Below are 115,343 nucleotides of genomic sequence, written 5' to 3'. Positions count from 1 at the left end.
ATGGCTAATCTCATTAATCGCACCGACGATTGATAATAGTATGCCGCGATGTACCGCATCTTGTGTGGTCATACCTTGACCGACACTATCGAAAGTCCCGTTAGAGATGGTTATTTGCTTGGTACCAGAAAACAACGACTCACGTTGCAGATAGATACTGGGGAAAATATAACCACCCAAATGCTCAGCGTGATCGATTAAATCAATGGTCACTGCTGTACCGCAACCAATCACACATTGACGCTTTTTCTTATCGACTGCACCTAGCATTTGTAGCCAGCGATCACAGCCTAGCTGCTCATCGTTATATTGACTCTTCATTAGTGGGTGAGCGGCGTCGACATGGACGAATTCAAACGGAATATTTAGACGGCTTAAGGTCTCTGATACCTTGGCATTCAGCTCGTTACCTAGTACAGATGAGATACCAATAAAGTCAGGAGCAAAACGCTCAAAGCGATCCGTCAGACCCATCAGCAATTCAGCTGGTGCTTGCAAATGTTGTTTGGCATCATGTGTGACTATCTGACCGATATCATCGGTGAGCCAGTATTTCAGGCGGGTATTTCCAAGATCAAGCCAGAGCATAAAATTCCTTTTATATACAGTGAAGCAATTATCAACATCCTATCCTGATAGCTACTGCACTTTAGTGCTCGTTGATTAAACGATTAAGTCGTTTGAATAACGTCAATGCGTCCGGTGAAAAGTGCAGAAATCTTACCGTTATCTTGGCGCAATTGCAAACATCCATGTGTATCGATACCACAAGCGTGGCCCGTAAGTATATTGGTTTGACCGTTATGCTCTTGGGTCACACGTAATCGCAGTTCGCTCAGTGCATCCATCGAGTCAAACTGCTTTAAAAAGCTGTCCAGATAATAACGATGTCCCGTTGGTTTTTCTATACTTAGGTGCTCAAATCGCGTCATCGCCGCCATCAATGCTTTACTCATTTGCTGATAAAGCACACGTAAGCTCGGTAGATTGGCAGCCTGCGCTTTTGGCTGTAGTGTCTCAGCAATATCTTGTAAGCTAATCGCTTGATAACTCATGCCTTCAGAGGTTTGCGCAGTTAGCGTGGGAGTGGCTTGGACATTGAGACCGACACCTATGACCACGCCAACCAGTTTGCCTGCTTGCGATACGGGTTCAATCAAAATCCCAGCAAGCTTATTAAACGGCAGCGTCTGCTGGTCTAGTTCCGTATTATGCACATCAGCGCTATCTAAGGCAGATTGGCTTTGAGGCTGATTCTGGCTTTGATTCTGGCTTTGATTCTGGCTTTGGTAAAAGCCCAAATCATTTGCCCATTTTACGCCGATTGATGTCAGTCTCTCCGTGTGCAATTGCTCATTTAACATTTGGATGACAGGCATTTTTGCCAGCTCTACACCGATGATTAGTGACAGCAAACCGCTAACGGGTATGTGAACAGGATGATAGAGAGACAGGTAGACATTGCCACGCGGTGATTGCCATGAGCGCCCGTGTTGTCCGCGACCAGCGCTTTGGGTTTCAGCCGTTAGCAGGTGCATCTCGGTCGCATTTAATATGCCATTCTGTACATCCGCTATTAGCTCGCTATTCGTAGACGCGCTACTGGTAAGATGGCGATGATTCAGCTCAGGTAAATGCTCAAGTATTAATGACTCAGACACAGAGTGAGATGATTGATTAAGTATCGGCATAAGTTTATTCTACTTGAGTAATGTCGCTGGGATAATCTTTGATATACTGGACGGTTTTCGCAAACAGACAGCATAAAGATTGGGGTGTGATTTGGCAAATGCAATTAAAAAGATGCCACTAAGTGCATAAACAGGCAAATCAGTAAGATAAAAATACCGTTCAAAATACAAGAAAGATAAAAGGCTAATTCGATGATGCTATATGTGTGGTTTGTGATTGCAGGGGCGTTTGCTGGCGTGAGCGCTGGTTTGTTTGGCGTGGGTGGTGGCATGATTATCGTACCAGCATTGGTATGGATTTTTACCGCATATGATTTTTCACCGGAAGTGATCACTCATTTGGCGATTGGTACGTCACTGGCGACCATCGTTGTGACCTCGATTAGCTCACTCACTGCTCATAATAAGCGCGGCGGTGTACGCTGGGAAGTATGGCGAAAAATGGCATTGGGTCTGGTCGTCGGTAGTCTGGTGGGCGCGGGTGTTGCGGACATGATTGACGGTAAGGTACTACAAGCCATTATCGGTATCGGCGCGCTCTTAGTCGCGATAAAAATGCTGTTTTTCTCTAACAAAGAGCAGTTGGGCAAGCCGTTGCCACCTGCTGGTGTTCAGTTCGGTGCCGGTACGGGTATCGGTATGGCGTCGTCTATCTTCGGTATTGGTGGTGGTAGTCTGACCGTGCCTTTTTTAAATTGGGCAGGGCTACCGATGAAACAATCGGTCGGTACGTCAGCGGCTTGCGGCCTACCGATTGCATTGGCTGGCGCAGCAGGGTTTGCATGGTTCGGCCAAGACGTAGTCAACCTACCTGAGGGCACGATAGGATTTGTGCATATCACGGGATTTTTATGTATTTCAGTGGTCAGCTTTGCAATGGCAAAAGTCGGTGCTAAGCTCGCCCATGTATTGCCTGCGCTGATGCTTAAACGTGCGTTTGGCGTATTGCTAGTCTTTGCGGGTGGGCAGTTGTTGTTGAGTGGGATTGGGGTGTTGTAGGTTCATCTGACAACCTTTTAGATCAAACTTATACAAAACTAAATACTATTGTTCAATATGTATATTCAAGGTAGATTTATGCTCATCAAAAAAAAGTTTATAAAGCTCATCTATTCTGTCTTTCCAACCTTTTTTAAGTGGTTTTCTCGTTATCACTACGACGAAATAAACAAGCCTATAGCTAAATTACCTATCGTTCGTAATTTTAATGATAAACTAAAATTGGTTGATTACGAGGATAAATACAGCCTCGTAGATAGCAATGACAATATTGTTTCCTCTTTGCCTTATAATAATATTATGTCTCTCCAAGAAGGTCGAGCGCTTGTTTTTAAATACGATTTAAACAATCTTGTAGATGATGAAGACCCCTGTGGCTTTATCGATGAAAATGGCACGCTAGTCATCCCTATTATGTATACAGGCGGTGATGACTTCTTAAATGGATTAGCAGTTGTCAAAAAAAATGGCAAATGGGGATTTATAAATTCATTGGGGCAGACAATTATTGCCTTTGAGTATGAAGATGCTATGAGCTTTGAGGAAGACTTAGCCGCTGTGCAATTAGAAGGTAAATGGGGTTTTATTGATAAGCAAGGTCAAATGATAATTAAACCTAAATATCAAGAAGCTAATAGTTTTAACTTAGGATTGGCAGCAGTGAAGCAAGATAATCAATGGGGTTATATTGATAAAGATGAGAAATTTGTCGTCTCCAATGAGTTTGATTGGACCGATATTTTTAGAGAAGATTTAGCGGTTGTCGAGAACAAAGGTAAGTACGGTTACATTGACATATTGGGCAATGTTGTTATTCCTTTAGTTTATGATTATGCTGCTGAATTTAGTAATGGTATAGCTGAAGTTCTTAAAGGTAATAAACGCGGTTTTATAAACAAATCTGGTATTATCGTTGTGCCTTTGATGTATGACTTTGTTGGAGCGCTCAACAATGATCTCTTTCGTGTTTACTACGAAGGTGAGGATATGTGGATTGATATTAATGGTAATAGTGTCGAAAACCCTAATCAGAAAACTATAGATAAAATAATATTATCTAAGAGTTGATGAATGCTCATTAAACTTTGCAAACACTATTCATTGCTATTATTTAATACCTAAAAATCCACCACAATTTCAGGTAGAATAGCCGCCAATTTTTGACATATCTATCAATTTTCCATGCACCTAACATCCTTGATGTTAGTAGTCTTTTAAATTTTCGCTAACCGACCGACCTTCAATTTTTGCCATGGCATTTGTATTAGTCATTGGTACTGTGATGGTTGCTTGGGTTGTAGATATGATTAATGCCAGAGCAGTTTTTCCCAGCCTTTATTGAGTGGATTTGGTGTGTTGTCATAACTGCGCATCTTTGTCGTAAAAAATGCAAACCGTGAGACATGATTAGTATGAACACTGTAGAAAAATACCGCCGTGTTTTTGGTTCAATGAGCCATTTAAAAGACCAAATAACATGGACGAATAGTTTATCCAACATGGTAGAGTTTTTAGCATGGGAGCCGCAGCGTATTCTTGGTATCACTAAAAAGCAATATGTGCGCCAAATCATTGAATGGGCAACCCATCCGGAGCTTGCAGGCAAAAATATAGAAGAGATTGAGCAATCAATCATCAAAAAACTCAATCAAAAAATGACTGAGTCTGAGCAGCTAGAGACCTATTCAACGCAAACGTCAGGCATCTGTGATGCGAGAGAGGCCGTTCGCCGAGTAACGTTCTTTTCTGAAGATTATCTCAATAAAGAGTTCGATATATTTTTGAGCTTGTGTAGTGATGTTTATCTCGATTTATTTTATCAGCAGTTTATTAGCTTTGAGCCCAATAGATCATGGTCGACACACGGCAACAGCGGCATGTTTGAAAACAGTACAGAGCTAAAAGCGATGTATATGGATAACCTAGCCTATAACCATCAAGCGAACGTGCTGGTAGCAAATGAGTTAAAGCTCGCTGGTCGGAAAAACCCAGACCAAATCCTAAAGTACTGCCTAATGTACGAGCATTTATTAGAAAAAGGCTTTATTGAGCAGGGTACAAAGTTTCTACTATTATTTATCGGTGGTGACGCGCTAAAACAAAACAAGCAAACGCTCGTAGACCGAGAGCTGGCGTTATGTCATAAAAGACCGAGGAAGTATCAGCATCTACTAAGAACAGAGCTGTTAGAAATAGTCGAGCATTTAGAAGTGGCAAGTATCTCTTGGTCCGCTCTTATTGAGTTTAACAATCGCTACTTAGCAGAAAATGACACCTGCCAAGTGGAACAAAAACTGCTGCAGGGGTTTCACCAGAGCCTTGAGTCAAAATCGTTTATGCAGTTAGCTGTTTAACCCTAAAAACCCACCACAATTTCAGGTAGAATAGCCGCCTGTTTTTGCTAAGTTTACTGATTCTTCATGCGCCTAAAATCTCTAAAGCTGGCAGGCTTCAAATCCTTTGCCAATCCAACGACTTTTACCTTCCGTCATGGCATCACCGCCATTGTCGGGCCGAACGGCTGTGGCAAATCCAATGTGATTGATGCCATTCGCTGGGTGCTGGGTGAGACCTCTGCCAAGCAGTTGCGTGGCGGCGCGATGAGCGATGTCATCTTTGCTGGTACGCAAGACAAGGCTGCCAAAAGTGTCGCTAGTGTCGAGCTGACATTTGAGCATACGCAAGATGAGCATACAGGCATTCGCCATGAGTTTAACCTGTATCAAGAGCTGTCCGTTCGTCGTCAGGTAAATAAGGATGGACGCTCAGATTACTTTATCAATGGCACACGTTGTCGCCGCCGTGATGTGGTTGATGTGTTTTTGGGTACTGGACTTGGTGCACGTAGTTATGCGGTGATTGAGCAAGGTATGATTGGGCGTATTGTCGAATCTAGCCCCATGCAGCTGCGTGAGTTTATTGAAGAGGCCGCAGGGGTGTCTCGCTATCAAGCGCGCCGCGAAGAAACGCAAAAGAAACTAGAGAAAACACAAGAAAACCTAGCACGTCTGCATGACATGCAAAGCGAACTGGTTAGCCAACAGAAACGCTTATCTAAGCAAGCCGCCAGTGCGCAACGTTATGAAGAGCTGGCATTAACGCTGGCTGATATCAAGCAACAACTGGCCATTCAGCAGTTGTATCAAGCCAAGCATACTCAGCAGCAGCAGAAACTAGCCCATGAGCGTAGCACCGCTGAAGTCGCCACATTACAAGCCGACTATGAGACGCTAAAAGCGCAGCAAGATAAGCTCGCCACCCATATTAACCAAGAGCAATGGCTCAAGGATGATGCTCAAAGCGCTCATTATCAGCAGCAGCTCGGCTATCAACAAGTTGAGCACGCGCTGAGCGATGCCAAGTCGCAATTGACCGTGATTGCGCAGCAACTCGCGAGCTTGGATCAGCAGCGCACGCAAGCAGTGGGTGAGATTGATCGATTAAAAGCCGAGCAAACCGAGCAGCAGAATATATTAGAGGCGTTACGTCCACAGCTCACTGAGTTGACGAATAAACGCGACACGCATAAACGCAATGAGCAACCGTTACAGCGTGCATGGCATGACGCGCAAAACCAGCTATCACGCTTGCAAGATAATGCACGCATGCTTGAACAGCAGCAAGCCATTAATAGCCAAGCACAAAAACGCCATCAGCAGAACCATGAAAAATGGCAGCGCCGCCAGCAAAACTGGCAAAATCTATGGCAGCAATTACAGCAGTCATTATCAGCATCTAGCAATAATAAGGGTTTTGATAAAGAATTTGATAAGCGCTCTGATGAACAAGCGCCAACGGATGCACAAAACCTACAGCAGACATTAGAGACGCAAGTTGCAGAGCTGAATAAACAGTTGCAGCAGATAGAGCGCCAACAAGACAGCGTCGATGAGCGTCTGTCGGAACTACAACCGCAAGCGCATGATTTACAGCAGCGCTTGAATATGCAGCAACGTGAGTTGAGTGAGCATGAGAAGCGTCACGCGGTATTGGCCAGTGAATATGATACTCTGCATCAGATATTGCATCCAAAACCTACGCCGCAAAATCAACAGCAAGCCTCTGTCTCTACAGCGGCTAATCTAGAAACTAGCTCGGAAAGTAATGTCGTCAATCGCTATAACGAATTGGCCATTACCACTTTGCGTGAGCAGATTGAGCTGAGTGAAAAAGGACAGCAGCACGCCGCGCTACTTGATAGTGTCTTGGCGTTATGGCTAGACAGTCATGTACTAATCTCTAACCAATCTAATCAATTAAACGTTGATGATGTGAGCAGTGATATTGAGAAAGCGAACAGCTTATGGCAAGTGCTTGAGCCTAATCTAACGAATATCGTTACTTATCAGTCAGCACAAAACGAGCAGGCTAATTCAGAAGGTCGCTCTTCAGTAGAAAATGGTCATAGTTTGTGGCTATCTGCCAATCAAGATAAGCCAAACGCAGTGTCATTTATCAGCCATTTGCCAGACAGCTTACTTGATAAAGTAATCCCATTATCGCAGCTGATTAAGCAGCCAGTACTGGCACTGTGGCAGCAGTGTTATGTACATATCAGGCAAGCTGAGACAAGTGATAGTCAAGCTCATGAAGAACTTGCCGATATTTTACAAATACTACCACCGTCAGCTATTCTACTAACGACTGACGGTTGGCTCATCAGTCGTCAGGGGACGATTAACCTGAGTAAATTTACAGGTGCGCAAGCGGGTCAAAATGACAGCAACAGTCAGTTTTTAACCCAGCGTTTGCAGCAGCGTAATCGCTTGCAAGCATTAGAAGACTTACTTGATGAATTTGAAACTAAAATAGAATCGCAGCAAAAAGCTATCGCTAAAAGTAAGCATGACTATGATGCATTAACGATTAATGTAGAAGAAACTCGTGCGCAAGCTGAGCAATTGACCCGTGATAAACACAAACTTCAGCAGCAACTGACTACTCAGCGCGCCAATGCTGAGCGCTTGCAAGCAGACAGCCAACGTCTTATGGCGGATAAATCTACCCTTGATCAAGAGCAGCAAGAGTTAGATCAAGAGAGACAAGCGCTCACTCATGAGCAGCAAGATATTAAAAGTCAAATAGTAGCGTTAACGCCGCAAATATCCGATGCCCGCGCGACCAGTCAGCAACTACAGGCTGAGCGCAGTGAGCTAAATCGCACACGCCAAGCCGATGATGATGCATGGCAAGCATTGCAACTGCGTATCCAGCAGAGCGAGATGCGCTTAGAGCATAGTGTCAGTAGCCTTGCACGGGCAAATGCGCAATACGACCAATCGCTACAGAGCGAGCAGCAGCTAAAAGCCAGTCATCAGAAGCAGCAGGATAAGCTACCAAGCTTGCAAACCGCATTACAAACTGCGCAGACAGCACGAGATAAGCAGCAAGTGCTATTGACCGAGCGTGATACGGTTTTGTCGATGCTTAAGCAAGAGTATGCTCAGCAGCAGACGGCGTTAGATAGCGTGCAAAATAGGCTACAAGTTCAGCAGGGTAAGCTTGCGAATCATGCCACCGAGTTGGCACTAAGCATGGCGCGTTTGGCCGATGCCAGCACTCATACTCATGACGCTTTAGAAGCGTACTATAAGGTGAGCCATAAATATAAAGCGGTATCAGAGCTAGCCCAGCAGCAACAAGTGATGAGCGTCTCAAACTTGCTCGCGGATTTTATCGCGCATGATCGCCGTGTGCGTCCAGATAAAATCGCTGAATTAGAGGCTGAACGCGCCACGCTTGAGCAGCAGCTAGGTAAAATTGGCCCAGTTAATCTCGCCGCAGTGGCAGAGTTGGCTGAGGTCAATGAACGTCTAGAGCCATTGGCGCAGCAGACAGCAGATATTGCGGCTAGTATGCAGACGTTGACGGCAGCGATTGAGTCTATTGATGAGACCACCAAGACATTGTTTATGCAGACGCTAGATGCGGTCAATACTGAGCTTGCCAATTTATTTGCAAAAGTCTTCGGTGGTGGTCAAGCCAGTTTAACGCTCAATACTGACGATATGCCTGTTAATGCGCTAAAATCAGAGCAGTGGCGGGCAGGGCTTACCTTAATGGCACAGCCGAAAGGCAAACGTAATAGTCGCCTAGCTGTACTGTCAGGTGGTGAAAAAACCCTCACCGCGTTGAGCTTGATTTTTGCGATATTTAAGCAGCATCCCGCACCATTCTGTGTGCTCGATGAAGTCGATGCGCCACTTGATGATGCCAACGTCGAACGCTTTACCAGTTTGGTTCATGAGCTTGCAGATGATTTGCAGTTTATTTTTATCAGTCATAACAAACTGACGATGCAGATTGCCGATGAGTTAAAAGGTATTACGATGCCAAGTGCAGGTGTTTCTACGTTAGTCAGTGTGTCGTTAGATGAAGCCGAACGCTATATTACCGAGTAGCTCAAATAACTGATATAGTCAAATCTATATAAATCCGCTACATCGTTATCCTCGCTAAGCATACTAATGTATAACTTGTACTCGGTTTCCTTGTATCGAAATTATTTAAATTCAACTATAACTGGCAGGGCACTGCTAGTGGTATAGTTGAAGTTGAGGTGGTAACGTTACGCAAGTATGTCGGGCTGACGGTAAACGATGACTATATGGTGACGAGCTTAATTAGCCATGCTAGACTATTGCCATTTGTCGCCTCTTGTGTATTCCCTTTTGTCATATATTAGGATGTATTTCTCATGACCGCTATTCAGTTTATATTGATCGCCATTGCCGCATTTATCATGCTTGCAGGGCTGTTTATGGTCATTCGTAGTTTTAAGCGCCGCAACAGCGCTGAAGCCATGGCGGTCAACTATGATAAAAACGGTATTCCCATCATACCGCGACATGAGCGTAATCTCGTGGACCAGCCAGATCTTGATGACACCGTCGCAGGCGAGACCAGTATTGCACCTGATCGCAGCTATCTCAATGCAGTCGTCGAAGAAGAGACGTTGACTCAACCGCATGCCCATTTCGATGTGAATGTCGATGCACAGCATACGGCTGGACATAACGATATCATCAGTGAGTTAAATGACGATCACAGAGACATGGTTGAAGATGATAGTTATGCACGCTGGCAGGATGAGCAGCAGAATACTGAATTTTCAGCATCTGAGCAGATAAATGCCGAGCAAGAGCCTGATGCATTTTCTAGCTTGATGTCGGCGACAGACAGTCTGATGCCATCAATTGATACGGTAGAAGAGCCGAGTTTTGATAATAATAGCCCGATTCTCGATCAGCATTTGTCAGAGCCTGTTGACGAAGCGCAAAACGGTCCACTCATTAATGCCAAAGACAATATCAATATCACCATCTTGCCGCACCAATATCGTGATCGTCCAACCGCGATTATCCGTGGTCGTGATTTATTAAAGTTAATTGATAAATATGGTCTGCGCTATGGCGCGATGAATATGTTCCATCGCTATGAGCAAAAAGACGGCACGGGCATGCTGTGGTTTAGCATGATGGGCATTACCGATAGCGGTATCGCGCCTTTTGATCCGCATAGTGTTGCGACCAATACTTATCATGGTGTGGTGGTCTTCTTGTCTTTGCCGCATCCACAAGCCGTACGCAGTTTCGATAGTATGATGAGCGTTGCCTATATGATGGCAAGCGATTTGGACGCGATTATATTGGATGAAGAGAACGAACCAATCACTTCTGAATACAAGCAGCAGCTACGCAACCAAGTTCGCGACTATGAAGGTTAGAAGCTTGAAGGTTAAACGATAAAAATCCTGATTAAACTTGATTGATAGTAGCAGTATTAAAAAAGGCAAATAGCGATTGACGTTATTTGCCTTTTTTATGCGCTTTCATTTCTGCAAAATTCTAGAGTCGGCTCAAGATAATTTAGATACAAGGAAGGTGAGTGAAAGTACTACACATAGTAGGCTGAGCGAGCCTGACACAGTATCTGATTTATATGGGATTGACTATACCGAGTCTCTCACAAACTTGTTATCATATTGGCATCTTGAATTGCAAAGAAAAGACGCTGACTATGACTGACCCTATCTTACCGACCGCTGCTCAAACTGAAACCACTCAAAATACTATTGTGCAAGCATCCAATGATTCTGCTCATGAAACTGATGCTCATAAAGTTGGCGATAATATCGTCACCCAGATGCGCACGTTGATCGATGCTCTCAAGGCGCATAACTATGCCTATTATGTACTCGATAATCCCATCTTAGAAGACAGTGAATACGATCAGTTGCGTCGTTCTTTGGTCACGTTAGAAGAATCCAATCCAGCGCTGATACAGCCGGATAGTCCTATCAATCAAGTCGGTGATATGCCGTTATCTGCCTTTACCCAAGTGACCCATGACATCCCCATGCTGTCACTGGGCAACGTCTTTGATTATGACGAACTACATACGTTTATGCGCCGCGTCAACGACCGTCTAAATGACGCGCAGCAAAACCCAGAATACGAGATGGAGCTAAAGCTTGATGGCTTAGCCGTGTCATTAAAATACGCACATGGCAAGTTTGTGCAAGCCGTCACGCGCGGTGATGGGCAGACAGGTGAAGACATCACGCAGAACACCAAGACCATTCGTAACTTGCCACTTTGGCTCGCGGATGCTGCTGATATCGAGTTGTTAGAAGTGCGCGGTGAAGTACTGATGCCCAAGGCAGGTTTTGACCGTCTCAATCGTTTAGCAGAAGAGAATGAGGGCAAAACCTTTGCCAATCCACGCAACGCCGCTGCGGGTAGCTTGCGCCAGTTAGACCCAGCCGTGGCAGCCAGTCGTCCACTTGCATTCTATGCTTACTCTATCAATCAAGGTCTGCCTAAGAGCATCGAAACGCAGTCAGCAGGATTGGCGTGGTTAAAAGGCTTGGGCTTTACCGTTAGTGCGGTAGAAGTGGTCGCAAACCCACGCGCCGCACAGACTTATTATGAGTCAGTGATTGAGAGCCGTGCCAGTTTGCCGTTTGAAATCGATGGTATGGTGATCAAGGTAAATAGCCTGTCATTGCAGCAGCAACTTGGGTTTCTGTCACGTGAGCCGCGTTGGGCCACCGCTTATAAATTCCCTGCCGAAACGGTCATGACACGTCTAAACGATATCGAATGGCAAGTCGGGCGTACTGGTCAAATTACGCCAGTCGGTAAGCTCGAACCTGTCAAAGTCGGCGGCGTCACCGTCAGTAATGTGACCTTGCATAACTTTGGTGAGATTCAGCGTTTGGATGTGCGAGCAGGCGATATGATCAGCGTCCACCGTGCAGGTGATGTGATACCGAAAGTCACGCGCGTCTGGCATGACCAACGCCCAGCAGACTCTATACCAGTGACACTACCTGCTACTTGCCCAGTATGCGACTCGCCTGTAGTGCTGCCTGAAGACGAAGCGTTGGCGCGTTGTACGGGCGGCTTATTCTGCCCCGCGCAGCAGCAAGAAGCGCTGATTCACTTTGTTTCGCGTCGGGCGATGGATATCGATGGGCTTGGGGCGAGCTGGCTCATTAGCTTCTTTCAACATGGCTTGGTCAAAACTGTGGCGGACATTTACCAATTGCACACGCACACAGATGAGATGGTCACGCTAGAAAAATTAGGCGAAAAATCCGTACAGAATATCATCAATGCCATTGAAGCCAGTAAGCATACGACATTGCCTCGTTTTATTTATGCACTTGGCATACGCGGTGTGGGCGAGGGCACAGCGCAGAACTTCGCTCAGCAATTTGGTGACCTTGATAGCCTGATGGCTGCGAGTATCGAAACCCTGATTAAAACCCCTGATGTTGGCACAATCACTGCCGAGCTTGCTTATGAGTTTTTCCGTGCGCCGCATAATATTGAAGTGATTAATTCATTGCTTGAAGCAGGTGTGTATTGGGATAAGGTTGAGCAAAAAGCTGCTGGAGACTTGCCACTTGATGGGCAGACGTGGGTGATTACGGGTGCGCTTGAAAAAATGGCACGTGATGAAGCAAAGGCTAAGCTGCAAGCACTTGGCGCAAAAGTATCAGGAAGCATCTCAGCCAAAACTACCGCGCTACTAGCAGGAGATAAGGCTGGCTCTAAACTGGCCAAAGCGGAAAAGCTGGGCGTCAAAATTGTGGGTGAGGACGAGTTTTTGGCGTTGGTTGAGGGGTAGATTATGAATATTGATGACATGGAAGGTCTAGACGAAGAAACTCGCAAAAAAATTGAAGAATTGCAGAAGGTTACTCTTGAGAAAGATGGGGTCGAATTATTTGTAGCAGCTCAAGTTACTTTTGGGAAATTGTTATTTGATAACGGTTTTAATAGCCGTGCTATCACAGCATATTCTAATATCCAACGTTCATATGACTCGAATTTATATGCAGCTACTCAATATACTATAGGCGAGATATTAGAAAATGAAGGAGAAACGAAGAAGGCATTAAAATATCTAAAAAATATAGAACATTCTGATGATCCAAAAATATACGCAGCTGCCCAATACTATATTGGTTTTATTTTATCTGAAAGCAATGATATTAAAGGAGCAGTATCTATATGGAGTGCCATTAAGCGTTCCGATAGTATAAAAGCGTATGTTGAATCTCAGTTTGATATAGGTTTTTACTTAAAAGAAAGTGGCGATATTGAAGGAGCAATATCTGCATGGAGAAATATAGATCGTTTAGATGATCCAGAGTTATATAGTCAAGCGCAATTTAATATTGGAAGTAACCTGCTAGAAATTAATAAGATTGAAGAAGCATTAACTGTTTGGCGTAATATCGATAAGTTTGGTAATCCAGAAGCATATGCCAAAGCTCAACTAAGAATTGGAAGTACTTTAACAGAAAGAGGAGATTATCAAGGTGGACTACTAGCATGGTGCAACATTGAACGGGAAGATAATTTGGAAGCATATGCAAAAGCTCAATTTAAAGTTGCAAGTTTTCTAATAGATTTTGAATATATTCAAGCAGCGATCGTAGAGTTACAGCTTATTAAGCTTATAGATGATGCTGAAGCGTATGCTAAAGCGCAATTCAATATTGGTTTTTTATTAGATAAGAATAATGACGTAGAAGGTGCTTTGAAAGCATTTCGTAATATTAAACGTGACAATGATATAGAGGCATACGGTAAGGCACAGTACGCTATAGGAGGAATATTAATTAGTTATAGCCCTCTTACAGACTATAGCGCTGCTAAAACATCTTTTGAATTAGCAAGAAAAATGTTCCCATATGAAGCTCAATGTTATATAAGGATTTGCGAAATATTAAATTCTTTAGAAACAGAAAGCTTTGGTCTAAGTGCATTAAAATTATTAAATACAGTGTTAAATATAATTAAAATTCTAACCTTAGATTTTAATAAGTATGATAATGAGGAGAAGCCATTTGAGAGGAAGCTTGCTCATTATACTTCGACATATACATCTAATTTACTAATAGGTGATAATAAGAAAAAAAGATCTCCAAGCCTTTTTAGACTCAACACAATAAATAATGTTAATGATCCTAGCGAAGGTCAGTTGCTTGTTAGAAAATTAAAAGAAATTAAGAGTAATGAGTTTTATCCACTAGATTTTAATGAAAGATCTCATGCTTTTATTGGCTGCTTTACTTTTAACAATGACAGTTTAAATCAGTTTAGATTATATGGTAAAGAAAAGGACAAAGAAGCTTCTGGAATGAGCTTGGTATTCAGAAAAGATTTTTTTCAGTCTGAAAATTTCATAGGAGGTATTTCTCATCTTTCTATCGGTAGAGATACGAGTGAGAATATAAGTGATCCAAATAAAAATAATGTACATCTAAATAGTATAAAACTTGAAGATGGAGAGAAAAGTAAAGAGGTGTTGAAACGGCCTGTTATGAGGTGTGTATATTTAGACCCAACTTCAGAATATTTCCATTTAGCACAACGTAATCGCTTAACATTTTTCAGAGAATTTGGTGATAAAGTTATAGTTGTAAATGGTACTAAGAGACTTCAAGCCGAATATGAGTGGAAACTCTATGAAAAATATATAGATAACATAACTAGCAAGTTCAAAAAAGGCTATGAAACGCTTAAAGTTATTTATAAAGAAGTAGAGCAAGAAATTGATAGCATAAGAGTGAACCTTGATGCTTCTAAAGCTGAGGAGCTAATCGGGTTTACTGAAGAAATACTTCTACCTTTGAAGTATTTAATCAAACATTCAGCATTTCGTGAAGAGCAAGAGTGTAGGATGATTTATATTACTTCAATCGATAGACCTGAAGTGATAATGGAGTATGGGAGTTTTCTATATGTCGAGTATGAACCTAGCGTTAAAGACCATCTCGATAAAATTTATATAGCTCCTGCTGCGCTTCACCATAAACGATACTTCGACCACATTCTAAAAGATGTTGATGTACCCGTTGAGAAATCAGAAAATGTATTTAGATAGTTGTTGCCAGTTATTTTCTTACGAAAAATCATAAATAATATGGATGCTGACTCATCATCCATAATATATATCAATTTTTTACTCCGCCATCTCACTATGCGCCTTAACATCACCTTTCTTACCATCTGGCACAATCACGATAGGTAGCACCAGCCCTTTCGCAAAATCATCAGAAAACACATAATCGTAGCTACTGGCAGCGATGTCGGGCGTGGTATGAATGATAAGTGTCATGTCTTTGCTATCAGTTAGCTCATGCGAGACATAGGTCTCACTTAGCTGATCCAAGGCTTTTGATAGTGCCTCGTTACTTGCCATGCTCACCGTCAGATTATGCTGCGCCGTAGTATTATCCACTTTGAAGTAATCCGCATAGTCCTGCACATTTTGGCTATCGAGCGCAAACGGATATTGATAATTGGTGATATCAGCAGGTGCTTCACCGCTCGCGACTAGAGACCAGTCGACAGTATTTTCCGCTACTTCTGAACTTTCTGCGGTCGTGACAGCAGCTTCAGAGGTTTGGTCAGGCGTCTCAGTATTGTTGCCACAACCTGCTAACGCCCACACACTGGCCGTCGTAATTATCAATGTACTCATTAAGCGCTTAACCATCGACGTATCCTCTTGATTGATCATCATCGTATTGTATATATGCGCTATTTTGACAGCTTTCTTTATGGTTCTCTAGAGAAATGCAGTAAACAAACGATTGTTATACCAACATCCATAAGACAGGCAAGTTATATAAATAGCCAGGTTATATAAATAGCCAGATTGTATAAAGATGCGCACAAAAAAACAGCCACCTTATGATGACTGTTTAATGTGTATTATCACTTTCTACTTATGATTATCTTACTAGATTTGGCAGCTGACGTTGTATTCTGTACCATCTGCCCATTTGATAGCGAAGATGCCTTTGTCTTCTTTCATGTGCCATGCATAGACCGCGTCTGGGCTTGAATCATTGACATAGCTTGCGACATGATCTTGCGCATCACCATTTAAGATAACTGGCTGTGACGCCCATTTTACTTTAGGCAATGTCACGTTTAGCATGACTTGTTTCTTATTAATAGATTGTTTTGCCGTGATGATGCTGTCATCAGTACAAGTATAAGGCGCTGGTGCCATACGATCGTAAGCGGCACTAGGCATGGTCTCTGATGCTGATGTGTCTGACGCAGGGACGTCTGATGCATTTGGAGTAGTCGGAGCAGTGGTCGCACAAGCGCTTAATAAGGCGAGGGCAGGTAGGGCTGCGACAATTTTGGTAAAGGTGTTCATGGTTTTCTCCAAAGATATAGACGGTATCATGTAATTATATTTAAGTATGCATTAAGCTTATAGCCATATAGTACCCAAAACAAACATAGGTAAATGTTAGAAATTGTTTGTTACATGTTTGCTTTGTCACACAATTGCTGACTAATGTAATGCCTCATTGTGAGTGTTTTGGAAGACAATTAAAGTAGTGAATGATACGGGCTAAAACTAATCTCACACACATAAAAAAGCGTCTATCAACAAGTGGTTGATAGACGCTTTTTTGTTTTACTTAACATGCTCTGAATTGAGCATGCATTTCTATATCATGAACGCTACTTGGTTTTGCGCGGTGGCAGACCGGTATGCTGGGTTTGGAAGTTGCCCTTGCTGACACGCTTTTTGGTATTTTTGCTGGCTGTGTTTTTACCCGCAGCGCCTTGAGCTGATGAGGCATTGCTATTTGATGAGTTACTGCTACGCTTCACCGAGTCATTGCCAACACGACTGTTCTTTTTACGCGCTGATTGATAGCTGTCTTGCGCTGCATCGCGACCTTCTAAACTGGCGTTAAATGGTGGAATCAAGCAACCACGATTTTTACCAATCAAGTCACTACGTCCCATGTCTTGCAGGGCTTTACGCAACATTACCCAGTTTTTTGGATCATGATAGCGCAAGAACGCTTTATGCAGTTTGCGCTGTTTGCCAGATTTGACGATATCCATGTCACCTTCATCACGACTGACCTTATGTAGCGGATCTTTGTGCGTGTGATACATGGTGGTCGCCGTCGCCATCGGGCTAGGATAAAACGCCTGTACTTGGTCAGCGCGGTAGCCATGACTCTTGAGCCAAATAGCAAGATTCATCATGTCTTCATCTTTGGTGCCTGGATGCGCCGCGATGAAATAAGGAATCAGATATTGCTCTTTGCCTGCTTCTTGGCTGTACTGTTCAAACATGGCTTTGAATTTATCGTAGCTGCCCATGCCCGGTTTCATCATTTTTGATAGCACGCCTTCTTCAGAATGTTCTGGCGCAATTTTCAGATAGCCACCGACGTGATGACTGACCAATTCTTTGACGTATTCAGGGTCTTTAACGGCCAAGTCATAACGTAAACCAGACGCGATCAGAATCTTTTTCACGCCTTTAATGTCACGCGCTTTGCGGTATAGTTTGGTCAGATTACTGTGATCGGTGATTAGGTTTTCGCAGACGTCAGGATATACACAAGACGGCTTACGGCAGTTCTTTTCAATCGTCTCATCTTTACAGCTCAGGCGGTACATGTTTGCCGTTGGGCCACCAAGATCCGATATCACACCCGTAAAGTTAGGTGCCGTATCACGAATGGCTTCTACTTCGCGCAAGATAGAGTCTTCTGAGCGGCTTTGAATAATGCGGCCTTCGTGCTCAGTGATAGAGCAGAACGTACAACCACCGAAACAACCACGCATGATATTGACCGAAAACTTAATCATGTCATAAGCAGGGATACGCGCATCGCCATAGCTTGGGTGTGGCAGACGTGCATACGGCAAGTCAAAGACGTAATCCATTTCTTCAGTTGAGAGTGGCACTGGTGGCGGATTCAACCATACATCGATAGAAGTATGTGAGTTGCCTGCACCGCTACTATGACGCTGTACGAGCGCTCGGGCATTACCGGGATTGGTCTCAAGATGCAAGATACGGCTAGCATGGGCATAAAGCACTGGGTCAGATTTGACGTGCTCATAATCAGGCAGACGAATGACAGTTTTTTCACGTGGCGGCATTTTTAGCTTATGCTTGCGCGCCGTCATCGGCTTATTGTTTCTTCCTTCAGCAGTATCAAAGCCACGCATTTGTACCACTTGCGTCTCTTCATCCACTTGGTCAGCATTGATGATTTTATTGGTGACAGGCTCAGCCACAAAACCCTGATACTGCGATGACATTGAAGACATAGCTTGGCCAACAGGCGAGTCGCTCGGTTTTTCTTGCTCGATAGAGCATTGATCGACGTCTTCAGTCATGACGTAAGGGTTGATAATTGGATCAACACGACCGACGGTATCGACATCATTACTGGCGACTTCGGTCATATCATCTTGCCAATGGCGGCGTGTTGGCGTCAACAGATATGACGTACCACGCAGTTTGCTCATTTGCTCAAAGCTATAGCCTTTAGACAAACCATGTACCACATCGACGATGGCGCGCTCAGCATTACCGTACAATAAAACATCGGCACGGGCATCCATCAAGATACTACGACGGACTTTATCCGACCAGTAATCATAATGAGCGATACGGCGTAGACTGCCTTCGATACCGCCTAAGATGATTGGCACGTCAGGATATGCTTCGCGGCAGCGCTGGCTATAGACGATAGCGGCGCGGTCAGGGCGTTTATTGGCCACGTTGCCTGGTGAGTAAGCGTCATCGCTACGGATTTTACGATCAGCGGTATAGCGGTTAATCATGCTATCCATGTTGCCTGCGGTCACGCCATAAGCATAGACAGGTTTTCCCAGTTCCATAAAGGCGTCTTTGCTCTTCCAATCTGGCTGAGCGATGATACCCACGCGAAACCCTTGCGACTCTAATAGACGACCGATGATCGCCATACCAAAGCTTGGGTGATCGACATAAGCGTCACCTGAAATGATAATGACATCACAGGCATCCCAGCCCAAATCATCCATCTCTTTGCGACTCATAGGCAGATAGGGCGCAGGCTCGTAGCAGCTCGCCCAGTGTTTGTCGTAATCGAAAAGAGGTTTTGTGCCTTGTTTAAAGGCGGTGTGGGCGATGGTATCGGCAGACATGGGCGGACCTGTTGAATAGAAAAATGGCACTAAAAAAAGCCGTTATTTATTAAAAATATTAACGGCTCATTTAAAAGTGCTCATTTTAACATGAATTCAACTCACTATGCGACCTATTCTATGATGGGCGATTAATGATAAGTTATTGATAGTGTGGAATAATCTATAAGTAAAAAGGTTTCTAAATTGTTAGAAACCTTTTTGATTTAACCCGTTATTCTTGATTTACCCTGTCATAAGTACAGAAAACTGACTACTCTAATAGCTGAAATGGGAAAGTAACCACGTCAAATGCGAGAGCAAAAGGTAGCAATACAAGCTTTTGCGCTGTATTTGCGCCACTACTAGATACGTGGCTCTGCGTGGTTTTTGAATAAAAACTCACCATATAAGGCTTAGATAAAGGACGGTAATTTGACTGGATCATGCTTAGATTACTGACCTGCGGATAGATAGCGCCTTTGACAGGAACACTGAAGCAAAAGCGCTGGGCATTGATGCGCTGATCACTGGCTGAGGTACATTCTTTACCACTGTTTTGCAAAAAGAACTGATAGTCAGAGCGCTTAAATTCGTCTTTTAACTTGGCATAAGAAAGCTTCATCTCTCCCTGAAAATAACCATCATTATTTGGCACATAAAAATTCATGTCATTATCGACTTGGATATTTTTTGGCGTCAAGCTACCCAGCAAGCTGATCATCTCTGTCCCACCTTGGGTCAGTACATAGCTGTTTTTTTCACCCACGATAACCATGGATGCGTTTGGCATTTTTGGCAATGCTTGAGCGGGACGACCAAAAGCAATGATTTGATCTTCAGACAACACATTCTTGGTTGTACTGGTGCTGGTATGACTGTCATTGTCTAGTAATGAGCTAGTAGCACAGCCTGAGGTTGCTAACAATGCCACCAGTGAGGCACCCATAATCACTGCTTTTGAGTTGAATTTGGCTGGTAATGCAGTGTGACGCTTCTCGCTTTTACTGGTGCTTTCTAGTTTGTCTGCAGGTGTGCCTTTGTGCTGAGTCATGCTCTATTTCCTTGTCTATGATGATTGACTATCGACTATTAATATTGATTCTTTGTTTGATTATTATTATCAAACTTTCGTTGATATGGTACATGGTTTAGACATGCCTTATCTACTCATTATTTATATTCTATTGAACAAAATACTTTGGCTACTGCTAATGAAGTAGAACAGAAACTAAGTATCAATTTCGTACTAGGCATCTTACTTTTATCAGTCCACATCTCGGTGTTTATTTGACGTTAGATGAACAATTACAGGTCTATTTCGATTAAAGATTACTCTTTTTCTAAAGTATCTATTTTATTTTCCCAATGCCCAAAGTACGTTTTGGCATGCGCTTTGCTTTCTCTTTCGTAGAGTCTATTGATTTAGATAGGCTCATAAAAACAATACATATATAAATACCATAAAATCGATAATTGTTTGGAGAAATAAAGTGAAATCATCCTATTTTAGCTTGGGCAAGGTATCTGTTTTATGTACCTCCTTCTGCTCTAAAGTACTGTTGATGAGTGCGGTACTGTTTGGGATTATGTCTAGCGCAACGGCTGCTGAAGAAGCGACTCTGACAGTGGCACAGCTACTTGAGTATCAGAATATTGCATGGATTATTTGGGGCGGGGTGCTAGTGTTCTTTATGCAGGCAGGATTTGCGTTGTTAGAGAGCGGATCGGTACGTGCGAAGAACACGGTCAATGTCATGATGAAAAACTATACCGATATGTGTATCGGTGGTTTGGCCTTTTATTTGGTTGGTTTTGGGTTGATGATGGGCACCAATGACTCAGGATTCTTCGGTACGGATCACTTTATGCCAGTGAATTTGTCCAATATGGACTGGGCATTGATGTTTTTCCAAATGATGTTTGCTGCCACAGCCGTTACGGTAGCGAGTGGGGCAATGGCGGAGCGAGTATCCTTTGTAGGCTACGCCGTGGCGGCATGTCTAATTTGCTTGTTCATTTATCCTGTATTTGCCAGTTGGGTCTGGGGTGGTTATTTCGGTGGTACGGGTTGGTTGGCTGAGCTTGGATTCATTGATTTTGCTGGCTCTACGGTTGTGCACTCTATCGGTGGGTGGCTAGCGCTGGCAGGTATATTGGTCATTGGCCCACGGTTAGGTCGTTTCGCACCTGATGGTACGCCACGGTTGATAGCGGGTCACAATATGACATTGGTTGCACTTGGTGGTTTTATCTTGTGGTTTGGTTGGTTTGGGTTCAATGCTGGCTCTGCACTATCTATCACTGGCAATATCGGCCTAATCGCTGTCAATACATTCGTAGCAGCAATCAGTGCCGTAGTGAGTTACATGCTCATCTCAAAAGCATTGAACAAAGCCATTTTGCTCAGTGACAGTGTCAATGCCAGTTTGATTGGTTTGGTATCCATTACCGCAGGCTGTGCGACAACGACGCCTATCTTCGCCGTTATCATCGGTGCAGCTGCCTCCGTGATATATATCTTATCGACACAAGCGTTATTGAAACTAAAAATCGATGATGTGGTCTCAGCCGTTGCAGTGCATGGTTTTGGCGGTGCATGGGGCACGCTCGCGGCTGGATTGTTTTATTCAGACGACTTATTCAATTTATCACGTGTGGGTGTACAAGCGCTTGGTGTGGGTGTGGCGCTAGTCTGGGGATTGGGATTGGGACTCGTAATGTATAAGTTGATTAATGTCAGCTTTGGATTAAAAGCCAGTCGCTTGCATGAGCAGCGCGGCCTAGATTATACCGAGCACGCAGAGATTGGCTATCCAGAGTTTCAAAAGCAAATGTTCGATGCCAAAAACTTAACAGAGCGACATTTATAGGAGAAAACTGATGAATATCGACACTCAATCAGTAAATCAAACCGTGTCCGCGATGGCAGTTGTACTGGCAAAATACTTAAATCCTGAAGAGGTGCGACTGCTCACCACGCATTGGCAGCGGCACTCGACGGTATCTGTAAAAATGATGCAACAGTGCGTTTTAGATGCGACGCGACGCTATCCTGAGCTACAAAAACACAAGTCTGATATTCGTAAAGGTTTTTGGAATACGATGCAGACAGACCATCAGCAGGTGGCCGAAGAGAGCGGTAATAGTGTAGAAATTGGTGAACAAAAATCTATTTCTGAGATGCTTCAAGCATTTTATACGGTGATGGAAGCCATTGGCAGTCAGCTAACAGAATCAGACAAACGCAGTTTTTTTCATATCATGCACCAAACTGTGTCGAAAGAACGCACCTTTAAAGGGCATTCTATCGACATTAATCAGTTCTTGGAAGGTGCTCGGCCAGTCATACCTGACAATGAGCATATTTTGAATAATCTGATTCAGCTTGCTTATATTTGCTTGTGCGATATTGCTGGCCCTGTAGAAGCAGATGAAATATTGTTTCGGGTCGCAGAGACTGCCAAGCAAAGTTACCCGAGGGCAGTGGTCGAAAAGCTTTTTTAATATTTTTTTGAACGAGAGCTTTGATATGAGATTGGGGTGTGTCTTTAGTCACTTGATGTGATCTACAATAATGACATCTACTTATTAATTATGACTGATTAACCATAATTAATAAGTCATGATCAAGCAGCCATGACACGCCTTGAAATTAATCTAACGTAATCTTTGTGCCACTCTTAGTGAAGTTCATCACAAACTGACTTTTAAAGTGGCGTACGTTATTTTCATAGGTTAGCAAGCCTGTGGTGAAACGATGATATTCGCTCATGTTTTTGGCATTGACCATCAACATAAAATCCGCATCCCCTGATACTTCATAGCAGCTCATGACCTGTGGCTGCGAATGCATTAAGCGCTCAAATCGATGCTGCATCGACGTATTAGATCGTGCCATTTCTATCATGACTACCGCCGTCAGTCCATAGCCGACTTTATTAGGATCGACAATAGCGACCTGCTTGGTAATCACGCCATTGTTCGTTAACGCTTGGATACGGCGCTGCGCCGTAGCGATAGATACATGGACACGCTCTGAGACTGTTTTTAAAGGTAACGTGGCATCCTCTTGTAGCAAATTCAAAATGGCTTTATCAATATCATCCAAAACGTGGCTCACGGTATTTATCTCCAAAGATGCTTCTAAGAATGCCGCTAAAAAATCTGTTATTAAATCTATTATCACTATAATTCAAAAGCTGATAAATAATTGAATTATTAATAGATTCTTAGATAATTTTATTCATATAAAGATGTATATAGAGATAATATCTCGTAAAGCATAAGTAAAATAGAACCTATCAACCAGTAGTTAGCCACGAACCATCACCGTGCTAACCATTGATTTGTTTAACGACTACTATTTTACGGTGCTGCTCATGTCTATTTCTATATTATCTAATGCGTTTGCCAATACATTGGCAGCCACGGTGTCGCGCATACCTTTACCTACGATTTGGACAGCGGGTAGCACTCAGCAACGTACGTTAATATTGGGTGTGGTGTTGGCTGTATTGTCTAATATGCTGTTCGGTATTCTTTACGCCTATAGTAGCTTTTTAGCGCCGTTGTCAGGGACGCAAGTGTTTATCTGGCGGATGCTCGCGATGTGGGTGGCACTGGTTTGTTATTTGGTTATCAGTGGTCGTTTAGGGTTGCATATTGATAAGTTAAAAGCATTACGTACGGCAAAGCAGTGGGCATGGCTGTTATTACCGACGCCTATATTTCTCAGTCAATTTTGGCTATTTATGTGGGCACCAGTCAATGGTCAAGGCGTACAAACGGCCATGGGTTACTTTTTATTTCCGCTCACCATGGTGTTGTTTGGTTGCTTATTATTTGGTGAAAAGTTAAGTCGTTTGCAGTGGTTGGCAGTTGGCTTTGCGGCATTGGGAGTCGGTAGCGAGATTGTACGTACACAAAGCATATCGTGGGCGACGCTTTGGGTTTGTGGGACTTATCCTGTGTATTACATTTTGCGCCGGTTGCAGGGAATCGGGGCGGTGACTGGATTATTGGTTGATTTGACGATATGTGCGCCCTTTGCTTTGGGCTACTTATTTTTCTTTGCCCCGAGTAGCTTGGCGTTGGTGAGTGGCTCTGCCTTCTTTATTATGATGCTAGCAGGGTTAGGTGTGCTGAGCGTGCTGGCGATGAAAACCAATGTTGATGCCAGTCAAATGCTACCTGTCAATGTTTATGGCATGATGAGTTATCTGGAGCCTGCGCTACTGTTTGTCTTAGCGATTACCGTATTGGGCAATCCATTTGAATCAGCGATGATTTACAGCTATGGTTTAATTTGGGTCGGCATTGCTTGTTTGATTGCTCATGGCATTCGTCAATTCCGCCAAGCTCGTAGAAATATGCAATCTTTGGCAAAAGAACCAATCACGTAAGAAAGCGAGTTATTTACTAATTAAATAGTAGATAAATAAAAAATGGACGATTCAGCATAATGTGAATCGTCCATTTTTGTATTAGATCAAACTGGCTTTGTTTAAGAGAGCTATCGTCAATTCAATGTAGAGGTGCTACAAGGCAACTGAGCGCAGATGTATATAACATACTTCAAACGATGTTAACGCTGTAACACCTCTATAGTGGATTTGATTGTATTAATCCAAATGTTGTTTAAAGCCACGTTGCTTATCACGTTCCCAATCACGATCTTTTAACGTTTTACGCTTGTCATGCTGTTTTTTACCCAGTGCTAGACCAATTTGGCATTTCACCAGTGAGTTCTTCCAGTAGCAAGACAAGGGTACGCAAGCATAGCCTTTTTGATTGATTGCGCCAGAAAGTTTCTCGATTTCACGGCGATTGAGAAGCAGCTTACGAGTACGAATGCTGTCTGGGCTAACGTGCGTCGAGCTAGACAGTAGTGGCTGAATGTGCGCACCAAACAAGAAAGCTTCGTTATTGCGAAATATCACATATGCTTCGGTAATGGTCATCTTACCAGCACGGATGGCTTTGACTTCCCACCCTTGTAGGGCAAGACCCGCCTCAAACGATTCTTCAATAAAGTATTCATGGCGTGCCTTTTTATTGGCACAAATCTGATTCTCAGGTTTTTTTGATTTCTTTGACATGGTTTCCTCGTAAGGATTTCTAAGAACAACATCGTTGTCCTCACCTATAATTCCTCATCCTAATCCGCTTGTTTAGCGTGTTTTTTATTTAAAAAATAAGCAGGATGAGTCGAACCAACCATTGTAGCAAAGCCTCCGATAAAAATGTAAGTCAGCTGTTAGGACAAATGTAGCAGATAAGTATTAAGTTTGAGCAAAATTTGCTAGCATATAGTCCAATATTACCGACTATGTTAGCCATGTTATGAGCCTTTCTGATTCCCCCAATTCCTCAAAGTTACACACCAAAATTTTATATCCAGGTACTTTTGATCCTATTACTAATGGTCATGTGGATTTAGTCACACGTGCCACTAAGCTGTTTGATGAGGTCGTTATTGCAGTTGCCTCAGGGCATCATAAAAAGCCATTGTTCAACTTTGAAGAACGTGTCGCTTTAGTTGAGACCGTATTTGCTGACTTGCCACAAGTATCCGTGGTTGGCTTTGAGGGTTTACTCGTCGACTTTATGCGTGTTCAAGGAGCTGCTGCTGTCTTGCGTGGTTTACGTGCTATGTCAGATTTTGAATACGAATTTCAGTTAGCCAATATGAACCGTGAGCTTGATGAAAATTTTGAAGCGGTATTTTTGACGCCAGCACCGAATTATTCTTTCATCTCATCGACCATGATTCGTGAAATTGCCAAACTTGGTGGCGACGTCACTAAATTCGTACCCACTTGTGTGTCTGATGCTTTTACAAAAAAACTGGTGATTCAAGACAGCTAGCCTTTTAATAGGCTGACAGCTGCAGCATATAGGCTAAAAACCAACCGTAAGGAGCCGTTCATGGCACTACTGATTACTGATGAGTGCATCAACTGTGATGTGTGCGAGCCTGCGTGCCCCAATGAGGCGATATCAGAGGGGGACGATATTTATGTTATCGACCCTGACTTATGTACCGAGTGCGTTGGGCATTTTGATGAGCCACAGTGTGTGGTTATTTGTCCGGTTGACTGCATCCCTCATGATCCTAATCATGTCGAGACAGAAAGCGATTTGTTGTCTAAATATAAACGCATTACGGGTCAATAAGTAGCTTATATAGTCTATCCTCTATAAAAGAGATGCAGCGTTAACCTCACTTGAAGTATCACATATACATCTGCGCTCGGTTGCTTTTACTCTCTTTTAAACTGAATCAACGATACATTATTAATGATATTTGGGTTCAAGGCGCTTTAGGAAAAATGTAATGACGATAAATGCAAACCAGATAACGAGCGATTTTGATCAACAACATCTCTGGCATCCATATGCCAGTCTGCCACCTACTTATCCAAATATCGTTATTGATCGTGCTGAAGGTATTTATATCATCACCGAAGATGGCACGCGCCTTATCGATGGTATGTCATCATGGTGGGCAAGCGTTCATGGCTATAATCATCCCAAACTGAACGACGCTATTATTGAGCAATTGGGTAAAATGGCGCATGTGATGTTTGGTGGCTTGACCCATCAGCCAGCGATAGATTTGGGTCAGAAATTGCTCGACATTGTGCCTGCTGGACTTGATGCGATTTTCTATGCGGACAGTGGCAGTATCGCAGTAGAAGTGGCGTTGAAAATGGCGCTGCAATATCAAGTGGCTGCCAAGCGCCCAGCCAAGCAGCAATTTGCCTCTACACATTCTGGTTATTATGGTGATACGTGGCATGCCATGAGTATTTGTGATCCTATTAACGGCATGCACAGTCTGTATGGCAAGCAATTACCAACGCAGCATTTTGTCGCAGCACCACCATTGGGTTTTGAGCGGGCTTTAACAGAATCTGATCGCGTTGCCCTCACAGCATTTTTTGATGAGCATAGTGATAAGCTGGCAGGCTTTATTATCGAGCCGATTATTCAGGGCGCAGGCGGCATGCGTTTTTATAGTCCTGAGTATCTGCAACTGCTGCGTCAACTGTGCGATGAGCACGATGTACTATTGATTGCTGACGAAATTGCCACTGGTTTTGGTCGTAGTGGTAAGTTATTTGCGTGTGAGCATGCTGATATTAGCCCTGATATCATGACGATTGGAAAGGCGTTGACGGGTGGCTATATGACTTTTGCCGCAACGTTATGTACCCGAAAAATTGCCGATACTATTCATAATAGTGACTATCCAGCACTGATGCATGGCCCAACCTTTATGGGAAATCCACTTGCTTGTACGGTTGCGTGTGCTTCGATTGATTTGATTATGTCTTATGATATTGAAGCGCGTACTGCCAATATGCAACGCACGATGGAGCAGCAGCTAGCCCCCGCTTCGTTGTTAGAAGGTATTGCTGAAGTACGTTGTTTGGGTGCAGTCGCCGTCATTGAGTTACATGACGCTGTTGATATGCCTATTTTTCAGGCTTTATTGATTGATAATGGTATCTGGGTCAGACCATTTGGCAAATTGGTGTACATCATGCCGCCTTATGTCATTACTAATACTGAGCTTGTGACTTTATGCCAATCGTTACTACATGTAGTGACAATTTATCTGGCACAAGTTTCGAGTTCAGCTTCAAATATTGAAGTTTAGCAAAACTCCCTGCATTATAGGCCAGTCAATTTCTTTTATAAGGTGTGCTATGAGTGTTTTATTTGTCTCAGGTATCGATACTGATATCGGTAAAACTTATGCCACTGGCATCATTGCCAAATCATTAATGCAGCAGAACGTCAACGTCATCACTCAGAAGCTGGTGCAAACTGGCGTGACAATGAATGCCAATACTGGCGAGATGGGCATTGCTGACGATATCATTACCCATCGTCAACTAATGGATATTCCTCTACAGCCATGTGACCTTGATTTTACCACTTGCGCTCATCGCTATGAAAAGCCTGCATCACCGCACTTAGCCACTCGATTATCAGGGGAAGTGCTAGATCCTGAACTGATTACTAATGCCACCAAACGATTGCAAGCTGATTATGACTTGGTATTACTAGAAGGCGCGGGTGGATTACTGGTACCAATTACAGAGCATTTATTAATTTTAGATTATATTGCTATTCAAGGTTATCCAATTATTTTGGTCACTTCAGGTCGTTTGGGCAGTATCAATCACACATTACTGAGTTTGGAAGCGATAAAAGCCCGTGGGTTATCTGTACATAGTGTTATCTATAATCATATCCATGACGATGCTGACAATACGGATACCGAGATTGCGAATAGCACTGTGGATTTTTTGCAAAATTATTTAGCTGCGAATTACCCCAAGGCTCATTGGGTACAGATACCAGCTCTAAAAAACCAAATGTCTGTTAATACAGAGATGCTTAATACTGAAATGCTTAATACCAAAACGCTGTCAGAAAATTACTGTTTATCTTTGCCCGAAGGTTTTATTTGAGCTATTTATGCTGATGCTAAAAATAAATCCAAAAGACGTTCGCACTCTGCCATAAGTTTGTTATACTAGCGCGCTTGGTAGACTAGGCAATCGCCGCTGCACACTGGTAACAGACATGCAGGGGAGGAAAGTCCGGGCTACATAGGGCAGCGTGCCAGCTAACGGCTGGGCAGGGTAACTTGACGACCAGTGCAGCAGAGAGTAGACCGCCTTTGACTTATATGAGTATCGCAAGATATTCATGTCATCGGTAAGGGTGAAAGGGTGCGGTAAGAGCGCACCGCGTGGCTGGCAACAGTTCACGGCATGGTAAACTCCACGCGTAGCAAGACCAAATAGGCATCGGCATGGCGCGGCCCGCGTTCGATGCGGGTAGGTTGCTTGAGCGTACGAGCGATTGTACGCCTAGAGGAATGATTGTCCACGACAGAACCCGGCTTATCGGTTTACCAAACCTTTTTATTGTTGGTCGTAGTAATAATTGTAGCTAATGTAAATTAACTTCATGTTTTTTGCAAAAAATTCCCTTTAGGGGTTGACGGCAGTCAGCAGCTTGGGTAAAATGTGCATCCTAAAATGGCGATGTAGCTCAGCTGGTTAGAGCGCATGACTCATAATCGTGAGGTCAAGAGTTCAAGTCTCTTCATCGCCACCATTTATAGATACTTTGTTAGTATCAACTAAAAAACCAATCTATTGAGATTGGTTTTTTTTTGCCTAAAATAAACGGCAGAAGTACGTATTGATGGTTAAGTAAATCGAATGTTTGGCTATCATTACTTACTGATTTCTTACTAAATCATAGGCTTATCTGTTTAGACACAGATTAATTGTTGTAACTTATGTCGCGCTTACTTATCATAGGGGCTGTTTTCGGTAAAGTCCTGTAACGCTATGTCTGTACAACTGCCCCCTTATCGTCCTATTAAGCATCGTAGTGGCCTCAAAGTCATGGGTGCTGCGTTCCATGCTTTGCTCATGCGTGAGCTACAAACGCGCTTTGGCGGCTATCGCTTGGGCTACCTTTGGGCACCGCTTGAAGTACTGTTTCAGGTGCTTATATTTTTAGTTATTTTTGGTGCTATTCGTGAGCGCTTAGTACCAGGAATGGATTTCTCCCTGTTTTTAGTAGCGGGTATGGTTCCTTTCCGTATGTTTCAAAAAATAGCAACAAGAGCACTGGGGGCTGTTGATGCGAACAAAGGCTTATTGATGTACCGATCAATTAAGCATATTGATGTCATTATTGCCCGTTCATTTTTAGAGTTAGTCATTTATTTTTTCACTTCTATATTACTACTCGCAGGCCTAGCTTTCTTTGATATATATGCCAATTTAGAAAATTTGCACATTGTTTTGTTCTGTTGGATAACACTTTTTATATTTAGCTTTGGTGTTGCTCTAATCATGATGGTGATTGGTTACTATGGTGGTGAAATTAGTAAAGTGATTACAATATTCTTCACAATACTGTATTTCACCTCAGGGATTATTTATCCGATTCATATCATTCCCGAACCTTATTTTAGTTATTTGCTTTATAACCCCTTTATACATAATATTGAACTGATAAGACATGCGCTCGCACCTAACTATCCTGCATATCACATTGACATGGGATATTTCCTAAAATGGATGTTTGCGGTGAATTTTTTAGGATTATTACTTTATAAGTATGCTGAACGCGATATGATTCGCTCTCGTTAGAACCAAACATGCAAGCTATATAAAAAGGTAAGTAAATGATTGAAATTAAAAATGTTTCTAAGTCATTTATGACCAAGAATGGTCGGCATTATCTGTTTAAAGATTTAAATCTGACTATTGGTGATAAACAGAGTGTTGGCTTGCTAGGGCGTAACGGTGCGGGTAAGTCGACTTTGCTCCGTATTATCTGTGGTCTTGATGAGCCAGATCACGGAGAGATTGTCACTGATTCTACAATTTCATGGCCAGTCGGAGTGGCTGGTGGTTTCCAAGGCAGTTTGACAGGTCGTCAAAATGTACGATTTGTTTGTCGTCTATATTCAAGTGGGCCCTACATCGACGAAAAAATTCGTTTTGTTGAAGAGTTCGCAGATATTGGTAATTATTTTGATATGCCGGTTAAAAGCTATTCGTCAGGGATGAAAGCACGCTTAACGTTTGGCTTAAGCTTGGCTTTTGATTTTGATTATTACATGCTTGATGAAGCAGGTGCCGTTGGTGATGCCGCTTTTCGAAAGCGTAGTGAAGAGATACTAGCTGCGCGCCGTGAACAAGCAGGATTTTTAATAGTGTCGCATAATATTGGTGATATTAAGCGAAACTGCGATATTGGTATTGTGTTAATGGATCAAACAGCACACGTCTTTGATGATACAACAGAAGCGATTGAAGTTTATGAAAAGCATATCCACAAAGCAAAAAAGTAAGGTCATTAGCTTCTCGCTGTTTATTGGCTTGGTGATTCTCCCTTGGGCGTTGGTGATCTTTTATGTCATGACGTTTGCTCATCCCCGATTTATCTCGACCGCTAATGTGGTGGTTAAACAAGTCAGCGATACGAGCGTATCTTCTGCTGGAGGGATCTCAGCCTTGTTAGGTGTGAACAGCACTAGTAAAGAAGACGCGACTTATTTAACAGAGTACATTCTATCTAACGATATGGTGAAGCGCCTTGATAAAAAGTTCAAGTTCCGCGAGGCTTATCACGTTGATGGTTCAGATCCTATTAATGAAATAAAACCTGATGCCACGCAAGAAGAGTTGCTTGAGTATTTCAAACAACGGGTTCATATCGATTTAGATGAACAAAGCTACATTCTCTCAGTATCGACAGAAGCGTTTGATGCAAAGTATGCTTTTGAGCTCAATAAGACAATCCTGAGTGAGTCTGAGCAGTTCGTAAATCGTATTTCACAGGAAGTTGCTCGTGATCAATTGGTATTTGCAGAAACACAATTAGATGAGTCGCAAGATCGTTTAAATGAAACGAAAGAGCAGTTATTAAACTATCAAAATGAAAATGAAATTTATGATCCACAAGCCAATGCACAAATTGTTAATCAGCTGATTGGTAGTTTACAAGGACAGTTGAGCTCGTTACGTACAGAAGAGCGTCAATTGCTTAGTTATCTGAATCCAGATGCACCGCAGGTTGTGTCATTAAGAAGTCAAATAAAAGCTGTCACAGAGCAAATTACTCAAGAGCAAACCAAATTAACATCACCAAATACCACCAAGTTGAACCGTCAAGCCATACAGTTTGAAACTATCAAAGCTGATGTTGAATTTGCGACTGAGCTATATAAACTATCGTTATCATCACTTGAAAAAGCGCGTTTAGAAGCCTTCAAAAAGATGAAAAATCTGATTGTGATTTCAACGCCATATGAAGCTGAAGAAGCATTGTATCCACGCCGTGGCTACATCATTTGGACATCACTAGCATTGCTATTGATATTCTATGGCTTTGTGCGTTTGGTAATGGCAGTTGTCCGTGACCATCGTAGCTAGATTTGTTCAAGGCAACTTTGACAAACCAGATATCAATAATGATCGATAGATCAGCAAAGGAATACAACGCATGAATACAAAACCACGTTCTATCGTGATGATGATTAGTTTGGCGATGGCCGCGACGAGCTTGCCAGCCATGGCAGCAGATAGCGCTGCTAATCAGATAGCTGGATCTAGCTTTGGTACAAGTAACAACACCAGCAACGCCTCAACACAAGCATTCTCTGGTAGTGTTCCGGCTCAGGCAACGATGCAAGAAGCAGTGAATGCAGCGAGTTTGCCCAGTCAGTCGGTTATCAATACCACACGTCCGTATCAAGATATCAACACTCAAGATATGATGTTTGGTGAGCAGCTGTTTCGCGGTGCATTCTCGACCACTTCTGGCTCTACTTTCAATGACAGCTATGTGATAAACCCTGGTGACAACGTTCAAGTAAGAATGTGGGGCGCGTATCAATATGCAGCCACTACCACGGTTGATCCACAAGGTAATATATTCTTGCCCAATGTTGGTCCAGTACGCATCTCTGGTGTACAAAATGGTAATTTGCAAAACGTGGTCAAAAGCGCTGTCAGTCGTATTTACCGCTCTAATGTTGGTGTTTATGCTTCACTAGAGCAAGCACAGCCAGTGAAAGTATTTGTTACTGGTTTTGTCAAACAACCTGGTTATTATGGCGGTTTGGCAGCAGATTCAGTATTGTCTTACTTAGATAGAGCAGGCGGTGTTGATCCGACTCGTGGCAGCTATATTGATATTCAAATAAAGCGTAATGGTCAGATGTTACAGCAAGTCAATTTATATGATTTCCTATTGGCGGGTAAACTACAGTCATTCTCATTTCGAGATGGTGATGTGATAACGGTCTCTCCGCAAAAGAAAACCTTTGAAGTTAGTGGCCAAGTTCAGAACGAATACACTTTTGAGTTTGATGTAAACGATTTGACCGTAGGTGATGTATTACAAGTGGCCAGTCCAGCAGCGAATGCGACCAATGTTAGTATTACCCGCAGTGCAGGCCGTGCGCAGACAGCAGAATATTACTCATTAGCTGATGCTCAAAACGTGCCTGTTTATAATGGGGATCAAATGGTAGTCACGTCAGATCGCTATGCAGGTACCATTGCTGTCCAAGTTAAGGGCGCGCATACGGGTAACGGTGCGATGATTGTACCTTACGGGGCTCGCCTGAAAGATATTATCCCGCAATTGCAACCCAGTCCACTTGCAAAGCTAACCAACTTGACCATTTATCGTGAATCCGTTGCTGAGCAACAAAAACGTATGATTAATGAGTCGCTTGATCGCTTAGAAGAATTAACACTTGCGACGCAGTCGACGACCCGTGAAGAAGCAGCCCTGCGTCAAGATGATGCTGCTTTGGTAAAAGAATTTGTGGCTAAAGCTCGTAAAGTACAAACGGATGGTCGAATTGTTGTCGTACCGAACTCATGGCAGGACATCATTCTACAGCAAGGTGATATCATTGAGATACCTGCGCAAACCTCTATCATTACGGTAAATGGCCAAGTGCGTGCGCAAGGGGCACTGACATTTAATGCTGATTATACAGTTGGCGACTATATCGCTAGCTCCGGTGGTTTTGGTGATAATGCTGATACTAAAGAGATTCTTGTGATTCATCAAAACGGTACAAATGAAGTGGTTAACACTGCGTACCGTATTCAGCAAGGCGATGAAATTATGGTATTGCCAAAAGTCAAAACTAAAAACGTAGAAATTGCCCGTGGTATATCACAAATCCTCTATCAATTGGCCATCGCTGCAAACGTCATATTTTGATCCTTGATTTGAAGGCTCAATGCATTGTTGAAGTTTAATAAATAACGCTCAATTAGTAAGGTATGGAATATGGCAGTAAGACAGGCAAATACTGATAACGACAAACCTATGTCTTTGATGTCTGAGTCTGTCATTGCAGCACAGCCGTCATTACTATTTACTCAATTGGCCGTTGTGGGAAAAGGTATACGTCATAACAATGTGTTGTTGCCGCACATGCTACAAGCCGATATTCAGCGATGGTACCCGTGGTCAGGATTGGCCTATCGCTTGGTTGATGATAGTTCATCCTTTTTACCGCTACCGAGCATTATAAAACAGAAAATTATGCATTCATCAAAACAGCAACCTGATGCATTTATTGGATGGGGTCACAAGAAAAGCTATCAACGAGCCAGCAAGGCGGCTACACGGCAGCAGCTTTCAACCCTCAGTATTGAAGATGGCTTTTTACGCTCATTAGATTCGGGTACTAGTAGCCGTCATGGTTTGAGTGTGGTCGTTGATGACATTGGTATCTACTTTGACCTGACACAGCGTTCACGCCTCGAGCAGCTGATTATTGAGCGTACTAAAAACGCTACTATCGATAAGAGTGGAACAGAGGAAGCGCGTGCTCAGCAATTGATGGCACGTATTTGTGATGAAAAGATCAGCAAGTATAACGCAGTCATTGACTGCCCTTCATTAAACGACTTGGTTAGTCAAGACAATACAAACACACTCAAAATAACTTTAAAATCAAATATCTTATTGATTGACCAAGTGGCTGGTGACGCTTCTGTTAGAGGTGCTGGTGCTAACAAGCGTCAATTTAAGCGAATGCTGAAAGCCGCTTGCCGTAATCATCCAGAATCTCATATTTGGATAAAGACTCATCCCGCATCAAAATCAGGATATCTAACCAGTTTTAGACTACCTAAAAACGTTCGACTATTAACGCAAGCGCTCAACCCAATTGCATTGCTTTCTCAAGTGGAGCATGTCTATACAGTCAGCTCACATATGGGCTTTGAGGCATTGATGTTGGGTAAAAAGGTGCATTGTTTTGGTGTCAACTGGTATAGCGGTTGGGGGCTCACCGACGATAGCGGCGCACCAAAACGTTTGCTTAAAGAAGTTCAGCATCGTCGTGAATTGTCTGCCAGAGCATCAGTGAGTACTAAGAAAACATCAGGCTTGTCACTATTTTCTACAGCGTCTAGTAAGACAATAAATACCACGCTAGAAACACTGTTTTATAGCGCTTATATTGACTATAGCCATTACGTAGATCCCGCAACCAAAAAGGCTTGCGACATAGATACGGCTATTGAGTGGTTGGTGACCAATCGTCATTGGCAATCACGTTTGGAAGGCGATTTGACAGTATATGAGTTTAGCCACTGGAAATTGCCTTTTGTGAGAGATTTTATCAATCTGCCACGTACAACATTATTTATTAAACCTAAGCCACGCTTAAAGAATTTACTGCATCCAGATCATTTTCGAGTCAACTATCAGCGGCCTTTACTGGTGTGGGGCTTAGCCAAACGACAGCAAGTACAACAGAAGCGCCAGAAAAAACTAGTAATGCAGTCTTCTAAAATGCCTTCTATTTACTGTATGGAAGATGGATTTATTCGTTCAAATGGTTTAGGTGCCACGCTACTAGCACCATTGTCGGTGGTAATAGATAAGCAGGGTATCTATTATGATGCGACTCAGCCCTCAGATTTAGAAACATTATTACGCAACTGCGAAGCACTGAATCCACACCAAAGTACACGAGTAAAACTGCTGCAAGAAAAGCTACGTACTCAGCGCGTGAGTAAATACAATGTGGGCGCTGATGTTAATAGTTTTGATAGCCAGCATAGCTCATGGATGCAAGAAGCAAGATTGTCTAACAAGCGCCGAATTCTCATTATCGGTCAAGTAGAAGATGATCTGTCGGTTCAGTATTGTGGTTCGACCATCAAGACTAATCGTGGCTTGATTGATCGTGTATGCCAAGACAATCCTGATGCTTACTTGATTTATAAGCCACACCCTGATGTTGAGGCAGGGTTGCGAGCAGGCAAAGTAACGGCAGCAGGTTTACGTCAAGTACATGCGGTCGCCTATGATACGGCCATGCCTGACTGCTTAGAATGTATCGATGAAGTGCACACTATTAGCTCGTTGACAGGTTTTGAGGCATTGCTGCGTGGTTTACAGGTTACCTGTTATGGTTTGCCATTTTATGCAGGATGGGGGTTAACGACCGATATTGACGCACAGTTGTCACCCAAGTCTGAATATATAGAAAGACGCAAAAGAGACACAGCGTTGACGCTCGAGCAATTACTGTATTGCGTGCTCATTCGATATCCACTCTATCGTTTGCCAAATGGCTATGGGCTTGCGCAAGTAGAACAGGTTATTGATTATCTGTATCCATCTATAAACGAATATATGCTTGAAGGTAATGGTAAAAAAGAATCTCAAACTAAAATGTTTAACAATACACATCACTCGATGCAGACCTCTAAGTCAGCAGTATCGACTTTGACTACACAAATTAAGCGTCAAGCCGCCACACGTTTTATGCAGCAGCGTCATCGATTTCAGCAGCTTTTGCGTAAAGTATCCCGTTGATGGGCTTCGGACTCGTGGCATAATTCCGCTGCGACAAGCAGATTGTTTTTCGGTATAATATTTTTTATTCTATGTGCCTTCACACGGTTTAACGACCACTCTCGTTTTTATTTATGACCCTTTCACTTAATGGTAGCCCAATACTATGGCAGCTTCGATGTCTCACTTGCTTACTCATCGACACGTCTTGCTGTTACAAGGGAAGATGGGCGGATTTTTTAATCGCTTTTCGACATTTTTACAAACCCAAAATATCAAAGTTAGCAAAATCAACTTTAACGCAGGTGATGCTTTTTTCTATCATCATGATAATACCTATGAATATACGGGAACATTAGCGCATTTCTCTTCTTGGTTGCAGGCATTCATTAAAGAAAATGCCATTGATGCGATTGTTTGTTTTGGTGATTGTCGCCCACACCATACGCAAGCTGCCTATATCAGTGAGCAGTTAGAGACCTCATTCTTCGTATTTGAAGAAGGGTATTTGCGTCCTGACTATATTACCTTGCAAGAACATGGGATTAATGGCTATTCACGCTTAAATATAGAAGACATCAAAGCACTTAAAAAGGCCAATGATCAGCCGCTATATACACACAATCGTTTTTATCGGTTGAGTATCGCTGCTATTGTTTATTATATTATTGCCTGGATGTATAAAGGTCGCTATCCACACTATTCGCATTACCGTGGCATGACAGCATGGCAAGAGGCGATTGCTTGGCTGAGAGCACCATGGCGAAAATTGCGAGATTACATACCTGATAAACAACTGCAGAATAGACTGACTAAGAACGAAAGTAATAATTACTTCTTGATTAGTTTGCAAGTGCATAATGACTCACAGATTACCCATCACAGTGATTATCGAGATGTTGTACAGTTCATTGATGAGTCTATTGCAAGTTTTGCAACTTATGCTGATAAGCAGCAGTTGCTGGTACTGAAGCATCATCCGTTAGATCGTGGTCATCGAGACTATCGTGAGTTAGTATCTAGCTTGGCCGTGCGCTATGAAGTAGCTAACCGTGTTTTTTACGGTTGTGATATGCACTTGCCAACCTTGATGAAACATAGTATTGGTATGCTGACTATCAACAGTACCACGGGTCTGCAATCGGTATATCATAAAAAACCAACCAAGATCATGGGTCGTGCGATTTATAATACGCCTAAGCTGACCGATCAAAAACCACTTAGTGATTTTTGGCAACGGCCTAAAAGTCCCGATAATGAGTTTTATCTAAGATTTCGTGAATATTTGATAGAACAGACTCAGATAAACGGTGCTTTTTATGGTAAATCACCATGGATGTATAAGTATTTGGGTCAAGCAGGAAGTAAGTCTGTAGAGAAGAATTACCCTAAATCCAATAGATCTCAGTAGCCTTTACTTTCGATTTATCTTAAGTCGTTTTGATGAATTATTAGCACCACAGAAGACAATAAAGTCCTAATAAGCATCATACTTTCTCTCTGTATGGTTATCAGCTCGTAACTTCACTTGTAAATCATCTCTCTGCTCACAAAATCGCCTTACTTTGTAGTGGAAAACTGCTAGAATACTCTTTTACATCTGCACGTAAGTAATAGCCTGTTTGACTATTGATTTGAGATAGCAGTTTTAGTGTATAAGCTATTTTCAGCAATAGACAGTTATTGTATCGCTTGCGTCTGACAGCATTTATTCTTTTAGTTTCATTATTCTATCACCCTTAATTTAGTAGGCGCTTTGTGACTGCATTAGCCAATATTCGTAACTTTTCAATCATTGCCCACATTGATCATGGCAAGTCGACACTTGCTGATCGTTTTATTCAGATGTGCGGTGCCTTGCAAGATCGCGAGATGCAGGCGCAAGTACTTGACTCCATGGATATTGAGCGTGAGCGCGGTATCACTATTAAGGCGCAGTCCGTAACCTTATTCTACGATCATCCTAATGGCGAGCGTTATCAGCTCAACTTTATCGATACACCAGGACACGTCGACTTTTCTTATGAAGTGTCGCGTTCATTGGCGGCTTGCGAAGGTGCGCTTTTGGTCGTTGATGCCGCGCAAGGCGTAGAAGCACAATCAGTAGCCAACTGCTATACAGCTGTTGATCAGGGTTTAGAAGTAATGGCTGTACTGAATAAGATTGATTTGCCACAAGTTGAGCCTGAACGCGTTATTCAAGAAATTGAAGATATCATTGGTATTGATGCGGTTGATGCACCTCGAGTATCAGCCAAGTCAGGTTTAGGCGTTGATAAACTACTAGAAGCATTGGTTGCATTTATTCCAGCACCGACTGGTGACCGTGAAGCACCGCTACAAGCCTTAATCATTGATTCGTGGTTTGATAATTATTTGGGTGTGGTGTCATTGGTCCGTGTGCGCGAAGGAACTATACGCAAAGGTGATAAGCTTTATATTAAATCAACTCAAGAAGCGCATTTAGTGGGTTCTATTGGTGTGTTTACGCCAAAGCCTGTAGATACGGGTATTTTAGAGGCGGGTGAAGTTGGTTTCATTATTGCTGGTATTAAAGATATTGCCGGCGCGCCTGTTGGTGATACGATTACCCACGCCAAAACGCCTGATGTCGATCGTATTCCGGGTTTTAAGCAAGTAACCCCGCAAGTCTATGCAGGCATGTTCCCTGTAGAGTCTACTGACTTCGAAAAATTCCGTGAAGCCTTACAAAAGCTGCAGATCAATGATGCGTCTCTATTTTTTGAGCCAGATACATCTGATGCACTTGGTTTCGGTTTCCGCTGTGGCTTCTTGGGTATGTTGCACATGGAGATTATCCAAGAGCGTCTAGAGCGTGAATACGATTTGGATTTGATTACGACAGCGCCCTCAGTTATCTATGAAATTGAGAAAAAGAATGGTGATGTTATCTATGTAGATAACCCCTCACATTTGCCTGAGCCAAACAACATCGAAGAGTTTCGTGAGCCGATTGCTCGCTGTCAGATCTTAGTACCGCAAGAGTACTTGGGTAATGTGATGACTTTGTGTATTGAGCGTCGTGGCGTTCAGGTTGATATGCGCTTTATGGGTCGACAGGTACAGCTGATATTTGACATTCCAATGGGCGAGGTCGTCATGGATTTCTTTGATCGCCTAAAGTCGGTCTCACGTGGTTTTGCCTCGCTCGATTATAACTTTGAGCGCTATCAAGCCGATAAATTGGTGAGAGTCGATGTGCTGATCAATGGCGATAAAGTCGATGCCTTAGCGATGATTGTGCACGAAACCCAATCACGTTATCGTGGTAATGCACTGGTCACTAAGATGAAAGAGTTAATTCCACGTCAGATGTTTGATGTGGCCATTCAGGCGGCTATTGGTAGCCAAATCATTGGTCGTAGTACAGTAAAAGCTATGCGTAAAGATGTACTAGCCAAATGTTATGGTGGAGATGTTTCGCGTAAGAAAAAGCTATTGTCTAAACAGAAAGCTGGTAAAAAACGCATGAAGCAAGTAGGTAATGTGGAAATTCCACAAGAAGCTTTCTTAGCTGTACTACAAGTAGAGTAAGTATTGAATATTCATTGTTAGTGTAAAACTGACAGTGATTAGTACAATTAATTGATAAATAGCAACCGTTAAAGCAGCAGCTCGTTAATAGGCAAACTAGTATGGATTTTGATTTTAATTTAATTTTAGTGCCATTAACCGTCGTTTTGGGTATTGTTTGGCTATTAGACAAATTGGCACTCAAACAACGTAAAACTCGTGGGCGTGGTCAAGAAGGCTTACTAGTACGCTGGGCTTATGATTTTTTTCCTGTATTGGCAGTGGTCTTGATTGTGCGCTCATTCTTGATTGAGCCTTTCAATATTCCATCATCTTCTATGGTACCGACGCTTTATACGGGCGATTTTATTGCTGTAAACAAGTATTCTTATGGCGTAAGACTACCGCTAACTTATAATAAAATATTGGATACAGGCTCGCCTGAGCATGGTGATGTGGCTGTATTTCGCTACCCTGAAAATCCTAGTATTTATTATATTAAGCGTGTGATTGGCTTGCCTGGTGATACTGTCAGCTACGATCAAGGTGTACTTGCGATTAACGATGTTCCGATTGATACTCAGCCAGTAGATTTTTCGGCAAGTGCTGAATTGACTTCACAGCTTTATCTGCCGGGACAAATTGCTCCAGGGCAAGAGCTGACCGAAGAAAGTGCAGCTGCGATGGGTCAGCAAGAGGAAGGTGAGGCGCAGTACTTTGAAGAGACGCCAGGTAAGAACAAGCATCTTGTTCGCTACTTGACTGGTATGAACAGTGCTCAATACGCACCATTTCTACAGCAGCAGTCACCAGAAGTGGTTAGCTCAGAAGGGACGGAATGGCGTATCAATGTGCCAGAAGGTCATTATTTTGTCATGGGTGATAACCGTGACCGTAGTGCGGATGGTCGGTTTTGGGGATTTGTACCTGATGAGAACTTAGCGGGCAAAGCAGTTTATATTTGGATGCATAAGCCACCAGGACTTAACTTACCAACTTTCCAACGCAATGGTGCTATTAATTAAGATGGTAAGAATCTCTATTGGTTGATTTTTCGATAATAGTTTTGTGCTAATATTGTTGCTATCTAATAAACGGATATCTAATGTTTAGGTATTCACTATAATAGCAACTTATCGGTAGAGGAATACACTAATGCAGCAATTATCCGGATTAGCCACGCAGCGGGGCGCTAGTGTGACAAGCATCGTGTTCATCATTATGGTATTGGGCATTGCTGCTAAATTGACAGTTGCTATTGTGCCAGCTCAGATTGGTGATTATCAGTTGACCAAAACCTTAAGTGCACAACTCCTAGAGTCAAATAATAACAATGAAACGGCTAAACAGTTTGTTGAACGCGTTAATAGGCAGTTATCTATTAATGCTGACTATAACACTACAGCAGAAGAGGTTTTTACTTTTACTGATAAAAAAACAGGTCAGTTGGCCATCTACAAGCAATATGCAATAACCAATAATTTCTTTAGCAATATTGATATCGTCAATCGTTTTGAAGGTGATATCGATATGGCGGCAGCAGAGTAATTGAAAGAGGTGTTAATATCCTCTTAAATTTTCCTTATAACCTTAGTCGATAGATATTATGACTAAATTCGTAAAACAGAAGGGATAACCACAAGCCACGCATGAAACCAACTTCGCAGCATTCCCAAGCGGTTCCTACTCCTCAACAAAATAGCACGTCTGTCGACACGCTTGTTGTTAGCTCAGAATTCATTCAGCGGCTAGCGGTATTAACGCGTAAGTTGGGCTATGTGTTCAACGACTTGAGCCTTCCGAAACTTGCATTGACGCATCGCTCGTTTGATAGCAAGAAAAACTATGAGCGTTTAGAGTTTTTAGGCGATGCCTTACTAGGTATGATTGTCGGTGAGGCTTTATATCACCGCTATCCTAGCCAAAATGAAGGCCGATTAACTCGTATGCGTGCAACGTTGGTACGCCAAGAGTCACTGGTCATCATTGCGCAAAACTTAGAGCTCTCTAATCACCTTATACTAGGAGTGGGCGAGAGGAAGGGCGGTGGTCGCAATCGTGCTTCTATACTGGCCGATGCGGTAGAGTCTCTGATAGGTGCTATATATTTAGACAGTCAAGATATGGATATTACGCGAGATTGTGTGCTCTCTTGGTACGGAGATTTGATTGATAACGTCAATGATCGCAAAGCATTAAAAGATGCAAAAAGTCGTTTACAAGAGTGGCTTCAATCTAAGCAGTTTGACTTGCCACATTATGAGCTAATGGAAACACGTGGTAATGCACCGTATCAAATATTTGTTGTACGTTGCCATGTTAATATCATTAACTGCCCTGATATTACTGAATCTGGTGAGAGCCGCCGTATCGCTGAACAAAAAGCAGCAGAGCTTATGATCAACCAGTTGCATAAACTTCCAGGCTCAGCTAAAAAGCGTACATAACTAAATAACTAACATTTAGCGATTTTCTACTAACGTAATTCTAAAAGAACGACTCATATTAAGTGACGTTTTAAAAATTGCTTATTTGCTTTCTTTTAAACGTCACATACTTTCAAACCTCAAATATTTCCCAACCGACAACGGTTTCACTTTTTAGTGCTGATAAAACCAATTCATCATTAAATACCGTTTGACTGGTTATAAAACCTACAGGATTACCCTATGAGCAATCATACTGATTTGCCCTCAAATAATGAAGATAACGCCGAAAATATGACTGAAAAAAAAGATATCAACTTAAGCCAAGATAATACTGATATAACAAATGATGGTATCGCTCACTCAGAAGATGTTGCGTCAGAAAACGATATGGCGATTGAAGAGTTCTTTTCGCCTAGCAGCCATAAAGGTATGGCTGATAACTTTAAAACTGGCTATGTTGCTATTGTGGGACGTCCAAATGTCGGTAAATCGACACTAATGAATCACTTGTTAGGTCAAAAGCTGTCTATCACATCACGTAAACCGCAAACGACTCGTCATCGTATTCACGGCATTCTGTCAAATCATGAGATGCAGGCCGTATTTGTAGATACACCAGGTATTCATCGTAATGAAGTGCGTGCTATCAATGAGCGTATGAACAAAGCCGCCGTATCTGCATTAGTAGATGTTGATTTGGTACTATTCGTTGTTGATTCAGACCAGTGGCGTGACGATGACTTGTTGACCTTGCAGAAGCTCGGTGAGACTGATTTAACTGTAGTATTGGTCATTAATAAATCAGATACCTTAAAAGATAAAGGCAGTGTATTGCCACTTATCGAGACTTTTAATGCCAGTTTTGATTTTGCTGACATTGTGCCTGTATCTGCTCTAAAAAATCAGAATCTAGACCGCTTAGAAGAAGTGATTGCGTCACATCTACCAGTCGCGGCACCTATTTATGATACTGAACAAATTACCGATCGATCAGAGCGTTTTTTAGCCAGTGAGATTATCCGCGAAAAAATCATGCGTAGTTCGGGCGACGAAGTACCATACGATTTAACGGTACAGATTGATGCATTTAAAGATGAGCCTGCACATACTGATCCAAAGACAGGTCGCCCACGTAAAGCTTGTACTTTTATCGATGCGACTATTTATGTTGAGCGTAGTGGTCAAAAAGCGATTGTCATTGGCGACAAAGGACAGCGTATCAAGCAGGTTGGTATGGATGCTCGTAAAGATATGGAACAGCTTTTCGACAAAAAAATTATGCTCACACTATGGGTGAAAGTGAAGCGTGGTTGGTCTGATGATGAACGTGCATTAACCAGTTTGGGATATTAATTAGACATTAGCACTATAAAGATTTCTGTATGTGTTAGATGCTGAGGTAATAAAAAATGCGTAACGAAGCACTAGTTGGTTACTTATTACATCAGCGTCCCTATCAAGAAAAGCGCGCTTTATACTATTTATTTTCTCAGCAGCATGGTGTGATACATGGTATTGGGAAAAAAGGCGCGCCATTATTTATGCCGCTACAACTTTTTGCTACTGGCAAACGTGACTTAAAGACCTTCAGTCAAATCAATATCACGTCACAAAATATAATTTCAACAGGTACAGCAGAAAAAGACGATATTGCTACTACTTTAGAGTCAGTACCTTATGGAAATATCACTGGTCAGCAGCAATACTCTGCATTGTACTTAAATGAAATATTGTGGCGATTGTTACCCACTGAAGACCCCATGCCTATATTGTGGCAGCATTATCAAGACAGTCTACATCAGCTTAGACAGCCTTTAGATACCGATGAATTACGATTGTGTCTGCGCCAATTTGAGTCTCACTTATTTAATGAGTTGGGTTTTAGTTTAATTTTGACCCACGATAGTGTCCAAGATATTATCGAACCGGATTGTTCTTATTGCTTTTTACCTGATGTGGGGTTTATGGCTGTCTTACAGAATGAATCACAGTCTGAACATTTAGAAAATACCACGATGAAAACTGTATTCATGGGTGCCGATCTTATTAAGATGGCAGAGTTGGGTATTACTAAAACGACTCTGAATCATTGGTCGAAGTTATATCGACACCTCATTGATCATTTGCTTGATTACCAACCGTTGCAGAGTCGTTTGTTATGGCAGCAGCAGCAACGTTATCAGTAATCACTAAAAAAATATCGTATATAGCCCTAATTATTACATTCGGTAGGATGGTCTTCATTGAATTTTTGGGTAATACGGCCTGTCTGGCTAAATGATATCAAGTACATCGCGTCATTATAGTCAACGGTTGGACAGTATTTGATATGTCCAAAGTGCCCTCGAGGTTGACCACTATCTCCCCAAAACTTAGTGTAATGGCGTTTAGCTCCAACTCGTAAACTTAGCTTGCTATATTTAAGACTCAATGCATGCTGAGCGATTAAAAAATCGACTTGAGTATCGAAGTGCTTGTTGTCATTTTTGTCTACAAATAGCAAAAGTGTCTTGTCGCTATCTCTATAGCAGCGACCTCCACTATCAGATAAACAGACAATCACATTCTGTCTTCTAATATAACTCTCAGCCTTCGCTAGGGTCAGCGAGCTTTCTAACTGACTTCTAATACGCTTGGCTTCCATATGTGCTAATTGTGTTTGTATGAATGGCACGGCAATCGCCACCAGAATCCCTAAAATAACGATAGTAAAAATAAGCTCGACAAGCGTAAAACCTTGTCTATCTTTAAATATGTTTGTCTTTATTGTGACTTTATCAAACGTAGATTTGTCAGAAAACGACATGTAAAGTTGCATTACGAAAAAGGTAAATCTCTTATGGACGTGCTTATACTGAATCAATATCAATAAAAGTGACAAAAATGCAAATATCTTTCTATAACTTGATAATATTCTATATAGCAGTGTCATAAGGTCTTATTACCTATAGTGAGTAACTTGTTTCAATAAAACAATCTCGCTTTTTGTCATTGGCTGTTCAAGTATTTTATAAAGACCTTATAGCTTCAGTGTCTTGATCTCATAAAAACTTAAAAACAGGTTAGCATTTCACATATACAGAATAATGTTGGCTATCTTAATATATACAGAATATATGTCTACTGTCAAAATTTGTTTCAATTAGTGAATGAAGAGTTTTAATAATAGAGAAAAATTACTTACCGTATTAAAATATGCTCAGGCAATAGGTGCTATTCAGTTTACTATCTATGTGAAACTGACATACAAAAGATAGAATGCGTAAGGCGTGTTAGTTCTAGGTAACTCCAGCAAGCTATTGTGTTTTAGTTACAACATTATCGTGTAATAATGTGTAGCTCCTTAACGAAAAAAGTTGTAAACTGAATCGATAATCGCTAAGCTACTCCTTAATTGGTTTTGCTTTGTCACTTGAAATTCGTAAAAGATGTCTATTTGAAGCATCTTGAGAAACGGTTTTGCTTAATGCATCACTAAAATTATCCTTTGGAGGAAGTCCATGAAATTGAATAAAATAGCTCTAGCATTGGTTGCAGTAGCAGCAGCACCTTTAGCTGCTAACGCTGGTGTAACGATTAGCCCATTATTACTAGGTTACCATGTTACTGATGATATCAGTGATACTGCTGACAAGCAGCGTGATATCCTTCGTACCGGCAAAAACTTGCAAGAAAACACGGATCGTGATGGCAACTCTAACGGCGGCGTAGCTAAAGAAAGTAGCCTATATACTGGTGCTGCTCTAGGTATCGAGCTTACTCCTTCTACTCAGTTCCAAGTTGAGTATGGTGTATCAAATGCTAATGGCGAAGCTTCTGAAGATTCAGCTAAATCTGGTGCTAACCGTTTTGATGTTGAACAAACCATGCTTTCTGGTAACTTCTTAATCGGTACTGAAGAGTTTACTGGTTATACTGATAGCGCATTCAAGCCATATGTATTGGTTGGTGCTGGTCAATCTAAGATCAAAGTAGAAAACCAAGAAACTTATGTTTCTGATGTAACTGGCGAAACAGTTACTGCTGGTACTGAAGTATCAAGCTCTAAAGATACTATCGGTAACCTAGGTCTAGGTGCTATGTATCGTATCAACGATGCTTTAAGCCTACGTGGTGAAGCTCGTGCGATTCATAACTTTGATAACAACTGGTGGGAAGGCATGGCTTTGGCCGGTCTAGAAGTTGTACTTGGTGGCCATCTAGCACCTACAGTAGCAGTACCGCCAATGCAAGAGCCAATGGTTGACACTACTCCAGTAGTAGTAGTTGAATCTGATCTTGATTCTGATGGTGATGGCGTACCTGATAGCATCGATGCATGCCCAGGCACTCCAATGAACGTCGTAGTAGATGAGCGCGGTTGCCCAGTACCAGTAGATATTACTGATGAACTGAAAATGGAACTACGTGTATTCTTTGATAACGATAAATCAGCTATCAAAACTCAGTACCAGCCAGAAATCGCTAAAGTAGCAGAGAAGATGCGTGAGTATCCTAACTCTGTAGCACGCGTAGAAGGTCATGCTTCTAAAACTGGTCCTTCAGCACGTTACAACCAACGTCTGTCTGAAGCTCGTGCCGTTGCAGTTAAATCTATGCTAACTAACGAATTCGGTATCGCTCCAAACCGTCTATCAACTGTTGGTTATGGTTATGATAACCCAATCGCTCCAAACGACACTGAAGAAGGTCGTGCTATGAACCGTCGCGTTTATGCCATCATCACTGGTGACAAAACAATGACTGTTGAACAAACTAAAGATATGGTTGTTCAATAAGTAATAGCCAATTGGTTATGTGATTAAATATATAGTTACAAAAAAAGCTACCCACTGGGTGGCTTTTTTTTGTTTATGTATTGAGAAAAGTGAGTTATTACATAAATTTATGAATCAATAATGTTATACTAGCTGCCCAAACATTCTGTAAATTGACAGAATGTACATTAGCATAGCTATCTGTATGATGAATTTATCAGTGTAGATTCTTGATTATATTGAAATTATTTGATTAACAGCACTTATGGTGCAGTCGTCTAAAAGTAAGTATTCAATATCTATCTGGTTGATGATAAAGGTTTATCCGGCGGCGCTTACTGCTACTGCATTTTTTAAGACGAAACGAGCATTTTATATGGCGAACGATATCAAACACCTGCGTAACATTGCAATTATTGCCCACGTTGACCACGGTAAAACAACTTTGGTTGATAAGTTATTACATCAGTCTGGTACTTTTGGCGACCGTGCAAACGTTGCTGAACGTGCAATGGATTCAGGCGATATTGAGCAAGAACGTGGTATTACTATTTTGGCTAAAAACACAGCTATCCGCTGGACAGATCAAACTGTAGATACAGAATACCGTATCAACATTGTTGACACCCCAGGTCACGCCGATTTCGGTGGTGAAGTTGAGCGTGTTATGTCAATGGTTGACTGCGTATTACTAGTTGTTGACGCTGTTGATGGTCCAATGCCTCAGACTCGTTTTGTAACGCAAAAAGCATTTGAGCAAGGTCTAAAGCCTATTGTTGTTATCAACAAAATTGACCGTCCTGGTTCGCGTCCTGATTGGGTAATGGATCAAATCTTTGATTTGTTTGATAACCTAGGTGCGACTGATGAGCAGCTTGATTTCCCAGTTGTTTATGCATCAGCATTGAACGGTGTTGCAGGTTTAGAAGCTGATAATTTAGCTGATGATATGACGCCACTATTCAAAACTATCGTTGATGTTGTACAGGCTCCACAGGTTGATGCAGATGCACCATTCCGCATGCAAATCTCAAGCCTTGACTACAACAGCTTTGTTGGTGTTATCGGTATTGGTCGTATCCAGCGTGGTAAAGTTAAATTGAACACGCAAGTAACTGTCATTGACAAGCATGGCAACACGCGTAATGGCCGTATTCTAAAAATCATGGGCTATCATGGTCTTGATCGTATTGATGTTGAAGATGCACAAGCTGGTGATATCGTTTGTATCACTGGTATTGACGCACTTAATATCTCAGATACGATTTGTGATCCAGCTAATGTTGAAGCATTACCAGCACTAACGGTAGATGAACCTACCGTATCAATGAATTTTCAAGTAAACAACTCACCGTTCGCTGGTCGTGATGGTAAGTTTGTGACGTCACGTAATATTCGTGAGCGTCTTGAGCGTGAATTGATTCATAACGTAGCACTACGTGTAGAAGACACAGAGTCTCCTGATAAATTTAAAGTATCAGGTCGCGGTGAGCTTCACTTATCTGTACTTATCGAAAACATGCGTCGTGAAGGTTTTGAGATGGGTGTTTCAGGCCCAGAAGTTATCGTTAAAGAAGTTGATGGTAAGTTACAAGAGCCGTATGAAAACGTTGTGTTCGATATTGAAGACGGGCATCAAGGTTCTATCATGGAGCAAGTTGGTCTACGCAAAGGCGAGATGACTAACATGGAACTTGATGGTAAAGGTCGTATGCGTATTGAAGCGACTATTCCTGCTCGTGGTCTGATTGGTTTCCGTTCTGAGTTCTTAACTCTGACTTCAGGCAGCGGTATCATGACTTCTAGCTTCTCACATTACGGTCCGCAAAAGATCGGTGATGTTGGTGGTCGCTCTAATGGTGTATTGGTTTCTATGGCTAAAGGTGTTTGCCTAGGCTTTGCACTATTTAACCTTCAAAAACGTGGTAAGTTATTTGCTGAGCCACAGCTTGAAGTTTACGAAGGTATGATTGTCGGTCTGAACTCTCGTAACGATGACATGACTGTTAACCCAACGACAGCTAAACAGCTAACCAACGTACGTGCTAGTGGTACTGATGAAGCATTGACGTTGACGCCAGCAGTTAAGTTTACGCTTGAGCAAGCACTTGAATTTATTCAAGATGATGAATTGGTTGAAGTAACCCCTAAAGCGATTCGTCTACGTAAGCGTTACTTGACTGAAAGTGAGCGTAAGCGTCACGGCCGTGGTAAAAAAGGTGCTTAATATCAATAAATGAGTTACTTAGTAATTCATATCATTGATGTTTGACGCTGAAATTCAATGTCAGTAAAAATTTTCTGACATTGAAGCAGTTAAAAAACTAGCAGTATAAGGTAAGCGAATAGTGCTTCACTTTATACTGCTTTTTTTTGTGTTGTAATTTTGCAAAAATATAGACAGAATGAATAGTCGTATTAATATATTCAATAATTACTATTAAAGCCGATTGTGGCGACAATTAGATAGATAGATATCTGGTTATAGATAAACTTTGGGGAAAAATAATGAGTATGGTATCTGAGTTTAAAGAGTTTGCGTTAAAAGGTAATGTGATGGACCTAGCAGTTGGTGTCATCATTGGTGGTGCTTTTGCAACCATCACAACTTCTCTTGTGGCAGACATTATCATGCCTATCGTCGCCTTTATATTCGGTGGCGAAATTGACTTTAAGAACATGTTCTTAGTATTAGGGGATGCACCTGAAGGTATTGCTATGACCTATGATGCACTTAAAGAATCGGGTGTTCCAGTATTAGCATATGGTAACTTTATTACGGTGCTTATTAACTTCCTAATTTTAGCTTTCATTATCTTTATGATGGTTAGAACGGTAAATAAAATGCGCCGTGCTCAAGAAGTAGAAGAAGTGGTAGAGGCCATTGTGGAGCCTTCAGAAGAAGTGCTATTACTTCGTGAAATTAGTGCCAAATTAAGTAATACTGACATCTCTAAATAAAGTCATTTAATGTAGCAAATAAAAAAGGCTAACGCGACGTTAGCCTTTTTTATTGTCAATTTACAAACAAATTAGATTTAGTATCTATATATTATAATGCAATATACTTAAAAATAACTGCTTATGGATTAACGATTACGTAGTCGTTTGTATTGATTAAAATTTCTGATGGTTGGTCGACGACGATACGCACAAGGTTGTTATCATTTGCTTGTGACTTATAATAGTTGTCTTCAGCAACAGAGCAGCCTAAGCAACGGCCCATCGCATCCCAAGGCTCGACAAATAGCTTCTGCTGCGCTTGATCTGCGTTGCCACCGATTAGGGAGAAAGGTAGGCTAACAAGATAGAGTGCAGTACCAGCAACGGCGCCGACCAGTTGAAGAGGCTTGCCTACGGTAGCATCCGCAACCATGGTTCCGTAGGAAGGCCCAAAGTCAGTTTCATCAATCTCTATTGCGGCCAAGGCTGGCTGCATGCTAGCGACCAACAGACTTAAGCTGGTAGCAACAGTAAAAGCTTTTTGCTTAACTGTGCGTTGTTTCTTGGCTTTAACAGTCATAACGATATCCTAAAATTCACAATTGGTATGATTAGTGGCTGCTGATATTTCTACAAAAAAATATCCTCGCAGCGATAGGTAAGCTAAATATTACAGATAAATAAACCGTATGCACTATTTATGTAAGTGTTATTACTATTAAAGCAAGATGTGCGTTAATAAGCAACAAAAATGCGCATGATATGCTGGTTTGAATGAAAAAATATAAGACATTCAAATGAAATTACTACGCTGTTGATTGTAGATCGAAACGGGTAGGTAAAATTACTGAAAATTATGGTTAACCCATTGGTTGACAACTAGGGCAAAAGACACTGGCTCGGCCATTAAGCTTGATATTCTCAAGTGTTGTCTGACAATCTGGACACGCTTCACCTTGTCTACCGTAAACGTTTAATGTCTGCTGAAAGTAACCTGTTTGACCGCTAGCAACGGTAAAATCTCTTAGTGTCGAACCGCCAAGTGCTATCGCTTTTTTTAGGATAACTTTAATGTGATCAACTAATAGAACGATCTGCTCGTACGATAATTGATGAGAAGGTGTGGCTGGGTGAATGCCTGATAAATACAAGCTTTCTGTGGCATAGATATTCCCTACACCTACCACCACCTGCTGCTCCATGATAACTGACTTGATAGGGCGGGAGATAGGTTGCTTTTTTGATTTAGCTTTATTTGTGACTGTGGACACGGCGTTTTCACTAGATACGCTTGTACGTTGAATCAAGTGGTATAGATAGTCCGCAGTAAATGTATCTGAAAGTGGCTCAGGACCTAGGTGGTCCAATAGCTTGGCGCTATAATCTTGATACCATAATACCGAGCCAAATCGTCTTGGGTCATAATAGTGTAGCTGGGATTTGATATTATCAGCATTATTGAACACTATTACTAAATGATCATGTTTGCGTTTATCTGTACCGTAACTGTGCTGCTGTAAGCTACCTGACATGCCTAAATGAATTAAAAGCTCTCGAGGTGCTAGCTTATCAGATTGCACCACTGCGCTACTATCATTAGATGATGCAGGTAAAAAGTTCAGTATTAAATATTTTGCTCGGCGCTCGACACTATCTAGTGTGAAATCAACCAAGATATCTAAGTCATCTGGCATCGCCCAGCGTAGCTTCGGCTGAAATATTTTTACATCGATAACCTGTTGCCCTAGTAACGGCGCTAGGCTAGTTTTGGTCGTTTCTACTTCAGGCAATTCAGGCATGATATTTCTATGGCAACTTTATGATTAAGTGAATATGTATAGCTAGGCTTGTATTTAAACAACGGCGCGACGAGCATGCAAGATACCATGCTGTTGCTCTAGTTTAGCTAGCAGTTTAGACAAATGAGCCAGTCCCGAAACTTCAATATGAAATTTCAAAAAGGCAATATTATCGTCATTGCTAAGTGTCTGAACCTGACGAATATTGACGTTTTCTTTATCAATAATTTGTGTCAAGTCACGCAATAGCCCTCGTCTATCATAAGCCTCTACATGGATATCAACGGGTTGATAACGACCAGATTGTACTCGCCAAGCGGCTTCTATCGCACGCTCAGGGTCTCGCTCGATGAGACGCGAATACTCAGGGCAGCCACGATTATGAACACTGACCCCTCGTGACAACGTAATGTAACCAGCAATTGGCTCACCGTGTACAGGATGACAGCAACCTGCTAGGTTCACTTCGATATTATCCAGACCATCAATGTGAATCTTATAGGCATCAAGTTTACCAGTGTCTCTATTATCTACACTGGGTATAAAGTCTTCAGGAGGCCTTTCAGGCTCTAGATGTAGCTGTCGCGAGATGTGGCTGGTTAACTGGTTTAGACCGATATCACCGGTGACCAAGCCAACGATAATATCGTCGGTAGTATTGGCATTGAAATGCTGAAGATAATCGTTCAAATCGATACTGTTTGGATGTACCGATAGTCGTTCAAGCTCTTTGCTGAGCATTTGACGACCAATCTCAATATTCTTATCACGGTCTTGTTTGTTAAACCATTGTCTTAGTTTTGAGCGTGCACGGTTGGTGTGAATATAACCGAGCGAGGCAACCAGCCAATCGCGATTAGGTTCACGTGATGCCTTAGTGATGATTTCAACTTGTTCACCCGTTTTGAGCTGATAGGTGAGCGGCACATAGCGTTGATTGACTCGAGCAGCTTGCGCACGATTGCCAACTTGAGTATGCACGTAGTAAGCAAAATCAAGAACGGTCGCACCTTTTGGTAATTCGGTAATATCACCATCACGGCTGAAGATATAAATACGTTCTAGCTCATCAAAATCAACGAGTTGCTCTTCTTCGTCGAGCTCTATCTCATCGAGATCCTCACCTGTTAATGAAGATGACCGTAGCTGATTGCGTGTTTCATTATTAATAGATAAAAGTTGACGCAGAGAGCTGATTCTTTGATTGAGGTAATTATCCTTTTTATTCTTCAAACCTTCTTTGTAGTTAACATGCGCGCACATGCCAAGCTCTGCTTCAAAATGCATCTCATGTGTACGAATCTGTACTTCGAGAGATTTATTTTTCGCAATCACGGCAGTATGTAGCGAGCGATACCCGTTAGATTTTGGATTGGTGATATAGTCATCAAACTGTTCAGGGATATAGCGCCATAACCCATGGACCAAACCTAAGACGTGGTAGCAGTCTGAAGGGTTAGTAACCAGTACTCGCAATGCACGAATATCATAAAGCTGATCAAATGATAAGCCTTTGAGCTTCATTTTTCGGTAAATCGAATAGATATGTTTGACACGTCCAGAAACCTCACCTTCGATGTTGGCTTCTGCTAACGCTTCATTGAGTTTGTTTTGCACGCGCTGAATATAGGACTCACGCTCACTGCGTTTTTCGGATAGTAGCTTGGCAATCTCTTTGTAGCGATCAGGTGCAAGATAGCGAAAAGCTAAATCCTCAAGTTCCCATTTCAGTTGTGCGATACCCAGTCGATGCGCTAATGGGGCATAGATAGTCATGACTTCACGTGCGACACGATTTTGCCTGGCTACACTAGAGAAAGTCAGCTCACGCATGGCAAAGGTACGCTCAGACAGCTTAATCAGTACAACGCGTACATCGTTAGTGACAGAGATGAGCATGCTATAAATATTGGATAGCTGGTCACGCTGATTGTTCACGAAGTGATCTTCTAAGCGCTTATTGCTCTCGATAATCTCAGACAGCTTACCCATTGCCAAGGCATCTTTGACTAAGGTAGATATATCAGACCCAAAGTTTTTTTCTATCTCAGCGAGGCTAATGATAGATTTACGTGCACTACGATAGAGCATGGCAGCAACAAGCGCATCTTCATCTTGGTAAAGATAGGTCAATATGTCGGTCATACCAATACCAGTGACATAAGCGCCTGAGCGTTCAGACTCGCTAGTATTCATATGATTGCGAATAAATTCACAAGCAGCATGCAGGTTAGGGACAGAGTCTTGCCCAATACGTTTGGCTACATTGTCTAGCCATGTGGGAACGTCGATATTAACTTGATCCAAGTCAATAGCTTCAATTTCTACTTCAGAGAGCGTATTGTTATCATCCAACAGCGGATTATCAGAATACTCGTTCTCAAGCTTTGGATCATGGCTATGAAAAGCATGTAAGGCTGAGCGATCAAAAGTGGTGTGTAGCTTATGAGTTGCTAGCTGGTATTTGATATCGAGTGGGATTTGGGCATAGCTATTGGCAGACTGATGAGAGCGTTGGCTCGCAACCAGCTGGGCTGCAAGCGTTGCACTATCGGCTTGTGTGGTCTGTCCATCCACTAGCGGTAATCCTTCACGAATTTTTACCATAGCCGACTCCTCTTAGCTATTTTGAATTGAGTATAACCCCGTCTACTGTACATACATTTCAAATTTGTATTTTCATAAAGTATTAGATATAAACCAATACGACTGCTAAAAAGCGATTTTTAGCAGCTATAAAATGCGTGTAAAATATATAAAGCTATGAGTATGAACGTTTACTAAGTTCTGATTTTCTAAACATAGAAAAGTTGTTTACTATTATCCCATTTTGAGATGACAAATCAAGCAAGGCTATGTAATGTCTGCTGTTAATCAGGGCAAATAGCTGTTATTTATTAACGCTGCTGCTATTTTGCACGTTCAGTAGTTCACTTAAGAAGTAAGAGATTAAACGGCTACTTTTTCGAAGCGAGCGATAGACTCAACATGGCCAGTATGGCAGAACATATCCATCACGCCAGCATGTGTCAGACGATAGCCCTGTTCTAATAATGCTTTTGTATCACGTGCAAGTGTTGCAGGATTACAAGAAACGTAAACGATTCGCTCAGCATTAAATTTAGGTAAATACTGCATAATCTCCCACGCACCAGAGCGCGGTGGATCGATTAGTAACGCATCAAACCCTTGGTTGGCCCAAGGTTTATCAGTGCAATCATGTATCAAATCTTGGCTATAAAACTCAGTATTATTGATACCATTGCGACGTGCATTATCTGCTGCGCGTGCGGTCATGGCTTCGCTTCCTTCCACGCCGACTACGGAACCTGTCTCACCGACGAGTCGCGCAAGTGGTAAGCTAAAGTTACCTAGGCCACTAAATAGATCCAGTACGCGTTCACCTGCTTTTAGGTCTAATAAATCGCAAGCGAGCTTGGTCATTTGACGATTCACAGATAGATTGACTTGAGTAAAGTCAGTCGGGATAAATTCAAAGGTCAAATCGTACTCTGGCAGTTGGTAATACAGACGTCCAAACTGTTGGCTCATGTCATCCGCATCCGTCAATGCAATACGTTGGATGCTGTCAGCACCTTTAGACTGTAAATATAACTGCCAATTACGTGCCGCAAAAAATACTTTTAGCTTTTCTACATCACCGTCTGACAATGGCTCTAAGTTACGCACGATAAGGGCAACTGGCTGATTGCCATCTGGCAACTCAGGTATCTGCTCACCCATGGCCAATTCAAGCTGAGCAATCTTATTACGACTCTCTAACGTGCTGATCAACGCTTTTAAGTTTTCAATCTCAAAACCAATGCGTGGGTCTAAGATATGACACTCATTTAACTCCGCTAAAAAGTTACTTGAGCGCTCACGGAAACCAACCAAAGCCGTTTCTTTTTTGGTGACATAACGTACACCCAATCTTGCTTTGGTACGATAACCAAGGCGATCACCAACGACAGGGGCAAGCCAATTATCAGGCTCTACATTGGCTTGGTGTATAAGCATCTCGGCCAGTACAGATTGCTTAAAGCTAATTTGACTTTCTGGCTGCCAATGCTGCAAGTTACAGCCACCGCAAACGCCAAAATGAGGGCAGGGCGGTACAGTACGTTCAGGATTTGGGTTGGCAGTGATGCTGATTGCATCGCCTTCCTCAAAACTGGCACGACTATTGGTTATTTTGACTAATGCGCTTTCACCTGGCAGCGCAAAACTGACAAAGGTTGTTTTGCCATGCTTGTCTTCAGCATGACCATCGTCAACCCCAAAACCATTGCCATAGATAGCAACACCGCGACCATCATGCGACAATCTATCGATGGTAAAAGGAATCGGTTCTGCATCTTTTAGGCGACGACGTGTTTTTGATGATGGCTTAGATTTTTTCTTATTTGGTGGAACGACGATGGATTGTCTATCGTTAGTTTGTGGCGCTGCGTCAGATGCTATAGACGTTTTTGAATCGGTGGGTTGCATAAACCTGCCTTAATAATAAATGATAAATAACAAAGAAATAAAAGTAAAAGCGACTGCTTAAAATGAGGTGTTTTTATGAGTTGGGTGCAGATGACCAGTCAGCTATGAAGGCTTGATGACGTATGCTGCCATCTGCTTGGGTATGTTTTACTAAATAGTCATAGCTCTGCTGCTGCCAACTGTCAAAGTCTTGTGAGGATAATTGCCCGGTTAAACGCAACCAGCGCAGATAGATGAGCCACGTATTCATGACGTCAGACTCGCAATAGATGGATAGCGCTTGCCAATCCTCATTAGTAACGAGGTCACCCACCATGCTGCCATCAATATTAGTTTTGCCGGGTAGGCCATAAAGGCTTGCGACAATATCCATGGCTTCGCGGTGGCTGGCACCGTACTGACTGAACCTGTCCATCAAATCAAGATGACGGGTGTGGAAGCGGTTAATATAGTTATCAAAGCGCATATTTTTAATGCGATCGCCTTCTTCAAATAACCATGGCGCTGACAAATCGTACTGCATGGCGCGATATATCAACACAGGGATATCAAAACCTGAGCCGTTCCAACTGATCAGTTGCGGTAGCTTTTCAAGGTCACTAAATGCTCGAACGAATTTAGTGAGAATGTCTTTTTCGCTAAATTTATCTGCAGTCAACGAAAACAAAGAGAAATTACCGTCTTTAATGTATAAAGCAGAGATACAGACAATACGCTGTAGTGGCAGGCGCATAAAATCGTGCCCAGCTTCTTGCATACGGATAGCTGTCAAAGCACTTAGCGTATCCGCATCATTGAGTTCAGCCAATTGCGGATAGATACGGCGCGCCGCATCCGTATCGGCGACAGTCTCGATATTAAAGACCAATATAGGGTCGGAGGGTCGGGCTTGTGACATAGTTAATCCTGACTATTTATCAACTTATCGTCAATCCAGCATATAAGAGTGATAGCATTAATCTCTCTTAAATTGAACCAACGATATTGAGCAGCGTTGTCTGTTCGTTACTTAACTTCTAGGCTGTTATTGGCATTGCTATCATCAACATTGCTGTCGTCAACGTTATACAAACCCGTTGATAAGTAACGATCGCCACGATCGCATACGATAAATGCAATAACGGCATTAGGATTTTCTTTAGCGACTTGTACCGCTGCCCATGCTGCTGCCCCTGAAGAAACACCTGCGAAGATGCCTTCGGTTTTGGCCAGTTTGCGCATATAAATCTCTGCGACACGCTGATTAATATCCATGACTTCGTCGACTAAGTCTGCATCGAAGATACCAGGCATGTAAGCAGCAGGCCAACGACGGATACCTGCAATCGCAGCTTCTTCATCAGGTTGCAAGCCGATGATTCTAATATCAGGATTTTGTTCTTTCAGATATCGTGAGACACCTGTAATAGTACCAGTGGTGCCCATTGAGCTAATAAAATGCGTGATTTTACCCTCAGTTTGCGCCCACAGTTCAGGCCCTGTGGTCAAGTAATGTGCCTGACTGTTATCAGGGTTGTTGAACTGATCTAATACAATACCTTCACCCGATGTTTGCATTTGCAATGCCAAATCACGCGCCGCTTCTATCCCTTCATCAACCTCGATTAACGTTGCACCATAGGCAATCATGGCATCTTTACGTTCTTGGGTTGAGTTGGTTGGCATCAGTAGTGTTATTGGATAGCCACGCATCGCCGCGACCATGGCTAAGGCAATACCCGTATTACCGCTAGTCGCTTCAATTAACATGTCGCCAGGCTTGATGTCACCACGCTGTTCTGCTTGATAAATCATGTTAAAAGCAGGACGGTCTTTGACGGAGCCAGCAGGGTTATTACCCTCAAGCTTGGCCAATAACGTAGCGCCATTGGTTAACTGCTCTGTCTCAGGTAGACGTTGCAATTTAACCAACGGCGTTTGACCGACGCAATCAGCAAGCGTCGTCACTTGAGTAATATAGTTAGCCTTTAACATAGCCGGAGCGGACATAAAGTATCCTTATTAATTTTAAAATTGATTTTTGAATAATAGTGTATTTCTTAAATATAATTTTAGTTTTTGAGTCAAGATGTCAATACGGTTGCTATCAGGGTAAGCTAATGATTTCGTAGTTGATTGTATTGTGACAATCACAAAAAAATAGCAACTGGTAGAAAGTTGCGTCATTATATCATTTTGTTTTTGGCTACGCTGATGGCATCAACAGATTTTGGTAAATGAGTGGTGTCTAGAAATAGCTAGACAGCTAAAAGACGGTTTCGGCATCAATCATTAGCCATATCACCTTCATCGATTAGAATCTATAAATGTTGTTAAAATAGCTGAGATATTTATAAAATTTATTCTTAGGCAAAATAGATTGCCACTGCTATTGATATAGTCGGTTCAATATAATTTAGATACCAGAAAGCCGAGTGAAAGTACTGTAAGTAGTAGACTAAGCAAGACCGACACCGTATCCATATACATAGCAAAATTCCCAATAGAGAGTGACGACAGCATGGCATACAAAAAACGTTTTGATACTAGCAGTGCGTATGACCAATTGATCATATTGGTATTTTTACCAATTTGTGTGTTAGCAGCCGTCGGCGGTATTTTGGTGTTTTATGAAACCATGCGTGCCAGTAATTCAGAGCAAGGCGTCTTGGCTGAGGCCGTGCTGATTCGCTATACACCAGTGATTGCAGACCTCATTCCTGAACTATTAGAGCAAGAGCGCAATCAAGACATCAGCGAAATTCATGTAGGTGAAACGCCGCAAACTGTGATTACAAAGCTGGAAGGTATCCAAGATAAATTGGGTCGTATGCAGTCTGAGCAGCACGTACAGCGTATCGCTATTATTGATGAAAACAATCAAGTACTCGCAGCAGTCGGTTATGGGTTAGGTGAAGCGTGGCCTGCAATAGATACCAAAGCAAAGTTTTTATCGCAAGAACTAACGCCTATTGGTACCGCTTATGGCAGTGTGTTGGGTGAGTTTGAAGGGCAACGACTGTGGTTGCTCGTCGATATGGACAATGAGCCGCTGTATATTGCGCGTTATCGTATTGCCATGGCGCTAGTGATTACGGGCTTGTTCACTATTCTAATTCTATTACTTAGTTTAAATATTTATTCAAAGCGCTGGATAGCACCTATCTATGAGCTGCGATTACAGCTACAGCGTACCCATGTCGACAACCTATATTATCCAATTCCAGTTGAGTCAGATGGCGAGCTAAATCTACTACAGCAAGATTTGGTTAGGACGTTGCGCCGCTTGCATATGAGCTTTCAGGAGCTTAAAGATCATGCTGAGCAAACCGAAGACGATTTGCGTTTGGCATTTGATGAGATGGAGATGCAAAACATCTCTATTCGTAATGCGCGTGATGCAGCTATCTCAACCAGCCAAGCCAAGTCAGCATTTTTGGCCAATATCAGCCATGAGTTGCGTACACCTCTTAATAGTATCGATGGTTTCATCAATCTGCTGGCACGTCATGGTGAATTGAATCCTGAGCAAGATTTGTATGTGCAAACCATACGTAAGTCTTCTGCGCATTTACTTGCATTGGTCAATGATGTCTTGGATTTCTCCAAAATTGAAGCCGGTAAACTGGTACTCGATCGCCATGAGTTCGATCTCTATGACACCATTTATGATGTGGTTGATATGCTCTCTCCAGTCTCAGCAGAGAAAGGTTTGCGCATGGCCGTGCTCTTTTATAATGATGTGCCGATGCGTATCAACGGTGATGCTCTGCGTCTCAAGCAAGTACTGACCAATATCGTAGGTAATGCGATTAAGTTCACTGACAGTGGCGATGTGGTCGTACGCGTCAGTTTGGATGATCATCGTGACAACTACCTAATGATTAGTGTACAGGATAGTGGCAAAGGTATTTCTTTAGAAGATCAGAAAATGCTGTTCCAGAGCTTTAGCCAAGGTGACCCATCAATTACTCGTCAATACGGTGGTACCGGATTGGGTCTAGTCATATCTAAGCAACTGACGCGACTGATGGGCGGTGATATTGGTTTTCATGACAATGCCCAAGAAAACATTGCCAATCAAGGCGCAACGTTTTGGTTTCGTATGCCAGCACATGTTGACGTGCTAGAGGCCGCTACTGGTCAGACGATTGAGCTACCAGTATTAGCGCCGCTGGCAAGTGAGACCGATGAGTTTAATGTGTTGGTGTGGATTAATCATACGGCATCTATTCAAGTGCTCAAAGCCAGCTTACAGTATTTACCGATTACGCTTACCCAAGCGAACTCATTACCGGGTGTACTTGAGTCATTAAAAGAACGCGGCAATTATTGGGACTGGGTCATCGTTGATGATGATACACAAGACGATATGATGGCGCTGCTAAAACAAATTCGTCTACATTATCAAGGTAAGCTTGCCGTGTTTGGCTACCAAGTGGCGGCCGACCAAGCGCTCTTAAATCGCTATCACGCCAACATATTGTATGAGCCATTAGATAAAAGACAGCTCTATGCCATGCTAGACACGCAGAAACGCAGTGTTGCAAAAAGCCTGCAAGAGCCACGGTGGAAAGGGGTGACGGTACTAGCAGTCGATGATCATCTACCCAATTTACTGGTGCTAGACGCTTTGCTGAGCGAGCTGGGTATTCAGGTGGTGACAGCGAGTAGTGGTTTTGATGCCATAGAAATTATTAGTAAGCAACAAACCAAACATACTAAATCATCGAAAAATGATAAGCAAAGCTTGTCAAATAAAACCCAGATATCTAAAGCCGAAGCGCGCGATGAGGTGAACAAAAAATCAAACAGTGCGCTTTATGAAGAGGCAAATACTGAAGATAAAGCGGCTACTCAAGATAAAGGCAGTATTGATTTAATCTTTATGGATATTCAAATGCCGCGTATGTCAGGGCATGAGGCAGCCCGCCAAATTCGTAATATTGAGAGTGATGATAACCGTATTCCTATCATTGCTCTGACGGCACATGGGTTGGCTGACGAGCGTGACAAGCTCATTGCCAGTGGCATCAACGACTATGTTGGTAAGCCTATTAGTCAGCCGCAGTTACTGCAAGTACTACAGAAATGGCTTGGACGTACAACAACATCAGAATCGATGCTGCTGCCTGACACTGACTTGCAAAGTATTGGTTTGAATGAAAGCGATTTGTCAGAACAGAGCTTAGGCGCTATCGATCCGGTAATCGGCCACTCGATAAGCAATAGCGCTCAACCTAGCGATTGGCAAAATAGAGAAATTGAAAACCAGTCAACTTGGCCTACTGATGCAACTGTCACGACAGGTTCTATGTCAAAAAGTAATGGGATTACTAGAGATGGCGTATCTGATAGCATAAATCCGCAAAAGATTACTCGCCCTTTATCATTGAAGAAAATTCGTGATGACTACCTGCGAGATAGTCAGCCTCGTGACGATCATAGACGAGAACCACCGCGTGAGACTCAGCCTCGTTATGAAGGATTACACTTAAATAAACATGGCCAAGTGCCACTATTATCAGCACCAAAAAAACCGATAGGCAGCTCTTACAACAGAGTAATCGCTCGTACAGATTCGGCAGCATATGAACAAAGCAGAAAGGGTCTAGACGGCAGTAACTATCCCAGTAAACATAACCTACATGATGGTCATGTAGGGGCTAAAGATATAGACGCTTCAAATATTCTAGATTGGCAAGACGCGCTCAATCGCTCAGCGAATAAACCTGATTTGGCAGCCAAGCTCATTATTATGATGCTTGACACCATAAATGATGAAAAGCAGGCATTAACTCAGGCATGGGAAACTGGGGATCGTAACATGCTGGCGCAAATTGCCCATCGCATATTAGGTGGTAGTCGTTATACAGGTGTACCGCAGTTACGTCAGGCCAGTCAAGACCTAGAAGATAAATGCTTATTGAATGTGCAGCATACGACTCCCGCTCAGTTTGCTATGCTTGAGCCGTATTACGAGGGATTAATAGCAGCGTTAAATAATTTGCAGATGTTAGATTTATCTGGCTATCCTCAGCTTAATTATCATCGTTTAAGTGAAAATGATATGACGTGGAAAATGATCTAATTAAATAATAAAATAAATTATTAATTATAACGTCCGTGATTTTTTGATAAGTGGCTTTTTGATAAATGGCTTTGTGATAGTTCATGAGCGACTTATATATGACACTTTTTATATATAGTCGATTCAATGTAATTTGGACACAAGGAAGGCGAGTGAAAGTGTTAAAAGTAGTAGACTAAACGAGACTGATACCATATCTAATTTATAGAGGATTGAATATAGTACCGTCGCAGTCAGTTATTGCTGCGGTAGGGTAGAGATAAGCCTGCTAATATTGGAGTCTGTTGAACCTTAAAATACCAGCGCTATATTTTATTCATTAATAAGGATTGTTATGAGCCCAATTGCCACTGACCAGTATGAAACCTTAAAAGTTGCTATCACTGATAATATATTAACGGTGACGCTGAATCGCCCACACAAAAAAAACGCCATGAGTTTCAAAGTAGTGAGGGAATTGATTGCTTTGGCAGGTCGTATTAGCAAAGATAAAATGATACGAGCGGTTATTTTAAATGGTGCAGAAGGCACGTTCTGTGCAGGTATCGATTTGGGTGATTTAAACCATCCAAAAAACAAGGTATTTGCATTTTGGGAACTCATAAAGCCATGGCAAAGCTCGTTCCAACGCGTTTGTCTTGCTTGGCGCGATGTGCCTGTACCAGTGATTGCTGTATTAGAAGGCTATTGTATTGGTGCAGGGCTGCAATTAGCGCTGGCTTGCGATGTGCGCATCAGCCATCCCGATTGTAAGCTGTCTATTATGGAAGCCAAGTGGGGCCTAGTGCCAGATATGGGCTTGACCCAATCGGCGTTTGGCGTGGTGCGAGAGGATGTGCTCAAAGAATTGGCCATGAGTGCACGTATCATCGATGCTAATGAAGGTAAGGCATTAGGGCTTGTCAGTCATTGTAGCGAGACACCACTTGAGCAGGCTCAGCAGCTTGCCGCTGAATTTGCAGAGCGCTCTCCTGATGCCGTACTAGCCAGTAAGCGTATCATCAATGCTATGCATCATCAGCCAGCGACAACCTTATATAAAGAAAAAGTATGGCAGCTCAGAATGATGCTTGGTCAAAACCGCAAACTTGCGCTCAGAAAAGCCAAGCAAGCCAGTACTGCATTTGGCAAACGTCAGTTCCGCTAATCGATTTTTTATTAAACAAATCGTCATTTATATTTTAGGCATTCATTGTATAGTCGATTCAATTTAAAAGTCGTACAAGGCAACCAAGTGTAGAGGTATGTTAAATACGTCAAGTGAGGTTAACGCAGTAATACTTTTATAGTGAAATGACTATAGTGATTAGCGATTGTTTTATTAACGTTATACTTCCATTGAAATACAAGCAGATAGTGCGATATAGCATTGTCTGTTTGTACAGATGTATGTAACTATACACTATTGTTGTTAATAGCCTTTGCTGTCGATATTAAGTAAAGGCTAAAACAATGCAAGTATGAATAATAAAATAAAAATCACTATATAAAATGGCCTAAATATGTCTGCTCAAAAATCCTCCTTGCCTAACAAACCTATCGCTTCTGAGCGCGTACGCTCTGCTGATTTGCCCGTTGCATGGATTATGATGCTCGGACTTATCGTCGCGGTAGGGCCGCTGTCTATCGATATGTATCTACCGGCACTACCGTCGATGGCGGATGACTTTGGTGTCTCCACTGCCTTTATGGCCAACTCTGTCCCAGCTTATTTTTTAGGTTTGGTGTTCGGTCAGCTGTTTTACGGGCCGTTTAGTGATCGTGTTGGTCGAGTAAAGCCGTTATATATAGGCATGACGTTATATGTCATCGCTTCAATCGTCTGTGCGACCACTGATAATGAGTATGTTTTATTCGTCGGGCGTACGATGCAAGCACTTGGCGCTTGTGTTGGAGCGGTGGTCACTCGTGCAGCGATTCGTGACCGTTTGACGGCCAAACAAACAGCAAAAGCATTTTCTATTATGATTTTGGTGATGGGACTGGCACCAATATTAGCACCATCACTGGGTGCGCTGTTTCTACAGTTCTCTAGCTGGCACTCTATCTTTTGGTTTTTGGCGGCCTTTGGTACGCTTAATTTGTTGCTTACGAAGTTTTTCTTTTTTGAAACACTGACTGAAGAAAACCGCAATGTACGCCCTGCAAAAGAAGTGCTTAGTCAGTACTGGGACTTGTTAAAAGACAAAACATTTAACTATCCGGCGATTGGCGGTGGTTTGCTGATGGGGGCTATGTTTGTCTACATCAGCTCAGCTTCTGAATTGATTATGGATACTTATGGTGTATCAGCGACTCATTTTGGTTGGTTGTTTGGCATGAACGCAGCAGGCTTTGTGGGCCTGACTCAGCTAAATCAATGGTTGACCAATCGCTTTCGTATTCTGAGTATCTTACGCTTTGGTGCGATGATGCAGGTTATTTCTGCAGGCGTGCTTTTCGTCATAGGATTGTTTTTGGGTACAGATGCTTGGCTACCATTGGTACTTGCCTGTATTTTCTTTTGTATTTCAGGTTTAGGTCTGACTCAGCCAAATGCCTCTGCTATTGCACTTGCTTTCCAAAAGCGCCGCGCTGGTATGGCGAGTGCGTTACAAGGCTCACTGATGTTCTCTGTTGGTATTTTCGGTGGATTATTATTAAACCTATTTCCGGTCAATCCAGTGCTCAAAATCGGTATTGCCATGTTTGCACTGATGGGCTTAGGTTGTTTCCTGATCTGGCAAATAGATCGTAACTTAAATTTGGATGATGCTGAGTAATCTAGAAGCTGCAATATTTTTTTAATTATATTTTAAGAAGCATTTATACGTTTGGTACGTATAAATGCTTTTTTTATGTATCATGGTTTCTTTGAAATATATAAAAATCAATTATTAAACATAGGGTTATTGAAAATTAGATCCTAAAAAATAAACTTATATATATGTAATTTTTTCTTTTTATAGATTACTTTTTACTAATTGTCCAACATAGTTATTGCAATCATAAATTTAGATAAGTATTATCAAACGTAACTTTCTGTAAGAAAGTATTGCGAATATATTGTATAACCTTGCTAAATTATTTTTCACTGAAATGTATAACAACGTTAAGCGTAAAGGGTAGATTATGATGCAGTTATATCGAGTGTTACCAATTGTATTGAGTGTCGGCCTATTTGGCTGTGGTAACTCTTCCACTCAAGAGAATACTAATACTACTGGTACACCAGTAACGGAAAGTAAGGATAACTTTGTTAGTAGTCTGCCTGATACAGCGCCAACATTAAAGGTTGCGATGACTGGTGATTTACCACCTTTCTCATTTCAAGATGATTATGGAAATATGCAAGGCACTGACGTTGACTCTATTAGAGCTATTGGGGAAGAGCAGGGCTTTAAAGTCGAGTTTTATAAAGAAACGTGGCAAGATATGTTCGACAGTGTCGAGTCAGGAAAGCGTGACCTAGCTATCTCAGGCATCTCTTATAAAGACGATCGCGCAGTAAGATATGGATTATCAACGCCTTATTTCTTCAATCCAGCGACTATTATGTATTTAGAGGGTAAGTTTGATATCAATGGTTTAAATGATATCAAAGGCTTGAAGACAGGTACGCTAGAAGGCTCTAAAGAAGAAGATACTCTAAAAGAGATGGGTGGCTCAGTTGAGCTAGTCTCAAGATCTACTGCATTTTTGGCTTACCAAGATTTGATACAGGGTAATACTGATGTTTTCTTATATGACATGCCAGTCTTACAATATATTGTAAAAGGTTATCCAGAGCACAAAGTTACGATCGTACCTTACGAAGCTGCAGATGCGCCTTCAGCACAGCAAGTAGTGTTAATGGCAAAAGAAAACACTAAGCTAATTAAGACTGTGAACGAAGGTATTGCCAAGCTTAAAGAAAAAGGAACATTTAAAGAGATTGAAGAGCGCTGGTTAGGTGAAGCCGACCCTGCTGATAAAGACACCTCTGACATCACTAATAAGCAATTGAACTAAGGAATTCTGAAGATGGCAACCATATCCAACGTTGACAATAAGCGCTATCAAGGTCTGATTGTTTCGATTGCACTGTTTTTATCTCTAATCGGTGCTTTGTTAGCCTTTACTTTTTATACATCAAGTTTATTAGAAAGAAACACCGCTTTAATTGATCAAACCAACCAAGTTGCTAATAGTGCACAGGCGGTAATTAAAGATCTTTTTGATTTAGATAACAGTTATGGTGAGGATACCAATTCTCCACACATACAACGTTCCCTAAGCCGTTTGGAGCAAAATACTGCGTTAATTACTGGCTCTTTGTCTGCTATCGAGCAAGGTGGAACAATTACTGACGCTGATGGCAAAAGCTATGATTTGCCAAATATTGACAGCAATGCACAAGTAAATATTGCAGCAGCTGATGAGCAGTGGAAAGCATTAGAGCCTAAGATTCAGACATACCTAAAAGATGCTGATAATATCATGGTGTCCTCAGAAGATGATCTGGCTCAAGCAGTTGAGCAAGCAAAAACATCAAGTTTATTTATCAATGACTCTTTAGATAATCTAACTAAAGACGTGTTTAATAGTGCAGAACGCCAAGCAACGACGATTCGATTGATTCAGCTACTTGGTGTTGCTGCTATTTTCACATACTTCTTAATCTTCGTATTCTTCTTTGTACGTCGTTTGCGTGAAACGGATGCTGAAGCGTTCGCTGCTCGTCGCGAAACGCAAGAAATTATGGAAACGGTAAGTACGGGTCTATTCTTGCTTGATAAAGATCTGAATATTGGTCAACAGCATTCTAAAGCACTAAACGGTATTATCGGTTCTGATCAGTTATCAGGAGAGAACTTTGCCAATGTTTTACGTGGCCGTATTTCTGATAAGGATTTGAAGACAACACAGCAGTTTATTGAGCAGCTCTACAATCCACGAGTTAAAGAAAAATTGGTGAATTCTCTCAATCCTTTGCATAAGGTGATGTTGCATAATGCGTCTGGCAGTAAAGCAACAGATAATCGCTTCTTAGACTTTAAGTTTTCACGAGTTTATGATGATAAAGACATTGCACGTATTTTGGTTAACGTCAATGATGTATCAGATGCCGTTTACTTAGAGCAGCGTTTAGAGAAAGAGCGCTCACAAAATGATATGCAAATTGAGATGTTAACCACTATCTTAAATGTAAATCCGAAGATTATTAATGAGTTCATTATTAATACTCAGATGCATATCGAAAAAATGAATAATATCTTGAAAAATCCTGGTAGCTCGCAGTATGAGCTTGAAGGAAAATTAAAAGCTATTTACCGCGAGATGCATAGTTTAAAAGGTGAGGCATCTGCGCTAAAACTACACAGCTTTACGAAGATTGCCTCTGATGCGGAAGATAAATTGCACGCATTACAGAACCAGGGTCAGCTATCTGGCAATGACTTCTTGCCATTGGCAGTACATTTAGATGACTTATTAAGCTTATCAAATACCATCTCGACGTTAGGTGAGCGTATCAACCGCTCAGCACCAACGACGTCAAAACCTGCAGAAGAATCGCTTATACTAAGTGATAATTTTGCTAAAAATAGCACATCAAAAACAGTCATGGTCGAGACACAAGTATCAACTGACTCAGTCGATAGTGTTGATATCGATGGCGGTCAAGATATCGATCTAGATAGTGACGAGGATGATGGTCTTTTGTCTTTTTATGAAGAGTTTGTAAAAGATATTGCCGAAAGACAGGGTAAGCAAGTGCAGGTAAAGAGTAGTACACTAACGCAAGTGCATATACCAGAACATGTAGCAAAGCCATTTAAAGAGATGAGTATTCAGCTACTACGTAATGCTGTGGTGCATGGTATCGAAGCGCCAAGTGTTCGTCATTTGACTGGTAAGGCTGAGGTAGGAACCATTGACCTAGAAGTGCAAAATAATGATTCGAACTTCATGCTGATTGTACAAGATGATGGTCAAGGTATCGATTATGATAGCATTCGTACTAAATTAAGCACAGAAGGTCGTTTTAGTGTTGAAGAAGCCAATAAGTTGACTAAAGGTCAGTTACTTAAGCAGCTATTTTCTTCAGGATTTTCCACTAAAGATGATGCAGATGAAGACGGCGGCCGCGGTGTCGGTCTTGATATCATCAAAGCGAAAGTAAAAGATTACGATGGTAAGCTTAATGTGAATAGTGAGCTGGGTCAGATGACACGGTTTGTTATTACATTGCCTAAAGCTTAATTAAAAATAGCAGGTTATATTGTCAAGGACGACAAGCACTTCATTAAAGGTAATAAGTCAGTTATGTATAAGTTAATGATTGTTGATGATTCAAATATTATTAGAAATCGTATTCAGCGCGCGTACGATTCAGGGCAATTTATGTTGGTTGCTACGGCCACCAGTGGTGTTCAAGCTATCGAAAAGTTTAATATTCATCGTCCTGATGTGATCACGATGGACTTGACCATGCCACAAATGGATGGTCTCGAATGCATTGAAAAAATCATTGAGATTGATCCTGATGTACGTATTTTAGTAGTGTCAGCGTTATCTGACAAAGCCACTGGCATTGAAGCGTTGTCGTTGGGTGCCAGCGGATTTTTATGCAAGCCTTTTTCTGAAGAAGAGCTTGTCGAGTCTTTGTATGAATTGATGCAAGACTAAACCCTTCAACGACTTAAGTAGATGTTATTATGAAAGAACAAAAGCTACAGATTTTTTTAAATATTATCAGTAACTATTTTAATCAGTTTGGTGGAGAGGAGCTCGTCGCAGACACTCCTTATTTGTTAGAAAACAAACAGCCAAAAGTTCATGACTATACGGGTGTCATCGGTATATCAGGTGGGCAAAAAGGTGTGGTGTATTTTTCGGCAACCCGTCAGTTACTGTCCTCGATATTGGACAGTATGGGTGAAACGGATAAAAGTGATGAGAATTATATAGATTTGGCTGGCGAAGTGGCTAATACTATCGCAGGCAATGCGCGCAAAGAGTTTGGTCCAGAGTTTCACATCTCTGTGCCACTTGTGTTTAAAGGCTCTCCGCAAAGTATTGTGTTGCCGAACAATGAGCGTTCTTTTATTATCCCCATCACTTGGCATTCACAGGTTGGCGAGATCGTGGTTTGTTTGCAAGATTAACGACACTGCCGCGTAATAAAGACGGATATTAATATATTATGGTCAAAATAGAAAAATTAGGTGTGTTTTTGAGCTCAATCAATGCATTTTTTGCACAGATTGATGGCTCAGAAGTATCTATTGATACCCCTTATTTGAATCATAACAGAAGTGCTATTGGTTATGATTATAGTGGTGTGATTGAAATATCTGGCCCTCTCGAAGGCTGCGTGTATGTGAGTGCACCAAGCGTAATGTTGCGAGAGGTGTTAAAAGTCATGGGAGAGCCTGACTCATCAATTATAATGATGAAAGATTTGCTGGGTGAAATGGCCAATACCATCTCTGGTAATGCTCGTACAGAGTTTGGTTCGGAGTTCATTATCTCTCCACCGCATATTGTAGAAAGTGCGCCTAGCGTGTCTTATTTGCCTAAAGACCGTCAAAGCTATGTCACGCCATTTACTTGGCATGGTCATAAAGCTGTGATAGGTATTTGCATTGCATAATCTAATGTAGCGCAAATGAGATGCAACCAAAGTAATTCCCGAAAAAGCGACGCATCTGTGTCGCTTTTTTTGTCTGTTAATATGGTGATATCTCACTTTTACTTTGCTGCGTTATACTGATAAATTACTGGCGATTACGGTAAGTTATATGATAAAATACGGCGCAGCTATTTTATAATTTGCTTTATAGTTTAGGTTTGAGAGTATTTCTGAAATCTGAGCATAGCTTCTTTTTTAAACCAACCAATGACACACACATCATGGCAAAGAATTGCTGGGTGTTTGGCGACTTGATTAATTTGCAAAAAAGTTAGTGCTGTCTCAATAAACATTAACCATTAGCAGATGCGTGTCGCTAGATAGGCAGTTTTTGTGATGTGGAGGCATAACCCAACCAATAGGAATATTTCACATGGCTACAAAGAATCCAACCAAAATCGAAATGCGCGACTTACTACAAGCCGGCGCTCACTTTGGTCACCAAACACGTTTTTGGAACCCAAAAATGGGACCATACATCTTTGGTGCACGTAACAAGATTCACATCATCAACTTAGAGCACACAGTAAAAGCGTTTAACGAAGCATTGACTTACGTAAACGGCTTAGCTGCTAAGAAAAACAAAGTATTGTTTGTTGGTACTAAACGCGCTGCAAGCGGCATCATCCGTGAGCAAGCTGCTCGCGCTGGCATGCCATACGTTGACCATCGCTGGTTAGGTGGTATGTTGACTAACTGGAAAACACTACGCCAGTCAATCAATCGTCTAAAAGAGCTTGAGAAGCAAGCAGAAGACGGTACTTTCGCTAAGCTAACTAAGCGTGAAGCGTTAGAGCGTACTCGCGATATGGAAAAACTTGAGCGTTCACTAGGCGGTATTAAAGACATGGGCGGCCTACCTGACGCTATCTTTGTTGTAGACGTAGATCATGAAGCGATCGCTATCAAAGAAGCTAAAAACTTAGGTATCCCAGTTATCGGTATCGTTGATACTAACTCTAGCCCAGATAACGTTGATTACATCATTCCAGCTAACGATGATGCTATCCGTGCTGTGACTTTGTATGTTACTTCTATGGCTGATTCTATCATTGCCGGTAAAGAATACGCACAAACTCAAGCTGGTGGTAAAGCTGAGCAAGAAGCACCTGCTGCTACTGAAGAAGCTCCAGCTGCAGAAGAAGCTGCTACTCCAGCAGAATAAATAGCTGACCTAAAAGGTTTAACGTTGTAAGGATAACTTGATAGTACCTCTATCAGTATCCATATAATGTTATTAACAGCGTACAAGCTTACAATAGGCATGATGTAGTTTTACTCGTCATGCCTTGTTGTTGATGGATAGCTCGTTAATAGGCGAGTATTATCGCCTATACCTTCTGTCGCTATATACAGTTCCTGTGATAACGACATAACGAACGCTTTCCTCACGACAAGTTCGACATCGTACAACTTGATTGTACAGCTAGACAGTAAAGCAACATCAGCAAAAATTAAGCACGATAGTTGAATTCAAATAATTCTGATACAACGATGTAGCGGATTTATATGGACTTGACTGTACCTCACATAACAATACTAAGGTGACTCTTATGTCAGAAGTAAAAGTATCTGCCAAAATGGTAAAAGAATTGCGTGACCGTACCGGTCTTGGCATGATGGAATGTAAAAAAGCGTTAGAAGAATCAAATGGCGATGTTGAAACTGCTATTGATAACTTGCGTAAATCTGGTCAAGCTAAAGCAGCTAAAAAAGCGGGTAACATCGCAGCTGACGGCGCAATCATCATCGCTCAAGGCGAAAACAAAGCATTCTTGTTAGAAGTTAACTGTCAGACTGACTTCGTTGCAAAAGACGAAAACTTCAATGCTTTTGCAGAGCAAGTAGCTAGCATCGCTCTAGAAAACAACGAGACTAATGTTGCTGCTATCGCTGAATTACCATATGGTAATGGCCAAAGCGTTGAAGAAGCACGTGTATCACTAGTACAAAAAATCGGTGAGAACATTCAGATCCGCCGTGTTGAAGTACTTGAAGGTGCAAACATCGCAGCATACCGTCATGGTCTACGTATCGGTGTAGTGGTTTCTTTCGAAGGCGGCGCTGCAGACACTGGTAAGAACCTTGCCATGCATATCGCTGCATTCAACCCTGTTGCGATTGATGACGAAGACGTTGCTGCTGATTTGTTAGCGCGCGAAAAAGACATCATCGAAGCAAAAGCTCGTGAGTCTGGCAAGCCTGACAACATCGTTGAAAAAATGATCGAAGGTGGCCTACGTAAGTACCTAGAAGAAGTTACTTTATTGCGTCAGCCGTACGTTATGGACAACGACAAAAAAGTTGGTGACGTATTAAAAGCTGAAGGCGTAAAAGTACTAGGTTTCAAACGTCTAGAAGTTGGCGAAGGCATCGAGAAGAAGCAAGAAGATTTTGCTGCTGAAGTTGCGGCTACTCAAGCAGCTAACAAGTAAGTTTTTACATTGGGAATGGCTATGCGTGTGGAGTAAAATTTTATTCAGCATTCGTAGTCTGACTCTATCACCTGCATTATAAGAGGTATAGTCAAATCCATATAAATCCGCTACATCGTCATTCTCGCTAAGCATACTAATGTATAGCTTGCACTCGATTTCCTTGTATCGAAATTATTTGAATTCAACTATAAAATAGAGTCTCCAAGCATAAAAAAGCCCGTTAATTTATTAACGGGCTTTTTTATGTCTGATTGTCTGTACATGTTTTTTATGGTTTAACGTAAGGCAGCATAAGCAGAATTGGTATAACTGGCATTATTACTACTGGTGCCATAACTGACATTTTTTAGACCACCGCTCGTATTACTAGTTTGGTTACTGGCGCTCATGCTCGCACCAGACAGCCCTGAGTCATTTTTATATAAGCTATGGTAGCGGCTCATCACTTTTTTAACATAATTCTGTGTTTCTTTAAAAGGAGGAATGCCGCCGTATTTATCGACGTTTCCTTCACCCGCATTATAGCCTGCGACTGCATACTCAATTCTATTGTCAAAACGGCGCATGAGCCAAGCGATATATTTGGCTGAGCCTTCAATATTATCAGCAGGGTTCCAAGGGTTGTTCACTTTGAAACGGCGAGCCGTCGCTGGCATAAGCTGCATCAGACCTTGGGCACCGACTGGTGAACGTGCGTTTGGATTAAAAGCTGATTCTGTATGCATCATGGCTTTCATGAGGGCAGGGTCTACGCCATGACGTTGGGCAGAGTCACGAATATAGCTATCATAAGCATTGCGGGTGCCACTGTTACTAGCAGCGCTGCTACCGTAATCATTATTGCTGCTATAACCGTTATTACTACCATCATACAACTTAGAGCTTTTGTAGTAATTCACCTGAACTTTTTTGGTAAATTGATCAAAATTACCACTGGGATTGACGTTAGTCAGTAATACCTTTCCACTTTCATCCTTATAAATCGTTATGTTTCCTGCTTGAGCAACGATAGGTAGGCTAGAGAGGACGACGGTAGTAAGTAGAACAGGAGACAAGCAGCGAGTCACTAAGGTTGCAACGTTTATCATAGGGTTATCACTTTTTATCGAGTAATAGCAAATTACTTTGCCTATAGGCGCTTCGTTTTTCGCATTTAAGCGGTTATTGGGCTTGTCGGATTTTATAGCTATAAGCAATATAGCAACCTAGAAAAACCACGTTTAACTAGAAACCACTCGTAATAGATACAAAAAATAATAGTTGTTTACTATAGCATACAATAACTTTTCATCGCATAGGATTGTCAAAATAAGATGTAAAAATAGAGGTTGTATCTTGGGAGAACTTTAGAAAAATCAATATGCTATGGTTTTTTAGTCTGTGTTTTAAACCAGTAGGTCAGTATTTATATGGCTTTATACGTATGAAAAATTGGCCATAAAAGACCGCTTAGATAATTTGAGCAAAGGATTTCTGAGTAAGGGGCTTCTGAGCAAGAGATTTTTGAGAAAGGGACTTTTAAGCAAGAGACTATAGTCATTCCACTATAATAGTATTACTGCGTTAACCTCGCTTGAAGTATTTAATATATATCTACAGTCAGTTGCCTTGTACTACTTTTAAATTGAATCAATTGTATTTAAATACTGGAAAACAGTAGGGGCTGTTCTAGATATCTAGTTCAGCCCCTACCATATTATTGAGGATTTAACTGATGAGTGCGCTGATAAAAATAGGTACCCAGATGGCTGTTACCAGACCGTTTACTGCTAACCCAAATGCAGCGTAACGTCCGGCAGTATGACTGATTTGCCAAGCTTCCACGGTACCAAAAGCATGAGCGGCTAAGCCAAGTGCTAGGCCTTTAGCACGGTCATCATCGATACCACGAAACAAAAATCGCGCTAAAGCCCCACCGATAAGCCCTGAGACAATGATAATTAAGTTCGCCATGGCAAGTGGTGCTTTAATCAAATCGGCGACACTTAGGCCAATCGGTGTGGTCACTGAACGTGTCGCAAAAGCGAGTATGGTGTCGTGACTTAACGAAAACAGATATGCCAATGACATGGGTAATAATGCACCCACAAGACTCGCAATAGTGACGATTAACATGAGTTTTTTGACTGGTAACCCTTTAAAGCTCATCGCTGCCAAAGGCACGGCCAATAATACAGTGACATACCCTAACAGACGATCAAATACCGGCTTTGCAGCACTGTAGTAATCATTGTAATCCCATTGCAAAAGGAACAAGAATAAAAGAACAAGTGCTAACGCGGTAATCACCATTGGTAACCATGAAATCTTACGTGCCAGCAATCGAGCAATGACATGCGCCGCCAAGGTTAATACGATGGCTGCTAGGGTCGTCACAAATACACTGTCAAAACTCATACCTTTTCCTTGTTCGTATTGCTCACAGCTATTATTTACGCTCTTCAACAGAGGTGGTGTTCGTACTAACATTGTCATTTAGCCAGCGATTGGAAAGAATCGCCAAGCCCCACAGTGGAATCAACACACTGATAATCATCGTTGCCATCACGCCCCATAGCTCATCACCTAAGGCAAAGAGTAGCAATCCTGCACCAGCAGAGACGGGCAAAAAAGCAAAACCACTATCGACCAATAGGGTATTACTGGCTTGGGTTAGCCAACTTGGCAAACCTTTGAGCAATCGCCAGGACATCAAAATACAAAACATAGCGACCAGCCCGACAATATTGGCAGCTTTTTCGATGCCTGCCCATTGGCAGAGGATAACGGCTGATTCACGAACAAGAATAACTAGCGCCAAAGTCAAGATTACGGCGAGCCATAGAGGTATACTAGATAAGTGAGTAGATTTCATAAGAAATGCTGGCCAAGTCAGAGATAAATAGAATAAGCGCAAAGTCAGCATAGGTAATAATGCCTTATTAAGCGTGTCCTATGTCTCAATGTTTGTTGAATGTATAACAGGCGATTATATACAGAGTAAGCAAACTAATAAAGTCTATAAGGTAATACCGTGCTTTGTTGTTTGGACTAGATATCAATTATCACGATACATAGTCCATAAAAAAGGATGATATCAATTGATATCATCCTTTCATTTAGAGCAACGTGAGTCCAAATGGTTCCAAGAAATCCACTATTTTTAAAGGTCGATTATTTCCATGAGCCATTAGGTTTAAAAACTCAGACATTTAACTCTATGAGTCAGGATGCTGTTTTTCTGTGACCGACGATGTCTCTAGGCTTTCCGTTTCAGTATTCAGCGCATCAAATTCGTCAAATGCTTTTTCTTCTGCTTCAGTCATCGTCTGCTCTTCAACGTCATCAGGCTGCTCAAATTCTTCAAGTACAGGCATCAGTAGCGTGGCTTGGGCAAGCGGCAGTACATCTACTGGGTCTAGATCTGCTTGACCAAGTAGCTGTCTCAACCTATCACTTGGGAGGCGAATCGTTAAGCACTCATGACCACTGTCATCATAGCTTTCTTCTTGGATAACACCGAGCTCGTACAAGGCATTTTTTAATTGCCCTGCATGATAAGGGAGTGTCAAATCAAAAGTGGTCAGTGTACCCGTGAGTAACTGCTGCACGGCTAATGATAATTCCTCCATGCCCAAGTTTTCTCTAGAAGACACATAGACGCGGTTAGGTTCACCTTCGCTGGCATAGCCGATACGTGCAGGCTCATCGGTTACATCGATTTTGTTGTAGACATTGAGCACTGGCACATCATTATCGATTTCAGCCAGTACGTCTTTAACCGCTTGAATTTGCTCGTGCATGTCTTCGCTAGAGGAATCGATGACATGTAATAATAAGTCTGCCTCTAATGTCTCTTCTAGTGTCGCATGGAACGACTCAACCAATTCGTGTGGCAAATGACGGACAAAACCTACTGTATCGACCAAGACCACACGTCCCACACCTTGCCAATCTAAGCGGCGTAGCGTCGGGTCAAGTGTTGCAAACAGTTTGTCAGCAGCATAGATGTTTTCATCGACCAAGCGATTAAATAAAGTGGACTTGCCAGCATTGGTATAACCAACGAGTGAAATAGTCGGCACATCTGATTTTTGGCGGCGGGCTCGACCTTGTGCACGTGTCTGTCTGACTTTCTCAATTCTACTTTTAAGCTGCATGACACGCACTTGTAGCAAGCGACGATCCGTTTCAAGCTGAGTCTCACCTGGTCCACGCAGACCGATACCACCTTTTTGACGTTCCAAATGCGTCCAACCACGGACCAAACGCGTCGATAAATGATTCAGCTGTGCCAACTCAACTTGGAGCTTACCTTCATAAGTACGGGCGCGCTGAGCAAAAATATCCAAAATCAGACCAGTACGGTCTAACACGCGGCACTTTACCAACGCTTCGATATTACGCTCTTGTGAGGGCGATAAACTGTGGTTAAAAAGCACGATATCTGCATCATGCTCGCGCACCAACTCTGCTATCTCTTCTGCTTTACCGCTACCAACGAAATATCTGGCATCGGGACGTGCACGTGAGCCTGTGACCAGTGCCAAGCGATCTGCGCCGGCTGAGTCTGCTAATAGCTCAAATTCACCAAGATCGTCAGGATCCTGAATTTGGCGGATGTCTAAATGTACTATAATGGCGCGTTCGCCACCTTCATGTCTTTCAAAATAATCCAAAGAGTGTCACCTATTTAATAAAGTAGATATATCGCTATTATCAATTTAATAAACGTTTTAACAAACGTCGAAATAGCTTTTGTATGACCTTCTATATGTGGTCTTATCACTTGATGTTAAAGCGTATTCGTCTAAATATCGATATTTTTATGTTACAGAGCAGTTAGCTGAATAAAATACCAACAGAAGCGCTTGATAGCTCAGTGAACAAATCATCACTGAGTTCATAAATTTTGTTATACTCACTGCGTTTATTTAAGATATACAATCATATATTTTTAACCACGAGGGATACAGATGAGCCAATCTAAGTCAGGCTTTTCACTCAGACAGCAGTTCGGTCGCGGTAAACAAATCGCTGGCATGACCACCACTATTGCTGGTGGACTACGCGCCGCTCAACGTATCGGTGCTTTCAAACAGCCACCACGCGAAACGCTACCACGCTATATTCAGGCCTTTTGCCGAAAAATGGCAGGCTCTTTCGGTGTAAAAGTCATTGCAGTCGAGCGAGTCGAGCAACATCATGGTCTGTGGGTATCTAACCATGTGTCGTGGATGGATATTCCTGTGGTAGGGACTTTGAGCCCAGCCTTTTTCTTATCCAAAGCAGAAATCGGCGATTGGCCGGTATTTGGTAAATTGGCTCATGCAGCAGGTACGGTGTTTATCGAGCGTGGTTCCGGTGATGCAGGCACGGTCGCGATGCAGATTGCCAATTTCCTGAGTAAGGGATTCTCGGTTATCTTTTTTCCAGAGGCAACCACTACCGATGGCAAAAAAATCAAGCGTATCCATGGCACGCTACTACAAGCTGCTATAGATGCTGATGTTCCTGTGCGTCCTCTCGTGATTGCTTATGTCAATAAAGATGGCACGTTGAGTGAAGAGCTGCCTTATTATGGCAAGCTAACGATGAAAGATAGCCTGAAAAAGGTGCTCGATAGTAAGGATGTGACGGCTTATGTCTTGCCACTTGAGCCAATAGATCCTAAAGGCTTAAATAAGAGTGAGATTACCAATATATTGCAAGCACGTATGCAAGAAGGATTGGCTGAATTGCATTCGAGAGTGCTGACAAAAGCATCTCAAGAAAAACTAGTTCAAGAAAAGCTGGCTCAAGAAAAAACATCTAAAGCATAAGTTTTCTTAAGTATCAGGCTTGCTTGAATTGATAAGTGAGCAGACATAAAAAAGGCGCAAATCGCAGTGATAGTTCTCGCGATTTGCGCCTTTTCTTTTAAATAGCTATAAGTTAGACTGAGTTAAGGTGATGGATTAGGATGTTGCGTATGTACCGCTTCGATCGCCTCTAACACATCTGCGCTTAGGGTCAAATTAACACTGTCGATATTAGATTTAAGCTGCTCGAGCGTGGTCGCCCCAATGATATTACTCGTGACAAACGAGCGCGAGTTAACGAAAGCCAAGGCCATTTGCGCCATATCTAAACCAGTATCAGCAGCTATTTTGGCATATTGCTCAGTGGCTGATATTGCCTCTTCATTGGTGTAGCGGGCAAAGCGATCATACATCGTCAGGCGCGCACCTGTTGGGCGTTTGCCGTCCAGATATTTACCTGACAATACACCGAAGCCGAGTGGAGAGTAGGCGAGTAGGCCAACATTCTCACGATGAGCAATCTCCGCCATGTTTATTTCATACAAGCGGTTTAATAGACTATAAGGGTTTTGCACGGTAAGAGGTGGTATTAAACCATTTTTATCCGCTTCCCAAAGATAGCGCATGAGTCCCCATGCAGTATCGTTCGATAGACCATAAGCACGAATGCGACCTTTTTTAATCTCATCGTTTAATGCTTGAATGGTCTCTAGAAAAGGTGTCAAATCATCTAGCGGTTGCGATGCCATCTCTTCAGTATAACCAAGCTGACTAAAAAAGTTCGTTTGGCGTTCAGGCCAATGCAGTTGATAAATATCAATATAGTCTGTTTGCAGACGTTTAAGATTGTCATCAATAGCGCCACTGATTTGCTCAGCGTTAAAACGTGTTTGCCCATCACGCAAAAATCCCATAGGAGATATTTTGCTGGCAAGAACGACTTTGTCACGTTGTTTGGTTTTATTAAACCAAGTGCCCATGAAGCGTTCAGTGTCGCCTTGCTTGTCTTTATCCGGTGGTGATGGATACATCTCAGCAGTATCCCAAAAGTTCACACCTTCACTCAATGCCATGTCCATTTGCTCATGCGCTTCGGACTCAGTATTTTGCTGTCCCCATGTCATCGTACCCAGACAAATTTTAGAAACGTCTTCATCGATTTGTGGCAGTTTTTGATATTGCATGTTGTGTCCTTATTATTGTATTAGATGAGCTTTATGCCAGTCACACCAGGTGGTGTCACTTTAAATATTTTTACTTTAAACAGCAGCGATTGCCCGGCAAGTGGGTGATTGAAGTCCACTTCGACTTGGTCGTCATCGATGGCGCTAATCGTACCAGGCAAAGTGTTTTTGCCCTTGTCTTCAAACTCAACCATCATGCCAATCTCTGGGTTGTCAGCGATCAGTGCAAATTGAGTACGGCTGAAATGCTGAATGTTGTCAGGATTCCAATCGCTAAACGCTTGCTCTGGCTCAAGATGAGCGGAGCGTGTATCGCCAGCGCGTAGATTCATCAGTACTTGTTCAAAGCCTGGTAACAAGCTCTCATCACCAATGGTCAAGGTCACAGGGGCGTCGCGGCTAAAAGTAGAATCAATCACCGTGCCATTTTCTAGTGATACTTCAAAATGCAGCTTTACAAGACTGCCGTGAGTGATACGGGTGTCTTCATTGGGATTGATAAATTGTGAGTCGGTCATAGTCAAAGGCCATTCGTTGCGAAATTGGGATATTAAATCAAAAAATAATATGAGAAATGATAAGTCATCTGACAGTGTATGTAAGCGTAAAAAGTGTAACGCAAATAGTGTACTATAGTTGGTTCAAGACAGCTTAGATACGAGGAGGGCGAGTGAAATTACTACAACTCGTCGGCTGAGCAAGTATGAAAGCGTATCTGATTTATATGGGATTGACTACGTATTTAGTGAATTTAAGAGAGAGCGGGCATATCGATGGCTAGTAAGCAGCAGGGGCAAGTTAAAAAGTGGCAAGACGATAAAGGCTTTGGTTTTATTGAAACGGAGAATGGTGATTCTATATTCTTTCATATCAATGAGTTTAAAGCGCGTCGTCGTCCGGATGTCGGTGAGCAAGTGGTTTTTACGCTTGGGCAAGACAATCAAGGGCGCATGCAAGCAAAGGATGTGCAAGAACTGAGCTTTGTGCAACAGAAGATGTCACAAAAGAATAAGCAAATCCGTAAGCGTAATCATAAGCGTAGTGCCCAAGCTGATTTTGAAGCAGGGCAAAAGAAACGATTGTTTTTAGGTGCTGGATTTTATGGTGTCTTAATCTTATTGGCCATAATGGATAAACTGAATTGGTTGGTGGTTGGCTGGTATGCCGCATTAGGCATTATCACCTATGCGATGTATGCCAAAGATAAAGCAGCAGCCCAAAGTGGCAACTGGCGTACACCTGAGTCGACGCTGCATCTACTCAGTGCGCTTGGCGGTTGGGTAGGGGCAATGGTTGCACAGACTTATCTTCGTCATAAGTCGCAAAAGGCTGAATTCCGTGCCGTGTATTATTTAACTGTCGTCATTAATATGGCAGGGTTGTTATTTTTGATCGCTGGTGGTGACATGTCATTCTTAAAAGGTTTGCTAGATTCTTTAATATAAAGGGACAGCAGCTTGCTAAGAAAGAGTAAGCCAAAAAAAGGTGGCTTACGAATGCGTAAACCACCTTTTTTATTTATAAGTTAAACCGTTTTATTTAACTGCTTTCAACTATGCTCGTGGCATTTCACGCTTCTTTTCCAAGAACAGCATATCAATGACAATCATTGCCACACCGATACTGATGCCCATATCTGCAATATTAAAGATAGGGTAATGCCAGACATCAGCATTATGCACATGAATAAAGTCGATGACGTGGCCATGTAGCAGGCGATCGATTAGATTACCAATTGCACCACCGAGTACCAGTGCTAAGCCTGTAGATAGCAGCTTGGCTGTGCGCGGCGCTTTAATCAAATAGCCGATTAAGAACAGTGACATCAATAATGCTAATCCTGAAAAAAACCACTTCTGCCAACCACCAGCATCGGCCAAAAAGCTAAAAGCAGCGCCATAGTTATATGCCAATGTCCAATTAAGGAACGGCTCAATTACAGGCACTGGCTCATGAAAAGTCAGCTTGGTTTCAGCTAACCATTTCGTCCACTGATCGATGATAACCACGACCAATGACAGTAAATACCACGTAAAGGCGCGACTGCCATTAGCGAGAACTTTTGGTGTTTTCATCAGGCGACCTTTCGGCGTTGATGAATTCCCTATCGTCGCATGAGCAGGCTCAGGTGAGCCATCGCTCTGAGTATGCACCTGCTTTTGCTCTAATGGGTCTGTTGAGTTAGGCATAGTGACGCACCTCGCCATCACCGCTGACGTTAGTCACACAGCGTGCGCATAACTCAGGGTGTGCGCTATCTGTGCCGATGTCATCACGGATATGCCAACAGCGTACGCATTTGGTACCAGCAGCGGCACTAATATCTACCACCAAGTCTGTAGATTCTTCTGCATTGCCTTCGGTTTGACTTTCTGCATTTACTTTTTCAGCAGGTGCATCGCTCATCGGCTTTAAGGTGGCACTACTGGTAATGAGTACAAAGCGCAGCTCTTCGCCAAGCTTGGCTAAGCTTTCATGCATCGCACCATCAGCATATAAGTTCACATCAGCTGATAGGTTGGCATTGATAATTTTCTCACCACGTGCAGTTTCGATATTTTTATTCACCATATCTTTAGCGCGCATGATACGTTGCCAGTCATCGTTGCTAATAGCACTTAGCTCAAGAGCTGGGAACTCGTACCAGCCTTCGGTAAACACATAGCTGTCAGCACCATGCAATACTTCCCACGCTTCTTGGGCAGTAAATGACAAGATTGGTGTAATCCAGCGAATAAGCGCTTGAACGATATGGTAGATAGCCGTTTGCGCAGAGCGGCGCGGCTGACCATCAGTCTGTGTCGTGTATTGACGGTCTTTGATGATGTCTAAGTAGAAGCTACCCAAATCTTGGGAGCAAAACGCAGTGATATGCTGAGTGACTTGGTGAAAGTCCATCGCATCATAAGCGCTGATGATTTGTGCTTGTACTGTTTGTGCACGCTCAATGATGAATTTATCAAGACTTACTAGCTCATTGATATCAACACTGTTGGTCGCTGGATCAAAGTCATCGGTGTTGGCAAGCAAGAAACGTAGGGTATTACGGATACGGCGATACATATCGATCGCACCTTTAAAGACCGTTTTACCTGCGCTCATCTCATAACGATAGTCGCTAGAAGCAATCCACAAACGCAGCATATCCGCGCCTGTCTTATTGATCTCTTCTTGCGGGGTTATGATGTTGCCGAGTGACTTACTCATCTTGCGACCATTTTCATCGACCACAAAACCATGGGTTAATACTTGCTTGAACGGTGGACGCTCATACATCGCTTCTGAAGTCAGCAATGAGGTCTGGAACCAACCGCGATGTTGATCAGAGCCTTCTAGATACATATCAGCTGGATTGGTCAATTCATCACGCTGATCAAGTACCGCAAAATGCGTCGTTCCTGAGTCAAACCAAACGTCCAAGGTATCAGTCGCTTTGTCATAGTCAGCCGCTTCTGCGCCTAAGAAATCTTCACAGCTGGCATCAAACCAAGCTTCAACGCCGCCTTCATTGATTTTTTGTGCCGCGACTTCCATTAGCTCAAGCGTGTTTGGATGTAACTCGCCTGTTTCTTTGTGAGTAAAGAAGGTAATTGGCACGCCCCATGTACGCTGACGTGAGATACACCAATCTGGACGACCATTCATCATAGATTCGATGCGGTTCTGACCCCATGTTGGCGTCCAGTTGACTGAAGGAATATCAGCAAGCGCACGATCACGTAGGCCTTTGGCTTCCATGCTAATAAACCATTGCGGTGTTGCACGGAAGATAATCGGTGACTTATGACGCCAGCAATGCGGATAGCTATGTTCAATTTTGGTATGGCTGATTAAGTGACCATTGTCTTGTAAGGCGGCGATGATTTGTGGATTGGCTTTGTAGATATGCTCGCCAGCAAATACGGCTGCGCTTTCTAAATAAACACCAGTACCACTCACTGGATTTTCAACTGGCAAATTATATTTAAGACCAACGATATAATCGTCTAGACCATGACCAGGAGCCGTATGGACTAGGCCAGTACCACTATCAGTGGTCACGTGATCACCTAAGATAAGGGGTACTTGGCGGTCTTCAATCAATGGATGCTGGGCACGCAGACCTTCAAGCTCGCTTCCTGATACCGTCGCTAAGATGCCTTTATTTTCTAATTTAAGTTCTGCTACTGCCGTTTCGATCAGATCGGTCGCCAATAAAAAGTTGCCTTTTTCAGTCGCGACGACACTATAGTCGCTGTCAGGGCTGACGGCGATGGCTTGGTTAGCAGGCAACGTCCAAGGGGTTGTTGTCCAAATGATGGCGGCGATATTGCCTAAGTTAGCCAATGCAGCCACTTTGTCAGTATCGAGTACATCAAAGCTTACGTAAATGGCATCTGATACTTTATCTTGGTATTCGACTTCTGCTTCTGCAAGCGCAGAGCTACAGTCCAAGCACCAGTTAACGGGTTTCATACCGCGAGTGACGTGACCATTGTCATAGATTTTGGCCAATGCGCGCACGATATTGGCTTCTTGATGGAAGTTCATGGTTAGGTAAGGATTGTCCCAATCACCAAAGATACCCAAACGTTTGAAGTCAGTTTTTTGTAATTCAATTTGCGTGCTCGCATATTCACGGCATAGACCACGAAACTCTGTTGCTGAGACTTTTTTGCCGACTTTACCGACTTTGGCTTCGACTTTTTGTTCGATTGGCAGACCATGACAGTCCCAACCAGGGACATAAGGCGCATCAAAGCCTGACAAGGTTTTTGACTTTACGATAATGTCTTTTAGCACTTTATTAACCGCATGACCTAAGTGAATCTGACCGTTAGCGTATGGAGGGCCATCGTGCAAAATATACTTAGGCGCACCGATACGTGCTTGACGAATTTTGCCATACACATCGTCTGCTTCCCAAGCTACCAGCCAATCTGGCTCACGTTTGGCAAGGTTTGCACGCATCGCAAATGGCGTATCTGCGAGGTTTAGTGTGTCTTTGTAGTCTTGGCTTGGTGTGTCGGTACTTTTATCAGTCATAGAAGGTATCTTTTTAAAGGGTAGGTTTGTGTGTCGGTTCAAAACCGGATACAAGGCTCAACGTTCAATATAATACTGGGATTTATGCTGAGTTATTACTGCTTAATTGCTAATATAATAATAGGTATATTGCTCATGATAATTGGTTTATCAACCGTCATGTCAACAAATAACCATTTCGATAAATAGTGACGTCAATAATAAATGGTAATGAGACGATTGCAACATAAAATGTACTGGTAAAAATAATGAGAAAAAATATTTAGATCGGCAGCTATTATATGACAAAAAGGGTAGGGTAAAAAGAGCTGGTCCACTTCACCCAACATCAAACACGTATATCCTCTATTAAATCATACGCATTAGAATATTGATTATCTATTTGTTAAAGTTGCAAGAACTGTCTAAGCATTAAAAAACCGACGATAACCACAGTCGTAACTTTAATGACCAAAGTGGCTGAATCCCCGTGAGTCCTTGCGTCATCTCACCATCTTTTAGAATGACATAGGAGGGTGTGACTTGTCCTTGCCAATCATCAAAGATATAACCTTCTTGATCATTTACCGTCGTAAAGCTAAAGTTTTTTTCAGTCAGGTAATTCTGCAACTCTTGATTAGACCCTGATTGAACGGCGATAGTAACAACAGGATAATTATTTGCGGCGGCCAGCTTGTTGATAGTTGGAGAGGTGAAGCTACAGACTGAACACCACGTACCCCAAAAATATACCAGTGTCGGCTGCTCGTGACTCAACGCGGCTAAATCAATCACTTGTCCTTGATAATCCATCAATTGCAACTGCGGATTGGCTGGCATGACAGGTTGTCGCCACCAGTTGACCGCTGTATAAATCACAATAAACATCAGACCGTATAACAGCACCGTCTTAAATACAGATATTACTTTTTGTATGGTTGTTTTCGTAGGAAGGTGCTCTTTATTTTCAATATCAGTCGTCATAGTGGCTGCTTGGTTATCCTACATGTTTTTAGTAGATAAAATAAACGGCTGAAATGTCAGCCGTATTATTCAAAAATTTGATTACATGATTGTTAATAGGTGGTTTCTCTTACCCATTTGACTAAGGCTTTTGCGCGCGATCCTGTAAGGGATTGCCAATGAGTACGCTGCCTGAGTTTTCACGGCGTTCTTCATCAGTCAGTTTGCTGGCTGGAATTTTGGCTTTCTTTTTCCATTTTAGACTAAATAAATCGTCACGGCGGTCAATCAAGTTATGAACTGAGCCTTCGTTACGCACATGAGTCAGTTTGTCTAGGTTCAAATCAGAGAAAAACACCATTTCGGTATTGGCTGTGGTTTCCGCCATGATCGCATCATGCGGGAATGCAAAATCTGATGGTGAAAAAATAGATGACTGAGCATACTGAATATCTAGACTTTCTACCTGAGGTAAGTTACCAACTGAGCCACAAATCATGACGTAGCACTCGTTTTCAATCGCGCGTGCTTGGGCACAATGACGTACACGTAAGTAACCGTTCTTCGTATCTGTCCAAAAAGGCACAAACAAGATATCCATGTCATCTAGTGCTAAGAGACGAGCAAGTTCGGGGAACTCAACATCATAACAAACCAAGATGCCAATGCGCCCAGCATCAGTATCGAATACCTTAACTTCATCACCGCCTTCGATGACCCAAGCGCTGCGCTCATGTGGGGTAATATGGATTTTGCGCTGTTCTTCAACCGTACCATCACGGCGGCACAGGTAGCTGACGTTATACAAGGTATCGTCTTCATCTAGTAACGGCATAGAGCCACAGATGACGTTTACGTTGTAGCTGACCGCTAGATGCGATATCTCATTTTTGAACCACTCGGTATATTCTGCCAAAAATCGAATGGCAATGTTCTGATCTGTTGACTCGCATAATCCCATTAATGGCGCATTGAAAAACTCTGGCAAGCAGGCAAAATCTGAGTTGTAATCAGCCATGATATCGACGAAGAACTCGACTTGTTGTAATAACTCTTCAGGTGACTCTACTTCACGCATCTGCCACTGGATACCACCGATACGCACCTCGGATTTACGGGTATTTGGCTTGTAGTCTTTTGGCTCATAATAAATATTAGCCCACTCAAGCAGGGTAGCAAAACCTTTAGACTGAGCATCATCTGGCAGATAAGCAGTCAAGATACGTTTGACAATAAAGCCATTCGATAATTGGAATGACAGCGCAGAGTCATGGATTTCACGAGCAGCAACCGCATCGATATAGTCGCCAGGTGTGAGGTCTTGATGATTATGATAGTTAGGAATACGACCACCGGCTAAAATCGCACGGAAGTTTAGCTGACGGCACAGCTCTTTGCGCGCATCATATAATCTACGTCCTAAGCGATAGCCACGATATTCTGGATCAATCAAGGCATCTAGACCATAGATAGCGTCGCCTTCTGGGTTGTCTCTAATAATCTCTTTTTGACCAATTAAATCGTCATAAGTATGTGGGTTAGAAAATTTGGCATAATCCACGCGCATAGAGAGAACGATACCGATCAGCTGATCATGATCAAACATTGCAATCTGCCCTTCAGGAAAGGCATCAATCAAAGTATGGATAGTGGTTTTTGACCATGCGCCGCCTAAGTTGACATAAACACGGTCCATCAATTCTTTTAATTGTGGATAATCTTTTTTCTTGATCTCAGCAATCGTTAGGTGAAGGTCATCTAGTTTTTCTATCTTGCTCATAATGTTCCTGTTTTGAATATTTATGGTTGTTAATCATAGCTAATAGGGTAGCGTGAATTCTGTATTGACCTGATACGTGGTCAGTCTGGCCGAGTTTACTACTTGTAGTATTTTAACTCGCCTTCCTTGTATATGGATTATCTTAATCGAGTTTAGCAGTCACGTTGGCAAGTTTTTATATAAAAAAGTGATAAAAACATTCCAATCGCAAAACATTACCGTTACAATAATTTATCATTGTATTTACAATAAGTTATGCGTGTATTTTATCTTATTTTTCCTGTTAAATTCAGCGTTACCAAAGTGGTTTTTAAAGGTAATATCGCTTAAAAATGATTGTTTGAAAATGACGATAGGAAGTCGCAAAATTTGTATGTGACTATCTTCACTATCGTTTATGACTATTTTCAGGTAATGCGTATGAAGAAAACCTCATATTAATTCGATAGCATTTTTATATAGCATTTCTTACTTGGCAGTTTAGTCGCTTTATGTCGCTCGTTATCATAGCAAGCTACACAAGCAATGACAGTCTAACGTGGTAACTATTTGCTACGTTTTTGTGAGTCAGTATCTTTTTATTCGGGCATCGTTTTCCTTTGCTTGTTTTGTTTAGCCGTATTCAAACGGCTTTTTAGGATTGTTTTATTATGCCCTTAAGTCACACCGATAGAATCAGTACGTGGGACGAGATAGAAGACTCAACTCTGGTCCAATTGGTTTATGTCAGTAGCCTGACGATTGCCTCACGCTTAAGCGCCTCTATATTTGACGAAGTAGAAAGCCATGCACGTGACTATAATCAGCAGCATGGCATCACCGGTACGCTATGTTATGGTAGTGGCCACTTTTTGCAATGCATCGAAGGTGAGAAGGCTCACGTATATGCACTAAAGCAACGAATTTTTGCAGATAGCCGCCATAAAGATGTTGAGGTGCTGCTCTTGCAGACCATAGAACATCGTAGTTTTGCTGACTGGCGTATGCGTTTGCTGTTTTTGGAACGTTGGTTATGGTCACCAGCGACCAAAAATCAAGCCACGCAATTGTCACCGTATTTGCCATTTGCACCGCATGGCTGGTCTCCTGATCGTACTGAGCAATTTCTGCACATCATAAAAACCTTCGACAGTCCGCCGCATGTGAAAGCCGCAGGTATTACGTATAATGCACTGGGTAATATGTTTCGCCATATCGCGGCCCCGCATCAAGCCTTTTTGATCATTCAAGGGTTTTTAAGCGTATTGCTCGTGGTGGCGCTGATACTACTATATCTATAAATTATCGCTTTTATAAGCCAAAAAAAGACGCTAACCTTCATGGGTTAGCGTCTTTTTTATTGAGGGTAGGTTAAACGTTTAAGATATCTTCAATCTCGTAAGTAATCAGCCCATTACATATCAAAAATCTTACCGCGGTTCATGATATTGTTAGGATCAAAGACTTTTTTGACCTCTCGTAAATAATTAATCTCCGTCTCGCTGCGGCTATAGCTCAGATACGGCTTCTTCGTCATGCCCACACCATGCTCAGCAGACACCGAACCGCCATATTTTTGTACTGTTTCGAACACATATTTATTGACCACCTGACACTCTGCAAAGAAATCGTCTTTGCTCATGTTTTCAGGCTTTAAGATGTTTAGATGTAAGTTGCCATCACCGATATGACCGAACCAGCACACTTCAAAGTCAGGATAGTTACTGCTGACAATATGATCAATCTCAGTGATAAACTCTGGCACATGACTGATAAGAACAGAGACGTCATTCTTATAAGGCGTAAATACTGAAATAGTCTCAGAGATGTATTCGCGAAGCTTCCACAGCTCTTCAGCCTGTGCCAAGCTCTGACTCATGACACCATCAATGACCCAGCCTTGTTCCATGCAGTGCTCAAATATGGCCATGGCCTTGTCCATAATTGGCTCATAAGGCGCTTCGAATTCTAGCAACGTATAAAACTTGGTACGTGATTCAAATGGCTCTTGTACTTGACCATGTGCCATTAGCTTGTCAATCGCGACATCATCAAAGAACTCAAACGCGGTCAAATCAATTTTAGCTTGAAATGCTGCCAGTACATTCATGACATCGTTAAAGCTGTCCATGCCAAGTACCATGACGTTTAAGTCTTGTGGTTGGCGCTCAAGCTTGATTTGCGCGTGGGTGACTAAACCTAGCGTGCCTTCGCTACCGATGAACAATTGGCGCAGATCATAACCCGTGGCATTTTTCACCATACCGCGGTTGAGGTGCAAGATATCACCTTTACCCGTGACAACGGTCAGGCCCATAATCCATTGACGGGTCATGCCATAACGAATGACTTTGATACCGCCTGCGTTAGTACCGATATTGCCACCGATTTGACTAGAGCCTGCTGAGGCAAAATCAACAGGATAGTACAAGTCTTTAGACTCTGCGAATGCTTGCAACTGCTGAGTGATGACACCGGCTTCGACTTCAACTATTCGATCGGCTGGATAGAACTGTCCGATACGGTTCATCTTATCCATACTGACGACAATCTCACCATTAGCGGCGACTGCGCCAGCTGATAGACCAGTACGACCACCACTTGGCGTCAGGACGACATTGTGCTCATTGGCAAGTAGGACGATAGATTGCACTTGCTCGGTGGTCTTTGGAAAGACGATGGCGGCAGCGGCAGGCGCAAAATGCTTGGTCCAGTCTTTGCCCCAATGCTCTAAGCTCTCAGCATCGGTTTTGATTTGGTTGGTGTCAAATTGATGAGTGTCAATCAGCGTGCTCAAAATAGTTTGGACAGCTGCGGTATGGGTTTCAGATGTGCTTTGGCTAGATAAAGAAGTCATGGTCAGATCTCGGTATAAACAAGCGCTATGTATAAAGGGGATTATTGTATCGCTAAATGGATAGAAACATACTTATTCTAATTGTAGTGACTTACGCATTGTTGTGACAGCCGCACTTTTAGATAAGTGTGTTCAACTCAGTAGGCGTTGGTGATTATGGTAATTATAGAGCGATATGATGGCATGTGCATGCACAAGCGTAAATAGTATAGTAAAGAAACTATTTAATAAACATTGAAGGATATAATTCACTATAGCATAAAAAAAATTCAGGATAGATAATCAATAATTCATCTAATCTGCTAACATCGGCGTCGAATTTTGTGTAAGATATCTAGACTGTTTTCGTTTCATCCATCATAGATTATCGCGCAGATAATTTTATAAGACAATTATAGGACAGTTCCCACATGGCGTTATCACTACAAAAAGACAAAATCCGGTTTTTATTGCTTGAAGGTCTGCATGACAATGCTTTGAAAGTATTGGAAGGCGCTGGCTATCATAACATCGAAAATATCAGCCAAGCTTTAGATCAAGATGAGCTCATTGAAAAAATTAAAGATGCCCACTTCATTGGTATCCGTTCGCGCACTCAGCTAACACGTGAAGTACTTGAGCATGCACACAAGCTGATCGGCATTGGCTGCTTCTGTATCGGTACCAACCAAGTAGATTTGGAAGCGGCTCGCGATCTAGGTATCCCTGTCTTTAACGCGCCATACTCAAACACCCGCTCGGTGGCTGAACTGGTATTGGCTGAAGCTATTATGCTGTATCGTGGTATCCCTGAAAAGAACGCCACCGTACATCGCGGCGGCTGGGGCAAGTCTGCGACTAACTCACATGAAGTACGTGGTAAGACCATCGGTATCGTTGGCTACGGCTCTATCGGCTCACAGCTGTCTGTATTGGCAGAAAGCTTCGGCATGAAAGTCATTTATCATGATGCCGTGACCAAATTACCACTAGGTAATGCCGTGCAAGTAAGTAACTTAGAAGAGTTATTGTCAACTGCCGACATCGTGACATTGCATGTGCCTGATGTACCAAGCACGCGCTATATGATGAAAGCTGAGCAGTTCGCCCAAATGAAAGAAGGCAGCTACTTCATCAATGCCGCACGCGGTACTTGTGTAGAGATTGATGATCTTGCTGCTGTACTTGAGTCTGGTAAAGTATTGGGCGCGGCGATTGACGTGTTCCCGAAAGAGCCAAAATCTGCTGACGAAGAGTTCGAATCACCACTGCGTAAGTTTGACAATGTTATCTTGACGCCGCACATCGGTGGCTCAACGCAAGAAGCACAGGCTAACATCGGGCTAGAAGTGGCGGATAAGTTTGTTCGATATTCTGATCAAGGTGATACGGCGACGGCTGTGAACTTCCCAGAAGTATCTGTTCCGTTCAAAGAAAACTCGCATCGTCTGCTGCATATCCACAAAAACGTACCGGGCGTATTGTCACAAATCAACCGTCTGTTCGCTGAAGCGCATATCAACATTCTAGCGCAAAGCTTAATGACCGAAGGTGATGTTGGTTATCTGGTGATGGATGTTGATTATAACGATTCAAGTGCCGCTTTAGATCAGTTAAAAGACGTAGAAGAAACGATCCGCGTACGTATCTTATTCTAGTATAGTCAATCCACTATAAAAGAGTTACAGCGTTAACCTCGCTTGAAGTATTGCATATACCTCTGCACTCGGTTGCCTTGTACCACTTTCAAATTGGATCAACTATATCAGCGTTGATTGTTGCGATAAGCACTGATAATTCTTCATAAAAAAGAGAGGCTCTATTAATTAGAGCCTCTCTTTTTTGTTTAGCCTGAAGTAAGACTGTTTATTTTTTTTTGGCTTGATTTGCTGCATCAGCTAAACGTTGTGCTTCAACCTTAGCGGCTTTGCGTTTCTCTATCACATCTATTACGTCGCTGCCGATATGCGCTTCACCACGTTTTTTGGCCAATTGCATTTGGTGTTCACGTTCACGAAAGCGCGCTTTTTGTTCATCAGTCGCTTTATCGATACAATGCGGGCATGACTCGCCTTTAATGTAAGCACTGCTTTGCATGTCATCGACAGTAATGGGCATGCGGCAAGCGAAACATTGCTCGTAGCTGCCTTTTTCTAAATTGTGATTGACCGATACACGGTTGTCAAAGACAAAGCAATCACCTTCCCACATAGAGTCGCTAGCAGGCACTTCTTCTAGATATTTTAGGATGCCGCCTTCTAAGTGATAAACCTCTTTAAACCCTTGCTCACGCATATAGGCAGTGGATTTTTCGCAGCGAATGCCACCAGTACAGAACATTGCTACTTTTTTATGCTTAGCCGGATCCATCTCTTTTGCCACGTATTCTGGGAACTCACGGAAGGTCTCAGTATTTGGATTGACAGCATTTTTAAAGGTACCGATTTGTACTTCGTAATCGTTACGAGTATCGATCAGAATGACATCAGGATCAGAGATTAGTGCATTCCAATCGCTTGGTTTTACATAGCGGCCGACTGATTGCAAAGGATCGATGTTTTCAACACCCATGGTAACGATTTCTTTTTTGAGCTTTACTTTGGTGCGATAGAATGGCTGCTCGTTGGTATACGATTCTTTAAAAGTGAACGTGCCAATCGCTTCGATACTACGCAGATATTCAAGGACATTATCAATACCTTGGCGTGTACCAGAAATCGTACCGTTAATGCCTTCAGCGGCAATTAACAAGGTGCCTTTAACGTCATTTTCAAGCATGGTATTTAAGATTGGCTCACGGTATTGCTCAAAGTCCGCAAAGCGCGTGAACTTATAGAGTGCAGCAACGACGATATTATTAGTCACGCTATCGTAAACGGGCGCTGATTGGTTGTCATTTGTAGTAGGGGTGTGAGTGGTACTGTCTTGAATGGTACTCATGTTTTTCTCCTGCTGGCTAGGTCGTAAACCCAGTGCGTAAAGTATTTGTTAAAACTAATTAGTATAGCTCATAACATTAGTCTGATTGTGGAATTAGCTAATACGCGCGTAGTGTAGCAAATTTTAGATGGGTTTTGAATGGAAGAGAAATATTAGTACATATTTATCTTTGGTCTAAACGTTTCTTTTGGACTAGATACAGTTTTAGAGAATTCACTGATACTACTATCAATGTAATTGTTATCGGAATTTAACTCTTGTATATTAGGCATTTCCATAAATTCTAACCACTTATTTTTCATCCAAGTTTCAATAGTATCTTTATCTAGTATATCTATCAGATTGGATAATTGAGCATGCGGCTTTAAATAGTAATAGACAATGACTCTAATAGATGGTTTCTCTCCCTGATTAAACGAAAAAATTTCATGGATATAATCGCTGTCTGATGAGTCTAAAGAATGACCCCAGATATAAATTTCGATAGGGTGGTACTTCGTTAGACCTTGGCCTTTCATATTTTGTTCCAACTCTACAACTGGAGAGTTAGATTTCAGAAACTGATAATCAGTATTGTTGACGAGCTTTTGATAGTATTTAACGAATCCATAAGATTTATTGTCTATTAGTACTTGATTTTGAAGCTCTGAAATACCTAGAACAATTTTTTTATTACTATTTTTACCAGCTTTACCATGTATAAAATTAATATTGGAATGATTATACAAACGATCAATAGTAGATGAATAATTGAAACTATAAATAGCATCCAAATCTTTTTCAAAAATTTCTGGATTTTTGAGAGTATTTTTTAATTCTAGTTTGTCAATAAAGGCAATATACTTAGAAAATATCTCAATAAAACTAATCAAGTCTTCTTCTAAGTGCTTCAACAAGCTGGAAGCGCATATATCGATAGGTTTTCCTAAATAGTATTTAACAAAACCCTGATCGAATACCATTTGCGTGCCTGCATGTTTAGAATTTTTATCCGTTATAGAAAATTTTTCTAGTAAATTGTTGATAAATGGATATTTTCTTTTAATATCTTTATTGAATATTTTATCAATTAAAATTAAACTATCAACATATGGAATATGTTTGAGGTATCCTGAATTTTTCTCTATCTCCGATATTATATAACAGACAGCACTTAGCACCACTTCCATCTCATTTTCAAAGTCTATCCATGTTTCAATACCACTATCAATATAGCTTTTAAAGTATTGAAACCAACCATTTTTATTTAAGTCATCTTGAAGCTCTTTAACTTCTTCTAGCGGTAAGGTAGCTTCTTCAGTTTTATACAATTTGATAGTATTCTCAAAGAAGTAATTTTCATCACTTATCAAGTCTGTATATAACTCCTGAAAAGTCATTGGAGTATCTTTATCATAATTTTCCACATTACGCATGGCATACATAAAGTGGTCATACTTAGTCGGTAAGAAATGTGCTAAATCAAATCCATTACCCAATATTAGTATTTTTCTTGTTCCACTCATACAAATGTTCCTTGGATTTATATCACTATGCTTACAAACAAAAATAACTATAGCATCAAACACAAAAAATCCAGCTCAAAGGCTGGATTTTTATTTTCAAACTAAAACTGTATGTAGCTAGATTTACTTACTCTGAAACCAGCTATCGGCTTTGCTACGGGCACTAGCGATGTCTGAGCTTGATAAGTTCAATGCCAACTGACCAATCTTACCACGAGCTTTGGTGCGTACTTTTTCGTCTAGCATGCCATCACGGGCAGCCAAATCATACCATTTATAAGCATCGACCAAATTCTTTTGCTTTTCATCTAACAATGCAAGCGTATAGCTGGCACGGTTGTCGCCACGCATGGCGGCTTTTTCTAACCAACCACGGGCTTGTTGTAGGTTAGGCTGTACACCTTCGCCACGCAAGTACATGATGGCCAAATTTAACTGAGCAGGAGCAACGCCTTGCTGAGCTGCTTTGGTATACCACTGAACGGCTTGTTGGGTGTTTTGTGCAACACCTTCACCTTTTTGTAGGCGTTTGGCTAAATAGAACTGAGCATGGTCATTGCCTTGGGCAGCACGACTGGATAGCTCGCTGATTGGCATTAGCTCAAAACGTGACGTATCAAGTGGTACGTTTGATATTAACTCAGCGTTGGCAAGACCTGCACAAGAGAACAATGCAGTGAACAACGCAGCTTTTAATAATTTCATAGCAGCTCCAAAATTAGGCAGTTAATAAGCAAAAGAGTTGCACCGCTAAAGAGATTTAGACGGCGATAACAATTAGGGGACATCCAGCGAGACTAACTGACCTAATTATTAGCAATATATTTAATGTTTGAGGGTTGGTTAACCTTAATTGACACGATAAACGGTCGGAATTAGGGCATGGCCAACATTATTTTGCTAGCTTAACACCCAAGTTTACGAAACTCAAATACTAATTACCTAAGTTAACGGTAATTTACCCAATATTGTTTGTAACAAAATCATACAGTTACTCAGATATCAATATTTTGAGGCTAAGAGGCAAGCATCTGCATCGATAATATTAATCTGATGTACGTTTAGTCACTCTGTAAATAGCGACATCTGCTAACAGATTGGGAGCTTGTCTTATTAGCGCTTTCATCAGTGGCGTATGACCTTTTTCAGAATCACTGACGGCAAAGCGATTGACGATATGAATGTCATGCTTGGCACAGAGCTGCTCAAAATCTTTAAACGTACACAGATGAATGTTTGGCGTGTTGTACCATTCGTAAGGTAGCGCTTCTGATACAGGCATCATGCCTTTCAGCCCTAGATGCAGGCGGTTTTGCCAGTGGGCAAAGTTAGGGAAGGTGATGACGGCTTCGCGGGCCACACGTAGCATATCAAGCAATAGCACATCAGGCGATTTCACTGCTTGCAGCGCACGTGCCATGACGACGGTGTCGAAACTGTTATCAGCGAAGCGTGCCAGACCATCATTGAGGTCTTGCTCGATAATAGATAAGCCTTTTGCGATGCCATCGTTGATTTTTTCTTCGTCAATCTCAAGTCCGTAGCCAGTCACGCCGCGATTTTGTTGTAGATGAGCGAGTAGTTCGCCATTACCACAGCCCAAATCTAGCACATGCGAATGCGGGGCAATCCAACGCTCAGCCAATTGATGATCCATTCTCATGAGCGGTCTCCTGTAGCGGTACTTTTGCCAGAAATAAACGGCGCAGTTAAAAACCCTCTGACCGCACCCATATAACGTGGAATATCAAATAAGAAAGAATCATGGCCATGCGGTGCGTCAACATTGATATAGTTGACGGGTTTGCCAGTGGCCATTAGTGCATCGACAATCTCTTGTGAACGCTCCGGTGCAAAGCGCCAATCAGTGGTAAATGAGACCACTAGGTATTGGCATTGAGTATGAGCAAAGGCCGCTTTGAGTGCAGACAGCTCTTGCTGACGATCAGATTCAATATCTTCAATCGTCGCTACTGCATCTTCTAGCTCAACTTGCGTACTGTTTTTACTAGATTCGACTGAAGCCGCGATTGAATTCTCAAGTTGTGCTGCGGGTTCTGTGGAGTCTATAGCAACTGTTTCTATGGCAGATGGATAGTCACGTATTGGATAGTCGCGCGTCGGGTCAAAATAATCTAAGGCTTTGGTCATCAGTAAATAGGTATTGGCATCGAAATTTTCGCTAAAGCGTTCGCCTTGATAGCGTAGATAGCTTTCGACTTGGAACTCGACATCGTAGCCATACATAAACTTGCCGGATTTTAGATCACGACCAAATTTTGCCTTCATTGCATCATCGGTCAAATAAGTAATATGACCAACCATGCGCGCCAATATCAGCCCGCGACGAGGGTAGGTGCCTGCTTGTAAGTAGCGACCATCTTTGAAGTCAGGGTCAGACAATATAGACTGACGCGCCACTTCATTAAAGGCGATATTTTGAGCCGATAGCTTAGGCGTACTAGCAATGACCACACAGCGCTTGAGTCGCTTTGGATAATCAACAGACCATTGCAATGCCTGCATACCGCCCATCGAGCCGCCAACGATGGCATGCCAAATGTCGATACCCAGACGATCTGAGAGCATGGCTTGCGTTTTCACCCAATCTTTAATCGTAACGAGTGGAAAGTCAGGGCCATAAACCGACGGTTCGCTGCCAGTGCTTTCGTCATCTGCGCTGATGCTATCAGGATTAAGCGTCGTTGGGCCTGTCGAGCCAAAACAGCTGCCGATGTTATTCACGCAGACCACATAAAATTGATTGGTATCGATGGCTTTATTAGGGCCAATCATATTGTCCCACCAGCCCGCCTTTTTATCATCGGCACTATGCAGTCCTGCCGCATGATGGCTACCAGATAAGGCGTGACAGATAAGTATGGCATTTGATTTATCGCTATTGAGCGTGCCGTAAGTCTCGATGATTAAATCGAATGAGGGCAAGGTGCGATTACACTCTAAGGTCAATGGCTCAGCAAAATGAAAAATCTGGGGCGTGACGATTCCGACTGAGCCCACCGTGCCAGCTGCACTGGTTGAGTCAATTGAATCGGATGTATCTGTGGGGAACTGGTCACTGGTATTATCAGAGCGTGCGTTCAAAGCTACCTCGCAATACAACAATCATCAATAAAATAAAAGCAAAATGGCACGTTGTTGACAGGCTATTTTACCTACACGGTTTTTATAAACTGGGCTTACCTATTGTATGGGGATGCGCGTAGGAGTACAACCATCGAGCGCGCCTTTTGAGCGTAGTTTTTTGGAAGATGGGCCATAGTCAAATAAAGAATAAGTCGCAAGTAGCAAGTCATCAATAATCAACGGCAAATGAACAGCAACTGCGTATCAAATTGTATAGGGGTGCTTTTACCACGCGTCATTAATGGATAAAATGCTACACTAATAAGGCATTTATTTAATAATGACTTAATAATCTTTTACCTGATTCCTTTTCAATTAACCTAATAAAATAGTGCTGCTATGAAACCTAAACTGCCACCACGTATTGCCGTCCTATTAGTGAACCTAGGTACTCCAGATGAGCCAACAGCACCTGCTGTACGTCGTTACCTAAAACAGTTTTTGTCAGACCCACGTGTGATTGAGATTCCCAAATTTTTATGGGCGATTATTCTTAACTTGTTTGTATTACCCAGCCGCCCTAAACGTGTGGCAAAGGCATACGCCAGTATCTGGGAAGGCGACTCGCCAATTCGTAAGATATTAAAAAGCCAAGTTGAGATGTTAGAGCCACGTTTAGCAGATACTGCTGCGCCGTTTCGTGTGTCTGTGCATCCTGCGATGAGTTATGGCAATCCTGGCTTGCCTGACGTGATGGATAATCTACGCAGTGAGGGTGTTGATCATTTTGTTATCTTGCCATTGTTTCCACAGTATTCAGCCTCTTCAGGCGGCGCGGTTTATGATGCATTGACAAAATGGACACTGAAGCAACGTAATTTGCCGAACTATACGATTGTAAAAGATTACTTCGCGCATCCACTTTATATTCAGGCATTGGCAGATTCGATTCGTCGCTTCCAAGCTATACATGGCAAGCCTGAAAAGCTGATGTTTAGCTTTCATGGTATTCCGCAGCCCTATGCTGACAAGGGTGATCCCTATCCCAAGCGTTGTAAATGTACTGCAGCACAAGTCGCTCATGCGCTTGGTCTAACAGAAGATGAATGGATTATTAGTTTCCAGTCGCGCTTCGGTAAACAAGAGTGGGTCAAGCCGTATACTGATGTAGTACTAGAAGAGTGGGGCAAGTCTGGCGTGCGCTCGGTACAAGTGATTAGTCCGGCATTTTCAGCGGATTGCTTAGAGACGCTAGAAGAGCTGGCCATCGAGAACCGTGAAAACTTTCTCCATGCGGGCGGGCAAGAGTATCATTATATTCCGGCTTTGAATCTTGACGATGCGCATATTGATTTGCTTGAAGCGCTTAGTGCGCCATTGGTTAAAGGTTGGGCCGGCACACTGGATGGTTGGGCTTAGTCACTGAATTTGACGGCTAGATATCATTGATGTCATTGATGTAATGGCTATTATAGCTATAATGAATAAATGATAAAAATACCGGACATGATGTTCGGTATTTTTTTGTATGTGTCATATCAATAGAATAAAGTTGAGATTTTTTGTTGCTGGTATGTAACAATACGCCAAGCAGATTTTTATTTTGTGCTGTTTGCTATTTTTACATAGTTGCTTAATTTTATATTTGTACCACTTTATTTTTGAGGATAAGCATGTCTAGCTTGAACGATTCACTGAACCCTATATCATTGCAAAAACCTAACGGCCAACCACCGAACTTACCGCCAATGGATGAATATGGTAATTTGTTGCCACAGTTATTAGCAGAACCGCGAGTTTGCCAAGCAGGATGGGGTGTAAACTGGATTACCAAGGCATTTGCAATATTTAAAGATCAATTCTTATTGTGGTTAGCGATTGGTGTTGCTTACCTAATCATCGCTGTCATTGGTAGTAGTGTCCCTGTGATAAACTTTATTTTCCCTTTCATATCTTTTGTATTTGTTGGTGGAATCATAAAGGGCTGTGCTGACCAAGCTACGGGCAGAGAATTGAAATTTGATCATCTCTTTTCGGCCTTCAATACTCATCTTATGCCATTAATTGTTTTATTTGTACTGTATCTAGTGGCTATGATTGTCATGATGATACCGATGCTGATCGTATTCGGCAGTATGTTTGCATCCTTAGCTCAAGAGTCAAGTGATGTTGCGATTGTAGGCATGGCGATAGGGACTTTATTGGTTTTTTTACTGTTATTCCCTGTATTAATGGCCATTTGGTTTGCACCTGCTTTAATTGTACTTCACGACATTGAACCTGTTCGAGCGATGAAAATGAGCTTTAAAGGCTGTTTAAAAAACATTCTACCGTTTTTGGTTTTTTGGATAGTTGCTCCCATAATTATGATATTAGCCGTCATCTTTACATTGGGACTGGGTATTCTAATACTGCTCCCAATAGGTATGATTACTTATTACACCAGTTATCGCGATGTGTGGACCGATCAGCCGTTATCAGCGGCGTAAGTCATCTTTAGTGAAGGTGGTTTTTAGCAAAATCTAATCTACGTCATGATCGATAAAAAAGCACGCTTAATATAATTAAGCGTGCTTTTTTTTGACCAAAGTGTTGTATCAACAGCCGTATTAATTGCTAAAAATCATCATCGTTGCTACGTTCAGCCGCTTCTCTATCAGCGATATCCATCGCATCTGGATAATCGCTGTCATCAAGGTTGTCCTGAACCAAAATCTCATCGACACGCGACTCATCGATATTTTGACGATGCACAGGTGTCAGTCCTTGGGTCGCACCACTGCCTGCTTCGGAGTTATTAAACCCTACACTGTTATCAATCGCATCATCGTTGTCGGTGGTATGCAACATCGGATTGTCTAAATCAATTTCTTGGCTGTTATCATTGATATTTGTATCGCCTTCTATATGATCCATTGTTTCTGGTAGTGGGCTTTTAATGTTATCCATAGTGGTTTCCTTATTATTATTGATCATTGTGATTTGTCTTATTTATCATGGTTAGTGTGACGCGTTATGAGTATCACTGATAGTATTAAGGTGTCACAGGATGTTCAAAAAATGTAAGGCAAGACTTTTAAGATGAGGGCGCGCCCTAGTAAGCAAAAAGGCCACCGAAATTCGGTAGCCATTTTTTATACTTTAATGAGCGTAGTGTTGCTAGCTTAATGAGCTACTTTGCACCCACTTTAGTATTTACCCAGCGTATCAATGAGTCAGGGGCCACTTGTGCTAGTGTCTGAAACAACTTAGCTGGAAGGCCGACAGAATAATGCGTGCTTCTCAGCTTACGATTAGGGCTTGTGGTGAGTTTGCACAGGGTTTTTGCGACATCATTGACGTCTAAGTTGATGCCCAAGCGATCAATACTGGTTACTTCGATGTCTGCTGTCATGTCAGATTTGACCCATAGCGGCATGACGTCGATAACTTTGATGCCCAACTTTTCATACTCAATATTAAGCCCTTCAGTGAGACCTCGTACAAAGAACTTACTGGCAGCGTAATTCGCAACTTCAGGCTGACCATAAATAGCAGACGCAGACGATACATTAATGATTTTGCCGTTTTTATTATCGGCTAAATAAGGTGCCAGTTTATGACAGCCAATGAGTACGCCTTTACAGTTGACGTCAATGAGAGCCAGTTGCTCATCTAGGTTAGTCGTCGGTAATGCGCCAGTGACCAGTACGCCAGCATTATTAACCAACGCATCGATACTGCCAAAATTATCAATCATCTGAGTAATAGCATTGTCCCATGAGTCAGGCTGCGTAACATCAAGCTGACCCGTTATCACACGCTTTTGTTTGAGCGATTTTTTAAATGCTTTATCGGTAATCGCCTGTTTAAGCGTAGTGGTATTAGTAGCAAATAGCCCGACATTATGGCCTTTTGCTGCCAGTTTTTTTGCTGTTGCCAGACCAATGCCTCGTGATGCGCCTGTAATCAATATGTTCATAGTCATTCACTCAATAGTTATTCAGATGCTGTAAATTAAAGGTTAATGCCAGACGTCAATATCGAGCGACAACACTAACATGATGGCCACAATTGTCATTGTTTTTGGTGTTTGCATTTCAGTATAGCAAACTATGGCTCAAACACTACAGCAGTACTGATTTGATACTTTGCGATGGACATACAACAATACTCATATGATGATAACTATATTGTGATGACTTCTAGTAGAGTTTAATTGCATCACAAACTCCACAATCATCGTCTGTACTACTGTTGATTCAGCACAGTGAATTTTTTCTGACTGCTTGGTAGGTTTTCAAATATCGATAATTTAAATTGCCACAAGTAAATCAGCGCAATCATATAGATGATATTTTCTGATGTTTCTTCGACGACCTCGCCAAATTCATGTGGGAATATAATCGCATTTTCACCCATATATTGCAGTACTGCTAAGACAGCAACACCTAGATATAACGATTTTGGGACATTTTTCAGAACGCTCCAAAAATAACGGCGCGCATGGACTAGCAATATAAGCATCGCCACAATGATGACCAGCAATATCCTATCTTCCCACCAGTCGTAAGAATGGCCGATCAGCAAAAAGTCTTCTGGCACTAATAAATCAGACAAATAACTCAGCTCTCTGCGAATAACACTGAAGAAAACTAAAACGGAGGCAAGCCAAAAATAGCGACCTTGTAGGACACGGCTTTGCACTGAATACTGTAAGCAGCGTAGCAAACATAAAGTTAAGATAATGGCTTCACCAATTTCGATAATACTATTTTCAGTGATAATGGTGATCTCCTGATTCATAAAATACAAAAAAGTGAGCCCAAGGGCTCACTTTAGAACGAAAATTATTTGGCTATATATAACTCAATAGGCCGCTACTATAACGCCAAATTTGACCTGATGTTGTTAATTAATATAACTAATCGGTCATAATGCATTGTTAATTTAGGTAGCCTAATGCTCTTAAATTTAAATATAACTAGCAATTGTTGTTATTGATTCTGGTTCAGAAAACTTGACTGGTAGTAGGGTTAGAACAAAGCTTCCATGCGTAGTAAGGCAGAAGGGTAATGGTCTTTATCTTCTGTTTTGTCATTATAGTAATTTAGCTCTGTCTGCATATATAGCCATTCGCGCCAAATGGGTTGGCGATAACTAATAGCAGGACCATAACTGTTTAAGGTTGATTTGTCACTTTCAAAATAACCACTGGCAGAGAGTCCGTAGGCTAGCTGTTTCTCATTGCCTAAATAATGCACCTGTCTCAGGTCGTTATCCCAGTCTTTGCGCTCTTCTTCGTCTTGATTGCGATAGCGAATAGTGGTGTTATTATTGATAAATCGATTGGTATCTGCGCCATATTGTAGATTTAATCCACCTTTGACATAGTGCTCACTATCAAGCCCATAACGATAAAAACTGTCGCTAGTCACTTCTAGTTTTTTACTTTTATACCAGTCTTTATCGATACTTACTTTTAGATAAGGATCATCCAGTGAACGAATCCCGATATCGACATCTGTATTCACTCCCAATTGATCTTCGAGCTCGTCATTAAAACGCGTCCAACGTAGGGCAATAGAGGCGTTGTCTTCTCGCGTTTTTTTAGTATTAATAAGTCTATCTTGGTTGTTGGAGGTTGCTTGATAAGTATTGCCTGTCGTGCTTTGCTTTAAAAAAGTATCTTCATCCAACTCTTCATCACCAATAATCAGACTTAGTTGTCTCTCTAGCACAGGCAAGCGTAAGCGACCACGAATCCTCGGTTCAACGGTGACATCGCTACCTGTTTTAGGGTCATTAGCCCAGCGTGTATCTAGCACGACTCGTAAGCTGGCTTTGGCAGGCTTTTTTGGATCGGGTTCTCCAAACCAGCCGTCCATTTTATGTGCCCATTCATGCAATTGGTCTTGAACGTCTTCACGGCGTTCATCTGTCCAGCCTTGCTCTTCTTGTACCAATTGAATAGGTTGCTCGGCAGACTTTTCAGTAGGTTGATAGCCAAGTTGATTAAGGGCTTCATCGCGATTGGGATCGTTATCGTGATATGGCGAAGCCGTTTCCATCTTTACAGATTCTGATGTTGATTCTGAATCTGTAATGGGCGTAGCATCCGCCCATACTGGCGTGCATAAACCTAAACTGGCAATTATATAAACGGTACAGGTGTTAAAGTTTGCTGATGTCGTCATGAAGGGTTTCAATTGTTTTGGTCTCTGAAAAGGGTAAACAAAAGTATTATGCCATAGGTCGTTAATTATAGGGAAGTTATGGCTAGGAATGTTCTACTTTTGAGGGGTGAGGGGTGAGGGGTGAGGGGTGAGGGGTGACTTTTACTTATAATTGCATAGCAAAGGAGCTTATCTTTCATGATAAAGAAAGGGACTATTGCTAATATAAATGCACTATTCAATAGGTCTTCGAATGTAAAAAAGGCTAAGCAAAATGCCTAACCTTTTTTATTAAAAAGTACGTAGAATAAATTCTATGCTGTAATTATTAATGCGCCTCATCCCAGTTCTGACCACTATCCGTCTCGACTAATAAAGGCACAGCAAAGTTTACATTCCAGCCTTTTTCGACAGCCGTGGTCGTCAAAACACCTTGCATCGCATCAGTAATCAACTGGCTAATCTCATCAACTTTATCTGCATCAACTTCGAATACCAATTCATCATGGACTTGTAGCAGCATTTTAGCTTGCGCTTTTGGCAACACCTTATCCACGGCAATCATAGCAAGCTTGATTAAATCTGCTGCTGAGCCTTGAAGTGGCGCATTAATCGCCGCGCGTTCAGCACCTTGCTTGACCATTCGGTTGCTGTGAGTGATATCAGGGGTATAAAGCTTGCGGCCCAATATTGTCTCGACATAGCCTTGTTCGTGAGCGCTGGCACGAGTATTGATCATATAGTTTTTGACACCTGGATAGCGATCAAAGTACATATCGATATAGTCTTGCGCCTCGTTACGGCTCATTTGTAGCTGCTTAGCTAGACCAAAGGCACTCATACCGTATAGCAGTCCGAAGTTAATGGCTTTGGCATTGCGACGCTCAGTTGACGTGACAGCTGCAACGTCTTTGCCAAGTACTTCAGCGGCAGTCGCAGCGTGAATATCTAAACCTTCGTTAAAGGCATGCGTTAAATTATTATCGCCTGAAAAATGCGCCATCAAACGCAATTCAATTTGTGAATAATCCGCTGCGAGAATCACGCGACCTGCTGGAGCGATAAAAGCTTGGCGAATTAAGCGACCAGTCGCGGTACGAATAGGAATGTTTTGCAAATTGGGATCAGTAGAAGATAAACGCCCAGTGCTGGTCAGTGCCTGATGATAGCTGGTGTGTACACGATCAGTTTCGCTATCTGCGACATTGTCGAGCGCATCAGTATAGGTGCTTTTTAGTTTAGACAGCCCGCGATATTCCAACGTGATATCGACCAATGGATGATCGATTTTTGACAGTACTGCTTCACCAGTCGAGTACTGGCCTGACTTGGTTTTTTTACCACCAGCAACGCCAAGCTTTTCAAACAACATCTCACCAAGCTGCTTCGGTGAGCCAAGATTGAATTCTTCGCCAGCGATTTCATAAGCGCGTTTTTCAAGTGCGATAATTTCTTCATCAAAGCGTTTTGATAGCTCGTTTAAGAATGGACGCTTGATAAGAATGCCATTCGCTTCCATTTGGCACAGTATTTCCGCCGTTGGAATCTCTAGCTCGTGTAACAATTTGGCATTATTGGCATCGTTCGCCATCTCGACGCTAAACACCTCAAATAATTGATAGGTAATGTCGGCATCTTCACAAGCATAGTCACTGGCGATATCAATAGCGACTTGATCAAAGGTGACTTGCTTAGCGCCTTTGCCAGCGACGTCTTCATAGCTGATGGTTTGCGTTTGTAGATAATGACGTGCCAAGTCATCCATACCGTGACGAGTGGCGGCAGCATTAATCACATAGCTGGCAAGCATGGTATCCATGGCCCAGTTATTGGGTTGTTCATGAATGGCACCGACCAAATCGATATCATAATGACTGAGAATATGAGCATCGTATTTTAGATGTTGACCGATTTTACCAATGTTTGGATTTTCCAAAATTGGCTTTAGGCGTGTCAAAACGCTATCACGGTCGAGCTGTTTAGTTGTTAGCTCGTCACCTTCCAGACTATGCGTCAGCGGAATATAATAGGCTTCGTGGGCTTGCACAGCAAAGGAGAGACCGACGATTTCAGCTTGACGCCAATAGATGCTAGTTGTCTCAGTATCAATGACAAAATGCGGTACAGACTCTAATAGCTTAACCAGACTCTCAAAAGCGGGTTCGTCGAGCACAGTATGCCATGCTCTATCATGCGATTTGCTATCTTGGATATTTTCAATACTGCTTGATTGTAGCGACTTAGCGATTTGCGCTTGTGATTCAGCATTCGCTTGACTGTCAGCGACACTCTGCGAGCCATTTGCAGGATGATTTGGGTGGTCGAAAGACGCGAGCTCGTTTCTAAACTCTAGCTCATTATACAATTCGCGTAATTCGTCGATGTGGGCACTAGGATCAGTATTAATTTTTAGATCATTCCAGTCTTGGCCGATGGCCAAATCTGTCACGATGGTAGCCAGCTTCCTATTAAACGGAATATCATCGGCGTGCTCAATCAAACCTTTAGCACCGCGACCTTTGATAAAACCAATATGCTTTAACATATTGCCGATATCGCCATACTCAACGAGTAAGTCTTTTGCGGTTTTTTTACCGATACCAGGCACGCCTTTGATACCGTCTGAAGCATCACCCATTAGTGTCAAAAAATCTATCATTTGATTTGGGTTAATACCGAATTTTTCAATGACGGCTTCTGTGTCCGTAACTTTACCCGTAAAGCTGTCTTCCAAGATAACGCAATCATTGACCAGCTGCATCATGTCTTTGTCACCCGTTGAGATGACGACATGATGACCTTCAGCGACAGCACGATGGGCAAGTGTACCGATGATATCATCGGCTTCTGCGCCTTCGATACGCAACAGGGGAAGACCTAATGCTGTGACCAAGCGATGGATATAAGGAATTTGCTCTACTAGCTCTACGTCGATGGGCGGGCGAGCCGCTTTATAGTCAGCAGACATATGATGACGAAAAGTCGGTGACTTGGTATCGAAACAGACGGCCATATGCGTAGGGTGATAGCGGCGCATCAGCTTGAGCAGCGCATTGAGCGTGCCACGGATGGCATTAGTTATCAGGCCTTGCGAGTTTTGCATGGTTTTTGGTAAGGCATGATAAGTGCGAAACAGATAGTAAGAGCCATCAACCAAGATAAAAGGTGGCTGGTTTTTATCAACGTGACTGGTGTCCATCGTCGCTACATTGGGCATGGTTTCAAAGTTTGGTAATGCGGCAGGATCAATCGCTTGATGGGAGTTGTGGTCACTGTCGGTGATGGAGTCGGTCATAGGATCAGTCATAAAGGTCACTTATCAGCTATTAGATAGAAATATGTGCTTATTATAACGATAAAATCAGTGTGTGCCGAACTGCTTAACCGTTACGAGATGTTCAGTATCACCTATTGAATTGCTTATTGATATGAATGATGCGTGTCATAAGACAGTTGAATCACACATAAAAAAAGAACCCAGTGTGAACTGAGTTCTTTATTTCATAACTTACCTAACAATCAAACAGCTTTAATGATCAAGCTGCTTAACCGTCGAGCTTGTATTAGTTTACTTCTGAAGTCAATTCTACATCGATGTTGCCACGTGTTGCTTTTGAGTATGGGCATACTTGATGTGCTTTTTCAACCAGTTGCTGGAACTCATCAGCAGACAATTCAGTGTTTTCACCAATGACATGGATTCTAGCTGCTAGCTTATAATCAGGACCTTCGCCTTGTAATAGGTCTACTTCAATCGACGTTTGTGAATCAAACTTTGCTTTTTCCATTTGCTTAACAGCGCCAAGTGCACCGTCAAAGCAAGCGCTGTAACCTATCGCAAACATCTGCTCTGGGTTATTGCCATCTTTGCCTGAGCCTGGCGCTACCATATTGATAGTGAGATCGCTGTCGCTCAAGCTGGCTGAACCTGCGCGGCCGCCAGTAACAGTTGCTTTGGTAGAGTATAGAGTTTTCATAACACATCCTTTTTTGTTGTCAGTTTTTATAGTTACTTTATATTTAACGGGTACGTTTTGATACGAGCTTCAGCATAACAAACCATTAAGTCAACTGTATAGCCCCGTCGTAAATATATACTGTGTATTTGTAATTGAAGGATTCTGTGATGAATTTCATATCTAGTATTCGCTGAAAACATAGATGTAGTAGGCATTCGCTTGGTCAATGACAGAAGATTTATCAGCGGCCCAAATTGAACGCCACTATTAATTCAAAAATTGCGCCAATAGGCTCTATTTGACTATTAGGGCGTGTTTTTTTATGCGCTATTTCTGCACCTTGACGCTAAATCGGCTACAATACGTCCATTATTTATTCTATTTATTTAGATTGATTTCTAAATGACTAACTGTTGAAGCCGAAAACTATGAGCGTAGATCCAAAGAAATTAAACAAAGAAGTGGCCAAACGCCGCACCTTTGCCATTATCTCGCATCCCGATGCTGGTAAAACCACCATGACTGAAAAACTGCTATTGTGGGGACAGGCAATTCAGGTAGTGGGCGAAGTAAAAGGCCGTAAGACTGATCGTCATGCTACCTCAGATTGGATGAGTATGGAGCAAGAGCGTGGTATTTCTATTACCACCTCAGTCATGCAGTTTCCGTATCAAGATCATATGGTCAACCTGCTAGATACCCCGGGTCACGCTGACTTTAGTGAAGATACTTATCGTACTTTGACCGCAGTAGACAGTGCATTGATGATGGTCGATGGGGCAAAAGGCGTCGAAGAGCGAACCATCAAGCTGATGGAAGTCTGCCGGATGCGTGACACACCGATTATCTCATTCGTCAACAAGCTCGATCGTCAAATTCGTGAGCCACTTGAGCTGCTTAGTGAAATCGAGTCAGTTTTAAAGATTAAATGTATTCCAGTGACTTGGCCTATTGGTATGGGACAGGATTTCGTGGGTGTGTATCATTTGACCGAAAACAAAACTTACTTTTATGAAAAAGGTAATGGCGGCAAGATGACGGTCTCTGAGACCCGAGAAGGTTATGATTATCCTGATATACGTGAGCGTCTAGGGACGTTGATGTTTGATGCCTTTGAAGAGTCGCTTGAGCTCGTACAAATGGCGCTAGAAGAGTTTAGTGTTGAAGCGTTCTTAGCAGGCGAGATGACGCCAGTATTATTTGGTACAGCGCTGGGTAACTTTGGTGTCAATATGGTACTTGATACTCTGGTTAAATATGCACCACCACCCAAAGCGCATCCGACCAATGAGCGTGAAGTCGCCGCGACTGAGACCGACTTTAGTGGTTTTGTCTTTAAGATTCAGGCCAATATGGATCCGCGTCACCGTGACCGTATTGCATTCTTACGAGTCTGCTCGGGCAAGTATGAAAAAGGTATGAAGCTAAAGCATGTACGTTTGGGTAAAGATGTACGTATTGCTGATGCTTTGACCTTTTTGGCAGGTGATCGTGAAGCATTAGAAGAAGCGTATCCAGGGGATATTATCGGCTTGCACAACCACGGAACCATCTCAATCGGTGACAGTTTCACAGAAGGTGAAGAGCTAAACTTTACCGGTATTCCACATTTTGCGCCTGAATTGTTCCGCCGTGTGATACTCAAAGACCCGCTAAAATCTAAAGCGCTACAAAAAGGTCTTCAGCAGCTAAGTGAAGAGGGCGCAACACAGGTCTTTATGCCACAGATTAACAACGATTTAGTCTTGGGTGCAGTTGGTGTACTACAGTTTGAAGTGGTCGCACATCGCCTCAAAGAAGAGTACAAGGTTCAATGTATCTTTGAGCCAGTATCGATTGCAACGGTACGCTGGATTCACTGTGATGACGAAGTGGCACTGGCCAAGTTTAAGAAGAAAGCCCATGACCAGTTATCGCTCGATGGTGGTGGCTATCTGACGTATCTTGCACCGTCGCGGGTTAACTTGCAGTTAATGCAAGATCGCTATCCAGAAATCACTTTTAGTAATACTCGTGAGCATTAAAATTCATTATCCCACGATATGATTCATCTCTAAAGACACGCTAGCCGTGTCTTTTTTATTACCTATAATTTACGTAATAAACGCTTGAAAACTGGTAATTTCTTAAAACACAAACAGTGTTCCTACAATACATCATTATTGTTACGGTAAAATGTTAAGCAATGTTGTATGTTTATGAAAGAGGCTATATGAACGCTACGAATCCATTTAATATTAATAACTCATCATTACGTCTGCGCTCATCGATGAAAGCGAGTCATGCACGTCTGATGGGTCTATTGGCTAGTGGTTTTTTGCTAGTGGTCGTCGCTATACCTGCAAATGCAGGTAATCTCATTAGCAGTACCGATTATTTGAATTATGAGTTGCCAGAAAACATACAAGCACAATGTGTAGAGCGTGATAACTGTCCAGAGATTGATATTAAATATTTGAATACCAATCATCGTTGGATAAATGATATGACGAATGAGCGTATCAATGCGTTAGTCGTCAATAGTAAACCGACTGAGTCAGCACCTATCAAAATGAAACTGAATCAGGCAGCGGTAAACGCAGCGATTGATGACTTTGTTGGCTCACAATTTATAGATATTCCTGAAGGCAGTTCATGGGCTTATAGTTTGATGGTCACGCCTGAGTATTTGGGGCATGTGAGTGATTTTGAATTGTTCGAAATTGCCTCCTATGTCTTCACTGGTGGTGCTCATGGCATGCCTTATAGTGAGTATTTAGTATTTGATCTAAGCACCAAAAAACAAATTAAACTTGATGATATGCTTCAATCAGGTAAAAAATCAAAGTTCGAAGCACTTGCATACGATGCTTATAAAACGTGGGTTAAAACGGTGGACGACGATGTCAGTAGTTATGAAAAAAACTGGCCGTTTACATTGAGTGATAATATAACGATGACGGATGAAGGTATCGACATTCGCTATCAGCATTATTCTATCGGTCCATATGCTTATGGTATGCCTGTATTAAGCATTCCATATAGCAAGCTTAACGGTATTATCAAGCCTCGTTTTATCATTAAATAGCGCAAATAGACACGGTATTATTTATAACGGTTAACATTAGAATCGCTTTAAAAATTGGCAATAATTTAGCTAAAATCATTTGAAATTTAATAGAAAAATAAGGAATGGCATCATGACAAACAATATAGACAGCGGAAACCCGACAGCATCAACGAGTACTTGGCAGCTTAATGCATTGACAGAAGCGCTTGGAGAACTGACCCTGACGGTCGATGACAGCCTATCTATCGGACGTGGCAGTGATAATGATGTGGTACTCGGCAGCAAGCAAGTATCGCGCAATCATGCCGTGCTCAGCGTATTAGATGGTCAGTTATATGTAAAAGACTTGGACTCATCGAACGGTACGTTTATCAATGAGCAGCGTATCGAAGGCAACCAGTCAAGCCTATTGCAAGTAGATGACACGATTGGCTTTGCCAGCTTTAGCTTTTTGGTAAATGCGCCTGTGGCTGCTGTAGAAAATGTTGAGTCGTTAGCACCTGTAGCGGTAGAGGATGCAACGGCTAATATGAATACTGCTGATGACAGTAATACTGAAGCTGCTGTTACTGAGACTACTACCAAAGCAGATGAGTTCGAAGAATACATCATCGAACACCCAACCATCGATGAACCTGTGGTGAAAGAAACAGGTATTGAAGATATGCTTCCTGCTACAGACGAAAGTGTTGAGACAGTAACTGTCGATACAGCGTCAGAGGCAGTAGTAGAATCAACAAATGAAACACCTGATACTAGCCTGCCTATAGAGAATGCCACTGAAACAGTTGAACCAGCCCCACAAGAGCCAATTGTCAAAGAAACAGGTATCGAGGAAGTCTTATCTGCCGCAGAAAGTATAGAGTCTGCACCAGTAGAGGATACTCCAGAGCTTGTAGTAGAAGAAGAAACACTAGAAGAGCCAGTGGTCGCAGAAGAAGTAGCTGAGCAAGAAGTAGTAGCGACAGAGCCTGAATCGCCAGTAGTGGACGAGAGTGAGCCATTAGTAGAGCAGTCGGCTGTACATGAAGAAGCCGTGCATGAAAAAGTGATACACGAAGAAGAAGTAGTGAATGAAGAGCCAGTAGTCGAACCAGAGCATGATAAAACGACGACGACTGAGCTGCAAGAAGAAGCTGACCCTGATGTCTTACGTGCTAAGCAAGCAGCCACTGCACAGTTCTCAGGTACAGCCAATCTAGGCCAGTCTCGTGATCTTGGTACCGAAGGCAACAACGCGGCAAATCAGGCAGTCAACAACCCAGCCAATGCAGGACATATAGAGAAAAAACCAAGCGGTGGTTGGTTTATATGGGTATTTGTTGCCATTCTCATCGTTGGGTTAGCTTTATGGTTGTTTAATAAAGGCGTTGTATAGCCAATAGTCGCTTATACAACACTAGCCAGATAGCTCATATCTTTCGCGGTTAAGCTGTAAAAGCGAGTTTCTATAGCGTCAGCATTCAGTAGAGTGTTGACGCTATATTTTATCTATAGTCAATCCTCTATAAATTGGATACGGTGTCATTCTCGCTTAATCTGCTATTTGTAGCACTTTCACTCGCCTTCCTTGTATCCAAATGTCATTAAACCGACTATACCTTTTTATTGTTTCTATTCTTTTTATCTTTTGCCAATATGTTGCTAAGAGAGCCTTACTATGATGACCTTTGAAGAATATCAGTCTTTTAAAGACCGTGGCTTTAGTCATGCACCACTGGTAAAAAAACGTCTAATGGATTCGCAAACGCCAGTATCTGTGTTTTCTAAGGTACGTGATCTGAATGGTTCAGCGTATTTATTTGAGTCAGTTGTAGGCGGTGAACGCTGGGCACGATATTCGATGATTGGCTTGGGTAGTGATCTGATTTTGCAATATATAGATGGAAATATGACGGTCAAAAGAAACGATCAGACTGATGTAAATGCAGTAGATGATCCATTTGATTATATTCGTCAGCTGATGGCTCAATACAATATGCCCACAGCAGCCGATATCGCTATGCTACCGAGCTTTAGCGGTGGTCTGGTAGGTTACTTTGGCTATGACATGGTACGCGTCATTGAGCCAAGCGTAGGCTTGTCTGATGCACCTAATCCGATGTCGATGCCAGACATGTGGTTGATGCTTTCGATGAGCGTGATAGTTTTTGATAGTTTAGAAAATACGTTATCTATCATCGTCTATGCTGACTGCAATAGTGAAGATGGCTACAGTAATGCTATCCGTGAATTAGAAAAAATTGAAGAGAAGTTAGCAGAGATGCCAAACTTAAGCGCGCCAGTGATGCCAACGCCGACGTTCACCTCACAAACAGGTGCAGAGAAGTACTGTAGCGACGTGGATAAGATTAAAGACTACATCTTAGCAGGTGATGTCATGCAGGTCGTTCCTGCGCAGCGTTTGTCGGCTGACTATACTGGCGACTCGCTGGCTGTCTATCGTGCTCTACGGTTTTTAAATCCATCACCTTATCTGTTCTTGGTGCATGGTTATACGCTCGACGACCATAAACGCTTTGACATCATTGGTGCATCGCCTGAGATATTATCACGTATCGAAAATGGCAAAGTAACAGTGCGGCCATTGGCGGGCACTCGTAAACGTGGACAGAATCAAGTAGAAGATGAAGCACTTGAGCAAGAACTGCTCAATGACAAAAAAGAAATTGCTGAGCATTTGATGCTCATTGATTTGGGTCGCAATGATATTGGCCGCGTTTGCGAGTACGGTAGTGTTAAGGTGACCGAAAAGATGTTTGTTGAGCGCTATTCACAAGTGATGCATATTGCTTCTAACGTTGAGGGTACGATATTGCCTGATAAAGACGCACTGGATGTCTTTTGTGCGACGTTCCCAGCGGGCACCTTAACAGGGGCACCCAAAATCCGCGCCATGCAAATCATTGATGAGATAGAGCCAGTACGTCGAACGGTCTTTGGTGGTGCAGTAGGGTATTTGGGCTGGCATGGCAACATGGATACCGCTATTGCTATCCGTACGGCTGTCATGCGCCGTGGCAAAATCCATATCCAAGCAGGTGCGGGTGTCGTCGCGGACTCTATTCCAGAAGCTGAATGGGATGAGACCAATAAAAAAGCACTCGCCTTGTTAAAAGCAGTAAAAATGGCGTGTAATGGTTTGCACATTCGCTAGTTAAATAGCCATCTGTGTGGCAAAAACAAATGCTTTGAGTAAAAAGCCAATTTAATGCCATATCTTTATTTATAAAAATACTAATTTAATCAATAGCTTAAATATTTTTATTAAAATAATTGAAAAAAAGATGAAAAAGAGCTTGCGCATCTCAAAATATTTGATAGAATAGCCACCACTTTAAGAGAACAAGCCGACTTAGCTCAGTTGGTAGAGCAACTGACTTGTAATCAGTAGGTCGCCAGTTCGATCCCGGCAGTCGGCACCATCTCTCTTAAAGTAGCTTTTTATGAATATGTCTTAAACTAAAGCCATTTTTGTTTAAAGCAACCTAAGGTGGGATTGGGGAGCGGTCAAACCCAACAGACTGTAAATCTGTCGCGAAAGCTTCGAAGGTTCGAATCCTTCTCCCACCACCATATTTTCTAAGTTTGTCATAGCGCCAAGCATACTCTATATATTTAGAGACTCTCGATTAGAGTCCTTTAGAATAAGAGTAAATGCGGGTGTGGTATAATGGTAACACCTTAGCCTTCCAAGCTAATGACGCGGGTTCGATTCCCGCCACCCGCTCCATATATACACCATCGCAAAAATTATCAATAATACATCACGATAATCAGTTTATGATAACTGTGTCGTGATATTTTTTTAGTAAATCTACAATATTATTTGTACTGTAGTTATTAAAAACATGCTCATATAGCTCAGCGGTAGAGCACTCCCTTGGTAAGGGAGAGGTCTCGAGTTCAATTCTCGATATGAGCTCCATTTATTGTTTAAGCTTTTTGTGTTTGCTTTGCTATCTTAAACAGCGTTGCATCGATATCGAAAGCATAGGATATTGAACATTATAAATACAGTACAGCAATTGATGATTTAAGGGTGACACTGAGGTGTTGCCCTTTAGTGCTGTCAATTTATCAATAAATACTAAGTTTATTTGTAGATAAGCTACAGTAAGATAAATTAGTGCAACAGCGATGTTATATAATAGCTAGCAATGTTCAATAGATTGAAAAGTAAGTATAATATTTATCTGTATGAAGTTGAAATGCATGGTTTGAATGCATAGATTTTAGCAAGATTACAGAACAGTTTTAGTAGATAAACCATAGCGTCAACGGTTTGATGGTCTTACCTGCATCATGAGCCGTCAAACAGCTATTCACTGATCTTTGATTGATAAAGATTCACCAAAAAAAAGAGGAAATACCCATGGCAAAGGCCAAGTTTGAACGTCTAAAACCGCATGTCAACGTTGGTACCATCGGACACGTTGACCACGGTAAAA

At 42.1% G+C, this 115,343-nt stretch carries 85 protein-coding genes, 5 tRNA genes, 1 other RNA gene and 2 pseudogenes (1 of these 93 running past the window's edge); 56 read left to right on the top strand and 37 right to left on the bottom strand.

Annotated elements, in window-relative coordinates; translation table 11 throughout:
• Together DFP82_RS00460 and DFP82_RS00455 are read right to left on the bottom strand one after the other, a co-directional pair.
• Positions 1–588 carry the 5' portion of a pantothenate kinase gene (locus tag DFP82_RS00460; protein WP_110921768.1) on the bottom strand. It extends 135 nt beyond the left edge of the window, so the window shows 588 of its 723 coding nt (coding positions 1–588); it begins with the start codon at positions 586–588; its stop codon lies off the left edge, out of view.
• 83 nt (positions 589–671) lie between these two features.
• Positions 672–1,691 carry a biotin--[acetyl-CoA-carboxylase] ligase gene (locus DFP82_RS00455; RefSeq protein WP_110921767.1) on the bottom strand — a complete coding sequence of 340 codons (1,020 nt, stop codon included), beginning with the start codon at positions 1,689–1,691 and terminating at the stop codon, positions 672–674.
• A gap of 195 nt (positions 1,692–1,886) precedes the next feature.
• On the opposite strand from DFP82_RS00455, the gene DFP82_RS00450 reads away from it, so the two are divergent.
• The 7 genes from DFP82_RS00450 (at position 1,887) to DFP82_RS00420 (ending at position 15,095) form a co-directional block, all read left to right on the top strand.
• The gene (locus tag DFP82_RS00450; protein WP_181416223.1) at positions 1,887–2,690 is read left to right on the top strand and encodes a sulfite exporter TauE/SafE family protein; all 804 of its coding nucleotides are present in this window, start codon (positions 1,887–1,889) and stop codon (positions 2,688–2,690) included.
• Positions 2,691–2,768: 78 nt separating this feature from the next.
• The gene (locus DFP82_RS00445) at positions 2,769–3,758 is read left to right on the top strand and encodes a WG repeat-containing protein (RefSeq protein WP_181416205.1); all 990 of its coding nucleotides are present in this window, start codon (positions 2,769–2,771) and stop codon (positions 3,756–3,758) included.
• A 344-nt stretch (positions 3,759–4,102) separates the two neighbouring features.
• Positions 4,103–5,044 (top strand): hypothetical protein, encoded by a 942-nt coding sequence (locus DFP82_RS00440; protein ID WP_146221316.1) that lies wholly within the window; start codon positions 4,103–4,105, stop codon positions 5,042–5,044.
• 66 nt (positions 5,045–5,110) lie between these two features.
• On the top strand, positions 5,111–9,091 hold the full coding sequence (locus DFP82_RS00435) for an AAA family ATPase (protein ID WP_110921763.1): 3,981 nt from the start codon (positions 5,111–5,113) through the stop codon (positions 9,089–9,091).
• A gap of 296 nt (positions 9,092–9,387) precedes the next feature.
• The gene (locus DFP82_RS00430) at positions 9,388–10,416 is read left to right on the top strand and encodes a cell division protein ZipA (RefSeq protein WP_110921762.1); all 1,029 of its coding nucleotides are present in this window, start codon (positions 9,388–9,390) and stop codon (positions 10,414–10,416) included.
• Between the two features lie 293 nt (positions 10,417–10,709).
• On the top strand, positions 10,710–12,827 hold the full coding sequence (gene ligA / locus DFP82_RS00425; protein WP_425450580.1) for an NAD-dependent DNA ligase LigA: 2,118 nt from the start codon (positions 10,710–10,712) through the stop codon (positions 12,825–12,827).
• A 3-nt stretch (positions 12,828–12,830) separates the two neighbouring features.
• Positions 12,831–15,095, top strand: coding sequence for a DUF2971 domain-containing protein (locus tag DFP82_RS00420; RefSeq protein WP_110921761.1), 2,265 nt, complete (start codon positions 12,831–12,833; stop codon positions 15,093–15,095).
• A 78-nt stretch (positions 15,096–15,173) separates the two neighbouring features.
• Here the strand turns inward: DFP82_RS00420 and DFP82_RS00415 are convergent, their stop codons facing one another.
• The 4 genes from DFP82_RS00415 to DFP82_RS00400 form a co-directional block, all read right to left on the bottom strand.
• Positions 15,174–15,710, bottom strand: coding sequence for a hypothetical protein (locus DFP82_RS00415; protein WP_110922198.1), 537 nt, complete (start codon positions 15,708–15,710; stop codon positions 15,174–15,176).
• A gap of 246 nt (positions 15,711–15,956) precedes the next feature.
• Complete coding sequence (locus tag DFP82_RS00410) at positions 15,957–16,385, bottom strand: hypothetical protein (RefSeq protein ID WP_110921760.1); 429 nt, start codon at positions 16,383–16,385, stop codon at positions 15,957–15,959.
• A gap of 314 nt (positions 16,386–16,699) precedes the next feature.
• A complete protein-coding gene (locus tag DFP82_RS00405) occupies positions 16,700–19,183 on the bottom strand; it encodes a YgiQ family radical SAM protein (protein WP_110921759.1) in 2,484 nt (827 codons plus the stop codon).
• A gap of 253 nt (positions 19,184–19,436) precedes the next feature.
• Positions 19,437–20,111, bottom strand: a complete 675-nt coding sequence (locus tag DFP82_RS00400) for a YidX family protein (protein ID WP_110922197.1) — start codon at positions 20,109–20,111, stop codon at positions 19,437–19,439.
• A 616-nt stretch (positions 20,112–20,727) separates the two neighbouring features.
• Here DFP82_RS00400 and DFP82_RS00395 point away from each other — a divergent pair.
• Positions 20,728–22,035 carry an ammonium transporter gene (locus DFP82_RS00395; RefSeq protein ID WP_110921758.1) on the top strand — a complete coding sequence of 436 codons (1,308 nt, stop codon included), beginning with the start codon at positions 20,728–20,730 and terminating at the stop codon, positions 22,033–22,035.
• A gap of 10 nt (positions 22,036–22,045) precedes the next feature.
• On the top strand, positions 22,046–22,669 hold the full coding sequence (locus tag DFP82_RS00390; protein ID WP_110921757.1) for a hypothetical protein: 624 nt from the start codon (positions 22,046–22,048) through the stop codon (positions 22,667–22,669).
• A gap of 148 nt (positions 22,670–22,817) precedes the next feature.
• On the opposite strand, the gene DFP82_RS00385 is transcribed toward DFP82_RS00390, so the two are convergent.
• Positions 22,818–23,285: an Lrp/AsnC family transcriptional regulator gene (locus DFP82_RS00385; RefSeq protein WP_110921756.1), complete on the bottom strand. Its 468-nt coding sequence runs from the start codon at positions 23,283–23,285 to the stop codon at positions 22,818–22,820.
• A 259-nt stretch (positions 23,286–23,544) separates the two neighbouring features.
• Between DFP82_RS00385 and rarD the strand changes: the two genes are divergently transcribed.
• Positions 23,545–24,567, top strand: a complete 1,023-nt coding sequence (rarD, locus tag DFP82_RS00380; protein WP_110921755.1) for an EamA family transporter RarD — start codon at positions 23,545–23,547, stop codon at positions 24,565–24,567.
• 219 nt (positions 24,568–24,786) lie between these two features.
• Here rarD and smpB read toward each other — a convergent pair whose 3' ends face one another.
• A complete protein-coding gene (gene smpB / locus DFP82_RS00375) occupies positions 24,787–25,263 on the bottom strand; it encodes an SsrA-binding protein SmpB (protein ID WP_110921754.1) in 477 nt (158 codons plus the stop codon).
• Positions 25,264–25,507: 244 nt separating this feature from the next.
• Between smpB and coaD the strand changes: the two genes are divergently transcribed.
• The 18 genes from coaD to recO all read left to right on the top strand — a co-directional run bounded on the left by coaD (position 25,508) and on the right by recO (position 44,705).
• Positions 25,508–26,032 carry a pantetheine-phosphate adenylyltransferase gene (coaD, locus tag DFP82_RS00370; protein ID WP_110921753.1) on the top strand — a complete coding sequence of 175 codons (525 nt, stop codon included), beginning with the start codon at positions 25,508–25,510 and terminating at the stop codon, positions 26,030–26,032.
• 60 nt (positions 26,033–26,092) lie between these two features.
• Entirely contained in the window at positions 26,093–26,341 is a 249-nt protein-coding gene (locus DFP82_RS00365) for a YfhL family 4Fe-4S dicluster ferredoxin (protein WP_021814308.1), read from the top strand.
• A gap of 160 nt (positions 26,342–26,501) precedes the next feature.
• The gene (gene bioA / locus DFP82_RS00360) at positions 26,502–27,830 is read left to right on the top strand and encodes an adenosylmethionine--8-amino-7-oxononanoate transaminase (protein ID WP_110921752.1); all 1,329 of its coding nucleotides are present in this window, start codon (positions 26,502–26,504) and stop codon (positions 27,828–27,830) included.
• A 49-nt stretch (positions 27,831–27,879) separates the two neighbouring features.
• Positions 27,880–28,650, top strand: coding sequence for a dethiobiotin synthase (gene bioD, locus DFP82_RS00355; protein ID WP_110921751.1), 771 nt, complete (start codon positions 27,880–27,882; stop codon positions 28,648–28,650).
• Between the two features lie 74 nt (positions 28,651–28,724).
• An RNA gene (gene rnpB / locus DFP82_RS00350) (RNase P RNA component class A) lies at positions 28,725–29,107 on the top strand.
• Between the two features lie 121 nt (positions 29,108–29,228).
• Positions 29,229–29,305, top strand: a tRNA-Met gene (locus DFP82_RS00345).
• A gap of 239 nt (positions 29,306–29,544) precedes the next feature.
• Positions 29,545–30,357: an ABC transporter permease gene (locus tag DFP82_RS00340; protein ID WP_110921750.1), complete on the top strand. Its 813-nt coding sequence runs from the start codon at positions 29,545–29,547 to the stop codon at positions 30,355–30,357.
• A gap of 35 nt (positions 30,358–30,392) precedes the next feature.
• Positions 30,393–31,064 (top strand): ABC transporter ATP-binding protein, encoded by a 672-nt coding sequence (locus DFP82_RS00335; RefSeq protein WP_110921749.1) that lies wholly within the window; start codon positions 30,393–30,395, stop codon positions 31,062–31,064.
• Positions 31,033–32,148: a KpsE/RkpR family capsule polysaccharide export protein gene (locus DFP82_RS00330; RefSeq protein ID WP_110921748.1), complete on the top strand. Its 1,116-nt coding sequence runs from the start codon at positions 31,033–31,035 to the stop codon at positions 32,146–32,148. The genes DFP82_RS00335 and DFP82_RS00330 overlap by 32 nt, the downstream gene beginning before the upstream one ends.
• A 70-nt stretch (positions 32,149–32,218) precedes the next feature.
• Positions 32,219–33,958, top strand: coding sequence for a polysaccharide biosynthesis/export family protein (locus DFP82_RS00325; RefSeq protein ID WP_110921747.1), 1,740 nt, complete (start codon positions 32,219–32,221; stop codon positions 33,956–33,958).
• 69 nt (positions 33,959–34,027) lie between these two features.
• Complete coding sequence (locus tag DFP82_RS00320; protein ID WP_245905567.1) at positions 34,028–36,577, top strand: capsular polysaccharide biosynthesis protein; 2,550 nt, start codon at positions 34,028–34,030, stop codon at positions 36,575–36,577.
• A 145-nt stretch (positions 36,578–36,722) separates the two neighbouring features.
• Positions 36,723–37,967 (top strand): capsule biosynthesis protein, encoded by a 1,245-nt coding sequence (locus DFP82_RS00315; protein ID WP_181416204.1) that lies wholly within the window; start codon positions 36,723–36,725, stop codon positions 37,965–37,967.
• Between the two features lie 347 nt (positions 37,968–38,314).
• Positions 38,315–40,111 carry a translation elongation factor 4 gene (gene lepA / locus DFP82_RS00310; RefSeq protein ID WP_110921745.1) on the top strand — a complete coding sequence of 599 codons (1,797 nt, stop codon included), beginning with the start codon at positions 38,315–38,317 and terminating at the stop codon, positions 40,109–40,111.
• A gap of 101 nt (positions 40,112–40,212) precedes the next feature.
• Positions 40,213–41,115, top strand: a complete 903-nt coding sequence (gene lepB, locus DFP82_RS00305; protein WP_110921744.1) for a signal peptidase I — start codon at positions 40,213–40,215, stop codon at positions 41,113–41,115.
• 130 nt (positions 41,116–41,245) lie between these two features.
• Positions 41,246–41,638, top strand: a complete 393-nt coding sequence (locus tag DFP82_RS00300; protein ID WP_110921743.1) for a DUF4845 domain-containing protein — start codon at positions 41,246–41,248, stop codon at positions 41,636–41,638.
• Positions 41,639–41,739: 101 nt separating this feature from the next.
• Positions 41,740–42,537 carry a ribonuclease III gene (gene rnc, locus DFP82_RS00295; RefSeq protein WP_110921742.1) on the top strand — a complete coding sequence of 266 codons (798 nt, stop codon included), beginning with the start codon at positions 41,740–41,742 and terminating at the stop codon, positions 42,535–42,537.
• 369 nt (positions 42,538–42,906) lie between these two features.
• Positions 42,907–43,872: a GTPase Era gene (gene era / locus DFP82_RS00290; RefSeq protein ID WP_110922195.1), complete on the top strand. Its 966-nt coding sequence runs from the start codon at positions 42,907–42,909 to the stop codon at positions 43,870–43,872.
• A 56-nt stretch (positions 43,873–43,928) separates the two neighbouring features.
• On the top strand, positions 43,929–44,705 hold the full coding sequence (gene recO / locus DFP82_RS00285; RefSeq protein WP_110921741.1) for a DNA repair protein RecO: 777 nt from the start codon (positions 43,929–43,931) through the stop codon (positions 44,703–44,705).
• Between the two features lie 26 nt (positions 44,706–44,731).
• On the opposite strand, the gene DFP82_RS00280 is transcribed toward recO, so the two are convergent.
• Positions 44,732–45,325 carry a GspH/FimT family pseudopilin gene (locus DFP82_RS00280; protein WP_110922194.1) on the bottom strand — a complete coding sequence of 198 codons (594 nt, stop codon included), beginning with the start codon at positions 45,323–45,325 and terminating at the stop codon, positions 44,732–44,734.
• Between the two features lie 694 nt (positions 45,326–46,019).
• Here DFP82_RS00280 and DFP82_RS00275 point away from each other — a divergent pair.
• The 3 genes from DFP82_RS00275 (at position 46,020) to mscL (ending at position 50,237) form a co-directional block, all read left to right on the top strand.
• Positions 46,020–47,297 (top strand): OmpA family protein, encoded by a 1,278-nt coding sequence (locus tag DFP82_RS00275; protein ID WP_110921740.1) that lies wholly within the window; start codon positions 46,020–46,022, stop codon positions 47,295–47,297.
• 355 nt (positions 47,298–47,652) lie between these two features.
• Entirely contained in the window at positions 47,653–49,503 is a 1,851-nt protein-coding gene (typA, locus tag DFP82_RS00270) for a translational GTPase TypA (protein WP_110921739.1), read from the top strand.
• A 281-nt stretch (positions 49,504–49,784) separates the two neighbouring features.
• Positions 49,785–50,237, top strand: coding sequence for a large conductance mechanosensitive channel protein MscL (gene mscL, locus DFP82_RS00265; protein ID WP_110921738.1), 453 nt, complete (start codon positions 49,785–49,787; stop codon positions 50,235–50,237).
• Between the two features lie 121 nt (positions 50,238–50,358).
• On the opposite strand, the gene DFP82_RS00260 is transcribed toward mscL, so the two are convergent.
• From DFP82_RS00260 to cysM, 6 genes are all read right to left on the bottom strand, one after another.
• Positions 50,359–50,799, bottom strand: a complete 441-nt coding sequence (locus DFP82_RS00260) for a hypothetical protein (RefSeq protein ID WP_110921737.1) — start codon at positions 50,797–50,799, stop codon at positions 50,359–50,361.
• Positions 50,800–51,079: 280 nt separating this feature from the next.
• Positions 51,080–52,018: a bifunctional DNA-formamidopyrimidine glycosylase/DNA-(apurinic or apyrimidinic site) lyase gene (gene mutM, locus DFP82_RS00255; protein ID WP_110921736.1), complete on the bottom strand. Its 939-nt coding sequence runs from the start codon at positions 52,016–52,018 to the stop codon at positions 51,080–51,082.
• 54 nt (positions 52,019–52,072) lie between these two features.
• Positions 52,073–54,625 carry a RelA/SpoT family protein gene (locus tag DFP82_RS00250; protein ID WP_110921735.1) on the bottom strand — a complete coding sequence of 851 codons (2,553 nt, stop codon included), beginning with the start codon at positions 54,623–54,625 and terminating at the stop codon, positions 52,073–52,075.
• A gap of 342 nt (positions 54,626–54,967) precedes the next feature.
• Positions 54,968–56,509 carry a 23S rRNA (uracil(1939)-C(5))-methyltransferase RlmD gene (gene rlmD / locus DFP82_RS00245; RefSeq protein WP_110921734.1) on the bottom strand — a complete coding sequence of 514 codons (1,542 nt, stop codon included), beginning with the start codon at positions 56,507–56,509 and terminating at the stop codon, positions 54,968–54,970.
• 73 nt (positions 56,510–56,582) lie between these two features.
• Positions 56,583–57,407, bottom strand: a complete 825-nt coding sequence (locus tag DFP82_RS00240; RefSeq protein ID WP_110921733.1) for a 3'-5' exonuclease — start codon at positions 57,405–57,407, stop codon at positions 56,583–56,585.
• Between the two features lie 107 nt (positions 57,408–57,514).
• On the bottom strand, positions 57,515–58,498 hold the full coding sequence (gene cysM, locus DFP82_RS00235) for a cysteine synthase CysM (RefSeq protein WP_425450579.1): 984 nt from the start codon (positions 58,496–58,498) through the stop codon (positions 57,515–57,517).
• A gap of 511 nt (positions 58,499–59,009) precedes the next feature.
• Here cysM and DFP82_RS00230 point away from each other — a divergent pair.
• From DFP82_RS00230 to tsf, 10 genes are all read left to right on the top strand, one after another.
• Positions 59,010–62,579, top strand: a complete 3,570-nt coding sequence (locus DFP82_RS00230) for a hybrid sensor histidine kinase/response regulator (protein WP_110921732.1) — start codon at positions 59,010–59,012, stop codon at positions 62,577–62,579.
• 334 nt (positions 62,580–62,913) lie between these two features.
• Positions 62,914–63,726 carry a crotonase/enoyl-CoA hydratase family protein gene (locus DFP82_RS00225; protein ID WP_110921731.1) on the top strand — a complete coding sequence of 271 codons (813 nt, stop codon included), beginning with the start codon at positions 62,914–62,916 and terminating at the stop codon, positions 63,724–63,726.
• Between the two features lie 355 nt (positions 63,727–64,081).
• Positions 64,082–65,341, top strand: coding sequence for a multidrug effflux MFS transporter (locus DFP82_RS00220; RefSeq protein ID WP_110921730.1), 1,260 nt, complete (start codon positions 64,082–64,084; stop codon positions 65,339–65,341).
• Between the two features lie 349 nt (positions 65,342–65,690).
• Positions 65,691–66,569 (top strand): transporter substrate-binding domain-containing protein, encoded by an 879-nt coding sequence (locus DFP82_RS00215; RefSeq protein WP_110921729.1) that lies wholly within the window; start codon positions 65,691–65,693, stop codon positions 66,567–66,569.
• A gap of 12 nt (positions 66,570–66,581) precedes the next feature.
• The gene (locus DFP82_RS00210) at positions 66,582–68,801 is read left to right on the top strand and encodes an ATP-binding protein (RefSeq protein WP_110921728.1); all 2,220 of its coding nucleotides are present in this window, start codon (positions 66,582–66,584) and stop codon (positions 68,799–68,801) included.
• Positions 68,802–68,864: 63 nt separating this feature from the next.
• Positions 68,865–69,227, top strand: coding sequence for a response regulator (locus DFP82_RS00205; RefSeq protein ID WP_110921727.1), 363 nt, complete (start codon positions 68,865–68,867; stop codon positions 69,225–69,227).
• Between the two features lie 29 nt (positions 69,228–69,256).
• Complete coding sequence (locus DFP82_RS00200) at positions 69,257–69,706, top strand: chemotaxis protein CheX (protein WP_110921726.1); 450 nt, start codon at positions 69,257–69,259, stop codon at positions 69,704–69,706.
• 62 nt (positions 69,707–69,768) lie between these two features.
• Complete coding sequence (locus tag DFP82_RS00195; protein WP_245905604.1) at positions 69,769–70,194, top strand: chemotaxis protein CheX; 426 nt, start codon at positions 69,769–69,771, stop codon at positions 70,192–70,194.
• A 412-nt stretch (positions 70,195–70,606) separates the two neighbouring features.
• Positions 70,607–71,398, top strand: a complete 792-nt coding sequence (gene rpsB / locus DFP82_RS00190) for a 30S ribosomal protein S2 (RefSeq protein WP_110921724.1) — start codon at positions 70,607–70,609, stop codon at positions 71,396–71,398.
• 388 nt (positions 71,399–71,786) lie between these two features.
• On the top strand, positions 71,787–72,668 hold the full coding sequence (gene tsf, locus DFP82_RS00185) for a translation elongation factor Ts (protein ID WP_110921723.1): 882 nt from the start codon (positions 71,787–71,789) through the stop codon (positions 72,666–72,668).
• A gap of 278 nt (positions 72,669–72,946) precedes the next feature.
• Here tsf and DFP82_RS00180 read toward each other — a convergent pair whose 3' ends face one another.
• From DFP82_RS00180 to hflX, 4 genes are all read right to left on the bottom strand, one after another.
• A complete protein-coding gene (locus DFP82_RS00180; protein ID WP_110921722.1) occupies positions 72,947–73,759 on the bottom strand; it encodes a lytic transglycosylase domain-containing protein in 813 nt (270 codons plus the stop codon).
• Positions 73,760–74,378: 619 nt separating this feature from the next.
• Complete coding sequence (locus tag DFP82_RS00175) at positions 74,379–75,068, bottom strand: LrgB family protein (protein ID WP_110921721.1); 690 nt, start codon at positions 75,066–75,068, stop codon at positions 74,379–74,381.
• A gap of 31 nt (positions 75,069–75,099) precedes the next feature.
• On the bottom strand, positions 75,100–75,525 hold the full coding sequence (locus tag DFP82_RS00170; protein WP_110922192.1) for a CidA/LrgA family protein: 426 nt from the start codon (positions 75,523–75,525) through the stop codon (positions 75,100–75,102).
• A 343-nt stretch (positions 75,526–75,868) separates the two neighbouring features.
• On the bottom strand, positions 75,869–77,329 hold the full coding sequence (gene hflX, locus DFP82_RS00165; protein ID WP_110921720.1) for a ribosome rescue GTPase HflX: 1,461 nt from the start codon (positions 77,327–77,329) through the stop codon (positions 75,869–75,871).
• A gap of 297 nt (positions 77,330–77,626) precedes the next feature.
• On the opposite strand from hflX, the gene DFP82_RS00160 reads away from it, so the two are divergent.
• Positions 77,627–78,472 carry a lysophospholipid acyltransferase family protein gene (locus DFP82_RS00160; RefSeq protein WP_110921719.1) on the top strand — a complete coding sequence of 282 codons (846 nt, stop codon included), beginning with the start codon at positions 77,627–77,629 and terminating at the stop codon, positions 78,470–78,472.
• Between the two features lie 122 nt (positions 78,473–78,594).
• Here the strand turns inward: DFP82_RS00160 and DFP82_RS00155 are convergent, their stop codons facing one another.
• Complete coding sequence (locus DFP82_RS00155; protein ID WP_110921718.1) at positions 78,595–79,635, bottom strand: aldo/keto reductase; 1,041 nt, start codon at positions 79,633–79,635, stop codon at positions 78,595–78,597.
• Positions 79,636–79,655: 20 nt separating this feature from the next.
• Positions 79,656–80,153: an FKBP-type peptidyl-prolyl cis-trans isomerase gene (locus tag DFP82_RS00150; protein WP_110921717.1), complete on the bottom strand. Its 498-nt coding sequence runs from the start codon at positions 80,151–80,153 to the stop codon at positions 79,656–79,658.
• A 255-nt stretch (positions 80,154–80,408) separates the two neighbouring features.
• Between DFP82_RS00150 and DFP82_RS00145 the strand changes: the two genes are divergently transcribed.
• On the top strand, positions 80,409–81,080 hold the full coding sequence (locus tag DFP82_RS00145; protein ID WP_110921716.1) for a DUF1294 domain-containing protein: 672 nt from the start codon (positions 80,409–80,411) through the stop codon (positions 81,078–81,080).
• Between the two features lie 108 nt (positions 81,081–81,188).
• On the opposite strand, the gene lspA is transcribed toward DFP82_RS00145, so the two are convergent.
• The 4 genes from lspA to DFP82_RS00125 form a co-directional block, all read right to left on the bottom strand.
• On the bottom strand, positions 81,189–81,824 hold the full coding sequence (gene lspA / locus DFP82_RS00140; protein ID WP_110921715.1) for a signal peptidase II: 636 nt from the start codon (positions 81,822–81,824) through the stop codon (positions 81,189–81,191).
• Positions 81,817–84,660, bottom strand: a complete 2,844-nt coding sequence (gene ileS / locus DFP82_RS00135) for an isoleucine--tRNA ligase (RefSeq protein WP_110921714.1) — start codon at positions 84,658–84,660, stop codon at positions 81,817–81,819. The genes lspA and ileS overlap by 8 nt, the downstream gene beginning before the upstream one ends.
• A gap of 411 nt (positions 84,661–85,071) precedes the next feature.
• Positions 85,072–85,623 (bottom strand): protein disulfide oxidoreductase, encoded by a 552-nt coding sequence (locus DFP82_RS00130; protein ID WP_110921713.1) that lies wholly within the window; start codon positions 85,621–85,623, stop codon positions 85,072–85,074.
• Positions 85,624–85,744: 121 nt separating this feature from the next.
• Positions 85,745–87,382: a carbon-nitrogen hydrolase family protein gene (locus tag DFP82_RS00125; protein WP_110921712.1), complete on the bottom strand. Its 1,638-nt coding sequence runs from the start codon at positions 87,380–87,382 to the stop codon at positions 85,745–85,747.
• Between the two features lie 650 nt (positions 87,383–88,032).
• On the opposite strand from DFP82_RS00125, the gene DFP82_RS00120 reads away from it, so the two are divergent.
• Positions 88,033–88,662, top strand: coding sequence for a BLUF domain-containing protein (locus tag DFP82_RS00120; protein ID WP_110921711.1), 630 nt, complete (start codon positions 88,033–88,035; stop codon positions 88,660–88,662).
• A 113-nt stretch (positions 88,663–88,775) separates the two neighbouring features.
• Here DFP82_RS00120 and DFP82_RS00115 read toward each other — a convergent pair whose 3' ends face one another.
• On the bottom strand, positions 88,776–90,218 hold the full coding sequence (locus tag DFP82_RS00115) for an FAD-binding oxidoreductase (RefSeq protein ID WP_110921710.1): 1,443 nt from the start codon (positions 90,216–90,218) through the stop codon (positions 88,776–88,778).
• A 410-nt stretch (positions 90,219–90,628) separates the two neighbouring features.
• Between DFP82_RS00115 and serA the strand changes: the two genes are divergently transcribed.
• A complete protein-coding gene (gene serA / locus DFP82_RS00110) occupies positions 90,629–91,855 on the top strand; it encodes a phosphoglycerate dehydrogenase (RefSeq protein WP_110921709.1) in 1,227 nt (408 codons plus the stop codon).
• 208 nt (positions 91,856–92,063) lie between these two features.
• Here the strand turns inward: serA and trhO are convergent, their stop codons facing one another.
• The 5 genes and pseudogenes from trhO to metX all read right to left on the bottom strand — a co-directional run.
• Positions 92,064–93,137 carry an oxygen-dependent tRNA uridine(34) hydroxylase TrhO gene (trhO, locus tag DFP82_RS00105; protein ID WP_245905564.1) on the bottom strand — a complete coding sequence of 358 codons (1,074 nt, stop codon included), beginning with the start codon at positions 93,135–93,137 and terminating at the stop codon, positions 92,064–92,066.
• A 152-nt stretch (positions 93,138–93,289) separates the two neighbouring features.
• Positions 93,290–94,642, bottom strand: a complete 1,353-nt coding sequence (locus DFP82_RS00100; protein WP_110921708.1) for an AbiH family protein — start codon at positions 94,640–94,642, stop codon at positions 93,290–93,292.
• Positions 94,643–94,765: 123 nt separating this feature from the next.
• On the bottom strand, positions 94,766–95,347 hold the full coding sequence (locus tag DFP82_RS00095; protein ID WP_110921707.1) for a tetratricopeptide repeat protein: 582 nt from the start codon (positions 95,345–95,347) through the stop codon (positions 94,766–94,768).
• A gap of 340 nt (positions 95,348–95,687) precedes the next feature.
• Positions 95,688–96,305, bottom strand: coding sequence for a methionine biosynthesis protein MetW (metW, locus tag DFP82_RS00090; protein WP_110921706.1), 618 nt, complete (start codon positions 96,303–96,305; stop codon positions 95,688–95,690).
• A 29-nt stretch (positions 96,306–96,334) separates the two neighbouring features.
• Positions 96,335–97,663, bottom strand: a pseudogene (gene metX, locus DFP82_RS00085) (homoserine O-acetyltransferase MetX); the annotation flags it as partial.
• Between the two features lie 465 nt (positions 97,664–98,128).
• Between metX and hemH the strand changes: the two are divergent.
• Together hemH and DFP82_RS00075 are read left to right on the top strand one after the other, a co-directional pair.
• The gene (gene hemH / locus DFP82_RS00080; RefSeq protein ID WP_110921705.1) at positions 98,129–99,148 is read left to right on the top strand and encodes a ferrochelatase; all 1,020 of its coding nucleotides are present in this window, start codon (positions 98,129–98,131) and stop codon (positions 99,146–99,148) included.
• Positions 99,149–99,402: 254 nt separating this feature from the next.
• Entirely contained in the window at positions 99,403–100,218 is an 816-nt protein-coding gene (locus DFP82_RS00075; RefSeq protein ID WP_110921704.1) for a BPSS1780 family membrane protein, read from the top strand.
• Between the two features lie 127 nt (positions 100,219–100,345).
• Here the strand turns inward: DFP82_RS00075 and DFP82_RS00070 are convergent, their stop codons facing one another.
• From DFP82_RS00070 to DFP82_RS00045, 6 genes are all read right to left on the bottom strand, one after another.
• Positions 100,346–100,678, bottom strand: a complete 333-nt coding sequence (locus DFP82_RS00070; protein WP_110921703.1) for a hypothetical protein — start codon at positions 100,676–100,678, stop codon at positions 100,346–100,348.
• Between the two features lie 223 nt (positions 100,679–100,901).
• The gene (locus DFP82_RS00065) at positions 100,902–101,690 is read right to left on the bottom strand and encodes an SDR family NAD(P)-dependent oxidoreductase (protein ID WP_110921702.1); all 789 of its coding nucleotides are present in this window, start codon (positions 101,688–101,690) and stop codon (positions 100,902–100,904) included.
• 269 nt (positions 101,691–101,959) lie between these two features.
• On the bottom strand, positions 101,960–102,514 hold the full coding sequence (locus DFP82_RS00060; protein ID WP_245905562.1) for a hypothetical protein: 555 nt from the start codon (positions 102,512–102,514) through the stop codon (positions 101,960–101,962).
• A 230-nt stretch (positions 102,515–102,744) separates the two neighbouring features.
• A complete protein-coding gene (locus DFP82_RS00055; protein ID WP_181416203.1) occupies positions 102,745–103,905 on the bottom strand; it encodes a hypothetical protein in 1,161 nt (386 codons plus the stop codon).
• A gap of 307 nt (positions 103,906–104,212) precedes the next feature.
• Positions 104,213–107,191 carry a DNA polymerase I gene (gene polA / locus DFP82_RS00050; RefSeq protein ID WP_425450578.1) on the bottom strand — a complete coding sequence of 993 codons (2,979 nt, stop codon included), beginning with the start codon at positions 107,189–107,191 and terminating at the stop codon, positions 104,213–104,215.
• Positions 107,192–107,447: 256 nt separating this feature from the next.
• Positions 107,448–107,861, bottom strand: a complete 414-nt coding sequence (locus tag DFP82_RS00045) for an organic hydroperoxide resistance protein (protein ID WP_110921701.1) — start codon at positions 107,859–107,861, stop codon at positions 107,448–107,450.
• Between the two features lie 410 nt (positions 107,862–108,271).
• Here DFP82_RS00045 and DFP82_RS00040 point away from each other — a divergent pair, with 410 nt between their 5' ends.
• The 9 genes and pseudogenes from DFP82_RS00040 to DFP82_RS14750 all read left to right on the top strand — a co-directional run.
• Complete coding sequence (locus tag DFP82_RS00040; RefSeq protein ID WP_110921700.1) at positions 108,272–109,867, top strand: peptide chain release factor 3; 1,596 nt, start codon at positions 108,272–108,274, stop codon at positions 109,865–109,867.
• Positions 109,868–110,055: 188 nt separating this feature from the next.
• Positions 110,056–110,910: an RsiV family protein gene (locus DFP82_RS00035; protein ID WP_110921699.1), complete on the top strand. Its 855-nt coding sequence runs from the start codon at positions 110,056–110,058 to the stop codon at positions 110,908–110,910.
• Positions 110,911–111,022: 112 nt separating this feature from the next.
• Positions 111,023–112,270, top strand: a complete 1,248-nt coding sequence (locus DFP82_RS00030; RefSeq protein WP_110921698.1) for an FHA domain-containing protein — start codon at positions 111,023–111,025, stop codon at positions 112,268–112,270.
• Between the two features lie 282 nt (positions 112,271–112,552).
• Positions 112,553–114,049, top strand: a complete 1,497-nt coding sequence (trpE, locus tag DFP82_RS00025) for an anthranilate synthase component I (protein WP_110921697.1) — start codon at positions 112,553–112,555, stop codon at positions 114,047–114,049.
• 192 nt (positions 114,050–114,241) lie between these two features.
• Positions 114,242–114,317, top strand: a tRNA-Thr gene (locus DFP82_RS00020).
• Positions 114,318–114,384: 67 nt separating this feature from the next.
• Positions 114,385–114,468 (top strand) — tRNA-Tyr (locus DFP82_RS00015).
• An 83-nt stretch (positions 114,469–114,551) separates the two neighbouring features.
• Positions 114,552–114,625, top strand: a tRNA-Gly gene (locus DFP82_RS00010).
• 120 nt (positions 114,626–114,745) lie between these two features.
• Positions 114,746–114,820 (top strand) — tRNA-Thr (locus tag DFP82_RS00005).
• Positions 114,821–115,267: 447 nt separating this feature from the next.
• Positions 115,268–115,343: pseudogene (locus tag DFP82_RS14750) on the top strand (hypothetical protein); the annotation flags it as partial.

Origin of the sequence: Psychrobacter fozii, from assembly GCF_003217155.1 — a bacterium.
Lineage (GTDB): Bacteria > Pseudomonadota > Gammaproteobacteria > Pseudomonadales > Moraxellaceae > Psychrobacter > Psychrobacter fozii.
Note: the sequence above shows the minus strand (reverse complement) of the source record. Positions and strands in the feature narration are given on the sequence as shown.

Coding starts and splice junctions, on each gene's coding strand:
- DFP82_RS00200 (WP_110921726.1), top strand. CDS start 69,257: ATGAAAGAACAAAAGCTACAGATTTTTTTAAATATTATCAGTAACTAT.
- DFP82_RS00120 (WP_110921711.1), top strand. CDS start 88,033: ATGCCCTTAAGTCACACCGATAGAATCAGTACGTGGGACGAGATAGAA.
- DFP82_RS00180 (WP_110921722.1), bottom strand. CDS start 73,759: ATGATAAACGTTGCAACCTTAGTGACTCGCTGCTTGTCTCCTGTTCTA.
- DFP82_RS00340 (WP_110921750.1), top strand. CDS start 29,545: ATGTCTGTACAACTGCCCCCTTATCGTCCTATTAAGCATCGTAGTGGC.
- DFP82_RS00320 (WP_245905567.1), top strand. CDS start 34,028: ATGGCAGTAAGACAGGCAAATACTGATAACGACAAACCTATGTCTTTG.
- DFP82_RS00220 (WP_110921730.1), top strand. CDS start 64,082: ATGTCTGCTCAAAAATCCTCCTTGCCTAACAAACCTATCGCTTCTGAG.
- DFP82_RS00155 (WP_110921718.1), bottom strand. CDS start 79,635: ATGCAATATCAAAAACTGCCACAAATCGATGAAGACGTTTCTAAAATT.
- trhO (WP_245905564.1), bottom strand. CDS start 93,137: ATGAGTACCATTCAAGACAGTACCACTCACACCCCTACTACAAATGAC.
- ileS (WP_110921714.1), bottom strand. CDS start 84,660: ATGACTGATAAAAGTACCGACACACCAAGCCAAGACTACAAAGACACA.
- DFP82_RS00240 (WP_110921733.1), bottom strand. CDS start 57,407: ATGTCACAAGCCCGACCCTCCGACCCTATATTGGTCTTTAATATCGAG.
- DFP82_RS00160 (WP_110921719.1), top strand. CDS start 77,627: ATGAGCCAATCTAAGTCAGGCTTTTCACTCAGACAGCAGTTCGGTCGC.
- DFP82_RS00330 (WP_110921748.1), top strand. CDS start 31,033: ATGAAAAGCATATCCACAAAGCAAAAAAGTAAGGTCATTAGCTTCTCG.
- DFP82_RS00060 (WP_245905562.1), bottom strand. CDS start 102,514: ATGAATCAGGAGATCACCATTATCACTGAAAATAGTATTATCGAAATT.
- mutM (WP_110921736.1), bottom strand. CDS start 52,018: ATGCCTGAATTGCCTGAAGTAGAAACGACCAAAACTAGCCTAGCGCCG.
- typA (WP_110921739.1), top strand. CDS start 47,653: ATGGCGAACGATATCAAACACCTGCGTAACATTGCAATTATTGCCCAC.
- DFP82_RS00130 (WP_110921713.1), bottom strand. CDS start 85,623: ATGACGACTGATATTGAAAATAAAGAGCACCTTCCTACGAAAACAACC.
- DFP82_RS00445 (WP_181416205.1), top strand. CDS start 2,769: ATGCTCATCAAAAAAAAGTTTATAAAGCTCATCTATTCTGTCTTTCCA.
- DFP82_RS00115 (WP_110921710.1), bottom strand. CDS start 90,218: ATGACTTCTTTATCTAGCCAAAGCACATCTGAAACCCATACCGCAGCT.
- DFP82_RS00400 (WP_110922197.1), bottom strand. CDS start 20,111: ATGGGTGCCTCACTGGTGGCATTGTTAGCAACCTCAGGCTGTGCTACT.
- DFP82_RS00070 (WP_110921703.1), bottom strand. CDS start 100,678: ATGGATAACATTAAAAGCCCACTACCAGAAACAATGGATCATATAGAA.
- DFP82_RS00315 (WP_181416204.1), top strand. CDS start 36,723: ATGGCAGCTTCGATGTCTCACTTGCTTACTCATCGACACGTCTTGCTG.
- DFP82_RS00250 (WP_110921735.1), bottom strand. CDS start 54,625: ATGGTAAAAATTCGTGAAGGATTACCGCTAGTGGATGGACAGACCACA.
- DFP82_RS00390 (WP_110921757.1), top strand. CDS start 22,046: ATGAATATCGACACTCAATCAGTAAATCAAACCGTGTCCGCGATGGCA.
- DFP82_RS00210 (WP_110921728.1), top strand. CDS start 66,582: ATGGCAACCATATCCAACGTTGACAATAAGCGCTATCAAGGTCTGATT.
- era (WP_110922195.1), top strand. CDS start 42,907: ATGGCGATTGAAGAGTTCTTTTCGCCTAGCAGCCATAAAGGTATGGCT.
- DFP82_RS00335 (WP_110921749.1), top strand. CDS start 30,393: ATGATTGAAATTAAAAATGTTTCTAAGTCATTTATGACCAAGAATGGT.
- rpsB (WP_110921724.1), top strand. CDS start 70,607: ATGGCTACAAAGAATCCAACCAAAATCGAAATGCGCGACTTACTACAA.
- DFP82_RS00230 (WP_110921732.1), top strand. CDS start 59,010: ATGGCATACAAAAAACGTTTTGATACTAGCAGTGCGTATGACCAATTG.
- DFP82_RS00415 (WP_110922198.1), bottom strand. CDS start 15,710: ATGGTTAAGCGCTTAATGAGTACATTGATAATTACGACGGCCAGTGTG.
- DFP82_RS00225 (WP_110921731.1), top strand. CDS start 62,914: ATGAGCCCAATTGCCACTGACCAGTATGAAACCTTAAAAGTTGCTATC.
- DFP82_RS00040 (WP_110921700.1), top strand. CDS start 108,272: ATGAGCGTAGATCCAAAGAAATTAAACAAAGAAGTGGCCAAACGCCGC.
- DFP82_RS00430 (WP_110921762.1), top strand. CDS start 9,388: ATGACCGCTATTCAGTTTATATTGATCGCCATTGCCGCATTTATCATG.
- DFP82_RS00145 (WP_110921716.1), top strand. CDS start 80,409: ATGGCTAGTAAGCAGCAGGGGCAAGTTAAAAAGTGGCAAGACGATAAA.
- DFP82_RS00215 (WP_110921729.1), top strand. CDS start 65,691: ATGATGCAGTTATATCGAGTGTTACCAATTGTATTGAGTGTCGGCCTA.
- smpB (WP_110921754.1), bottom strand. CDS start 25,263: ATGTCAAAGAAATCAAAAAAACCTGAGAATCAGATTTGTGCCAATAAA.
- DFP82_RS00325 (WP_110921747.1), top strand. CDS start 32,219: ATGAATACAAAACCACGTTCTATCGTGATGATGATTAGTTTGGCGATG.
- rlmD (WP_110921734.1), bottom strand. CDS start 56,509: ATGCAACCCACCGATTCAAAAACGTCTATAGCATCTGACGCAGCGCCA.
- recO (WP_110921741.1), top strand. CDS start 43,929: ATGCGTAACGAAGCACTAGTTGGTTACTTATTACATCAGCGTCCCTAT.
- DFP82_RS00455 (WP_110921767.1), bottom strand. CDS start 1,691: ATGCCGATACTTAATCAATCATCTCACTCTGTGTCTGAGTCATTAATA.
- bioD (WP_110921751.1), top strand. CDS start 27,880: ATGAGTGTTTTATTTGTCTCAGGTATCGATACTGATATCGGTAAAACT.
- DFP82_RS00035 (WP_110921699.1), top strand. CDS start 110,056: ATGAACGCTACGAATCCATTTAATATTAATAACTCATCATTACGTCTG.
- DFP82_RS00175 (WP_110921721.1), bottom strand. CDS start 75,068: ATGAGTTTTGACAGTGTATTTGTGACGACCCTAGCAGCCATCGTATTA.
- serA (WP_110921709.1), top strand. CDS start 90,629: ATGGCGTTATCACTACAAAAAGACAAAATCCGGTTTTTATTGCTTGAA.
- bioA (WP_110921752.1), top strand. CDS start 26,502: ATGACGATAAATGCAAACCAGATAACGAGCGATTTTGATCAACAACAT.
- trpE (WP_110921697.1), top strand. CDS start 112,553: ATGATGACCTTTGAAGAATATCAGTCTTTTAAAGACCGTGGCTTTAGT.
- DFP82_RS00205 (WP_110921727.1), top strand. CDS start 68,865: ATGTATAAGTTAATGATTGTTGATGATTCAAATATTATTAGAAATCGT.
- DFP82_RS00030 (WP_110921698.1), top strand. CDS start 111,023: ATGACAAACAATATAGACAGCGGAAACCCGACAGCATCAACGAGTACT.
- DFP82_RS00275 (WP_110921740.1), top strand. CDS start 46,020: ATGAAATTGAATAAAATAGCTCTAGCATTGGTTGCAGTAGCAGCAGCA.
- DFP82_RS00055 (WP_181416203.1), bottom strand. CDS start 103,905: ATGACGACATCAGCAAACTTTAACACCTGTACCGTTTATATAATTGCC.
- DFP82_RS00410 (WP_110921760.1), bottom strand. CDS start 16,385: ATGAACACCTTTACCAAAATTGTCGCAGCCCTACCTGCCCTCGCCTTA.
- tsf (WP_110921723.1), top strand. CDS start 71,787: ATGTCAGAAGTAAAAGTATCTGCCAAAATGGTAAAAGAATTGCGTGAC.
- DFP82_RS00365 (WP_021814308.1), top strand. CDS start 26,093: ATGGCACTACTGATTACTGATGAGTGCATCAACTGTGATGTGTGCGAG.
- DFP82_RS00125 (WP_110921712.1), bottom strand. CDS start 87,382: ATGAGCAAGATAGAAAAACTAGATGACCTTCACCTAACGATTGCTGAG.
- DFP82_RS00280 (WP_110922194.1), bottom strand. CDS start 45,325: ATGTCGTTTTCTGACAAATCTACGTTTGATAAAGTCACAATAAAGACA.
- DFP82_RS00260 (WP_110921737.1), bottom strand. CDS start 50,799: ATGACTGTTAAAGCCAAGAAACAACGCACAGTTAAGCAAAAAGCTTTT.
- DFP82_RS00150 (WP_110921717.1), bottom strand. CDS start 80,153: ATGACCGACTCACAATTTATCAATCCCAATGAAGACACCCGTATCACT.
- DFP82_RS00100 (WP_110921708.1), bottom strand. CDS start 94,642: ATGAGTGGAACAAGAAAAATACTAATATTGGGTAATGGATTTGATTTA.
- DFP82_RS00170 (WP_110922192.1), bottom strand. CDS start 75,525: ATGAAATCTACTCACTTATCTAGTATACCTCTATGGCTCGCCGTAATC.
- DFP82_RS00045 (WP_110921701.1), bottom strand. CDS start 107,861: ATGAAAACTCTATACTCTACCAAAGCAACTGTTACTGGCGGCCGCGCA.
- polA (WP_425450578.1), bottom strand. CDS start 107,191: ATGACTGATCCTATGACCGACTCCATCACCGACAGTGACCACAACTCC.
- DFP82_RS00435 (WP_110921763.1), top strand. CDS start 5,111: ATGCGCCTAAAATCTCTAAAGCTGGCAGGCTTCAAATCCTTTGCCAAT.
- rarD (WP_110921755.1), top strand. CDS start 23,545: ATGTCTATTTCTATATTATCTAATGCGTTTGCCAATACATTGGCAGCC.
- DFP82_RS00405 (WP_110921759.1), bottom strand. CDS start 19,183: ATGTCTGCCGATACCATCGCCCACACCGCCTTTAAACAAGGCACAAAA.
- metW (WP_110921706.1), bottom strand. CDS start 96,305: ATGAGAATGGATCATCAATTGGCTGAGCGTTGGATTGCCCCGCATTCG.
- coaD (WP_110921753.1), top strand. CDS start 25,508: ATGAGCCTTTCTGATTCCCCCAATTCCTCAAAGTTACACACCAAAATT.
- DFP82_RS00095 (WP_110921707.1), bottom strand. CDS start 95,347: ATGAAATTATTAAAAGCTGCGTTGTTCACTGCATTGTTCTCTTGTGCA.
- rnc (WP_110921742.1), top strand. CDS start 41,740: ATGAAACCAACTTCGCAGCATTCCCAAGCGGTTCCTACTCCTCAACAA.
- lspA (WP_110921715.1), bottom strand. CDS start 81,824: ATGCCTAACTCAACAGACCCATTAGAGCAAAAGCAGGTGCATACTCAG.
- cysM (WP_425450579.1), bottom strand. CDS start 58,498: ATGTCCGCTCCGGCTATGTTAAAGGCTAACTATATTACTCAAGTGACG.
- mscL (WP_110921738.1), top strand. CDS start 49,785: ATGAGTATGGTATCTGAGTTTAAAGAGTTTGCGTTAAAAGGTAATGTG.
- lepB (WP_110921744.1), top strand. CDS start 40,213: ATGGATTTTGATTTTAATTTAATTTTAGTGCCATTAACCGTCGTTTTG.
- ligA (WP_425450580.1), top strand. CDS start 10,710: ATGACTGACCCTATCTTACCGACCGCTGCTCAAACTGAAACCACTCAA.
- DFP82_RS00395 (WP_110921758.1), top strand. CDS start 20,728: ATGAGTGCGGTACTGTTTGGGATTATGTCTAGCGCAACGGCTGCTGAA.
- hemH (WP_110921705.1), top strand. CDS start 98,129: ATGAAACCTAAACTGCCACCACGTATTGCCGTCCTATTAGTGAACCTA.
- DFP82_RS00075 (WP_110921704.1), top strand. CDS start 99,403: ATGTCTAGCTTGAACGATTCACTGAACCCTATATCATTGCAAAAACCT.
- DFP82_RS00420 (WP_110921761.1), top strand. CDS start 12,831: ATGAATATTGATGACATGGAAGGTCTAGACGAAGAAACTCGCAAAAAA.
- DFP82_RS00450 (WP_181416223.1), top strand. CDS start 1,887: ATGCTATATGTGTGGTTTGTGATTGCAGGGGCGTTTGCTGGCGTGAGC.
- DFP82_RS00440 (WP_146221316.1), top strand. CDS start 4,103: ATGAACACTGTAGAAAAATACCGCCGTGTTTTTGGTTCAATGAGCCAT.
- DFP82_RS00300 (WP_110921743.1), top strand. CDS start 41,246: ATGCAGCAATTATCCGGATTAGCCACGCAGCGGGGCGCTAGTGTGACA.
- DFP82_RS00065 (WP_110921702.1), bottom strand. CDS start 101,690: ATGAACATATTGATTACAGGCGCATCACGAGGCATTGGTCTGGCAACA.